This is a genomic window from Thermonema sp. (assembly GCF_026003375.1).
In the GTDB taxonomy this organism is placed as follows: domain Bacteria; phylum Bacteroidota; class Bacteroidia; order Cytophagales; family Thermonemataceae; genus Thermonema; species Thermonema rossianum.
The window spans coordinates 1045489-1160831 of record NZ_BPHD01000001.1 but is presented as its reverse complement, the minus strand read 5'-3'; the positions used below and the strand labels follow the sequence as shown (position 1 = coordinate 1160831).

Genomic DNA, 115343 nt, shown 5'->3' with positions numbered 1-115343 from the left:
TAAATTGCGGCAATTTAAAACAAGTCTAAATAAAATATGAACCGGAGAAGCGTTGCAGATTTGCGTAAAGGGGAGCGTGCCCGCATCGTGGCATTGTTGGATGAGCAGCTTTCGGTAAAACTTTTTGAACTGGGTTTTTTGCCGAATACATGGGTGGAATTGGTGTTTGTGGCTCCATTGGGCGACCCCATTGGCGTGCGCATCAACGAAAGCTATCAGCTTTCTTTAAGAAAAGAAGAGGCAAAAACCATTTTAATCGCTTCCTAAATGAAAGACGCGCACCGCATGAATAGCGAACTGACCATAGGCGCGGAGCGCCGTATTCGTAAAGTGGCGTTGCTGGGCAATCCCAATAGCGGAAAAACGACTTTATTCAACGCACTCACCGGCTTAAATCAAAAAGTAGGGAACTTCCCCGGTGTAACGGTAGATAAAAAAACGGGCACCTGCCGCTTGCCCGGTGGGCAAAGTGTGGAAATAGTGGATCTGCCGGGAATCTACAGCCTTTATCCCAAGTCTTTGGATGAGCAGGTGGTTTTGGATGTGTTGTTGCATCCCGGAGGGAAAGACTACCCCGATGCGGTGGTAGTGGTGGCCGATGCCGCAAACTTGAAACGGCACTTGCTGCTTTGTACCCAGCTCATCGATTTGGGAATTCCGCTGCTGCTGGTGCTCAACATGGTCGATGTGGCAGAAAAAGAGGGTATTGTGGTGGATGTTGAGCAGCTACGGCATTTGTTGGGGGTGGAAGTCATAACGACCAATGCCCGCAAAGGTACGGGTGTTGCTCAATTGAAAGAGCGCTTGCCCCACCTGCAGCCGCCACAGCGCTCTTTTTATGAAGTAGCCCCCTTGATTGACAGCTATTTTGAAGCTTCTGTAAAAGAGTACTTACCACCGGGACTAAGTGCTTACGGGCAGTGGCTCTGTATTCATTTGTTTGAGCGCCTGTCTTTTTTGAGCGAGTCTCAAAAAGATGCGATTCAACGGGCTATTCTGCATGCCAAAGAGCCTTTCAAAGCGCTGAATTTGCAGCGCGAAGAGATATTGCACCGCTACGAACAGATTGATGCCATTCTGGAAAAAACGCTGCACAAAAAAGAAAGCAAAGGCAGCTATTCGCGCTTGACCGCCCTGCTGGATTGTTGGTTGTTGCATCCGGTAGCCGGTTATGTTACTTTCTTGCTGGTGCTGCTACTCATTTTTCAGTCGGTATTTACATGGGCAAGTGTGCCCATGGACTGGATTGATGCTTCTTTTTCGGACTTCGTGAACTGGGTACATGAGCAGGGCGGCGACAGCCTGTGGGTGTCTTTTGTAGCCGACGGCTTACTGGCCGGCTTGGGCGGAATTCTGGTATTTGTGCCCCAAATTGCCATCCTTTTCCTTCTGCTGGGTATTTTAGAAGAAACCGGTTACATGGCGCGTGTGGCGGTGTTGATGGATAAGGTGATGCGTCAGTTTGGACTGAACGGGCGCAGCGTGGTGCCTTTGGTGTCGGGTGTGGCCTGTGCTATTCCGGCCATCATGGCGGCACGTACCATTCCCAATGCCAAAGAGCGCCTCATTACAATGATGGTGGTGCCACTGATGAGCTGTTCGGCGCGCCTGCCGGTATATACGGTTTTGGTGGCATTGGCAGTTCCCGACACTTTGCTGTGGGGGTGGCTTAGCCTGCAAGGTCTGGTGATGCTGGGGCTCTATTTGTTGGGAACGCTGATGTCGTTGGTAGTGGCATGGTTGCTCAACCGTTTCCTTCGCATGGAGCAGGGGCGGAGTTTCTTTATGCTGGAAATGCCTTTGTATCGTTTGCCCCGCTGGCGCAACCTCTTGTTGACCGTATGGGAAAAAGCCCGCACTTTTGTGGTAGAAGCCGGCAAGGTCATTCTCATGATCTCGATTTTGATTTGGGCACTTTCTTCTTTTGGTCCCGGCAATGCCATGGAAGAGGCCGAGGCACAGGTGCGTGCACAAATGCAAGGGCGGTTTGCCCCCGCCGCAATAGAGAACGCAGTGGCTTCGGCACGGCTGGAGCAGTCGTATGCCGGTCATCTGGGGCGCATCATAGAGCCGGCTATACGTCCTTTGGGTTACGACTGGAAGATTGGCATTGCTCTGATTAGTTCTTTTGCAGCGCGTGAAGTTTTTGTGGGCACCATATCTACCATTTACAGCATCGGCAGTGAAGATGAAATGACCATCGTGGAGCGCCTGCGCTCGGAAGTCAATCCGCGCACCGGTGAGCCGGTGTTCAACTTCGCTACTTCTGTTTCTTTGTTGCTGTTTTATGCTTTTGCCATGCAGTGTATGAGCACCATGGCTGTCATGTACCGTGAAACGAATGGTTGGAAGTATCCACTCTTCCAGCTGCTTTATATGTCGGCGATTGCCTACATAAGTGCATGGGCGGCCTATCAGTGGTTGAGCTGAGCGAAGGCGGCCGCTCTTTTTATTGTATTTTTTGCACTTTTGTAAGCCCACACAATTCAAAAACTCATGCACAAAAAGGCTTTATTATGGCGTGGTGGCGGGCTTGTGCTTCTTTGCTTGCTGTTGTTCGTGCTGGAGTTGCTTTGGGGGAATGGCGCTTTGCCGGCGTCTTCGGTCATGCAGCTGCCGGCCATGCAAAAGATACTTTGGCAAATACGCTTGCCCCGTGCTTTGGCGGCGGCTTGTTGTGGCGCGCTGCTTTCGGTGGGGGGCTTGCTGATGCAGACGCTTTTTCGTAACCCCTTGGCAAGTCCTTCCATTTTGGGTATTAGTACGGGCGCAAGCATAGGGGTTGCTTTCGTGGTGTTGGTGCTGGGGGGCGGAGCATGGGGGGCGCTTGCGCTTACTCACCACCTGGGGTGGGTGATAGCAGCCGCTCTTGTGGGCGCAGCTCTTGTTTTATTGTTGTTGCTTTCGTTTGCCTGGTACCTGACCGACAACAACATGCTTTTGTTAATGGGCGTGATGCTGGGGTATTTGGGGAGTGCCCTCATCAGTGTGTGGCAGTACTTCAGCCGCCCGGAGCAGCTGCAAGCCTTTTTTGTGTGGATGATGGGAAGCTTCGATGGTCTTTTGCTTGAGTACGTGCCCTGGATGCTGGGCGGCAGTTTACTTTTACTGCTGGCACCTTGGTTTACTGCCCGGCAGCTGAATTTGTTGCTGATGGGCGAAGACTATGCCCGCAGCATGGGCATTTCGTTGCGTTTCATGCGCCGGTGGATGGTCTTTTGGGCTGCCCTTGCCACCGCTCTTGCCACTGCTTTTTGTGGTCCCATCGGCTTTGTGGGAATTGCGGTGCCTCATTTGACACGCCTGCTCTTGCGAAGCCAAAACCACCTGTTTACCATCCCTTTTGCCTGGTTGATGGGGGCTGCTTTCTGTATGGCTTGCGACCTGCTGTCGCGCCTGTTCGATACCTATTATGCTTTGCCCATCAATGTGGTGACTTCTTTGATAGGGGCACCTTTGGTGCTTTCCATCTTTTGGCGTAGAAGAAAAAAGACGCTGGTTACTTAAACAACGCTTGTCTTTTATTTGGCGCCCGGCGGTCACAAGCAAGTCCCACGCTTCTCTTCGATGAAAAGGCGGATAGTTGTTTGGAATTCAATAGTTTTTTATCTACCTTTGCAGTTCAAAAAAATGAAGTGTGAGTAAACCAAAACGTTAGGATTACATGCCAACCATACAACAATTAGTACGAATCGGAAGACAACCAAAGACTTACAAGAGTAAGTCGCCTGCGTTGGACAAGTGCCCGCAGAAGAGTGGGGTATGTACCAGAGTGTACACAACGACCCCCAAGAAGCCGAACTCGGCTTTGCGTAAAGTAGCCAAGGTGCGTTTGAGCAACGGCGAAGAAGTGATTGCTTACATCCCCGGTGAAGGCCACAACCTGCAGGAGCACTCTCGCGTGTTGGTACGCGGCGGCCGTGTAAAAGACCTTCCCGGTGTGCGTTACCACATCGTGCGTGGTGCTTTGGATACTGCCGGTGTGAACGACCGTAAGCAGGGACGTTCGAAATACGGAACCAAGCGCCCCAAAGAGAAAAAGTAATTTAAACCGATTGTTTAACCTTTCGTTTCTATCGTCATAGTGTGAAGCGAACAGCCGGTAAACGGCGCTGCTAATTACCGGTTGAGTAACCAAAACAAGATTTATCATGAGAAAGGCAAAACCGAAGAAAAGATACGTATTACCTGACCCTAAATTTGGTGATGTTCAGGTAACCAAGTTTGTAAACAACCTGATGAAGGAAGGCAAAAAAAGCCTTGCTTACAAAATATTTTACGGTGCTTTGGATATAGTGCAAGAGAAAACCGGTGAAGAAGGTATCGAAGTATTCCGCAAAGCACTGAACAATGTAATGCCTAGCGTGGAGGTGCGTAGCCGCCGTGTGGGTGGTGCTACCTTCCAGGTGCCTACCGAGGTGCGTCCTGAGCGCCGCGAGTCTTTGGGCATGAAGTGGTTGATTCGTTTTGCGCGTGCGCGCGGCGAGAGAACCATGGTAGAGCGTCTGGCAAACGAAATTATTGCTGCTTCGAAAGGCGAAGGTGCCGCCGTGAAGCAGAAAGACAACGTACACCGTATGGCAGAAGCCAACAAGGCGTTCTCTCACTTCAGATTCTAATCCCATCAATCAAATTATCGAAATACAATGGCTGATTTAAAATTAAAGTATCTGCGTAACATCGGCATCATGGCGCACATCGATGCCGGTAAGACCACCACCACCGAGCGTATCCTCTATTATACCGGCTTGAGCCACAAAATAGGGGAAGTGCACGAAGGTGCTGCCACCATGGACTGGATGGAGCAGGAGAAAGAGCGTGGTATCACCATCACCTCGGCAGCAACAGCGGTGCAGTGGAAGTACCCTACCGAGAAAGGATTGCCTACATCCGATACCAAAACATACCGTATCAACATCATTGACACCCCCGGTCACGTGGACTTTACCGTAGAGGTAGAGCGTTCGTTGCGTGTATTGGACGGTGCGGTGGCTTTGTTCTGTGCCGTGGGTGGCGTAGAGCCGCAGTCTGAGACTGTATGGCGCCAAGCCAACAAATACCGCGTGCCCCGTATCTGTTTTGTAAACAAAATGGACCGCGTGGGTGCCGACTTCTTCCGTGTGGTAAACGAAATCAAAGAGCGCTTCAACGCCAACGCAGTACCTTTGCAGGTGCCTATCGGTGCAGAAGACAAGTTCCGTGGTGTGGTTGACCTCATTAAAAACCGCGCCATCATCTGGAACGAAGAAGACATGGGAATGACCTACGAGTATGTGGATATTCCCGAAGATTTGAAAGAGACAGTAGAAGAGTGGCGCCAAGTGTTGGTAGAGGCAGTAGCTGAATATGATGACTCGCTGCTTGAAAAATACTTTGAAGACCCCGACTCTATCACACAGGAAGAACTGCTGACCGTTATCCGCAAGGCAGTGATTGACATGAAAATGTTCCCTGTGTTGTGTGGCTCTGCCTTCAAAAACAAAGGGGTACAGGCTGTATTGGACGCTGTCTGCGCCTTCTTGCCTTCGCCTTTGGATTTGCCTCCGGTAAAAGGTACCAACCCCAAAACCGGCGAAGAAGAAGAGCGTGTGCCTGAAAACTCGGGTCCTTTCACAGCACTTGCCTTCAAAATTGCTACTGACCCTTACGTAGGTCGTTTGTGCTTCATGCGCGTATACTCGGGGCAGCTGGAAGCCGGTTCTTATGTGTTGAACAACCGTACCGGTAATAAAGAGCGTATTTCGCGCTTGATGCAGATGCACGCCAACAAGCAGAACCCCATTGACCGCGTGCAAGCCGGCGATATTGCTGCTGCCGTTGGTTTCAAAGACATCAAAACAGGGGATACCCTTACCGACGAAGCCCATCCGCTCTTGTTGGAAGCTATGGAGTTCCCCGAGCCGGTGATTGGCTATGCTATTGAGCCCAAAACGCAAGCCGATAGCGACAAGCTGAGCCAGGCAATTGGTAAGCTGCTCGAAGAAGACCCTACTTTGCAAGTGGAAACCAACGAGGAAACCGGACAGACCATCCTCAAAGGTATGGGCGAGCTGCACCTGGAAATTATCATCGACCGCTTGAAGCGCGAGTTTAAAGTGGAAATCAACCAGGGTGCACCGCAGGTAGCTTACAAAGAAGCCTTGACGCAGCGCGTAGAACACCGCGAAGTATATAAGAAACAAACGGGTGGCCGTGGTAAATTCGCCGATATTGTTTTCGAAATCGGACCCAGAGAAGACGACAAGCCCGGCTTGGAGTTTGTAAACCAAATCGTGGGTGGTGCTATTCCGAAGGAATACATCCCTGCCGTACAGAAAGGTTTCGAGGAAGCCATGAAAAATGGTCCTTTGGCCGGCTTCCCCGTAGAGTCAATGTACGTGCGCTTGTTCCACGGTTCATACCACGAGGTGGACTCTGACTCGCTGTCATTCGAATTGGCTGCCAAGCTTGGTTTCAAAGAAGCTGCCAAGAAAGCAGCACCGCGCTTGATGGAACCCATCATGAGCGTGGAGGTAGTAACCCCCGACGAATTTACCGGTGCCGTAACCGGTGACCTGAACCGTCGTCGTGGTGTGTTGCGCGGTATGGACACCCGTGCCGGTGCCCAGGTGATTCGTGCCTTCGTTCCTTTGGCAGAGCTGTTCGGTTATGTGACCGACCTGCGTACCATCACCTCGGGACGTGCATCGGCAACCATCGTGTTCTCGCATTATGAGTTTGTGCCTACCAACTTGGAGGCTAAGATTCTTGAAGACCTGAAAGGGGCTTCTGTAAAATAATGTAGGCTTTAACGGCGGTGCCGGACGGGCACCGTCTTAAACATAAAAAAACTATGGCACAAAAGATTCGAATCAAACTAAAATCCTACGATCACGATTTAGTAGACAAGTCGGCTGAGCGTATTGTGAAGGCTGTGAAAGCCACCGGCGCAGTGGTAAGTGGTCCCATTCCTTTGCCTACCAAAAAGGAAATTTACACTGTACTGCGCTCGCCTCACGTAAACAAAAAGTCGCGTGAACAATTTCAGCTCTGCACTTACAAGCGCTTGATCGACATCTACTCCAGCAGCCCCAAAACAGTAGATGCTTTGATGAAACTGGAGCTGCCCAGTGGAGTGGATGTGAAAATCAAAGTATAAGGATTTTACTGCATTCTTTCCGGAGCCGTGCAATTGCACGGCTTTTTTTATGCCCTTTCGCTACTCTATCGATGGGAAATGAGTACGGCTTTTTGCGAAATACTAAAAATTGTTTAATTGCAAAAAGCACTGACAGCATTCAAATTAAAAGAAAGGGCTATGGAAAAGTATCGCTTTGAAAAAGAGTTTGAAATAAAAGCGTCGCCGCGCATGCTGTATCCTTACTTGCTGAATCCCGACGGTTTGGCGCAGTGGTTTGCCGACGATGTGAAGGTGTTGCCGGGAGGCGATTACCTCTTTGAGTGGGAAAGCGAGCAGCATCCTGCCCGTGTGGCAAGCCGTCGTTTGAACAAGCATGTAAAGTTTGTGTTTACCGACAGCGGAGATGACGAAATAAAAGCTAATTTTGTGGAGTTCTTCCTCTCGTATAACGACATTACCGAGTCCACTTTCCTGACGGTTATCGATTACTCGGAAATGGACGACGAAGAGGAACTGAACGAGCTGTGGGATGGCTTAATCCAAAGCCTTAAAGAAATTGTCGGAGGATAATGATACGTATTAAAATCATTGACAAATTAGTTTTAAAAAGTTTTTTAGGTCCGTTTTTCCTCACATATGCCGTCGTTGTTTTCATTTTGCTCATCCATACCATGATGGGCTATGTGGAGGAGCTGGTGGGTAAGGACGTTGGTTTTGTGGTGTTTGCCAAGATGCTCATGTATTTCAGCATGAGCCTGACACCGCTGGCATTGCCCTTGGCCGTATTGCTTTCTTGTTTGATTACTTTTGGAAACTTGGGTGAGCATTTCGAGCTGACCGCCATCAAAAGTGCAGGCATCTCGTTGGTGCGTGTTTTGTATCCCATTGGTGTGTTTGCGGCCATCATCACGGCTATAGCCTTGTGGTTTAGCGACCGGGTGGTGCCTTATGCCAATTTAAAGGCTTACAGCACGCTTTATAACATACGGATTACCAAAGCATCCATCGATTTAAAAGAAGGCGCTTTTTACAACGGCTTGCCGGGCTATAGCATCAAGGTGGCGAAAAAGGAAAACGACGGCAAGCTGTTGCGCAAGGTGATGATATACAACCACACTGCCAACAAGGGCAACAAAGAGGTGATACTGGCCGACTCGGCTTATATGTACACCATCCTGGATGGCAAATATTTGGTGATGGAGTTGTTCAAGGGGCGCAGCTATTCCGACTACATAGAAGGCAGCGCCAATAACACGCAGTTTTTGCGGCATGAATTTGACCATACCAAGATGGTCTTTAGCTTGTCTGCTTTTGAGATGAGCGAAATCCCCGATTCCCTCTTTGTGCATCACCGCATGATGAAAACCATCAACGAGCTGGAAGCCGACGCCGATTCGCTGAGCAGTCAAGTGGTGAATTTAAAGGAAACAATTCCACAGAACATGGCTGCGTACTTCACCTATCATCTTGAAGAGCTGCGTCCCAAACCAACCGACACTTTGCGCTTGCGTGCTGCTTCGAATGAAGCCATTGAGCTGCCCAAGGTGTTTCTCGACTCGCTGAAACGGCGTTCTATCCCTGAATCTCAATTAGCCATCATTTTACAACGGGCAGTAGGGCAGGCGCGAGGCGTGAAGCAGTTTCTGGACATGCGCGAAAAGCTTATCAAAGACAAAGAGAAAGAAGTGCGTGAGCACTTGATTGAAAAACACAGGAAATATACCTATTCGCTTGCCTGCTTCATCATGTTTTTGATAGGGGCGCCCTTGGGTGCCATTATTAAAAAGGGTGGCTTGGGCGTGCCCATCCTGGTCTCTATTGTGTTTTTTATTCTCTTTTACGCCCTTTCCATGACAGGCGAGAAGTGGGCTAAGGATGGCGTTGTGTCCGTCTTTTGGGGCATGTGGACTTCCGACTTCATTTTATTGGCTTTTGGGCTGTTCTTCTTACAGAAGGCACGCAACGACTCGCGCATGTTCGACAAAGACATTTACATTCACTACTTCCGCCGTTTGGGGCAGCGCTTGCGTGGTAAGAGTCAAGAAGTGGTGCAGGAAGCTTAGCAGCAAACGAAGGACACTAAAAAAGGGGGCACGATGCGCCCCTTTTCTTTTTTGTGCCACATCTTTTACTTGGGCAGCTGAGCCAGTTTTTGTTTGGCTTTAGCTAATACTTCCGGATCCTGTGTGTTCTGTATGATTGACTCGAGCGTAGCCCTTGCCTGAAAATAATCGCCCAATGCAGCGTAGTTGTCGGCAATCAGCAGATAGCCCCGCAGGCGCCATTTGATTTGGTTGGGGAAGCGTTCGTTGAGTGCAAAGAGCGCATCCAACGATGCTTGGTATTGCTTTTGTTTGTACAACAGCTCGCCTATCAGGTATTGCGCTTCGGCGCCAAACACGTCGGTGTTTTCTGTTGCCATGCGTTTGAGTATCTGTTGGGCTTCTTCGAACTGCTGCTTGCCAATAAGGGCTTTGGCTTTGAAAAGCTGGGCAGCGCTGTAGGCAAGTGTGTTGGCAAGTTCGTCTTTTAGAATCTCTTCGCAGTAGTGCAAAGTAGAGTCATAGCTTTGCATGGCGTAGTGGGCTTCCATGAGTCCTTGCAGGGCTTTGCTGCGCTCGCGCCGGTTCATGGCTGCCTGCAGCAACTCCTGCCACATACGTTGGGCTTTGGTGTATTCTTTCCGGCTCATGTAGTAGTCGCCCATGCGCTGCAAAGAGCGGGTGTAGCCCGTGCTTTTCTTCTCTTCTATGACTTGCAGATGCAGTTTTTCGGCTTGTTCGAAGTCGCCTGTCCGGAAGTAAGCTTCCGCCAAATAATAGCGGGCATCGTAGGCGTAAGGGCTGTTGGGGTGTTCTTGCAGGAAGAGCGAAAAGCTGGCTATGGCCTTGCCATATTTTTCGTTGAAAAACATGCCTTTGGCGGCATCGAATTCCAAGGCAATCAGATTGTCACTGTTGGGGTTGTTTTTCTTGTAAACAGCCAAAAGCGCTTCGAATTCTTCGTTGCGCCCGTGTTGGGTAAGCAGCTCCTGCGCGCCGGTTAGCGCACCGGTAGTAGCCGGATGGTTGGGGTATTGCTCTATGATGCGTTTGTAGTCCTCTACTGCTTCGTTTACTTTTTGAAGGTTGGTATAAGCCACAGCCCGGCGCAGCAGGGCGTAGGGCACCAAGGAGCTGCCGGGTTTTTGTTGCATGAGTGTAGAGAAATGATTGACTGCTTCTTGATATTGCCGCCCTTCCAAGGCGATTTGTCCTAATTGGAAAAGCGCCTTGTCATAGTAGAGGTTGTTGCTGCCTTTTTGCACAATACGCTGCAAGCTACGTTGGGCATCGGCGTCTTTGTCCTGAATGTCCAGAATGATGCCTTGTTGGTAGTATATATAATCCTGGTCGGGGTAGTTTTTTTGCAGCGCTTTGGCATAGCTTTCAAAGCCGGCGTAATAGTTTTTCAATACATAGTGGCAGTCGCCCAGGCGTACCAGCGCATCGGCTTGCAGTTTTTCACTTGTATTGGGCAGGCTCAAAAAACGCTCGAAGTGCTGCTGCGCTTCTTTGTATTGCTGCAGGTTGTAGTGGGCATAGCCCAAACCATAGAGTGCCATGGCTGTAATGTCACCTGTGGGTGCAGCCGACAAAGCTTTTTGATAAGCGGCAATGGCTTTTTCATATTCGCCCAATGCCGAATAAGCATCGCCGGCGCCTACGTAAGCCCGGCGGGTAAGAGAAGCATCGACCGGATAGCGCGCCGCCTTTTCAAAATAGGTAACCGCTTCCCGGTAATTACCACTATTGAACAGCTGCGCCGCCTGCGTAAAAGCTACTTCCTGGTAAATCTTTTGCTCTTCGGCATTTAGGCGCGGCAGCTGCTCCAAATAAGTGATGGCTTTCGGGTAATCGTTATTGAACAGATACGAGCGCGTAATCAGCTGCTTGGCTTCTTTGGCTTCAGGGCTGTTGGGATATTCCAGCACATACTGGTTCAACACTTCGATGGCTTCGGCACGGCGGTTCAGACGGTAACACAGCTTGCCGTAGTAGAACTGTGCCAGGCGGGCTACTTCCGGCTGATGGGTGGCTTTACGCGCCTGCTCAAACGCCAGCAGTGCGCTTTGATATTGCTCCTGCTTTAAATAAGCCAAGCCCATGTAATACATGGCTTCTTGTGCCAGCTGCATCTCGCTTTTGTCCTGCGACTGCAGCCCTGCCAAAGAGCGAAAGATATCGACGGCTTGCGGATAGCGCTCCGAGGCATAATAGCTGTAAGCGATGCGGTAACGCATGGATGCGGGCAGTTGTGCAATGCTTTGCTTGCGCTGATATTGTTCGAAAGCCCGGGCCGCTTCCCCGTATTGCTGCAGCTGATAGTGGCTGTCGCCCAAGATGAGCAAAAACTGAGGATTGGCTTCTTGCATAGGCACCTTGCCGGCATAAGCCACCACTTCCCGGTATTGTTGTTTGCGATAGTGGGTAAGGGCAATCAGGTAGTGGGCGTGTGGTGCAAAATCTTTGTATTCGGTAGCAGCCGACAAGTCGCGCAGGGCTTCTTCGTTTTTTCCTTCCCGGTAGCGTATATAACCACAGTAATAAAGTGCTGCCCCCCGGTAGGGGTTGGCGTAGCTTTTTAAAGGTGCAAGCTGGTCATAGGCTTTGTTGTACTGATTTTGTGTGAAATAAGCATATCCGAGCATCCATTGCGTATCGCTTCGGGCATCCTGTGCCAGACGGTCACTTTCTATGTGTTCCAATGTATGAAGGGCACGGGCAAAATCTTTTTCTTGAAAATGATAGCGTCCCAGCTCGTAATACATGTATTGACTGAGCGGATGAAAGCGGTGTGCACGGACAAACGCCTCTGCCAAGCTTGTGCCATCGGCCTGCCGGGTGCGCAATGCGTCGGCTGCTTCATGAAAAGCAGCATAAAGGCTTGCGTCCGGTCCGGCTATTTTTTTGTAAAAACTCCAGGACGGCAAAGCGCCCAGTCGCCAGCCCAAGGATTGCAGGTTCTGGGCATGTTGCCAATGGATGGCTTCTGCTTGTATGCCATAGGTGCTTTGGGCATGACTATGCGAGAAGAGAGAAAGACTTAAGAGTAAGCTTGCGGCGGTTAGGCTTTTCTTCATCATAGGATTGCTGTATGCTATTGAACCATGAGCTAAACTAAAAAATAAACGAATGAAAAACATATATCATTTGAAGTGGCGGCTTTAATCCACAACGAAAAGAGCTTCCAAGATGCTGTCGGCAATAAACTTACCTTTTTTCGTTAAACGCAAAGTGTCGTTTTCAAGTTGTAAATAGCCTTCTGCAACATAGCGTGCTATCTCTTGCTGCAGGCCGTCCCATTGGCGGGGCGTGAGGTATTGCCTGATGCGTGATAAAGAGCAGCCCCAAATGGTGCGCAGGCCGGTGAGCAACAATTCGTTGGCATGGTCTTGGGGTGAAAGGACTTCACCTTGGGCAGGCACCTTGCCCGCCGCAATGCTTTTGATGTAAAGCGCATTGTTTGCTATGTTGGCCTGCCGGCTGTGTCCGTCATACGAATGGGCGGCCGGTCCTACGCCCAAGTAAGGCAGCTGCTTCCAGTAACTGCTATTGTGGCGGGCAAATTGCCCCGGCAAGGCAAAGTTGGAAATTTCGTAATGAACAAAACCGGCTGCTTCCAGGCGCTCTATAAGCAGTGCCATCTGCGCGGCAGCCACGGCATCATCGGTAGGGGTGAGTTTCCCTTTTTGATACCATCGCCCAAAAACGGTTTTTTCTTCTATGGTCAGGCAGTAGGCCGAAATATGACCTACCTGAAGAGCAAGGGCTTGTTCGATGTCTTTGAGCCAGCGGTTGTGACTGACGCCCGGAATGCCATAAATCAGGTCGATGCTAATGTGGCGGAAGCCAACGGCTTGCGCTTGCCTGACCGCCTCTATAGCCTGCTTGGCTGAGTGGGCACGATGCAGTTGGCGCAATACGTCATCTTGAAAGCTCTGAATGCCGATACTCAAACGGTTGATGCCCAATTGGTAAAATGATTGTAACTTTTCAAGCGAAAGGTCATCGGGGTTGGCTTCCAAAGTGACTTCGGCGTCTGTTTCTACATGGTGGATTTTATAAATGGTATTCAAAATGCGCTCCAGATGGAGTGGCGACAACAACGAAGGCGTGCCGCCGCCGAAGTAAATGCTTTGCAAAGACGGCTTGCCCGGAAGGTAATCCTTTTGTAAGTTCAATTCTTGGCAAATGGCGTCTATCATGGCAGGAAGGGTGCGCTGTGATGTGCTGAAGTGAAAATCGCAATAATAACATGCCTGTTTGCAATAAGGAATATGAATATAAATGCCTGCCATAAGAAGTTAGAAAATATGTTGACTGTTCTGCAAAGATATGGATTGCTCTGCGTTTGTGTGTTGTGTGTTTTCCGGGGGCAGGCACAGGATATTTGGCACTTCTTTACGCATCCTGACTTGCCGCAATGGCGGCGTAGCATGGCGGTAGCATCGGTGGGCAGTGCCGATAGCCTGCACAGGCTTTATTTGAAAGAGTTGCACGCCCAAGGCTATTGGGATGCAGCCCTCGACTCTTGTTGGCAAGCCGGCGAAACGGTGCAGTGTGTTTACAACCTTGGGGAACGTTGGCAACTGCGTTTGGCATCCATCGACAGCCTGCCGGCAGCTTGGAAACTACCGGCGCAGGTGCGGCGCCTGCTGCGAAAGCCCATGCCCTTCGATTGGGCATCGTGGAAACAACTGCAGCAAACAATAGTGGAGACGGCAGAAAACTACGGATATCCTTTTGCAGAGCTGCATACCGGCCAAGCCCGCTTCGATACTGCCAAAAAAGTATGGGAGCCCGCCTTGCACTTGCAGTTGCATACATTCGTTACCTTCGATTCGCTTATTATCAGCCCGGATAAAGGAAGCCTGCAAAGCACTTTTCTACGCAAATATTTGGGCATAGAGCGCGATGCCCCTTTCAGTCGCCGTGCCATCGAGCAAATCGATCGGCGCCTGCAGATGCTTGGGTTCCTTCGTTTGAAAGAGGAGCCCGAAGTGCGTTTTTCAGGCTTACAAGCGGACTTGCGTTTGCCTGTCGAGTGGGGCAATAGTTCTCAAATACAAGGTTTTTTGGGTTTTCTTCCCAACGAACAGAAAGACAATGAGCTGTTGGTAACCGGTGAGTTGAGTGTGCGTTTGCTGAACCTGTTCCGGCGGGCAAGCCGCCTGCAGCTTTATTATAATAAGATGCGCCCGACCTCTGAGCAGCTGCAGGCAGCCTACTTGCACCGGCGCCTGTGGGGGGCTTTTGACATAGAGGGCGTGCTGTCGTTACTAAGAGAAGACACACTGTTTATCAACGTCAACCGCCATGTAACCTTATGGCATCCTTTGGCGGATGGCAGCTATGTAAAAGCCGGAGTAGGGGTGCGCAGTTCGCGCTTGGGCTTTTCGCCCACGGGTACACAAGCCGAAGATTTCCGCTATCAGGAAACCGATTATTTGTATTACCTTCTGGGGTGGCAGCAGTCGCGCCTCGATGACCGCTGGTTTCCCACACAAGGCTGGCAGGCAGAGGTAAGCTTGGAGTTAGGGAATAAGACCGTGCTGCGCAATCCTTTTTTACCGGAGGCTTATTATGATACCTTGCAGTTGCGCTCTTTTCAATGGCACCTGCAGTGGATGGTAGAAAAATACTGGTCTCTGACACAGCGGCAGGTGCTGCACTTCAAACAGCAAGGCGAAATCAGGCAGGCGGCGCTGTTGTTGCGTAATGAATGGGGGCGGCTTGGTGGGTTGCGCTCGCTTCGTGGCTTCAATGAGAATTTCTTTTTTACACCTGCTTACGCTTTGTGGACGGTGGAATGGCAGTATGTACTGCCGCCAAAGTCTTATTTGTTGCTCATTGCCGACTATGCCCTGCTGTCCGGCGAGGTGGGAGCAAAGGAATTATATGGGGCGGGTGCTTTGGGCGGCGGCTTGCAGCTGTTTACGCGTGCGGGCAACTTCCGGCTCATTTATGCGGTGGGGGCAGCCCCGCAGCAGCCTTTCGCTTTCAACCGTGCCAAGATACACTTTGGTTATGTGAGTGTATTTTGATTTTTTTGTGTAGCCAATATAAAATGTATGCTTTTGCGACTCTTGTTATTCATAAGCCTTTGGAGTGCTTGTCTGTCTGCCACGGCTTTTCCCGATACTTTAAATTATTTGCCTGTACACAACCTGCAGGAAGAGTGGCTGGTGTATGACCAGGCTTACGATGCTTATGTGCCTTACCTGCCTGAGCGCCATCAAGGGCAAAGCATACATTTCTTTTTGCACCGGCAATACCGCCCTTATGAACTGTTGCTGTGGTTGCCGCATGAAGGTAGCTTGTGGTTGAATCAGCGTTTGGTGCAAATATTACCGGCCCGGCAGTGGGTGGTTTTGCCCTGCGAAGCGTTGCTGCTTGAACAGGAGTCTGCCTTTATTTCCTTGTTCGTGAAAGAAGGTGACGTTGAGCAGCTGCAAACATGGGTGGCACAGCGCTCAACAGGCTTGCATTCCTTTCAGGTAAATCAAGAAAGCGACAAACAAGTGCAGCTACAAGAGCCAATTGCCACACCTAAGGTGTTTGTAAAGAAAAAAAACATAGCCCGCTTGCGGGACATAGCTTTAATGGGCGTTTTGGCCCTTTTTATGGCTTACCAGGGGCTGCTGGCCATGTCGCCGCGCAACATGCAAGCTTTCATGAATATATCATGGGGGCAGCTGCAGCGCACGCGTGAGACGGCGCAAAGCTATTCTTTGTTTTCAGCTACTTGGTTTTTGCATCTGTTGTGGCTATCGGCACTGACAGCTCTTTTGTGGTTGCTGCTTTTCCCCGAGGTGTCTCTTGCGAGCGACACACGCCTCTCTTATGCTTTTTACTTTTTGATTTGGGGTAAAGTATTTGTTCGTGTATTGGCGTTGCTGCTGGGCAAGTGGCTTGCCTGTGTGTTGGTGGCTTATGTGTTGAACTTAAAAGAAAGAGCCACCTTGCATTATTTCCGTTTCTTGCAAATATTTCAATACCTCGTTTTGCTGTTGTTGGCAGCTGCTTTCATGGCTTTGCTCTATTACCGCTTCGACCGGCTGGAGCAGTTGCGTTTTTATGCACTTGCTTTAGCTGCTGTTTTTTCTTCTTTGTGGGTACTTAGGCAGTTAAGTGCTCAGCCGGACTACTTCTCTTTGCGTAGTTTTTTGTATTTTTGCGCCACCGAATGGATACCCCTGTTCTGGTTCTTGAAAGCAATTCAATGATTTAAACCACAGTCAAATGAAAGACACCAAACTATTTGAGGATGTGAAGGAAAGAATGAAGCCGGTAAAGAGCATCTTGGTTTCGCAGCCCAAGGACCAACCGTCAAATGCCCCTTATTTTACACTGGCTGAAAAATATGGTATTAAAATAGATTTTCGCTCATTCATTGAAGTGCGACGTGTGCCCGTGAAGGAATTCCGCAAACAAAAAATCAATATCTTAGACCATACCGCCATTATTTTCACCAGCCGTAATGCGGTTGACTTCTTTTTTGATACTTGCAAAGAACTGCGCATAGAGATGCCCGCCGATATGAAGTATTTCTGCATATCGGAACAAACCGCAAAATATCTGCAAAAGTACATCACCATTCGCAAGCGCAAACTCTTTGTAGGCGAGCGAACTGCCAAAGACCTGTTCCCTTATTTCAAAAAACACAAAGACGAAAAGTACTTGTACCCTTGCTCCAGCATCCGTAAAGACGATATCCCGAATTTCTTTAAAGAGCAGGGGCTACATTTGACCGAAGCCGTGATGTATGAAACCGTAGCCAGCGACTTGTCTGACCTCTCTGATATAAAATACGACATCATCGTTTTTTATAGTCCTTCGGGCATTCAGTCGCTTTTTACCAACTTCCCTGATTTCAAGCAGGAAAACACACGTATTGCCGTCTTTGGACCTACTACGGCGCAGGCAGCCCGTGAAGCAGGTCTTATTGTGGATATAGAAGCGCCTTTGCCCAATGCACCTTCTATGACCGGTGCCATTGAGGAGTATATTAAAATAGCCAACGGCTTGAAATAAAGCTGTATGCAGAGGCATTGATTTTCCCAAGTCGCACTCTCTCCATGATTGAGGGTGCGACTTTTTTGTTTGAGCTGTTGGTGATTCGCATGAATTACACTATCTTTAAAAAAGCTACGTTAGTAAGCGGTCGCACAAATAAATAATTTATGAAGAAGACCTACTGCCTGTATTTGCTTCTGCTGCTTTGTCTTCATGTGCCGGAAAGCCGTGCACAGCAGAGTCCGCAGTTTACTCAGTATGTACTGAACCCGCTTTTTTATAACCCGGCAGTAGCCGGTATGCCGACCGATGCCTTCCAAGCCACTTTGCTGCACCGCAGTCAGTGGGTAGGCTATGAAAACAGCTTTGACGACGGGGGCACACCTACCACTCAATTGCTTACGGCTTCCATGCCTTTGCCGGCAGGTTTGGGTGCCGGGCTGCACCTGACCAATGACCGCCTGGGGCCTGTGCAAAATATGGAAGTGCAGTTGTCTTTTGCCAAGCGATTGAATATCGCAGGCTCTACCCTTTCGGTAGGGCTACGCGCCGGGGCTTATATGCAAAAAATCAACTACAACCTTTACCGCCCTAAAGACGGAAACGATCCGGTTCTGATTGGATTGCAGGGGCAAGAAACACAGTGGAGCCCCGATGTAAGTCTGGGCGTTGCCTGGCAGTCGGAGCGCCTTTTTTTGGCGCTAAGTGCCACACATCTTGTGCCTTTCTCTTTGAACTTCGGCATCGATGCATTAAAAAATACTTTGTCGCGCAACGTTTATTTATTAGCTTCGTATAAATATCCACTGACGTATCGTTGGGAGTGGGAACCTATGCTGCTGGTGCGTACAGACCTGAACACCTACAGCATAGAAGGTGGGATGATGGTTTATTTTGACGAGCGGTATTGGGGGGGGCTTTCTTACCGTCAAGGTGATGCAGCCGCTCTTTTGTTGGGTACTTACCTTACCAACGATAGGCAATGGAGTGTGGGCTATGCCTTCGATTATACGGTGGGCAATGTGCAAGCCAAAAGTGCCACTTCGCACGAGTTTATGCTACGTTACACCTTGCCCATACGCTTATCGACAAGGCCGCCAAAACAATATACACCAAGATTTTATTTCTAAAATGATTTTAAATAAGCTTAAAGATTTGCAAAAACGATAAAAAAAACAGATTTTTCGTAAAGTTTTGTATGATATTTGTTAGCATTGTACTAAAATGTATTCTTAAATAAACACAGGAAGTTATGAATAGAATGGGCTTTCGATTGGTCACAGTCTTGATGTTGGCAGCCTCTTCGGTTTGGATGACGGGTTGCGGGCTCATAGGAGGCAAGAGAGGAAAGAATCAAGGCGAGTTGAATACCCGCCTTAAATATTCAAAAGGCGAGATTCCCTCCTTTGAGGAAGTGCGTCCGGGCTGGGACCAATACGTTCCGCAAGGAATGGTGGCTATCCCCTCCGGTACTTTCCACATGGGGCAAGCCGATGAAGATGTGGCGCATACACAACTGAACTTTAACAAACAGATCACCATCAGCGCCTTCTTTATGGATGAAACGGAAATCACCAATAACCAATACCGCATGTTCACCGATGTGATGCTGGCCTATGCCAGTGGCACCAACTCCGGTATTGTGCTTGATCCCGATTATGAAGAGCAGGTGATGAACGTAATGTTCCCTAACGGAAAGCCCGACTCATTGGAAGTAATGCGCCGGGTATATCCTGATACCATGCGTTGGAAAAACGAATATGCACACCACATGGGCGACCCCATGATGGAATATTACTATTCTCACCCTGCATTTGATGATTACCCCGTGGTAGGTGTGAAGTGGACAGCCGCTCAGCTGTTTTGCCAGTGGCGTACTTACCACTTGAACCGCTATCGTGAAATAGAACAAGGTTACCCGCCGGCACCACGCTTCCGTTTGCCCACCGAAGCTGAATGGGAGTATGCTGCCAAAGGAGGCCGTGACCTGGTGAAATACCCGTGGGGTAACCCTTATGTGCGTAATACCTTGGGTTGTGTGCTTTCTAACTTTAAACCCGGGCGCGGTAATTACTACGATGACGGCTTTGCTTATACTTCGCCGGTAGCCTCTTACTTTGCCAATGACTGGGGGCTCTACGACATGGCCGGCAATGTGGCAGAATGGTGCCAAGATGCTTACTATGAAGCCGCTTATCCTATTACTTGGGACTTGAACCCCGTTTTTGACCCGCCGGCGCCCAACCCCAACCCGGCAATGCCCGGCTTGACTTCAGACTTGGAAAGATATCCGCGTCGTGTGGTTCGTGGAGGCTCTTGGAAAGACATTGCTTACTTCCTTGAAACAAGCACCCGCACCTACATGCACTATGACTCTACTTCTACTTCGGTAGGTTTCCGTTGTGCCATGACCTATCTGGGACGCTCGGGAGGTACAGAGTTTGGTGTTTATTAAAATTTACCGCTAAATCTATCGTCTTTTGCTTGTTTTAAATAAAACCATTCTATAATATAGAACAATCAAACAACTTAAAATCTGAAAAAATATGAGCGCAAAGAAAGATTTAACAAGAAGAGAACATTTCTACACCTATGTAGTACCAAAAATTATTTCAGTAGGTGCATCTGTCGTGATTTTGGGGGCTTTGTTCAAGCTCATGCACTGGCCCGGTGCCGGATATATGCTAATTGCCGGTTTGGGTACGGAAGCTATTATCTTCTTTATTACTGCTTTTGCGCCTATTGAAGCACCTCATGAGCAGCCCGATTGGAATAAGTTGGTCGATGTGTTGTCTTCTGCACAACCTGCGGGGCGAGCCTTGGACAAAAATGTTGCCGCAAAACTGGCTGCTTTGGAAGCACAGCTGGCTGATAAAATACAGCCTCAAATGATAGACCAGTTTGGTCAAGGGATAAAAAAACTGGCTGAGAATGTAGAGAAGATGACCAAATTGGGAGATGCTGCCGTGGCTACCTCGGAGTATGCCAAGAACGTGAAGCTGGCAGCAAATCAAGTAGCAGAAATGAACAAATCTTATTCGGTAGCTATTGAAGCGGTAGGCAGCATGGCCGAAGCATCGAAGGATGCGAAAGCTTATCATGCGCAAATTCAAGCTTTGACCAAAACTTTGGCAAGCCTGAATACCGCCTATGAAATGGAGCTGCAAGATAGCAAGAAGTACATCGAGGCTTTAAATAAATATTACGGAAGCATATCTACTGCCATGCAGAATGTGGCAGACGCTTCTAAGGATACTGAACAGTTTAAAGTACAGTTGGCAAACTTGACCGGCAACCTGACAGCCCTGAACAAAGTGTACGGTGCTATGCTCACCGCCATGAAAGGTGCTGCTCAGTAATCATCTGTTTTTTTAAAAAGAGTGTGGTGAGGCTGCAAAGCCTCTCTATTTTTCAACTTAAAACATAAAAGAAACTATGGCCGGAGGAGGAAAAGAAACCATAAGGCAGCAGATGATTAACCTGATGTATCTGGTGTTAACTGCTATGCTTGCCTTACAAGTAAATAGTACTATTCTCGATAAATTCCTGTTTATTGACTCTACGCTGCAGGCAGCCATGAAAGCCTCTATCCAAGTGAACCAAGGACAGGTGGCTGCAGTGGCAAAAGCGGCGGAAGAAAACCCTGAGGCAAAGGCAAAAGCTGCCTTGGAAAAAGCCCAGAAAGCACGGGCTTTGACCGAAGAAATGCTCAGCTATATTGCCGATGTAAGAAAAGAAATCATTGAGAAAGCCGGTGGGGGCATTGATTCCGAAACAGGAAGAGTAAAAACACCCGCCGAAGAGACCAAGCTGGAAATTTTGATGGTAGGACCCGAAGGGCAAAAAAACGGCAAGGGCTACGAGCTCGAGAAAAAACTGGATAATTATGTGGACGAGCTGAAAAAATTGGTACCTTCTGTGGCGCCACAGCTGGTCTCTCTTACGCAAAGCAATAGGGAGAATCCTGTTACAAAAGAGCTTTACAAGAACGAGCCGATCGAGTTGGATAAAGACTGGGTGCAAGCCAACTTCTCTCATACGCCTGTGGCAGCAGCTTTGGCAGTACTTTCACAAAGAGCCAACGAAGTGCTCCGCTATGAGAGCATTGTGCTCAGTGAATTGGCTAAAGAAGCCTCTGGGGTTACCTTGAAGTTCGACGTCATTCAGGCTACCTACACGGCACCGACGAGTGTGGTTGCCAATGGCATGAAATACCGTGCCGAGCTCTTTATCTTTGCTTCGGCTTCAAACGTGAAGCCTGTTATCAAGGTAGATGGACAGCCGGTGAAAGTGGAAGGCGGTAAAGGCATTTATGAAGTGATTGCCTCAGGTGGCACACCCGAAGGGGTAATTAAAAAGTGGAAAGGGGAAATTACGATTCCCAAAGCCGGTGGTGGTGACACTACTTTTGTTGTGGAAGGCGAATACAAGGTTGTACACCCCGTAATGCAGATTCAATCGAAGAGTGTGCAGGCCCTCTACGAGGAGTGTGGCAACGAAATTCAAGTGTTGGTGCCCTCTCTGGGTGACGAATATATCCCCTCTTTTAGCGGTACCGGTGCTACTTTTATTCCGGGCAAAAACCCTGGCGATGTGATTATCGTACCAAGGAGAGGCGTGAATAAGGTAGTGATGTCGGTAAGCAGTGGTGGTCAACTCATTGGTACGCAAGAATTTGCGGTGAAGAACGGTGCCGGCAGCTTCTTTGGCACTGGTGGTCAATGGTCGTGAGGTAGAAAAATCCATTACCCGCGGACAGCTTCGTAGTGCACAGGTAGTTGCCAAGGCAGATCCTTCCTTTGCCGAGTTCTTGCCTAAGGAAGCCAATTATCGTGTACAACAGTACCGTGTGGAAGTTTACCGTGCAGGGCGTCCGGTGGCAAGCGGTAACTCTTTGGCGAGTGTAGTGGGTGACGTGCGCCCCGGAGATACAGTGGTAATCATTGTAGAGTCGGTTGTGCGTACCAACTACCGCGGGGCTGTCATACCTGCATCGGTGAGTCCCAAGTATTTGAGTGTTGTGATAGCAGGATAATGATAAAAACAGCGGAGGCAGGCAGTTGTCTGCTTCTGCTGAATATTTCCCGGGCTGATTTCAGGCATAATATTTGATGAAAGTTAATAAAGTACAATAATTGAAGAATCTTATGAGAAGAGGCATTGGTATTTTGATGTTGCTTTGCTTGTTGTCGGTATCGGCATGGGCTCAGTATAGCTACAACCCCCTGGCATTGCACCCCGTTCTGGAAGACGACATCATGTTTCGTCGTGTGCTGACGCGTGTTATTAATTTGCGTGAGAAACAGAACAGGCCTTTTGCAGCAGTTGGACACCATATTGCTCAGGAGATTATCTGGGCAGTGGATTCCGGCTATGTGACTGCCTATAAATATGATGATGAACGGATGGAGGTGCCCCTTTCTGACAGTACCTGGCGTTTTCAAATAGCAGAAAGAGACGAGTATGATACCTACTTGGACATGCCGATGGAGCCCAGCAATATCTCTGTGTTGGAAATTACGGAGGAAATTATCTTTGATAAGCGTCGCTCGCGCATGTATATCAATATTTTATCACTGGCTTTGGTGGCACCGGGCTATAATAAGCAGGCCGGTGGCATGGATTTATACATTGCCCGCTTTAAGTACAAAGAGCTGGCAGAGTATTTCCGTAAAAAATATGAAGAAAGCAATCAAACACGTTGTTTGTGGTACAATCCGCAAAACAACCGCCGGCACATGTGTTTGACCGATGCCTTTGAGTTGCGCCTCTTCTCTTCCCGTATTGTGAAAATCTCCAACCCCGACGACTTATTCATCGCTCAATATCCGGAGTTGGAAGGTAACGTAGAAGCTCAGCTTTATAAGTCTCGTGAAATTGAATATGAACTGATGGAGTTTGAGCACAACTTATGGGAGTTTTAACTCTCCCTTTATCCATACACTTCCTGTGTAAATCGAAAAAGGTTATTGTGTTGAAACGCAATAGCCTTTTTGTTTTTAAGACATCGATGCTATACATTTGCAACTAACCAAAGAGAAAACATCAAGCATTATGTACGGACCTCCTGCTTCAGATTATTGGAAAAAAGGGCGTGTTGACCAATGGGAAAAAGGCAATAGCCTGCGTTGGCATCAGGCGGTAGTGCCGGTAAATCTTACCGAGTCGTTGCCGCAGTTTACTGCTGCTTGTCAGGTAGCTTTGCTTGGTTTTATGTCTGACGAAGGCGTAAGACGTAATTTGGGGAGGGTAGGAGCAGCAAAAGGCCCTAAGGCGCTGCGGGCAGCACTTACTTCTTTGCCTTACCCATGGAGCGCGGAACAGTTAGGTGTCTGGGATGCAGGCGATGTGTGCTGTTTGGGTAAGTTCTTGGAAGATGCACAAGAAGATTTGGGGGAGAAGGTAGAGTTGCTTTTGGATAGAGGCGTTACGCCGCTGATAATGGGTGGGGGGCACGAGGTAGCCTGGGGGCACTTTCAGGGAATAGCCCGGCACATGGCAAAAAAGAAAGACAAACCATCTATCGGTATTATCAACTTTGATGCTCACTTTGACTTGCGCAACTATCTGGATATTGGTTCGTCAGGCACACCTTTTTTGCAGATTGCACACGACTGTGAGCGCCGTGGGTGGGCCTTTCACTATCTTGTCATAGGCATTCATTCGATGGGAAACACCCGCGCTCTTTTTGAAAGGGCACAGGCTTTGGGGGTGCGCTATATATCATTGGAAGCACTCTATGAACAACCCATCCCGGGCTTCTATACTTTGCTGGATGAGTTTGTGGCAGATAAAGACTTCCTTTATTTGACTTGTTGCTTGGATGTTTTTTCCGCTGCGTTTGCACCGGGAGTAAGTGCGGTGAATGGCTTAGGGTTGGCGCCGTGGCATGTTTTGCCTTTATTACGACATTTGGTAGCTTCCGGAAAGCCTTTCTCTTTTGATATAGCCGAGCTGAATCCCAAGTATGACATAGATGGGCGTACGGCTAAACTGGCGGCCAAGCTGCTGTATTCAGTAGTGGAAACTAAGGTGCAGGAGTAGGAGCAGCCTCTTGTGCTTCTTGAAGTTTCCGGTAAAAACGCCGGACTTCGGGCTTATCGTTTGCCAGTGCAGCTGCACTTCGGTAGAAGTCTTCCGCTTGTTTTAGGTTGCCTTGTGCCAAAGCACAGTGGGCTTTGGTGAGCCACGCTTCTATGGCATAGACCTCTGTTTTCAAGAGTATGCCGGCATGAAGTTGCGCTTCTGCACATAAGCCGGCGCGCAATGCCCACTGCATGGCATCTTTTCTTATGTCGCTATTTTGGGGGGCAAATTTTAGGGCACGGCATGCCCACTCGTGGGCAGACAGGTAGTCTTCTTGAAGACTGTAGAGATAGCCTTTGAAATGCAGTGCGTCGGCATTTGCCGGTGCCGCCCCGATGGCAAGGGCTATGTATTGATGTGCCTTTGAGATTTTTTCTTGAGCCAGTGCTGCTTCGGCAAGCAATTCATAAACAAGCACGCTATCGGCAGTGCGGAACTTCAAAGCGTTTAATAGGGCTTTTTCAGCTTCTTCCGTGTGATTTTGCAGCAACAGAGCGGTGCCTTGGTACTGCCACGCAAGTGCATCGGCGGAATCGTGGGCGATGAGTTGTTTGCAAATATTTTCTGCCTCTTTTGCCTCGCCTTCATATAAAAGGGTAAGTGTCAGCTCATGCCATTGTTGGCGTCGTATGTGTTCGAGTGTGTCTTTTGAAAAGTGTTGGCTGAGCAATTTTCCGGCATCATAAAGGCAGGCCTGCAGCACGCCTTGGTGTTTGTTTTGCGTTTCCAGCCGGACAACCGGATACCAAAGATAAAGGGCTTCGGAATAGTCGGCAAGAGCTTTCTGAGGTTGTTGCAAGGCTAAATAGACCAGCGCGCGGTCGTGGAACAAGTTTCCCAGCATTTGCGGAGTTTGAGCAGCTGAAATGGCTTTTTGTAAGTAATCAAGTGCTTGCTCATAGGCTTTGTTCTCATAAAGCATGCGGGCGAGCAGTTGATATCCTTCTATGGGCAAAGGTTCGGGAAGGAGCTGAAGCACCTGTATGGCTTTATTGCGCTGTTTTAAACTATACAGGTTTTTCGCCCACAGCACATAGTCTTCTTTATTCAGCAAGTGCGGGGCTTTTTTTTCTACCCATGCCAACAGTTGAAGCGCTTCTTTGTAGCGTTTTCGCCTATATTGGCAATAGGCTTTGCCCACATAGGCAAGGTAAAAACCGGGGGCTTCGTTGATGATTTGATTAAAGTAGCCCAAGGCACGCCCTTCTTCCTGTTTTTCAAGACACAACATGCCTAAGTGAAAGAGCACCTCTTGGCGCAGTGGCGAGGTGCCGGGAAGCGCCTGGTAAGCATAATCAAAATGAGTTTCAGCAGCTTCGGCAAGCCCGGCTTGGGCATAAAGTATCCCCAAGTTGAGGTGCAACTCCGGCGCTTCGGGGGCAAGGCGGTAGGCTTGAAGATAGGCTTGTTCTGCCTGTGGAAAAGAATCGAGTGCCGTTTGCACTTCACCAAGCAATAGCCAAGAGGCGAGCGAATCGGGGTAATGGCAGCTTAGCTGAAGGGCAGTCCGGTAGGCGTCTGCCCATTGCTCGCTACGAAGCAATATATCGCCCTTCAACAACAGCGCATCGAAATGCAGGCTGTCTTCTGCAAATGCAGCCTGCAAGTTTGTGAGGGCTTTGTTCCACTTGCCTTTGGTCGATTGTTTGTATGCCTGCTTCAGCCGGCGTTCGATAGACTGTGATTGAGCAGACGGCAGCCCGGCGAGAAAAAGGAAAAAAAGTACGAAAAGGTGCAGTACTTTTACCATCTACCTACTCTATGAAGTGAATGGGTAACGTTACTTTTGTTCTGTCCCAAATGAGCTCCATATCAACACCATAGGGGGCTTCGGTGAGCTTAATGGTGAAAGCTTCGTACATGTCCTTTGTTTGGCTTACCTTCGCTTTCACCTGCAGGACATCCTGTGCTTTCACTTTTTCGTAATCGTAAGCTCCCCATAATCCCAGCGATTTGTTGAAGATGATGGTCCACTCATCCGGGTTGGGGATGGTAAAGATGGTGTAGGTGCCTGCTTTAAGGATATGGTTCCCTATTTTCACATCTTTGGTAAGGGTGATTTCAGTGGCTTCGTTGGCACCGGTTCGCCATACTTGGTTATACGGCACCAACGCACCAAATATTTCCCTGTTGCGCTTAAATGGCTGTCCGTAGGTGATTTTTATGTAGGTGTCTCCTTTTTTGTAGGAGGCTATAGCAATGGGGCTAAGTCGTTTTTTGGGGCGTATGACCCGCACGCTGTCGTTCAGTATGTCCATCTGGGCTTGTGCAAAAGCAACAGTGGCAATAAGTAAACCGAGGGTAAATATGATTTTTTTCATGGCAAAGCGAGTTTTAGATGTTCATCGTTTATAACGACAACATGTTCTCTAATTGTTTTTTATAATGATTTAATTCTGCAATAATTTCGGGTAGCATTTCTTGTATCATTCTAATATGCGGCTTCAAGCGCATATGCGGGTTGAGTTGGTTGTTAATGATAAATTCCACCTTCTCTACATGATAAATAAGTTCATCGTAGCCCAATATCTGGGCAATAGGCTCCATTTGATGTGCAATATCCCCAATTTTTCTTATCAACTTACCGGCATAGGCTTTCGCCAAAGCTTCTTTCTGGCGCTCAAGTTCCGGTATAGTCGTATTTAAGATAGAAAGCAGCAGTTCTTCATCGTGTTGTGTGTATTCAAGCAGGTGTTCAAAAGAAATAAGGCGCGGAAACGGACGTACTCTTTTGAGAATGGGCGACAGGCTATGAAAAAACTGACTTTCATTGAAATGCTTGGGGATGATGGCATCGCAAGGTAGTGATGAAGTATCTAATTTTTCACTGGCACTAATCAGTACAACAGCGGGGCGTATTTGTTCGCGTTGCTGCGCCTGTAGGTGTTTTAATACGGGTTCTATGGTGCCGTCGGACAGGTGCCAGTCACAAATCAAAAGCTGATAGGTGTTCTGTTCAAGCAGTTCTTGCACTTTGGCTACCGATGATGCCGGCTCTACCTGCATACCGCGCTTCTCCAGTATTTTTTGCAGATAGAGCGAAATGGCGGGATTATCTTCGGCAAGAAGTACCCGGATACCGTGAAAGTCTTCCGGGGTGGGGGCATAGTCTTCTTCAGGCAGGCCGGTTACTGCCTCCGTCATTTTAAATGGCAGCAAGACAACAAAGGTGCTTCCTCTGCCTACTTTGCTCTGCACCTCAATGCTGCCTCCGATGCGCTCGACCAGCTCTTTCACGATGGCCAAGCCCAGACCGGTACCGCCAAAGCGCCGGTAAGTAGTATCGTCTGCTTGCTTATAAGGCTCGAAAATGGTTTGAATCTTTTCAGGGGGAATGCCTATTCCCGTGTCTTTTACTTCAAATCGTACGTGGCACTCTTGCTCGTCGCTTTTATCAAGATATGCTTCTATGGAAATGCCGCCTTGTTCGGTAAACTTGATGGCATTGCCTGTGAGGTTGTAAAGTATCTGGAGCAGGCGGGCAGCATCGCCAATGACGACCGGTGGAATGCTTGCCGACACATAAATGCGCAAAAACAGGCCTTTCTCTTGAGTAGCCTTAAGTAATGACAGTTCCAAGTGATTCAGGATATCCTGAATAGAAAAAGGCTGCTGTACCAGGCTGATTTCACCGGCTTCCAGCTTCGAGTAATCCAGGAAGTCATTGAGCAGGGTTTGCATGTGTTGTGCTGTCCGGTAAATACTCTTAATGTATTCGCTTTGTTTGGCACTAAGCGGTTCTTCTTGTATCAGTTCGGCAAGCCCTATGATACCTTGTGTAGGATTACGCAGTTCATGCGCAATGGCAGCATACAGGCGGTTTTTGAATGCTTGCACCTGCTCCAACTCTTGGTTGCGTAACTGCAGGTTTTCTTTTTCAAGCTTTAATATCCTTTCGTTCGCAAGCAACAGTTCGTTGTGTATGCTGGAGTCATGTGCCGATTGTTGCATATTTTGCAGCCACCGGGCTTCATGACTGAGGTTCTCAACAATGCACACATAGGCATATTTGCTGCGCCCATAAGGCAGTATGTGCAGATTGGCCACCTCAACAGCCGGTAGTTGGGCTATGGGCATATTGATATGCGGAAGCGTAACAGCGTCGCGTTCAGTGATAAGGGTATCTTGCAGGCTGAAAAGCAGTGGAATAAGATCATATAAATTGGCAGGCGCAAACTGTATGAACTTACTTAATAAATGCTCCGGATATATTTCCTCAATACTTCCCGTCTTTGCATGAAAGCGGAATACCAAGTATTGAATCCGCTCTTCTAAGAATTTATTTAAAATGTCTGCTAAGTTTGCTTGTTTAGATGACATAGGTACGAAAAATATCAGTCAATGATAAGCATGGATGTAGGGCGGTGTTTGGGCTTAAAGATACGAAAAGTTTTGAAAGCAAGACCGGTAACAATAGCCGTTCACCCATGAAAAATACAGCTTTTATGGAAAAAATGCGTGCATTCGTCGAGTAGCTATGTGAAACTGTGTTATAACATGTATATTTGTAGTGATTTAGTGATGTTTGTAGTCGTGAGACTACAAGTAAAGGAGCTTCTCTATGAGGAGCTCTTTTCTGTTTTATAACTGAATTTAGCTAAATTTGACCACTTTTAAAACAGTGAAGCATATCATATGATTTATCCGCGTACGATTGAGCAAAAGCTTGGATTCGATAAGTTAAGAAGCCGTTTAGAGGAACTGTGCAGCAGTGAACTGGGGCGGGAGTGGGTTGGAAACATGCGTTTTTCGAAAGACTTTCGTTTGGTGGAGCGCCTGACTCGCCAAACGGCCGAAATGGTAGAAATTCTGAAACATGAAGTCAGCTTTCCGGCACAGACCTATGTCGATTTGCGCAAGCCGCTGCGCCATCTGAAAATAGAGGGGGCTTTTCTTACCGAAGAAGAACTGTTTGATTTCAAGAAGACCTTCAGCTCTTTGCTGGAAGTACTTCGTTTTTTCGATAAAACAGAGCCCCGGCAGTATTCCGAACTGAAAAGCCTGTTCGAGCAGCTGCATCTGGATGACTACGTGATTCGGCGTATAGAGCGCATCTTAAATGACCAAGGCAAACTGCAGGACCATGCATCACCGCAGCTGTTTGAGATACGCAAGCAGCTGTTGAACTTAAGACAGAAGCTGCGCAAGCAGGCAGAGCGTGTGCTGCAGCGTGCGCAAAGCCTTGGTTATACGCCCGACGACGCACAGCCTACTTTACGCAATGGGCGCATAGTCATTCCCGTAAGAGTGGAAAACAAGCGTCAGCTCAAGGGCTTCATTCAGGATGAATCGAATACAGGGCAGACCGTGTATATAGAGCCGGCCGAGCTGGTGGAAATCAATAACGACATACGCGAGCTTGAACTGGAAGAAAAACGCGAGATTATTCGCATCTTGTCGGAAGTAAGCGCCCAAATAAGAGAACAACTGCCTGCCTTTTTGCAGGGGCTTGAAGTCATTGCCAAGCTCGATTTCGTGATGGCAAAAGCCAAGCTTGCCATGGATATGAATGCCACGGCGCCCGCCTTTGTCGAGCGCCCCATGGTAGATTGGCGGGAGGCTGTGCATCCCTTGCTTTTGTTTGCGCATCGTGAAAGTAACAAACCCATAGTCCCATTATCCATTCGTTTGGATGAAGAGCAGCGCATCATTGTTATTTCGGGACCCAACGCCGGTGGTAAGTCCATCGCCTTGCAGACCGTGGGGCTGCTGCAATACATGTGGCAATGCGGCTTGTTGATTCCGGTGAGCGAACACTCTACGGTTGGCTTCTTTGAAGATATCTTCATTGACATAGGCGACGAACAGTCCATTGAAAACGATTTAAGTACCTACAGCTCACATCTGAGCAATATGCGCTTTTTCCTGCAGCATGCCCGTGAGCGCACTCTTTTCCTTATCGATGAGTTCGGGGCAGGCACTGAACCACAGTTGGGCGGTGCCATTGCCGAAGCCATATTGGAAGAGCTGCATGCTCAAGGGGCTTACGGTGTGTTGAATACACACTATGGCAACTTGAAGCGCTTGGCCGACCGTACGCCCGGCATGGTCAATGCTGCCATGCGTTTTGACCTGGACAAGCTCGAGCCGCTCTATCAATTGGTCATAGGGCAAGCCGGCAGTTCGTATGCTTTTGAAATTGCGCGCAAAATAGGATTGCCTAAAAAGATTTTGCAGCGGGCGAAAGAAAAACTGGGCGACGATGCCTTTACCTATGACAAGCTGTTGAAGGAGCTGGCAGAAGAGCGTAAACGCTATGAGCAGCTGCGCCAGCAAACGGAAGAAGAAAAGCGCCGTTTACAAAAAGAAAAGGAAGCTTACGAGAAGAAGTTGGCAGAGTTGCAGGAAAAACGCAGCGAATGGATTCGCCGGGCGAAAAGAGAAGCCAAAGAGTTGCTTGCCGATGTGAACCGCAAGATAGAAAATGCCATACGCGAAATACGGGAACAACAAGCCGAGCAAAACAAAACCAAGCAAATACGCCAAGAAATAGAGCAACTGAAAGAGCAATTTGCCGAGGTGGAAGAAGCAGCACCTGACCAAACAGAAGACTACGAGGTGATAGGGGGCGAAATTCAAGCCGGCGACTGGGTGCGGCTCAAGGATGCCCCTGAAACCATTGGCGAAGTGATGGAAATCACCGGAAAAGATGCCCGTATCATGATTGGGCAGCTGGTTTCGGAAGTGAAGCTCAACCGCTTGGAGCGCATCAGCCGCCGCCAAGCCAAGCAGCAAATGAAGCAAGCCAAAGTGGGCGTGCGTTATGGTAGCGATTTACATGAGAAGTTCAAAAATTTTTCGCATCAAATAGACTTACGCGGAATGCGCGGCGAAGAAGCCATTCAGTTGCTCAATAAATGGCTGGACGAAGCGATTTTGGTAGGTGCCAAAGAACTACGCATTGTGCATGGTAAAGGCGATGGTATCTTACGCAAACTGGTGCGCGAAGAACTACGGCGTTACCCCCAAGTGCTTTCATTCGGCGATGAACACATAGAGCGGGGGGGCGATGGAGTGACTATCGTGAAAATGGCATAATTTATTGGAACAAATCCCGTTCCTCTTATATAGTTTTCGTATTTTACCTCAAATGTAGTGTAGTTTGCCCATGAAAAGCGTCATTGTAAACAAACCTGAACAAAAAGAAATACGCGTAGATATAGACTTACCTGCCTCTAAGAGCTTGAGCAACCGCCTTTTGTTGATTGAAGCCTTGGCTCAAAAACAAAAAAAACAAAGCGGCTACACCTTCCGCAACCTTTCAACTGCCAACGATACTTTGGTGATGCAGCGTTTGTTGCAGGAAGCCAAAGAAGGCGCTATTCTGGATGTAGAAGATGCCGGCACGGTCATGCGCTTCATGACGGCTTACTGTGCTGTTAACAACCTGCCGGTGATTCTTACCGGTACCTATCGCATGCAAGAGCGTCCCATTGGCGATTTGGTGGATGCCCTCAATCAGTTAGGGGCACAGATAGAGTACGTCAAGCGCCCCGGATATCCCCCCATCAAAATCCGGGGGTTTGTGCAGCGTTACCCCAAGGTTACCATTCCCGGCGGGGTGAGCAGTCAATTCCTGTCGGCACTACTGATGGTAGCCCCCACCTTGCCACATGGGCTGGAGATAAACATAGACGGATTTTTGCGCTCGCGCTCTTATGTGGAAATGACTGTGGGCTTGATGGAATACTTTGGCGTGAAGGTAGTTTGGGAAGGCAACCGCATCAAGGTGGAGGCACAAGAGTACCAACTGCGCGACTATACCGTAGAGCCCGACTGGTCAGCTGCCGGCTATTGGTACAGCATTGCTGCCTTGGCACCTTTTGCACATATCACCTTGAATGCTTTGACAGAAAACTCGCTCCAGGGCGATAAGCGGCTGGTCGAGTGGATGCGCCCCATGGGGGTTTACACTACTTTCACCCCACAGGGGGCTGTGCTTACCAAAACCGATGAAGCTCGCGAGGTAGAGTTTGACTTTACCGACAACCCCGATTTGGCACAGACCTTTATTGCACTGGCTGCCGCCAAAGGCATCGAAATGGAAGCCTACGGTCTGGAATCATTGAGACTGAAAGAGACTGACCGCATCCGCGCCTTGCAAAACGAATTGATGACCTTGGGCTATTGGCTCGACGAAAAACACAACGGCGAGTGGAAGCTGGTGAGGGTATCGAAGCGAAATGCGGATAAAATCCCCGCTTTCGATACTTATAAAGACCACCGTATGGCCATGGCTTTTGCGCCTTTGGCTTTGAAGCTGGGCAAGGTGAAAATCAACGACCCGGAAGTGGTAAAGAAATCGTACCCCCACTTTTGGGAAGACCTGAAAAAAGCCGGGTTTGGCTTGGAGTTTACGAACCAATAAGCGGATATTGAGGGTTATTAAAAATAAAAAGCCGGACAGCCATGAAAAAAAGAATCAATGTGGGCATTGTGCTATGGTTATTGCTCCTGTGCAGCTCCGCGGCATGGGCACAGGGTAAATTTTCTTTCAATAAAGAAATTCATGACTTTGGTAACATAGACGAAGGCACCGTGGCTACTTATGAGTTTGTGTTTACCAATGTGGGCGATCAGCCCATTGTGCTGCAAAGTGTGTCGGCTTCTTGTGGTTGCACCACGCCTTACTATACCCGTGAGCCCGTTTTGCCCGGGAAGAAAGGCGTTATCAAAGTGTCTTATAACAGCTTGGGGCGCCCCGGTGCTTTTACCAAGAGCGTGACCATTCGAAGCAATGCGAGCGAGCCCATCAAAACCCTTTTGATTAAGGGCTATGTGCATCCCAAAACAGAAGCCAAGACCAACCCCGATGCGCCTGACCTGCGTTTCGACAAGACCGTATGGCAAGTAGGCAGTCTGCAGCAGGGGCAATCGGCCAAGGGCACTTTCATTTTAAGAAACAACGGAAAGAAAACGCTGGAAATTTACCGCGTAAGCACTTCTTGTGATTGCATAGAATACACCCTGGGCAAGAAAAGAATAGAGCCCGGTGAAACCACCGCCATTGAAGTGCTTTATACTGCCAAGAAAGCAGGCAAGCAAGTGCGCGACTACATTCAATTGCAAACCAATGATGGAAAACAGACTTTCCATTCATTGGTCATCATGGCAGATGTGATAGGCAGCTCGCCGGTGAAAGAGAACAACGCCAATCCTTTGGGATTTTGAGAGACTATTCTTTCTTGAAAACAAGCAGCGGATGAGCGGCAGATGGACCTCATCCGCTGTTGCTTCTTTAAGGCTGAATGCTTGGCGATGGAGCTACCCGGCCTCCTTCGGCTTGCTCATAGCGGGTGAGCCCGCTGAAATCAACAAAGCTGGTAATGAGGTTGTCAAAAGCCGGACGGATGAAGATGGTAACGCCCACAATCACAAATGAGAGCAAAACAGCCACCGCCACGTTTTTGTTTTTTATCTCTTCTATCTCTTCAATGTCTTTGGTGGCAGAAACATACACGTTCAGGCTGATGAGAATGAGCAAGAGCGCGCCCACCAGTGAAGTTAAATAGAAGACGATAAAATAAGCGAAAGCCACCGCCAACATGCCGGCTTTAAGCTTATTGCTACTGAGTACCATTACCTTCAAAGCCTGCACCGAGGGCTCGATGCTGTTTTGTGCCATTAAGAAAATGGACAATACCAAAGCCCCTTTGAATACAGCCACTGCCAGATTACCTTCCTGTATGGTGCGCAACGAGTCTTGTTTTAAAATAAGCTTATCTACAATCTTGAGCGCCAGGTAAAGCGTCAACAAACCAAAGATAAGCGAAAGGGCAGTTTCGTAAAGAGCCACAAATACCAGCTGTTGGTTCATAGGTGTGAGTGTTTAGAGTTGTGTCAGTTCAAAGATGCTTTTTCTATGTTCAATACCGGACCATAATCCCAAGCCGGGACACCAAAGGCAGTGTGTGCCGGACCTACCGGGTCGCAAATGATGTATTTTTTGCCTTGGAAATCCACCCAATCCTGGTAGGGGTTGGGCTCACCTTCTATGCCCAGAAGCAGGTGCCCCGCTACGGTGATGTAAACGATTTTATCGCGAAAGCGGCGGTCGTGCATAAGTACACTGGCAAAGAGTACCGATTTACTATCGCAGTCGCCCTCGCGTTCGAGCATGATATGCACCGGTGTGTAGAAGTCCCAAATGTATTTGTTGCCGTAGTAGTCGCCCGGACGCTTGTAGGGAATATCTTGGCAAAAACGCAAAAGCTCTTCTATATAATCGGTAAGGGGGGCATCATCGCCTACTTTCTTTTTGAGCAGCACATACAGCGGCTCGGTGTATTTGTGATAATAACGCAACACGGCGTTGTAGTCCGTGCATATATAGCCATCTTTGTCGTAGCGAAAGAACCCTTTCTTTAAAATTCTTTCTGCTTCCTCTTCATCATAATAACTCTGAAAAAAACTTTCGGAAAGTCCGTAGGCAGACAGGCTTCGCCTTACTTCTGTTTGCTGCAGCAGCCACTCCCACATGTACAGGTCCTCCATAATGTCTCGATACGAAAAGCGGAAGTGGTACCACGGCGGTTCGGGGTCACTTCTAAACACAGGCTTGCCTTTTAATGCGGTAAAGTGGGGTGGGGGTGGTGGCAGAATATTGGCATCGGACTCTTGCTCGCTTTCATTACGCGACACCACGTCGTTGCGCCTATCGACACGCACAGACCGGTGTTTGTCTATGGTTTTTTTTACCTCTTTCGACTTTGGACTCCACATCGAGCGGATGGCTTTCGTCCTTAGCTTTTTCTTCATCATTGAAGGAGAGCTCTTCTTCAAAAACAGTTTCCTCTTCGTCTGTATAAATCTCATCCTGCTCTGTTTCGTTTTCTGCAAGCAGGACTTCTTCTTTGAGGTATTCCTTGTAATACACCGTCACGATGCCGGCGGCAATCAATAGCCCGAATAGCGTGAGGGTGAGGAAGAGTATCCATTTGAAGAAATTAAATACTGTCTTGAAAAAGTCCATAAAGCCTGCTTTTCCCTTTTATTAAGATAAACAGACTTTTATGATGGTGCAAAAAAACAGAAAAAATAAAGATGCTTTTTCCGTCCATGCTCGATAGGCAAAAAGAACGGGCAGTGCATCCGCAGATAACCGCCCGTTCCCCGTAAAACTTTGTTTGATTAATAGCGGAACTGTACGCGATAAGGCACGCCTTCCGGGGTAATGATATCCATAATAATACCACCGGCAATACGTTCAATGACCTTTTCTACCTCTTCGGGTTTTTCTATTTCTATGTTGTTGATGCGCACGATGATGGTGCCTTCTTTCAAGCCCAAGCGGTAGAACAAGCCACCTTTGAGTTCTTTTATTTTTACTCCATTGGGAATGCCATAGCGTTTTCTTTCAAGGGCAGGAATGGCTTCAAAAACAGCTTTCAGTGTTTTTGATTCATACACGTAGGGCTTATAGACGGTGGGCTTGCCGTCGATATTCACTACCTGCACACTCTTTTGATAACTTTGGTTGCCGCGGCGGAAATAAACTTTCACCTCATCGCCCGGCGACAACAAGCTGATGGCTTCTTCATAATCTGCCAAGCTGCGGATGGGCGTGTTGTTCAATTGTGTGACGATATCACCTACTTCCAAGCCTATGCTTTCGGCAGGGGTGCCTTTCCATACGTCTATCACTACGGCACCTTCCGTATGCTTCAAATTGAGCTTTTTTACCAATTCGGGGGTGATTTCTTCGGCTTCTATGCCCAAAACGGCTTTCTGTACGATGCCGTAGCGCCGCAGGTCTTCATATACGCGCTTGGCAATATCGGACGGCACGGCAAAGCCATAGCCTACATAAGAGCCATGTTTCGACAATATGGCTGTGTTGACGCCAATGAGCTCGCCGCGCAGGTTGACCAAGGCGCCACCGCTATTGCCCGGGTTAATGGGGGCGTCGGTTTGAATGAAAGACTCAATAGGGAATTGCCCTTTGTTTAGATGCAAGCGGCGCCCTTTGGCACTCACAATACCTGCCGTAACCGTAGAAGTAAGATTAAAGGGGTTGCCTACGGCAAGCACCCATTCGCCAATTTGGACTTCCGAAGAGCGGCCCCACCGGATGGCAGGCAGATTTTGAGCTTCTATTTTCAGTACTGCCAAGTCGGTAGAGGCGTCGGTGCCTACCAGACGGGCAGTGTAGCTGTTTTTGCCATGAATGACTTCTATTCGTTGGGCGTCGTCTATGACGTGGTTGTTGGTGAGAATATAACCATCGGGTGAAACGATGATACCCGAGCCGGAACTGAGTTCTATGTTGCTTTGCCCGCCATAGCCAAAAAACCAATCCCAGTAGTCGACGGCTTGCCGCCCCTCGTAATAGGTTTTGATATACACCACCGAGGGGGTAGTCAAAGCAGATGCCTGCACGAAAGCATCATCTTTTAAAGGCAGAGTGGCAGCTTGAGTATTGCTGTCGTAGCGGGCTTGATATACGACTGCCTGTGGCGTGGTGCCATCGCTTTCGACAGAAGGGAGGGAAGGGGAAAATAAATAATGGTTGTAAATGAAGCTGCCGCCCATGCCGGCCACAAGGGCAAGGGCGATATTTCCTATTGTCTTTTTCATGCTTGAATCAGAATTAAAGGTTCCTTTACAAAAGTACAATTTTACTGATAGAGTTCCTTTGACAGAACGAATTAAACCCTTGGTCGAGTATGTGTCTCCTTTCGTCCAAGTAAAGAAACATAAGCATGTTAAGCTTTTGTTAAGTAGTTACCGAAGGCTTACTTTTTTGAGTTTCAACGGATAAATTTGCGGAAATGAAATATAAAAATATGAAAAAACAATTAGGCTTAACACTGTTCCTCACTTTCATTGCATGCACTTGGGCATACGCACAGCTTACGCTTAGTAACACCAATCCCGCTCAAACCATTACTTTCGATGCTACCTTGAGCGGCGTAAACGATGGGCAATTCGCCGGTTCCGGTTTTTCGCCTGCCCCTTCCGGCGGGCAGCTCGATTCCGATGCATGGGCAGTTACCGGCTTAAGCGACGGTGCACCTTGCTTTTGGTGGCACTGCAACCGCCGGCGACTTTGCCCGGGGGACAAGAACCGGAGGGGTAACGACCGGCGGCATCTATGCCTTTGAAACCGCTGCCGGCGATTATTGTTTGGGCGTGCAGCCCACAGGGACTGACTTTACCCCCGGTACTTTTACCCTGCGTATTCAGAATACGGGCAGCACAGCCATCACCGAGCTGAGCATAGCTTATGAAATCAAAGTTTATAACAACGAGGGGAGGGCAAGTACTTTCAACTTTGAGCACTCGACAGATGATATGACTTATACACCGGCATCTGCCTTGGACTACACCTCACCGGAGGCTGCCGATGCTTCGCCTGCCTGGCAGACAGTCAATCGCAGCATTACACTCACGGGACTGAATATAGCACCGGGAGGGTATTATTACCTGCGTTGGACAAGCGATGATGCCGGCGGTTCCGGCAGCCGCGACGAACTCGGCTTGGACGACATCAGCGTATCGGCGGTTTTTTCACTACCGGCACCTGAAATAGACGTACGCGGTAACGGCATCAGCATTGTGTCGGGCGACGCTACCCCCTCCATTGCCGATAATACTGACTTCGGGGCAGTGGAAGCGGGCTTTGGCAGTAAAGCCCATACCTTCACCATCCACAATACCGGCAGTGCGGATTTGAACTTGACCGGTTCGCCCCGTGTAACTATCAGCGGACCCCATGCTGCCGATTTTTCGGTAACTGTGCTGCCATCTACCCCCATTGCAGCCGGCGGCAGCACTTCTTTTCAAATTACCTTCACTCCCTCGGCATTGGGCACACGCAGTGCCACCGTAAGCATTGCCAACGATGATGCCAACGAAAACCCCTATACCTTTGCCATACGGGGAACCGGCAGCTATTCCACCCAATCCGACATTATCGCCGACCCTGCCTTTACTTATCCGGTCAATATTCCTTACATCAACTATCAGGCAGCGGACATCACGGCAGCAGGCATAGGCACCGATGCCATCGAAATAGCCCGCTTTGTGATTCGCGACGGGGGCGGCGCTGCCGACAACGACAACCAACCCACCATCTTGCAGAGCATCAACTTTGCGGTGCAGGGGTGTGCTTCCATCCGGCGTATGGCTATTTATGACGGCACCACCGAAGTGGCTGAAATAACCCCCTCTTGCAGTTTTGCCAATTTTAGTGGTTTGAACTTGATAGCGCCTGACGGCGGAAGCAAGACTTTTAGCGTGGTAGTGAGTTTTCAAAGTACGGTCACCGACAATCAGCAGATACGCTTGACCGTGCTCTCTGCTACCGAAGCCCCCAATGCCTCGCTCTTCGCTGCCGATAATGCAGGGGGAGTGCAAACCTCTACGGCCGGCGACGACAACCGCTTGGAAGTGGTAGCTACCCAATTGTATTTTGCACAGCAACCTTCCGATGTGGGTATAGAAGACATTATGACGCCTTTTGTGCGTGTATGGGCAGTGGATGCCAACAACAACATAGACTTGGACTACAGTGCCAATATCACGCTTAGTTCCACAGGCAGCATGTCGCCCGCGCCTTTGGTGATAACTGCTGCCAACGGGGAAGCGGTTTTCAACAATATTGTACACACCGCCCCGGGAAGCGGACTGACCTTGCAAGCCGCTGCTACCGCTTTGAGTGCTGCTACAAGCACACCCTTTAATGTGTACAATCAAACCGTGCTGCAACCCGGCGACCTGATGATTGTTGGCTACGATAACTCGATAGGCGGTGGAGCAACCGACCGTTTGGCAATAGTGGCGTTGGTGGATATTATACCCGGTACCTCTTTTGTACTTGCCAATGCTGTGTATGAAGTAGGCGACCCGGCAAACGTGCGTTCGGGGCGCTGGTTCGATTGCAATGGAACAGCCGGTACCAACATATCCGCCTATCGTATTACTTACAATGGAGCGGGTAACCTGCCTGCCGGCTCGGTGATTTGCATGGACTTGCCGGGCACGGGCTATGCTACCAATTTCAGTGTGGGCGGTGCCCCTTCGACTGACTTCGCTGTGTCTTCTATCGATGGAGGATGTGGCAATATGTCTCTTTTTGTGAATATATCTACCAATGATCCCGATGCCATCTTTTTGATGCAAGGGAGTTGGGTTTGCCATGGCAGCTACTACACCTTCAGCGGGCGTGTGCTCTCGGGTATTCAGTCGGGGGGTAATTGGTATAGCGTAAGCGATGACTTAAGTAGCCTGCCTGACGGTACTGCCAAGCGTCAATCGCGTATTCCGCCTGCCATCGAGTGTTTTGCCATTCAAAGCATTGGAAGCCCTATCAACTATTATGCTTATTACAGTGGACCTACTACCGGCAGCCAACCGGCTTTGATAGGGGCTATATTGAATTATGTAACCAATTGGACAGAAGACAATGGTGATGGCAGCGACAATATTTCTGCTTTTATATGTGGAACAAGCTTCACCGTGACCGGTCCCGGAACAGATGGCTTGTGGACCGGCATAGACGATAATAATTGGTTCAACTGCCGCAACTGGGAAACCCGCCGCGTACCTGACGAAACTGTGGATGTTACTGTCAGCGCTTCGGCGCCTAATGACTTGGTCATTAGTGCTGCAGCTGCTTATTCCGATACCTATGCCGACACGGCACGCTGCCGCCATCTCTTCATTACCTCACGGGCGGTGCGCCTCGAAGGCGACCCTGCCAACGTCTTGCATGTGTATGGCAATTTGGTGATTGACGCAGGAGGAAGCTTGGATATGAATGACGGCGTTGCCGCTAATCCGGACGGTACCTTGCTGATTGCCGGCCATTGGAACAACCAAGCAGGGGCTGCCGCCTTCGATGCCGGGGAAGGCAGTGTTTATTGGGTAGGCAATACACAGCAGCAGTTATACAGTGTCGCAGGAAATGAAGCCTTTTACGAAGTACATATGGAAAACCCCGCCGGCTTATTTTTGAATGCTACCAACCTGCGCGTGGAACAGTTGATGGTATTTCAAGACGGGGTGGTGCTGGCAAATCAAGACCACACTTCAACCACTTATAGCCCGCGTGTAGAGTTTGCTGACAATGCCTTGGCTTTTGCTTCAAACAATAGTTACGTGGCAGCTTGGGTGCGTAAAGAAGGCAACGATGCCTTTACCTTCCCCATAGGCGATGATGGCTATTATGTGCCCATTGGTATGTCCGCACCGGCGGCTGTTACAGACCATTTCACTGCGCTTTATCGCCACGTATCGCCGGCACCTTACTACGACATCAATCAAAAATCACCTACATTGAGCCATGTGAGCAACTGCGAATTCTGGATGCTCAACCGCACGGCAGGCAGTTCGGCAGTGACGGTTACGCTCTCTTATGATGATGTGCGCAGCTGTGGCATTACGGCAGGGCAAGAAACCGACTTGCGCGTGGCGCACTGGACCGGCAGCCAATGGTTCGATGAGGGGGGCACGGTGAATACCTCGAACCGCACGGTAAGCACGGCAGCCCCTGTTGCTTCTTTTAGCCCCTTTACTTTGGCATCTACTACCTACTTCAACCCCTTGCCGGTAGAGTGGGTGCTCTTTGAGGCTTATCGTGAACAACAGTCGGCTGTGTTGCGCTGGGAAGTAAGCAATGCAGAACAGAACACCGGCTTTGTTGTAGAAAAATCAATCGATGCACGGCAGTTTGAAGTGGTGGGCGAGGTGCAGGCTATAGCCGGGCAAAATGCTTATCAGTGGATAGACAACACCTTGGGGGCGGGGGCTTATTACCGCATAGGGGCTATTGCTGCCGATGGAAGTACCAAATACACAGCCATACGCTACGTGGAAGGTACAGAAGCTGCTTTGTCGATATACCCCAACCCTTTGCCACGGGGTGTTAAATTGAATATAGAAGGTATAGCCGGCAATGCCATAATCTCCTTGTGCCTACTGAATGCTTATGGACAGGTGGCAGGTGAGTGGCAGGGGAACCTCCGTAGTGTGGAAGCAAGCATGCAAAATACTTTAAGTTCATTGCCTGCCGGTACTTATATATTACTGCTGCAAGAAGGGACGCAGCGGCATACTCTGAAACTGGTTAAAGAATAAAGCAAGTGATGATATAGCGATATGAAGCCCTCACTACGGTGAGGGCTTTTTCTTGTAGCGAAAATCTTTTGGAAAATTACTGCTGTCCGGCATACCTTTGAATTACCGAAAAAAAGATGACTGTGCTTCCAATGCGTCTTTATTTGTCGAAATGTCTTCTTTTTCTGTTTGGCTGTCTCTGGGGAGGGCATATGCATTTGGCGGGGCAGCCGTCTGCCATCATTATCGATGCAGACACTGGCAATAGCATTGACGATTTGTATGCTATTGCCTATTTGTTGCAGCAAGCCGGTAGCCGGGTGGTGGCGCTTACGGCAGCTCATTTTAACAACCCGGACTTACTGAGCTATCGCCACTGGAATGGCTATTCAACCAAGGGTATCCGCACGATGAAAATAAGCTACCGGCTAAATAAAAAGTTGTTGCGGGCAGCCGGGTGCCGGCATTATGTGCGCTGTGTGCCGGGGGCTTCTTCCATGGTTGGCAGGGCATGGGGGGGAAGCGCCCCGCGTCCCTCAGCTGCTTCACGCTTGATTATAGAAGAAGCTATAAAGCTCAATGATGATGAGAAGCTCCACGTGATTGTTACGGGTCCTGTGACCAATGTAGTGTCGGCAATCATAGAGCAACCGCAGATAGCGCATCGTTTGGTGGTATATGCCATGGGGGGCGACTATGACCCTAAAAAAGGGGTATGGAACAAAGCAGAGTTCAATGTCCGGAACGACCTCAATGCCTTTGACTATTTGCTCAACAGCGAAGTGGAATTGCACATCATGCCCGAATCTGTTGCCCGGCAACTCGTATTTCCCAAAGAGGAAACCCAACAAAAACTTGCCCGGGTGGGCGGCAAGTTGTCTTCCTGCCTTTCTAAGCGATGGCAGCGGCTGGGTGAAGTAGAAGCGTGGAGTATGTGGGACTTGGCATTGGCAATAGCTTATATGCAGCCGTCGCTGGCAAGAGAGGAGGAAGTGTTTACACCGCCCGAAAACAGGCAACGCAAGGTGTGGGTTTACACGGCTATTGATGCCCCGGCAATGAAAGCTGCTTTTTGGAACTCTTACCTATCGCCCGACAACTAACAATACTCCTTGCATCAGAAAGGCGACTTACAGCTTTTCGTAGTGCTTTTTCGGATACTCAAAAAACAAAAACTGCCCGCTGTCTTCTTGTATGTCCTGCCAATGCTCAACTCTAAACTGCACTGCCCAAATACCACAGGTAGGAATATTTTGCAAATGCACATTTTGGGTAAGCAAGTTGGCGAAGTCGGTCAGCACCGGATTGTGTCCTATGAGAGCCATTGCCTTCATTTCCGCTTTTTGATTGTTTACAATGCTGAGCAAATCGGCAAGGTGGGCTTCATAAATAGATTCATCGAAGTGCAGGCGGGTGAGGGGCATGTCCATCTGCTCGGCCAATAACTCGGCAGTTTGGCGGGCACGCACTGCCGGACTGCTTATTATGATGTCGGGGATATGCTTGTTTCTTTTCAACCACTTGCCCATGAACTTGGCGTCGCGTATGCCTCTTTTTTTCAATGGGCGTTGAAAGTCAGGTAAAAGTGGTTCTTTCCAAGAAGACTTGGCATGCCGAATGAGGTACAGGTACTTCATAGGGAAGAGATGTTTATTGTTTGATGAGTTTGAGAAGATGGCGCCGGCCATTACTTAACTCCAGTTCTATGACATAAAATCCGGGTGGTAGGCTTCCTATGAAGAGACGGTTGCCTTGCCACGGGCAGCTGTGCTGCCTGCCCTGCAGATCACGGAGCCGGCAGGCACTGATCGGTGCCGTGAGCCCTTCAACTTGCACTTGTTCAGAAGCGGGGTTGGGGAACAAGCGCACCGCCTCTGCCGGGGGCGTGAGGGCAGTTACCGGATTGGGCGAAAACACCGGACGGATAAACAAGCTTCCCCGTATGTCGGGGTTTTGTTCCCACAAGCCAAACACATTGGCAAACACATGCTCGTGGCTGTCGAGGTCTTTGTCGAAAGCTACTGCCAAGAAATCATCGGTGGTTTGTTGTATGCCTATATAAAACGTATCGCTAAGCATGACGGTGCCGTAAATATCGACAGGGAAGCGGACCACTTGTCCATAGCTTGTGGGGTATTCAATAGGGTATGCCCGCTGGAAGAGCAGTTCGTCAGCGGCAGTAGGGGCATTCAGGCGCTTGGCTACCCACAGCACAAAGCTTTGGCCGGTAAGGTCCTTTTTGTAGGGCACGAATAAAATATCAACAGCTGTAAGCTGTGCCTGAAGACCGCCGGGCAGCACAAAACGCACCCCTAACTTGCCAAAGCGCTGGTTGATACCGGCAACGTATTCAAAGCTGCCATCGTCGTAGGCATAGTAATCGTCTAAAACGGTTTCTCCGCAAATGGTATCATTGACACGCAAGTCATAAGGGGGAATGGTTGTGTTGTCATCGCTGGTGTTTACTTCAAAGCAGTAACGCAGGGTAGTGGGGCTTGCGGGAACCGGAATGGGGCTTGGAGTGGCTTCCAAACGGAAGTCATCGCCCGGAAAGATAAGCGGCGCGTTGGGGGCAACGGCGGTAACCGGAAGTGTTAAGAGCACGTTGTTGTTGCTGTCATATACGCGGCATTGATAGGTCAAGGCGCGGAAGTTGTTATCCAAGTTCCGGAGGCGCGTGCTTATTTTCCCGGTGGTGGCAAAGCCTGCATTTAAATGATGGAGAGGAATGGCACTGAAGCCGGCAAAATAACGGAGTGGCCGGTTCACGGTGCTAATGTCGCGGTAGTAAATATCGTTGCTGTTGCGCCCGCTGTTTAGATAAACGTAGTCGAGGTGCCAATAGTCGAAGGTACCGGTGAGCCTGCCGTAGCGAATAAACTGAAAACGGAAGTTGCTATGCAAAAAGCGGCTTTGGTCAATAGGAATCAGTGTTTGGGTGAAAGTGGTGCTGTCGTTGTTTTCGCCGGTACGGCGCCACACCTCTTGCCAACTGCCGTTGTTGTCGAGGAACTGCAACACTAAGAAATCTTCAGGGTCGGGGGCTTCGCCCAATCCGCCTGCTTGCCAAAAGAAACTCAAATAAAGCCCACTACCTGCATTATAGCTGCTTAAATCGATGCTAAGGCTTTGCAGGGTATCGGAATACCCTTTCAGTGTAGGACTACTTATATCATAGGTTGTGCCGTCGCTGCGGAAGGCATCGAGGGTAGCCACTCCTTTGGTAGGCGGGTCAATACATAGGTTGTTGTTGACCAATACATGCTGAGCAGTCCATCTTGCCCCATCTGTTTGGGTGCTGTAAGAGTAATAAGAAAAGTCGTCCCAGAAGGGGAGGCTCAACACCTTTTTGGTGGCGGTTTGCACAGGGGCGGGATGATAGGGCGCTATGACCCATTGAGCCGACAGCCGGAAGCTAAACAAACAACAAAACAAAAAGCTTAGACGGAGCATAAGCATGAAAGCAAAAAGTTGATTTTTAAGCTAAATACATGACACGAAGATAAAGTAAAGCGATTGCATACCAAAACAATAGAAAAGAAAAGGAGCCACTGAGGCTTCAATGGCTCCTTTTGCCTGCATGGGCAGCTGCATCAGTCGGGTTTATCGTGGAAAAATTTATTGTTTCCCAATATTTGATTGTTTTCGTCCAAGTTATAGCGCGATATATTTTTCTTCGATGCCGGCGGAGTGTCTTTTAACGGGATGTTCAATCGTTGATAGGCCGGTATTTCCAGTTTGTCGGATATGTCTTCCGAGGTGCCATCTATATTGCTTAGGTTTTTTAGTTTACGGTAACGTTCGAGCCGTTCCTGCATTTCGCGTGAGTAGCGTGCTTGCTTGGCTTGGCGCTCCTGCTCGCGGCGCAACTCTTCCTCATAGGCACTGTCGTTTTCGCTCTCCTCTTCCATAGGCAGCTCATCCAAGGTATGTACTACCTTTTCCGGGGTTTTATCGGGCACAGGTTGCTCGGCAACGGGGCGTGCCATCTCTTCTTCTTCTTCTTCTTCTTCAATATGAACTTCCGGCTCTATCTTGCTGCTTTGCTCTTTGCTTGCGGGCGTATCGAAGTTGCTAAGGATAAAAGTGCGCGCTTCTTTGGTTTGCTCCACTATATCTTGCTCAGATACAGTGCCTATGGTTTTGCCGGTTTCGAGGTCAACGATTTTTTTTTGCTCTTCCGGTTCTATAGAGGCGTTTTCTTCTTCTTTTCCAAAACCGGTTGCCACAATGGTTACCCGCAGGCTGTCGCCCAGGCTGGGGTCAATGCCGGTACCAAAAATATTGTATTCGACTTGGTCGCCTACTTTTTCTTCTACATAGCGGGTAATTTCATCGAACTCATCCATGCGCAGTTCATTCTTGTCGCCCGACATGACAGAGAGCAAGATGCGTTTGGCGCCGCGGATGTCTTTGTTATCCAGCAGGGGCGAGGTGAGCGCTTGCTCTACGGCTTTGAGTGCACGGTCATCGCCTTCGGCTTTGGCAGAGCCCATGACTGCCGTGCCGGCATTGCGCATCACTGTTTTTACGTCCTCAAAGTCTATGTTGATATAGAGGTGCGTGGTAATCAATTCGGCAATACTTTTGGCAGCGGTTGCCAGTATATTGTCGGCTTGGGCATAGGCCTCCGATATAGGCAGGTTGCCGTATATCTCGCGCAGTTTATCGTTGGAGATAACCAGTACCGTATCGCAGTACTTCTTCAACTCGGCGATGCCGGCAGTAGCACGTTCACGCTTGACGCGCCCTTCGAAGGAGAAAGGAAAGGTTACAATAGCGACGGTCAGGATGTCCAAATCGCGGGCAATTTGGGCAATAACGGGGGCTGCGCCGGTGCCGGTGCCACCGCCCATGCCTGCCGTGATGAATACCATTTTTGTACCGTCGCTGAGTAGATCCCTGATTTCTTCTTTGCTCTCAAGGGCGGCTTCGCGTCCGCGTTCGGGATTGGCACCTGCCCCCAAGCCTTCGGTCAGAGCACTTCCTATTTGCAGCTTGCTGGGAATGGGGCTCGCTTGTAAAGACTGCTTATCGGTATTGCAAATGATGAACTCTACATCTTTGATTCCCCGGTTGTACATGTGATTGACCGCATTGCAACCACCACCACCGACTCCAATCACTTTGATGATGGATTTCTCCTGTCCGCCTATATTAAATTTGTATGACATAGTTCAACCCTCTTCTTTATTATAGGTAAATACGCACGATGCTTCGTAAAAGTTAAGCTTTTTTGTTGTGTCTGTGCAAATGTAATTTAAAATGCAAATGTAAGTTACATTTTTCGACGAATCGCTTTTATTATTCTACGTAAGGCTCAAACAGACGTTCTTGGGAAAGGATATTTGTAATGGTGTTGAAGTAAGGTGTCAAACATTAAAAGCTGTCGTTTTCGTCGAAGTCGTCTAAAAGTAAGCCTTTTGTTTTTTCTAACAACTTTTTAAAGAAGTCGTTGCTTCGCTTCTTGCTGCCGCTTTCTTCTTTTCTGTCGTTGCCGGCGCGTGCACTGCTCTGCGGCTGCGAATAAATTTGGTAGCTCTCTTCGCGGTAGTCGAGTGCTTGGAAGCCGGCAAGCACCAAACCTACGGTAGTGGCATACATGGGGTTTTTCACCAATTCTATGTTGTGCTTACTGAGATACTCAGTAGGATAGCCCACGCGCACTTCCATGCCGGTGATGTAAGTAAACAACTCGGCACAATGAGCCAGCATGGAGCCCCCACCGGTGATGACAATGCCGGCAGGAAGATGCTCAAAGCCGGATTTCAGTATTTGTTCGTGCACTAAGGTAATGATTTCACCCATGCGTGCTTCGATGATGAGCGCCAGGTTTTTTACCGATATTTCTTTGGGTGCGCGGTTGCGAATGCCCGGTATGGATACAACCTCGTTTTCGCTGGCTTCTTCCGATATGGCTTTGCCAAAGCGTATTTTAAGCAGTTCGGCTTGGTTGCGCATGACATTGCAGCCTTGGCGTATGTCTTCGGTGATGATGGCACCACCAAACGGGATGACGGCTGTATGCCGTATGATGCCATCATAGAAAACAGCCAGGTCGGTGGTGCCACCGCCTATATCGACCAAAGCCACACCGGCTTCTTTCTCTTCGTCGGCAAGCACCGCCATGCTGGAAGCCACCGGCTCGAGTATCAGATTTTCGATTTCAAGTCCTGCTTTTTGCACACAGCGCCGTATGTTGTTGATGGCCGTGGTTTGGGCTGTGATAATATGAAAGTTGGCTTCGAGCTTTACGCCCGACATACCTACCGGCTCTTTGATGCCCACCTCATGATCCACAATGAAGTCTTGCGGCATGACATGGATGATTTCCGTGCCGGGCGGGGTAGGTATTTTGTACATGTCATTGATCAGGCGGTTGACGTCTTCCGCCGAGATTTCATCTTGGGTTGACTCCCGGGTGATGCTGCCACGTTGGCGCAAACTCTTGATGTGTTGCCCGGCAATACCCACATTCACAATGCGAATATTGATGCCGGATTGCTTTTCTGCTTCTTGGATGGCTTGGGTGATGGCATAGACGGTCTTGTCTATGTTGGCAACAAAGCCGCGAATAACACCCTCGGAGGGAGCTTTGCCCATGCCCAAGATTTCTATCTTGCCGTACTTATCTTTGCGCCCTACCAGCGCACATATCTTGGTACTGCCAATGTCTAAGCCTACAACAATTTTATCTTTTGACATAATGCTCTTTTATTCACAAATGATTTGACGTTCAAACCTGAGATCTACCTTGCGGTAACGATACCACCCCTGAATGGGGAGTATAGTATCGTATAAAATTTTGAGTTTTGCAAATATATTACTTATGTCTTTTACATTTCCTATATGAATGGCTTGTCCGCCTATTTGCGGATAAAGCCAAATATCTTGGTTTTTGTTTACATGTACTTGACTAATGCAAGCTTGCCAAAAGGGATGTTCGTGTATGAACTGCATCAAAGCCAGGAGCCGGGCATCTTCTTCCCGCTCTTGCGGGTTGGGCAGCAACTCTTCGCCTTCGCGCGTAATCACCGGCACGCGTGGCGTGTAGTGTGAAGTGAACGGAATGAGCGCCCCTTTACGGCTCCAATAATAATCTTCGCCCTGTGGGTTATAAAAGCGGGCAATAGGCTCAAACATATGTACTTCCACAAACAAGCTGCCTGCCAAATCGCGGTACACATTGCAGTATTCCACATAGGGACTACTTGCCACCTGTTCTTCCAGTTGCTTCAAATTGAGGTTTTTGTATTTTTCGCCACGCAGGAAGATCCCTCCATGACGGCTCAATAATTCCAATATGTCTTCTTCGGTAAGAAAACTGCCGTCGGCGTTCTCGGGAAAGAAACGTATGACCACCCTTTGGCAGCTTTGCTCATCATAGTTTTTGCTGATGGCGCCCACCAAAAGGCTTAGGCCCAACAAAATCAGGAACCACTGTACCCAAGGCTTAAGCCTGCGTTTGCTCATGTTCGAGTGTTTTAAGCAAATTTAAAAAAATTGGCAAATGTTGTTCTATATTGCCGGCGCCCATGACTACTACCGTCAGCGGAGGAGCAGCAGAGCGAAGCAGCTGCTCGAGCGATGTTTCTATAGCATCGGCGGTTGGGGCTATAAGCGTGGGCACCGGACAATGGCGGGCAATGAGTGCGCTGTCCACCCCTTCGATAGGGGCTTCCCGGGCCGGATAAATGGGCGTAAGCAGCACCCGGTCGGCAAGCCCCAGGGCTTTGCCAAAGGCAGCGGCAAAGTCGCGGGTACGGGTGTAAAGGTGTGGTTGAAACACAGCCACCAACTGCCTTTGAGGGTATAGCCGGCGCATGGCTTGCAGGGTGCTTTCTATCTCGGTAGGGTGGTGTGCATAATCATCGACCAGTACGTAGTGTGCCGAGCGATACCACACCTCCGAGCGCCGCTTGACCCCTTGAAACGAAGCCAAGGCGTCGATGATGCAGGAAGGAGCGATACCTATGCGATGAGCTACGGCAAAAGCAGCGGTGGCATTGAGTGCATTGTGCAAGCCGGGCACCTGTAGGCGCAGCGCATAGCTGTTTTCCTTTGCGACCATGAGTGTGAAGCAAAGCTGCTCGTTTTCATAACGCAGCTCTTTTATGCTATACGAACAGCCGGGATGCTTGCCATAGCGCCACGTGTGCAACGAAGCGGGCGACACAGCACGCACCTCTTCGTGGGCAATGAGCATACCACCGCTTTGTATGTTGCCCAGAAAGGCTTCGAAACTGTCAAAGATGGCCGCTTCACTGCCGTAGATGTCCAGATGGTCGGCTTCTATGTTGGTAACCACGGCTATAGTAGGGTGCAGGTGCAGGAAAGAGCGATCGTACTCGTCGGCTTCGGCTACAATCCAGGCTTCCGGAGACGATGAAAGCAGCAGGTTGTTCCGGTAGTTACGCATGATGCCACCGACAAAAGCGGTGACGGGCACGCCGGCCTGTTGCAAGATATGGGCAATCATGGCAGTGGTGGTGGTTTTTCCGTGCGTGCCGGCAACGGCAATCAGGCGGTGTGTGCGGCTGATGAGCCCCAGCAGAGCTGCCCGCTTGATAACCTCAAAGCCGTTTTCGCGGAAATAGCACAACTGCGGATGTTCCTGCGAAACGGCAGGCGTATATACTACCAATACTTTGTCGCTACGGGTGAAGTCAAGAGGAATGTGTTCGCAACCTTCTTCATAAGTTACAAAGATGCCCTTTTCTTCGAGCATACGCGTAATTGCCGAGGCATTGCGGTCATAGCCTGCCACCTGCATGCCTTGGCTCCGGCACCACTGGGCAAGCGCACTCATGCCGATGCCGCCAATGCCTATGAAATACACATGTGTATATTGTTCGAGATTGTTCATTTGACAAAAATGTGTTGACTTTCCTGATAAGCAAAGGTACATTTTTTTGTCCTTCGGAGGAGGCAGAAAGGGCAGCAGTCAACTTTTTTCCGATGCTTTCGTATTGAATGCAAGCGATTTGACAAACATAGCTTTTGCACAAGATTTGTAGAGTGCTTGTTTGACACATCATTAAATTGCCAAGCCTATGAAAACAAAAGCCATTCCGTTGCATCCGGTTGAGCGCATTTCGGTCAAGGAAAAAGAGCGCTTTCATGAAGAGTTTCTGAAGCCCAACAAACCTGTGATTTTTAAAGATCTCAGTCATGAGTGGCCTGCCTACACCAAGTGGACTTATGACTATTTCAAGCAGTTGGCGGGGCATGTGATGGTGGATTTGTATAATAACCTGCCGGCAGCGCCCGATAAAAGCTGCATGGCGCCCGATGCACGCATGACCTTCGGCGAGTATTTGGATTTGATTGAGCGTGAGCCCACAGACCTGCGCATTTTCTTGTTTAACTTGATGAAATATGCGCCTCAATTAAAAGAAGACTACCGGGTGCCTGATGTGACAGACGGTTTTTTGAAAGAGCTTCCCTTCCTGTTTTTTGGAGGAACCGGCTCTATCGTACACATGCACTATGATATTGACATGTCGCATGTCTTTTTGACACAGTTCAAGGGGGTGAAGCGTGTCGTGCTGTTTGCACCGGAATACACGCCCTTCTTGTACCACCTGCCCTTTACGGTGCAGTCTTATGTAAATGTGAACGAGCCGGATTTCGAGCGCTATCCGGCATTGCGCTATGTGCAAGGCTATGAGTGTTATTTGGAATATGGCGATACGCTCTTTATTCCTGCCGGCTATTGGCACTATATCGAATACATAGAAGGTGGTTTTGGTATGAGCCTGCGGGCGCTGAATCCCTCTTGGATGAAACGTCTGGAAGGCGCAGCCAATTTGTTTGTAAAAATGCCTTTAGACAACTTTTTGCGTAAATACTTTACTCAAAGTTGGTATAAATATAAGCACCGCAAAGCCTTTGAGCGTGCCGAACAGGCTATGAAGCGCCACCATGCGCAAGCTGTATGATACACTGTACGATATGTTCGGTTGCTTTGGGGCGTGCCAGCCGGCGTATGTTTTCGCTTAGCAGGGCACGCTCGGCAGGAGAGTGGAGGAGCGCAAGTGCATCGCTGACCAAAAAGGCGGGGGCTTGCGCTTCGCTCACTGATCTTGGCGGCCTGGCGGTCGTACCAGCGCCATGGCGTTTTTGGTTTGGTGGTCCTCGGCTACATAGGGCGAAGGCACCAGAATAGCCGGTTTGCCTACAATGCAAAGTTCAGAAATGGAGAGTGCACCGGCACGGGATATAATCAAATCGGCAGCGCTGTAGGCATGGTCCATCCGTTCGATGAAAGCCATGGGGTGCACCCATTCGGAAGCTTGTTGCTCTTCGACTGCCTGCCGGGCTTTCTCGATAAAGTGCTTGCCTGTTTGCCAAATCACCTGAATGCGGTTGTCGGCAAATCGTCGTATTTGAGCCTGTATGCTTTCATTAATGACACGCGCTCCCAAGCTGCCCCCCATGACCAACAGCACCGGGGCGCCGTCTTTGAGCCCCAAGGCTTGCAGAGCCTCTGTGCGGGGAGGAAGCCGCAGGATGTCTTGACGCACCGGGTTACCGGTATAAACAATCTTTTCGGCAGGAAAGAAAGCTTCCATGTCCGGATAAGCCACACATATTTTTTGCGCATATTTGCCCAACCATCGATTGGTAAGTCCGGCATAGGAGTTTTGTTCTTGAATAAGCGTAGGCACGCCTGCGCGGATGGCTGCCAATAGCGTGGGGGCACTGGCATATCCTCCCACCCCTATGACGATATCCGGCTTTTTTTCTGCTATGATTTGACTTGCCCGCCGGTAGCTTTTCCACAATTTAACAGGCACCTGCAGGTTGCGCAGGGTCAGTCGCCTTTGAATACCCACAATATCGAGCCCTTCAATAGGGTAGCCCGCCTTGGGGACCCTTTCCATTTCCATGCGGTTCTTTGCCCCAATGAAAAAAATATCTATTGAAGGGAAGCGTGCTTTGAGTGCATCGGCTATTGCCAATGCCGGGAAGATATGTCCGCCGGTGCCGCCGCCGCTGATGATGACCTGTTTCATAATGCGTTGAAAAATGAAATGGCTTCCTGATAGTCTTTCTGAATTTGATGACGCAGACTTTCCAAGCTATCAAACTTTTGGTCGTCGCGCAACTTTTTGAGTAATTCCACGCGTAAGGGAGCTTCGTATAACTCACCTGTAAAGTTCAGCAAGAACACTTCAATGTTGGGACGGCTTTGCTCTTTGCCCAAAGTGGGGCGCGTGCCTATATACACCAGGGCTGCTTTGCGTTCGAATTGCTCACCGGAAGCATAGGCAGCATAAATGCCGGCTGCCGGTATGAGTTTGTAGGCGGCATCTATGTGCAGGTTGGCGGTGGGAAAGCCCAAGGTGCGTCCTATTTTGTCGCCGTGTACGACCGTGCCGCTCAAAGTGTAGGCATAGCCCAACAGCTGGTTGGCAAGCTCTACATTCCCTTCTTTGAGTGCCTTGCGTATTTTGGTTGAACTCACGGTGATGTCATCGACTTCTTGAGCCGGAATTTCCTCTACTTCAAAGCCGTAGCGCGGTGCTACCTGTTGCAACAGCCGGATGTTCCCTTGGCGACGGTAGCCAAAGTGATGGTCATAGCCAATGACAATGAGCCCGGCATGCACCCCCTGTACATACACTTTTTCTATGTATTCGATAGGCATCAGACGGGCAAACTCTTCGGTGAAGGGCAGCATAATAAGCGTGTCTATGCCTTCTTGGCTGATATGCTCTATTTTTTCCTCAATGGTATTGAGGAGCTCTACAGGCTGCCCCAGCACCAGGCGCGGGTGGGGCCAAAAAGTGATAACCACCGATTCGGTTTGGCGCTCTTGAGCTGCCCGGCGCAGGCGTGCCATGATGCGGCGGTGTCCTTGGTGCACACCGTCGAAAGTGCCGGTAGTGACCACCGTAGGACGGTGAGGCCGGTAATCGTGTAGATTATGATAAACTTTCATTTCTGCTTTTATACTGCTTCACGTACTCGATTGGCGACAGGGCATTGCTCACTTCATAACTACCGATGCGCGTGCGGCGCAGGGCTGTCAGGCAGCCGCCCACCCGGAGTGCTTGTCCCAAATCATGGGCAAGGCTGCGGATATAGGTCCCTTTGCTGCACACTATGCGTGCATAAAGGTGAGGGGGGACCCATTGTTGTATTTCAAAGGTATGAATGACTGTCGGGCGCGCTTCTACTTCCATCTCTTTTCCTTGACGTGCCAGCTCGTAAAGCCGCTTGCCTTGACGCTTGATGGCAGAATACAGAGGCGGGCGTTGCATGATTTCGCCTACAAAGTGTTTTTGTATGCACTGTTGAATGTCTGCTTGCCGCAGTGCCAGCACCTGCTGCAGCGAAGCCGTGCGGCGCACTTCTGTTTCCAGATCGTAGGAAGACGATTCAGCCCCCAGCAGAAACATGGCCAGGTATTCTTTTTCCATGCCTTGCAGCTGCTGTATTTGTTTGGTCTTTTTGCCGGTGCATACAATCAGCAAGCCGGTGGCCAGTGGGTCAAGGGTGCCGGCGTGCCCCGCTTTTTTTATTTTCAAACGGCGCTTGATATAATTCACCGCATCGAACGAAGTCCATCCATACGGCTTATCGATGAGTATAATCTCGTCCGTTTGTGTTGTGTTGTTCATGCCATTTGTAAGTCTATGCCTAAAAGCAGTAAAATCAATAAGATGCCGCCCAATACAATGCGATAGTAGCCAAATACTTTGAAACCGTGTCTGCCTACGCAGGTGATAAAAGTTTTTACGGCAATCATAGCTACCACGAAAGCCACCACATTGCCTGTCAGCAGCAGCAGCCACTCTTCCGAAGAAAGAGCTATGGAGCCGCTCTTATAGAAGTCTTTGAATAGTTTATAAGCCGAAGCAGCAAACATGGTGGGCACTGCCAGGAAAAACGAGAATTCGGCGGCAGTGATGCGGCTGAGCTTTTGCGCCAGCCCGCCGATGATGGTAGCTGCCGAGCGTGAAACACCCGGTATCATGGCTATACATTGAAAACATCCGATGATAAAAGACTCACGAAAGCCTATCTCTTTATTGGGCATGGCGCTGCCTTCAGGCAACCAGTCGTCTATTTTTACCAGCACCCAGCCCCCCACGATGAGCGAAACACTTACGACCCATACATTTTCAAGCAGCGCATCGATATAGTCGCCCGCAAGCAGCCCTACTACCACAGCCGGCAGCATGCCTGCCAGCAGTTTGAAGTAAAAGTCAAGGCTTTTAAAAAAGCGCTTGTAGTAAAGCACAACTACCGACAAGATGGCGCCGAATTGAATATTGACATTGAAAAATTTGACAAAGTCGTTGCCGGCGATGTCCAGAAAAGTAGAAATGATAATCAAATGACCGGTGGAAGAAACCGGCAAAAACTCCGTCAGTCCTTCCACGATAGCGAGCAATACGGCTTCCCAGAAGTTCATAGATATGGTCAATGGTTTGGATGAAAATTAAGCGTCGGTGTGGGGCGTATTTTCTTTTTTCTCATAAAAAATAGCCACAAACACCAGCATAAAACCCAAAAAGCTCACAACAGGACCCAGCGTGAGCCCAAGAAAACCAAAACCAAAGGGTGCGTCGTCCATCATCATGATGATGTAGCCCAAGGCTATCACCAATACGCTGACGACAAGCAGTATATAGTTGAATTTGCCAAATACATTGGGCGAGGTGCCGGAAGGGGTGTGCTTATTTTCCATGGCTTTTTGTTTTGACCACAAAGAAACAATTATTTTGTGGGAATGCCAAGCAAGCTTGATTCCATGACGCACCTAAAAAATATAAGTTTAACGGACTTTAAAAGCTATGCTTCTTTGAAATTAAGCTTTCATGAAAAGCTCAATATTCTTGTGGGGCAGAATGGCGTGGGAAAGACCAATCTGTTGGAGGCCATCTATTGGCTGCTTACGGGCAAAAGCTTGCAAGGTCATAGCGAGCGCCATGCCATTCGTTATGGAAGCGAAGGGTGGAGCGTAGAGGGCGAAATTGCCGAAGAAGAGCGGCTGCATCATGTGCGTTGTGCTTTTTATCCTAAACAAGACCGCAAGGCTGTGTTTATCGACGGCAGCCGTGTGGAACGCCTGTTGGACTACTACGGCCGCTTTCCGGTGGTGAGTTTCACGCCCAATGACATTGATTTGATACGGGAGGCGGCCGAGCAGCGCCGCCGCACCATGGACGCTTTCTTTGCGCAGCTTTCACAAGAGTATGCCGTCCACTTGGTGCAATATCATGCCCTGTTGCGCCGCCGCAATGCTTTGCTCAAACAGTGGCGCGAACAACACGCCCCGGACGTAGCCTTGCTTGAAGTTTTTCATATGCGGCTGGAGCAAGAAGCCTATCCGCTGTATGACCTGCGCCGCCGTTTCACCGGCGAGCTCAACCCTTTGGTTTCGTTTTATTACGAAAAATTGAGTGGGGGAAAGGAGTTTATCAAAATAGAGTATCGCTCGCAGCTGAGCGAGGCTTCTTTGCAACAGCTATGGCAAGAAAGTTTGCCCACAGACCTTAAAATGGGCTTTACGTCCAAAGGCATACACCGCGACGACTGGCTACTGCTGCTCAACGACGTGCCTATGAAGTGGAGCAGCTCACAAGGGCAGCGAAAAACTTTTTTGGTGGCGCTTAAGCTTGCCATGAGTGATTTGCTGTTTCGCAGAAAACAACAAAACCCGCTTTTGTTACTTGATGACATTTTTGATAAATTGGACGCTGAGAGAGTGTCGGCATTGCTGCAATTGGTGCGGCAGCAACGTTTGGGGCAGGTGTTCATTACAGACACCGAGCCGGAGCGCATGCAACGCCTGCTTGCAGAAAGCCACTTGCCGGGCGCACTCTTCGAAGTCAAACAAGGAAGAGCAGTTCAATTATGAAAGACAAACACAGAATAGCACATCAAAAGCCCCTGAGCTTTAGCGAAGTGCTGGCGCATATGATAGAGCAGCATCAAGCCAAGTACCGTTTTTATGGCATGCGCATCGGTGACCTGTGGGCACAGCTGTTGGGCGCCAATGTTGCCCAGCAAACCGAAAAAATTTATCTGCGCGGCGATACGCTGTACGTTTACCTGCGTTCGCCTGTCTTGAAAAATCAACTTCTTTTTGCCAAAGAAAAAATTAAAGAGCGCTTAAACGCCCAAATGAAGCGGGAAGTGATAAAAAAAATCGTACTTTACTAAGGCAAAAAACTTAGTTTCTTTTTGTGAACAGTAGGTTATTGATTAAAAGCGCTTATGGAAAACATAGAAAAACCGGAAATCGAAATTGCCCAGCTGCGCCGCCTTATAGAAATGATAAAGAAGCGCTACGATTATGACTTCAGCAACTATGCCATGTCTTCGTTCCGGCGCCGGGTGCAGCGCTTCATCGAGTTGTTTCGAATAGAAAACATGGAGGAGCTTATTCGCAAGTTGGAGCTGGACAAGCAGTTTTTCAAAACCTTCCTGTCCGAGATTACCGTGAACGTCACGGAAATGTTCCGGGACCCTACTTTTTGGGTAGAATTGCGCGATGAAATCATTCCCAGCATTTTGATGAACAAAAAGGAGTTTCGCGTGTGGCATGCGGGCTGCTCTTCCGGTGAGGAGGTGTTTTCTATGGCAATTCTGCTTGATGAAATGGGAATTCTTGACCAAGTCGAAATCGTAGCTACCGACATCGATTATAGCATATTGGACAAGGCGCAGCAGGCTACCTATAACCTGCGCAACATGGAAGAGGTAAACAAAAAGAATTATCAGCGCTTCATGGGCAAACGCACGCTCGAAGCTTACTACAAGGTAGAGGACGGCAAGGCTGTGATGGATAAAACGCTGCTTCGAAACGTGCAGTTCGTAGAGCACAATCTTGTGAACGGAGAAAAAATAGGAGTGTTTGACCTTATTCTCTGCCGCAATGTGATGATCTATTTCAACCAAACCTTGCAAAACGAAGTATTAAAGCTGTTTCATGCCAGTTTGCCGCGCTATGGCTACTTGGCAATTGGCTCGAAGGAATCACTCATATGGTGCGAATATGCCAATAAATTCATCATTGTGAACAACAATGAAAAGATTTACAAAAAAATAAGAGATTAAACCTTTTTCCATCTTAACACCGATTGATTGCATGGCGCGTTTCGACCATATAAGTTCTAAATACAAACTGATTGTCATAGGGGGCTCGGCAGGCAGCTTTCAGGTAGTCTCGCGTATTTTGCAGGCACTGCCCGAAGATTTCCCTTTGCCCATTGCCATGTGTTTGCACCGGCTCAAAGATGTGCGGGAAGGTTTTGCCGAAGCGCTTTCCTTAAAAACCAACAAGCCGGTAGTGGAGCCGCTCGATAAAGAGCTTATCAAAAAAGGAACGATTTATTTGGCGCCGGCAAACTATCACTTATGTGTGGAACTGGGGCAGACTTTCTCTCTTTCTACCGAAGAGCCGGTGAACAACTCACGCCCCTCTATTGACCTGCTGTTCGAAACGGCTGCCTATGCTTATCGCGATAAGTTGATTGGTATTTTGTTGTCGGGAGCGAACCGCGATGGGGCATGGGGAATGAAAAAAATACACGAGCGGGGAGGGCTTACCATCGTGCAGGAGCCATCGGAATGCCTGATAGATACCATGCCTGCATCGGCTATGCAGGCCACCCGCATAGATTATGTATTACGAAGTGACCAAATAATTGATTTTTTACGTAAATTACATAAGCAATACGCTTAAAAAAACACGCTATTGTCCATGAAGAACATATACAGAATAGCAGCTATCCTTTTTGTTTTGGCTTTTTTGGCAGGCGTTGCTTTCCTTGTCAACGACCTCACTTCCTTGCAAGACAAATTGGCAAAAGTGCTGGATTTGAAAGACTTGGCACAGAGGCAAAAAATGGAGCCGGTGCTTTGGCAGCTGACCCTGCACGTGGCACTCACCATAGCCGCCGCCCTCTTGGCTATTTTCTTTTTGGTGCTGAACGCCAGCAGAGCCAAAATAGTAATTGCCCAACAGCTTGAAGAAGAAATACAGCGCAGCAAGCAAGAAAAAGAAGCGGTGCTTGAAGATGCTGCTACCGCCATGCGGCGTGAAATAGAAGAAAAAGTAGCACGTATCCGGGAAATCGTAAATGCCAAAGCCGGCACCGATGAGTTTTTCACGCAAGCGCTGGCAGCCATTGCCGAGGCGGTGGAGGCCGGTCAGGGCATTCTTTACCTGAGTAAATATTACGATGGCGTGCAGTATCTCGAAGTAGAAGCAGGCTATGCCTACTATGCATCGGAAGGCTTGCCACAGGCTTTTGAAGTAGGCGAAGGCTTTATTGGACAAGCAGTTAAGGACAAAAAAACGCTTGTTTTTAACGAGCTGCCCGAAGGGTATATTTCCGTGCCGGTGGTGTCGGGTTTGGGTAAGGGAGCCCCCCGCAGCCTGTTGATTGCCCCTATGCTGGATGCCGACAAAAGAATTTTGGGCGCCATTGAGCTGGCAAGCTTTAAGAATTTTACGGAAAAAGATAAATTGTTGGTCGAAGAAGCCATGATGTTGCTGGCACCCCATGTTTTTCTGCCGGCAACCACTTCCGACGACAAAGAATAAAGAAAAGCCATACGAATGATGAAAACGCGGAAAAATATAAGCTTAGGGCTGAAAATCACAGTGGTAGTATTGCTGGTGGCACTGTTGGCCGTTGCCTCAGTGAGCTACTTTGCCTTTCAGGAAAGCAAAACCGCTTTTAGGAAGAGTGCCATAGAATCGCTGCACGCAGTATCGGCACTGAAGGTAGAGAAAATCAATACCTTTGTCCATGAAATTGAGCGGGGTTTATCCATCGGCACACGCCTCAATGCCGCCAAGCGGCGCATCTTGTTTGACGAGTCCGGAGACCAAGAGATAGCCGGGACCAACCCTTTTGCAACAGATGAAAATGACCCCTTTGCTTTAGACTATGATGAAAGCGACATCTTGCCCGATGACCCCATCTTTGCAGAAGACAACCAACCTCTGTTTGGCACACAGGAGCAGGAAGACTCCTTGCCGGCAGTCGATCCGCTGACCTTCTTTCTTACCCCCGAAGCCGAGTTGGATAGTGCCATCGCGATTTTGCGAAAAGTGTATGATTTGCACAACATTTATTTGCTCGATGAAAAGCAGAATATCAAATACATAGCCGATAAAAAAACAACGGTACAAGAGGAAAACAAGCCTTTCAAACCGCCTGTAGTTGAGCCCGGTTTCCTTGAGGCAAGCCGTGATTCGCTACATTTCAGCAAAGTCTTTTTGCAAGACAACGCCCCTTATTTGCTGGCAGCTGCTCCCGTTAAGGACAATGAAGACCGCATTGGTTATCTTGTTTTTGAAATAGACTTTGAGCGCATCGACCGTCTCATCAATGACCGTACCGGCTTGGGCAATACGGGCGAAGTACTGCTGGTGCAGCTGCAAGGTTCCAATACGGTGTATGTGCTCAACAAGCGCCCCCTGCTGGAAAAAGATGACCCGGTAAAAAGCATGAACCTCACACAGATGGGCACCCTCGACGCCTTGGACGTGCCGCTGGCCGTGCGCAAAGCACTGTCGGGCGAGCAAGCCGAGTTGGAGGAGACAGACGACCGGGGCAAAGAGGTGCTGGCCGTGACCGACTATGTCCCTCAACTGCAGTGGGGCGTGATTGCCAAAATTGATACATCGGAGGTATATGCGCCTGCTTTTGGGCTGCTGAAACGTTTCTTGTTGTCAGCAGGTATTACCCTGCTGGTTGCTTTGCTTATTGGACTTATTTTCTCGCAGTTTTTTGTGCAGCCCTTGGGTATTTTGCGTGATGCCGTTGCTTCTTTGGCAAAAGGGCGCCTGCCTGCCTCCATCGAGGTGGACTCAAAAGATGAGGTCGGCGAAATGGCCTCTTACCTCAACCGCCTGGTGGCAAACCTGCGTAGCATGGCAAATTTCGCCTCACGCATTGGTAAAAAAGATTTTGACGTGGAGTTTAAACCCGCCGGCGAAGACGATGTGTTGGCCACCGCCCTGCTTGCCATGCGGGACAGCATTGTGGCTTCGGCAAAAGAAGAAGACGAAAAGCGTTGGATTGTAGAGGGCGTCAAAGAAGTGGGTGATATCCTGCGTGCACGTAACGACCTGAAGGAAATGGGCGAAGAATTGCTGGCTTACGTGGTGCAAAGAATAGGTGCTGTGCAAGGGGCATTTTATGTGATGAATGAAAGTGAAAATGAAGAGGGCGTGAGCTATCTGGAAATGTATGCCAGCTATGCTTACAATAAAAAGAAATATTTGGAAGCCCGCTTCAAGGTAACACGAAAATACGCCGAAGGACTGGTGGGGCAAGCCGCCATCGAGCGCGATATGATACGGCGTACCGAAATCCCCGAAGATTACTTGACCGTTACTTCCGGCTTATTGGGCGAGCAGCGCCCCCGCAGTTTGCTCATCATGCCGTTGATTACCAACGAGACCGAGGTGATGGGTTGCTTGGAGCTGGCATCTTTGCACCCCTTCGAAGAAGACGGGCGCGAAGTGAAATTTGTGCAGGAAATCAGTGGTATCATCGCCCGTACCATCTTCAACATTAAGACAGCCGAAAAAGAAGCCAAGCTCTTAGCCGAAACCACCCAGCTGAACGTAGAACTGCAGGCGCGTCAAAAAGAGCTGGAAAAAATTGCCAAGGACTTGCAGGAAAAAAGCCGTGAGCTGCAAAAAACAGTTGAACAGCTGGAGCTTGAAAAGCAAGCCGTGCAGAACGAGCAGCGCAAAACGCAAATCCTGCTTGAAAACGCCTCGGAGGTAATTATCATTTATGACGAAACCATCCATATACGCTACATCAGCCCCTCGGTAGAACGAATCCTTGGTTACGGCGTAGATGAAATGGTAGGCATCAACGATGAAGTGCATGTGGAAGAGGAGTGGAAAGAAGCCTACCGCCGCATGTTCGAAGAACTGAAGCAATACCCCGACGAGCGGGTAACCATTCAAATGGAATACCGCAAAAAAAGCGGCGAAGCCATCTGGGTGGAAGTGACCGGCACCAACCTCTTGCAAGACCCCGTCATCAAAGGGATTGTTGTGAATATGCGCGATATTACGGAGCGCAAGCGCGCCGAGCGCGAAGAACGGATGCGCTCGCAGATGCAGGCGCTCTCCGAAAACTCGCCTGATTTGATTATGCGTCTCAACCTCGAAGGGGTTATCTACTATATCAACCCGACCATCGAAAACTATACGGCGAAGGCTAAGGAAGAATACCTGCAAAAGGTATTGAGCAATGAGTTATTGCCCGAAGAGGTGGTGCGTCAGATGTATCGTGTGTTGGAAGGTGTCAGTGCCCGCCGTGAAAAAGTGACGCTCGAAATCGACTTCCCTTCGGTTTTGGGCGACCGCGTCATGCAGCTGAATGCTATTCCGGAGTTTGGTGAAGACAACGAGCTGGAGTCTATTTTGGTTGTACTGCACGATATCACCGTAATGAAGGAATACCAGCTCGAAATAGAAACTGCCAATAAGAAAGTAACCGACAGTATCAACTACGCAAAGCGTATTCAAGATGCCATCATGCCGGATACGCAGCTGCTGCGTTCTTACTTTGCCGACTCTTTCGTTATCTTCAAACCCCGGGATGTGGTTAGTGGCGACTTCCCCTGGATTGTGCGCAAAGGCGACTATATTTATGTGGCAGCCGCCGACTGTACCGGACACGGCGTGCCCGGTGCTTTGGTGTCGCTTATCGGTTACTTCCTCATGAACAACATCATAGACACCCATAGCGACATTTTACCCAACGACTTCCTGGACCTGCTCGACAAAGAGATGACCCATACCTTACGCCAAGACCGTGAAGACAGTGTAACCCGCGACGGTATGGATGTGTCATTGGCACGCATCGACTTGAAGAACAATAAGATACTGTATGCCGGTGCACACCGGCCGCTCTATTATCTCTATCCTTCCGATGAGGATGTGCAAGAGATTAAAGGCGATAAAATGCCCATTGGCGGTGGGCAGTTCCGCGACAGGGACAAGTTCTCCGTGCATGAGCTGGATTTGACGCAGGGCTTGAGTATTTACCTCTTCTCTGATGGCATGCCGGACCAGTTTGGAGGTCCTCAAAACCGGAAGTTCTCTTCTAAAAGAATACGTAACATTCTTTTAGAGCATAGACAAGAAAACATGGACCAAATAGCCATGGCATTGGATACTGCCTTCGTGGAGTGGATGGGCGACAACAAGCAAACAGACGACGTGCTGTTTATCGGTATTCGCTTTTGATGCAAAGTGATTGAATACGAAAAAGCATATATAATTTTGCTTTTTATGTATAAATTAGTGGAAATTTAATTTTATTTTGTTAATCTTTACAATTAACCAAAATGAGTATTTGACTATGAAATATGTTTTTGATTTACACAAAACGATGCTGGCACACAACCTCATATTAGTATATGAGGGGGAGTTTACACAAGAAATCACCAAGTCTATTTTGGCCATGGCTGAGCGCAACATGGATGCCATTGGTGAGAGCTCCGGTGTAAAAAGAAAGGTGTTTAATGTAATGGTCGAGTGCTTGCAAAATATCGTGAAGCACGCCGAAGACCTCAACGAAAAAGGCGAAGACGGTTTGCGCAACAACGCTATTTTCTTGTTAGGCAAAAGCGTATCGCAGTACTTGATTACTTCGGGTAACCCCGTTCGCAACGAAGTGATAGAGTCCATATCCTCTAAGATAGACCAAGTCAACGCCCTGGATAAAGACGGTTTGAAGCAGTTGTATAAAGAGGTAATCAAAAAAGGCGAAATCTCTGAAAAAGGCGGAGCCGGTTTAGGTTTTATCGACATGGCGCGTAAGTCAGGGCAAAAACTCGAGTATTCTTTTGAGCCTATCAATGATGAGTTTTCTTTCTTCTCTTTGCAAATTACCGTTCCCCGGGAAGATTAATTCAATCTAACTTTTTATAATTTTGTAATCTACAAACTAACTGAAGGACATATGAACATCATCAGCTTAGAAGGAAAAGAGGATACCCCAAAAGTGATCTTGGATAAGGACAATGGCGTGTTTGAGATCTCGGGCCGTTCTCTCCCCGAAGATGCGCGCGAGTTCTATCGCCCCATTATCGAATGGCTGCAAGAGTATGCCTCGAACCCCAACCCCGAAACTGTATTTAACTTCAAACTTGAGTACTTTAATACAGCTTCTTCCAAGCTCTTATTAGATGTGCTGCAGACCTTGGAAGGCATTCCCAATGCCAAGGTGATATGGTATCACTTCGAAGACGATGAAGACATGGAAGAAGCAGGAAAAGAGTTTGAAGACATGGTGGATGTAGAATTTGAATTTAGAATATTGGCAGACTAACGCTACTTTTCTGCTTAATGTGTTAAGTAGTGAGTTGCCGGGCAGCAGTATCGAACCAAATGAAAGTCTATGAGTGAAAACGTATTAGAGGCTTTAGCAAAGTTGTTTGCCATTACAACAATGCAAGATGGAGGCACCTCCCCAAAGGAGCGTGCTTATGTGGAGGACTATTTTCAACGCGCACTTGATAAAGCCTCGGTACCCAAGTATCTCCAAATCTATGAGCAGGTAGAGCGCGAGTTTCAGGAGAATATAGAACGTGCCCGGCAGAAAGAGATCGAAAAGCTCAACAAGAAAAAAGAAGGGGCACAAGAGGTAGATACTGCTGAAGTAGCCAAAGAGATAGAAGAAAGGGCTTTCATGCGTTTCTCGGTGCGTGCGTTAAAGATGTGCCGGGAAATCAACAACAACCTCGACCTTCAACAGAAGGTCTTTGCTTTAATTCGTATGCTTGAGCTGGTGGCCTGTGATAACAATCTCAGTGCCAGGCGAATAGAAGTGATTCGCACCGCTGCAGAATCACTCCAGCTGGAAGAATATTTTGGGCTGATCAAAGACTTCGTATTGGGAGAGTTGGAAGACCTCCTGATACACGAAGAAGTGCTCATTATAGCCTCCGATTTTTATCCTACCCATGAGCAATTGGCAAAGCACCTTTCGCCCGAAAAGGGCCTGAAAGGTGCTTTGGTCTTCTTACGCATCCCTGATGTAGATGTGTTCTTCTTGCGTTACCTCCCCGACAAAACAGGTGACTATGAAGTGGTTCGCCTTGATGCGGTGGAAATAGTGCCCAATGTCGTGGAAGTTTTTGCACGGGGAAGCATCATCCGTACACAGCTCGAAGTAGTCTATTATAGCGAGGTTGTAAGTGGCTTTATAGGCAAAAGCATCAAGCCCATTTCCTTTGAAGCCACAGATATTGAGTTCCGTTTCAAGAACGGCAACATCGGCGTGCGCAACATCAACCTGAAGGAGGGCGCCGGCCGCTTGATTGCCATCATGGGAGCCAGTGGAGCCGGGAAAACCACTTTGCTGAATGTGCTCTCCGGCTTGGAAAAGCCTTCCAAGGGGCAAGTGCTCCTCAATGGTGTGAACATTCACGACGAGCAAGACAAGCAGCGCATCGAGGGGGTGATTGGCTATGTGGCACAGGATGACCTGCTGATTGAAGAGCTGACCGTTTATCAAAACTTATACTACAGTACCAAACTTTGTTTTAAGGACCTGACCGAAAAGCAGCTGCACGAACGGGTGGTGGATACGCTTGCCAACTTGGGGCTGGAGCATATCAAAGACTTGAAAGTGGGGTCGGTCTTGGAAAAGACTATCAGTGGGGGGCAGCGCAAACGCTTGAATATTGCTTTGGAGCTCATTCGCGAACCTTCCGTGCTCTTTTTGGATGAACCCACTTCCGGGCTTTCGTCCCGTGATTCCGAGAACGTCATGGACTTGCTCAAAGAGCTTTCCTTGAAAGGAAAACTCATTTTTATAGTGATTCACCAGCCCTCATCCGAAATATTTAAGATGTTTGATAAGCTCCTGATTCTTGATACAGGAGGTTATCCTATTTACTATGGCAACCCCATTGAAGCCATCAGTTATTTCCGTCGCAAGGCGCAGTATCCGCGCGCCGATGAACCGGCTTGCGAGCGTTGCGCCAATACCAAGCCCGAGGAAATCTTTGATATTATTGAAGAGCGGATAGTAACCGAAAAAGGGGTATATACCAACAAACGCAAGCGCACCCCCGAGCAATGGCACGAAGAGTACCTCAAAGAGTTTGGAGGCAAAACCGAGCTGGTAGAGCGGGTAACCGAACTGCCTCCCAAAGCTTTGGATTTGCCCGGTAAAATCAAACAGACGGCCATTCTGGCTACGCGCGATTTCTTGTCGAAAGTGACAAACCGCCAATATGTAGCCATCAACCTCTTGGAAGCGCCCTTGTTGGCTTTGTTGCTTTCCTTTGTGATTCGCTATCAGAATACACCGGAAGGGGAGTATGTCTATCGTTTCAATGACAACATACCTGCCTATATCCTCATTTGTGTGCTGGTAGCCCTTTTCATGGGCTTGACCGTCAGTGCCGAAGAGATTATCAAAGACCGAAAGATACGGAAGCGCGAAGCCTTTTTGAATATAAGCAAGCATAGTTATCTGCTTTCCAAAGTGTTGATACTGTTTACCTTGTCGGCAGTTCAAACCCTTTCTTTTGTGCTTATAGGCAATGCCATCCTGGAAGTGCAAGGAATGACCTGGACCTACTGGTTGGTGCTCTTTTCCGTTTCTTGCTTTGCCAACATGCTGGGGTTGAATATATCCAACACCTTCAACTCGGTAGTAACCGTTTATATTACCATTCCGCTTTTGCTTATTCCCCAAATGATATTGAGTGGTATTATTTTCAATTTTAACAAGCTGAACACAGTAGTCAGTGAAAAAGGACGTGTGCCTCTTTTGGCAGATTTGATGGTATCGCGCTGGGGCTTTGAAGCCATTGCCGTGCGGCAGTTTAAAGATAACCCTTACGAGGCGCCTGTGTATGGCTTCGATAAAGAGGAAAGTATTGCCGACTACCGGCGCTCTTTTTGGTTGGAAGAAATGCGTGAGGTGCTGGGCGCGGCCGAAGATTTGCTGAAGCTGACCAAAAGCGAAGCACGCGCTCCGTTGGAGGAAAAACTGACCCTTCTGGCTAAGGAATTGGAGCGGGAACAGCGTGCCGATGCGCGTTATAGCTATGCGCGGGAGCACCGTCCCGAAACGCCCTATTATGAAAATCTTTTGCATGAGTTGACGCCCGAAAGGTTTTCTTACAAAACGGTAGAGTATCTGGAGGAATACCTCAACACGCTCGAAGAGTATTACAAAAAACGTTTCAACACAGCACGGCGTCAAAAAGAACTCTTTTTGTTTAATATCGAAAGCCAAGGGGTAAACCTTGACTCACTGCGAGGACTGTTTTACAATGATGCTTTGGCCGATTTGGCTAAAAATGCCAATATGAAAGACAAGATAGAACTATATAAAGGCAAGTTTTTACAACACATGGATCCTATCTTCCAGGACCCTACTGATTATAAGCATGCCCTTGACTACCGTGCTCACTTTATGGCGCCTCGTAAACACTTCTTGGGACGCTACTTCGATACCTACTATTTCGATATAGCCGCTATATGGATATTGACGATTTTATTGTATTTTACACTTTATACAGACTTCTTTAACAAACTATCGTTGTCGAAGGGGTGGGAAATGGCTAAGTCTTTCAAAAAAAAATAAATAAATTGCTTGTAATAAATGCTAAATAATATGAAAAACACATCGTGGCTTTACCTCATCCTTTGTATTTTACTCTTCGGTGCTTGTGGTGAAAGCATCGAAGAAGATAAGGCATCCTCTGTCACAGCAATGCAGGATAGTTCAAAAAAAACAACTACCCGCTTATCGCCGGAGGTTATCAAGGGCATCATTCAGTCAATTCCCAACCCTGTAGAGGTTGCTTTCTTGATTGAACAAGTGGCAGAATATGACCCTACACTACTAAACTCTCCGGAAAACGTAAGCAAATACAATACGGACTACCGTCGCGCCTTGAACTTGGGCATTTACAGTACTGACTTGGGCTATGCCAACATCTATGGAAAAAGCCAAGACGTTATCAACTACCTTACGGCTATTCGCGACCTGGCAGCCGGATTGAACGTGGAGAAATATTTTGATTTTGAACATATTCGCAAACTGGCTGCTTATAAAGACAGCTTGGGCGTGCTGGTAATGGAATCGACCCGCAGCCTGGAGCGTATGAACGAAGCCCTTCAAAATGAGGGGCGTGCCGATATGACAGTGCTTATCTTAACCGGCGGTTGGTTGGAAGGGCTGTACCTGCTCTGCAATGTAGAGCGCGAACAACACAACGAAGAACTGATGATTCGCATTGCCGAGCAAAAAATAGTGTTGGAACAGTTGTTGGTGCTGTTACGTAACTATGAAGACTTTAACCCCAAAATCAAACGTCTGCGCAGTCAGTTGGAAGAACTGGCTGAGCTTTATGAGCACGTAGAGGTGAAGTATGTGCCCGGTGAAGTGAAGCAAGTGGAAATAGACGGTGTTCTGACCATAGAGCAAGAGCAAAAAGCCGAAGTGCAATTTACACTGAATGATTTAAATGCTATATTGAACAAAGTTCGTGATATAAGAAATCAAATCGTTAACTAACCCAAAATTAGAACTGCCATGAAACGCTATGTTTTGTTATTCTTTTTGTTGATTGGAGGCGCTGCTTACGCACAGCAGTGCACACCGGAGGTAATGCGGGAGTACACGCGCAAGTGTGTGAACCAGTTGCGTCCGCGCGGATATACCTTCCTCAAGAGCTATCGCATCGATGCCAGCTCTAACAAGACGGTAGAGTACTCGTATATTTTCAACCGGGGGCAAACCTATATGATCACCTTTGCCAATGAGTCAAACCCCAAAGAATTTTCGGGCATTTTATTTGAGTTGTTTGACGGCTCGCGTCGCAAGCTGATAGATAATTATAATCCTTCTTTAAAAGAATACCGCACGGCAGTAGCTTTCCGCTGTAGCCAAACCGGTATTTACCACCTGAAGTTTACCTTTGAGCCTTCTGTGAAGGATTATTGCCTGGTAAGCGTAGTAGGCTTTAAGCGTTAATCCGGAGTTGCTTGACAACAATACTTTTCGAACAACTAAACAACTGCCAACCATGTTAAAAAAATATTTATCAATTGCACTGCTGCTGTCTATGGGTTTATTGGCTTCTTGTGGAGGCGGAGAAGCCGAACAACAAGAGGGTGAAGGTAACAGCCAAACTAATGGAACCACTGAAAATACAGTGGATGTAGAGGAAGCCCTTCAGAAGCTAAGCAATGATTTTACCTTATTACGTGCCATTCCCAGCCCCATCCAAATGACCTCTTTGGTGCAGGAGTCGGGGGCAAAGTATGACCCTGCCATCTTGCACGATGCCAACAAAGCCAAAAATTACGGCTCTGATTTTAAACGGGCACTGAATGTAGGCGTTTACAGTACTGACTTGGGGTTTGCTCATCTTTATGGTAAAAACCAAGACGCAATCGACTATTTGGTAGCCATCCGCGACTTGTCAACAGGCTTGAAAGTAGATTCTTACTTCGATTTTGAGCGCCTCAAGCAGTTGACCGAATCCAATGCCAGCATTGATGAACTCTTGGCAGAGACGCTTACCAGCCTGCAGACCATGAAGGATGGCTTGGAAAAAGAAAACCGGGGCGACATCACGGTATTGGTTGTAACCGGCGGCTGGGTGGAAGCGCTCTATCTGGGATGCCACGTGGCTGAAAATGCCAAAAACAAACAACAGCTGCTCGAGCATATTGCTGACCAAAAAGTATCGCTTGACAACATTGTAAAGCTGTTGGAAGATATTCAAGCGATTAACCCCGAGGCAAAAGCACTGTATGAAAAAGCAAAGCAGCTGCAAGATGCCTATGCCAATGTTTCCTTGAAAGTGGAAACAATATCGAAAGACACGGTCATTGACGGCGTGCCCACGGTAGTGCAAGAAGATCAGTCCGTAGAGTTAAACTTCACTGAACAAGATTTTCAAAAGATATACTCTATTGTAAAAGAAATGCGCCGGTTGATCGTTGAATAAAAGGATACCGGCAGGGCTTCTTTGAGTTTGTTTTGCTCCTCAAGGAAGCCCTTTTACCTAAAAAATGATGAATAATGAAACGGTGGTGCTTGTTTTTATCCTTTGCTTTCTTTTATCTGTTGGGGAGCGTCTCATCGGCTCGTGCTCAATGCGATACCGAGCCTTTTGTTCAAGAAGCACTTAACTTCTTGAAGGAAAAAAACTTCAATTTCCTTAAAAGTTACAAGATAGATGGCCAAAGGGGCACCAATAAGGAAATAGAATATTCTTATGTGTTCAGCACCGGCACCACTTATATGATTTTTGTAAACAACGGCAAAAAGAATGCAGAGGGGGTGATTGTGACGGTAGAAGATGCCGAGCGTAACGAAATAGCCAAAAGTTTTGTAGGCGATACTTACGTGCCCGCCGTGCAAATTATTTGCAACCGCACCGGCATCTATTATTTGCGCTTCACTTTGGTTGACAAAAGACATGATTGTGCGGCCGCAGTTCTTGGTTTCAAACGCTAAGCGTCATGCAGTATGAAATGCATACCCTTGGCGTGACACGCACCGCGCGTTTTTATACTTTAGGGCATGCCGGCGCCCATATCCGCCGCATATGGTGGTGTTTTCATGGCTATGGACAACTGGCTGCCGACTTCCTGACGCCCTTCTTTTGTCTCGATGACGGACAAACCCTGTTCATTGCCCCCGAAGGGCTTTCACGTTTTTACCTGAAATCAGGCGTGGGGCAGGTAGGAGCTTCTTGGATGACCAAGGAAATGCGTGAAGCCGAGATTGCAGACTATTTAAATTACTTCCGGAAAATAGAGCAAGAGGTGTACGCCTCTTGGGAACATCCATTCGAAATGCATTTGCTGGGGTTCTCGCAGGGCTGTGCCACAGTATGCCGCTGGCTGTTACACAGCCGCTTTACACCTTCGAAACTTATCTTGTGGGGAGGTGTTTTCCCGCATGACTGGGATTTTGAAAAAGCGGCGGAGCGTCTGCAGGGTGCGCCTGTTTATTTTGTTCTTGGAAAAGAGGACCGCTTCATTACCCCTGAACAGTTACTATCTTTTATAGATATGCATAAAAAATACGGCTTCGATATGAAGCCGCTGTTTTATGAAGGTGGGCACGAAGTAAAAGAAAGTGTGCTTGCCACCTTGGCTTAGTCTATTTCTATTTCTACCTCCTCTGTGAGTGGATGGCCTACACAAGTGAGGACATAGCCTTCTTCAATCTCTTGTTCGGTGAGGGCGTCTTTCACTTCCAGCTCTACTTTGCCTTTCTTAAGCTTGCCCATGCAGGTTGTGCAGATGCCACTTTGGCAAGAATGGGGCAAGTCAATTCCCTTATCCAAAGCTACGTCTAAGATGGTGCGCCCCTTGGGAACTTCAAACTCATAAGTTTCGCGGTCAAAGTGCACAATTACCCGGCTGATTTCCGGTTGTGTATTGCCGGCAGTGGCATCTGTCTTACTTTTATCGGTCGATGAAGTAAATACTTCTTTGTGCAACTCCTTGCCCAACTGCAAGGCATCATACCCTTTCTGTATTTGTTCCATCATGCCGGAAGGACCACACATCCAGTGACTTATAGGTTCGCCGGCTTGCAACAAAGGACGAAGCAGTTCTTGTACGCGTTCGGGCGAGAGCAGGCCGGTGAGACCTTGCCACCCTTCGGGGGCTTGTTCCAAAATATGGGTAATATGCAAACGGCCGGCATGTTCTTTTTGCAATTCTTTCAAATCTTCATAAAACATAATGCTTGCTTCGTCCCGGTTGGCATAGAACAAAGAAACTTTGCCCTCCGGGTTGGCCTGCAATACCGACTTAATGATGGACATCATGGGGGTGATGCCGCTGCCGCCTGCCCATAGTACATAATGTTCGGCGTGTGGGGGTGTGATGGTAGGGGTGAAGCGTCCCGAAGGCTGTTGCGACACAATGACCATACCTTCTTGGGCATGGTCGTTCAGATAATTGGAAACAATCCCACCTTTGACCCGCTTAATGCCTACTTTGGGTAGCTCTCCGGTATAGGGAGAGCTGCAAATAGAGTAGGAACGTTGATATTCTTTGCCTTCTATGTTTAGTATAAAAGTGAGGAACTGCCCTGCCTGATAGCTCAAAGCGCCTTCACCGGGTTGTTCAAAAGTGATTTCGATGGCATCGGGCGTGAGTTTTCTGACTTCTTTTATAGTTAAAGAAAGGGTTTTCATAGACTTATTTTCTTTTTTAAATATTTAACCAATACGTTGCTTTTATAACCAATGCCCGGTTCTTTTGTTGCAGTTCATTGGCGAAATAGTTGTCGGTATATACCACAAAAATATCAGAAACCGGCTTAAAGCGCCACTGAAGGCGCGCATTGATATTTACATTGTCGATTTGGTTGTTGTATTGTACAAAAGTAGTTAAGAAGAGCTTACGTGTAAATGAAAGGTCGATGCGGGGACCCAATAATATCAATTCTGCCGAATTATAAGGTTGTGGCAGCAAAATACGTATATAGTTGCCCGACAGGCTGATGCTTCCGAAAGGCTGAAAGCGGTAGTTTACAGAGCCTTGAATCCCCAGCAGATGACCATTGTAATACTGCCCGTAGTTGATGCCACCATCTAAATTGAACAGCTTTCTTCTGTCAGTGTTGAAGTTGAATTCGGCACTGTAAGTGGTGTACTCGCTTCCTTCGGGCAGTTCCAAGCCATCGGTATTGGTGGGGTCAAACGAAAAGAAAAGACGCACATAATTGCGCCGCACTGCCAGGTTGAGTCCGGCCGTGTTTTGCAGGACGGCTTCATAGCGAAGCTGACTGAAGCGGTCGGTAGAGGTACCGAGGCTGTCCCAGTAAAAGCTATTGTAGAAAAAGATATTGTGCCGGGCAATATGTTTACTTTTTTTGGGAAAAATGGTGTAGCGTGCAAAAGGCTCTAAACGAAAATGGCCATTGCGAGGCACGTAGCCGGTGCTGGGTTTGTAGTTTCCGCCCACCCATTCATGATTCCAAGCCACAAAAAAGGTAGGCTTGTTGTAAGCCAAGTAAGCGGCATGGGCAAATTGCCCGGGCAGGTTTTCAGGTGTGAATAGTTGATGATAAAAAAACTTGCCTTGCCAGGTGTTGTCGGCAGAGGCAAGGTTGTAGTCCAAGCCTACTACCCGGTTATATTGGTTGGTATTGAACGTGAAATCTTGTTGCTCGGTAGAGGTAGTTTGTTCATTCACAAACACGGCAGCGATATTTGAACGGGTAAACACACGGCGCTGCACCGCCGCCACGGTATAGTTCTTGCCTACAATGCCCCGGCTTTCATCGGGGTTCGTTTGCATGTTCAGGAGCCCCACCCGCCAGTCGCGATTCACCTTGCCGCTCAAGCGGGCGCCGTATAAAATGGGCGTTTGCACAATCAGTCCGGTGACGGTGTCACGGGCAATACCTATGCGCCGTGAAAAGAAAGGACGTATGCGGGAAAATCCGAAGTTGGCAAAGAGATCAGCATTTTCAAGAAAAAACTGCCTTCGTTCAGGAAAGAATATCTCGAAGCGGTCAAGGTTGGTTACTTGCCGATCGACTTCCACTTGTGAGAAGTCGGGGTTAAAGGTGAGGTCCAGGTTTAAAGATGCACTGAGGGCTACTTTGAAATCTGCCCCGGCATTGCCTTTATACACAGCACCGGTCGTGTCTTGCGTGAAATCTTCGTTGTAGCTGCCCGTAAGATAGGGAATTGCCACAATATTGGACTTGGGCTTGCGCAGTGGGGTTTCAAACCGGAGGATGCCGGTATAAGCCAATGAGGAAATAGAAAAATTGCGTGGCACCGGCACCCAGCTTGAACGCTCAAAGTGGGCCAGGTCGCCGCGCAAAAAATTGGCTTTCCATTCAGTGCTTCCATTCTTGAAACGAATGGACTTGAAGGGAATCGCCATTTCTACCACCCAGTAGTCTGCCAGACGACTCACCTCGGCAAACCATTTGTTATCCCAAGCCTCATCGGTGCCGCGGTTGCCACCGTCGGCAATCAGTCCTTCACGTTGCACCCCATAAGGGTTTACCCCGAACTGAAAGCCGTTGGTGCCATCTTGAAAAGTATCGAAGTTTGCAAGAAAAAAATCGTTGTTATCGGAGCTGAAATCCCGGCGTAAGGAAGAGACCACAATTTCATCCGGTGACTGCCCGTAACAAATGGCACCTATGTAGATGTAATCTTCGTCATAAAGCACACGTACTTCGGTTTGCGCATTGGCAGCGGAGCTGTCGTAGGGGAAATTTTGCCAAAAATGATTCGCCACCGCTGCTTGTTGCCATACGGGCTCGTCGAGCAGCCCGTCTATTTTTATGCTGCCGGGCGAAACCTTACGGGCAAGTAACTCGTGATTTTCTTGCTTTTGTGCATAGCCTATGGCACAACCTACGCTACACACCATAAGACATAGTGTAAAAAAACGGTACAACATCATTCCTTTCATAATTTTTTAAAGGTGAAGCAAAGACAGGCCGGTTTGCACTAAACAAACGTGTGAACCGAATGGAAAGTATGGAGGTGGGGTTGGTTGCCCGGGTCAGCTATGTAATAATTCGGCTACTTGTGCACCTACCTCCGTGCCAATGGCAACCCCCATGCCATTTAGTGCCACCCCCACAGCTATGGAAGGTGATATTTTTTTTACAATGGGCTGACGGTTGGGGGTAAAAGCCATGATGCCTGCCCATGCATAGTCTATCTCAAACGGAATGCCCGGCAGAATCATGTCTTTCAGCTGCTGAATCAAATGGTTGTAAATGAAAGGCGTGGGGGTAAGCTCAGCAGTGCTTTCGCCTTCAAAATCCAAGTTTCGCCCGCCACCAAAAAGCACTCTGCCGTCTATGTCGCGGAAGTAATAATAGCCTGCATCGAAATGGAAGATACCGCTAAAGGGGAGTTGCTTGAGGGGGCGGGTAATAAGCACTTGTCCACGACCGGGGGTAACGGGCAGCCGGGGCAATAATTGGCGGCAGAATGCATTGGTGCACACAGCCACACGAGGCGCTTCAAAGCTGAAGGGCGTCGGGCTATGAGCTTGCTTTACCTGTACTCTTACCCGCTCACCTTCTTCTTCTATGTGCACTACTTCGGCACCGCTAAGCACGGTTACGCCCAACTGCTGCACATAGGCAAGCAAAGCGCGGCTAAGCAGGCCGGTATTGATTTTTCCTTCAAAGGCATTGTAAAGCAGGTGAGGAACGCCCCGGAAGCCAAAGGCAGGCAGCCGGTCATCGGCTAACCGAAACACATCTTGACCAAAGATGCTTTGCAACAAACGGTTGACATAAGGCATATGCTCCAGGGCATGAAGATGCGCGGGCAGCAGCAGCTCATACCCACCGCAGCTTTCGTACCCTATTTTATCATCGCCTAAACGCCGGCGTAGCTTTTGTAGCCCCTGCCAGCGGCGTTCCACGGTTTGCAGGCAACTGTCTTCGTCAGTATGTTGAAGGTCGGCCAGCAGCTCGGTAAGGCTACCAAAGCAGGCAAAACCCGCATTTTTGGTGCTTGCCCCCGTAGGAAGCAGGCCGCGCTCCAATACCAAAATACAGGCAGTTGTATGGGTTTCGGCTAAAGATGCGGCACAGGAGAGTCCTACCAGTCCGCCGCCTACAATAATATAATCGAAACTACTCCAGTACTGTCTTTCCCAGTAGCTATTGCTGCTTGTTTGCATGGCTTGTCAATAGTTTGAGGTTCCATCATTAAAAGAGACAACAAAAGAAAACGCAGAAGAGTGGGGTTTATTTTAGGCTTTTCTATTGTTTTTGTGTTTTTTCTTAAAATTTTGCTAACTTACGCCCCTAAAACGGAGGCAACTTTTGCACCTTGTTACACAATTTCAGAAACAAAAAAACCTGCAGCAATGCCGCAGGCCTTTTTCTGATGCTTATTAAAATCGATTAAAAAAATCGTTGAATATCTTAAAGGAGCAGAGTTGCCCCGTTTCATTTTTCATTTCCATAAAAAGCCCGGATGTATTGCCGGACTTCCTGCCACATGGCTTTCACCTTGTCTTGTTCTTCTTCAAAAAACACCTCCAAGCCTTTTAGTGCCTTGATGCTTTCCAGCATTGATGGTACTGAATATGCCATAAATTTCGTGCCATTCTGCTCTTTTGTTACATTGTTTTTACCGGTTTCTTGCAAAAGAGCCAGAAATAAAAGCGCAAATTGCTGAAAGAGAACAGGTACCTGCATGGCAAGTCCCGCTGCTTCGATGCGTTGCTGCAGATGATACAGCGTATTTAACTGCCCGTTTGCCCATTCCATAATGGCTTGTGACAATAGAGAAGCTGGTTGGCCGGCGTCTGCAGCAGTCAGGTTTTCTTCCATCAGCTTACCCATACTCAAACACCTATCGATAATTTGCAGATAGGCATCTTCCCACTCTTTCCACAATTGCTCTTGTATGGGTGATTGCATGCTTATGCGCGCTCGCTTATCGATTGCAAAGATAGTAAATCTTCAATGATTGCAAGTAAAAATTATAGCATTTTTTTGTTTGTCGGGGCTTCTATTTTACCTGTATGCTTGCTTGAATTGTACAAAATATAGTTTTGTTTGCCGGCTATATCTTGTATGAAACATGTGTATATTAACAGTCTATTCTGTTTTTTTGCTTATCTTGAAATAAGATTCTGAAAAGACTGCTTAAACCCCCACCTTGTCCCTTTTTTTGGGGTCTCTGTTGTTCTGGCTGTGCTCTTCTATATATTGCACTATTTTACTTGCTATATCTACACCCGTAGCTTTTTCTATACCCTCCAAACCGGGCGACGAATTGACCTCTATAACCAAGGGACCCCGTTCGGAGCGTAACATATCGACCCCGGCGATTTGTAGTCCCAAAGCTTTCACTGCTTTGATGGCGGTTTCTTTTTCTTTCCGGCTTAGCTTGACTGCTTCGCCTTTGCCGCCCCGGTGCAAATTGGAACGGAAATCGCCCCCCGCGCTTTGCCGCTTCATGGCGGCTATTACTTTGCCGCCCACAACGAATGCCCGGATGTCGCTGCCTTTCGATTCTTTGATAAATTCCTGCACCAAAATTTCGGCGTCCAGTCCGTAAAAAGCCTCCAACACAGAGCGGGCTGCGGTCTTGGTTTCTGCCAACACTACGCCCAAGCCCTGAGTGCCTTCCAGCAACTTGATAATGAGCGGGGGACCGCCTACCTGCTTGATGAGGTAGTCGATATCGCTGGGGTATTTGGCGAAGGCGGTGCGCGGAATGCCTACACCCGATTTTGCGAGGATTTGAAGGCTACGCAGCTTGTCGCGTGAGCGTATAAGCGCCAGCGAGCCGCAGGTGGTAAACACCTTTTGCATTTCAAACTGGCGAATGACAGCCGCACCATAGGCAGTAACCGAGGCGCCTATGCGGGGAATGATGGCATCTACATTTTCTATACGATGGTCGCCCACAAATACATCGGCCGTATCGTCATCCATCACCATATAGCACTTGGTGTGATTGATGAGCAGCGGTTCATGTCCACGCTGCCGGATAGCCTCCAAGAGCCGGGCAGTGGAGTAAAGTTTTTTGTTGCGTGAAAGAACGGCTATGCGCATAGTTGTTATTGCTTTTTCTGCTTAAAAGAAAGGTTTTTTTGATTTACATCCACCAAGAAGTGATACTTCTTCAAAAATTTTCTGCCCAATAGGATAGGGTAGCGCATTTGCTCCCGGTCTGCCAGGGTGAACTCAATATCGAACAGCCTGCCAAAGAGAACGGCTTTTGTTTGAATTACAAAGCGGTATTCACTATGCCCGGATGAGCTGGTTACCTTTTTTTCATAGAAATGGGCGGTGCGGTATTCGTGGTCATTGTATTGAGGGTGGGCAGGGTCCAACAGGTGAAAGCTCAAGAGCTGCTGACCGCCGGGGGCTTCAATCAGGCATACCCGGTGGCAGTGTATGGCCGAAGTATAAGCGCCCGTATCGATCTTGCAATCCAAGTCGTAAAGCTCAAATTCCGGTAAATCAATTTTATCGAAGGCACCTATCAACAGTCGATGGTTCATGCAATGGCAATGTTGTGTTCTTTAATATAAAGAAAAAGCCTGCAAATAAACATAAGTTTTGGCAATTGTTGGTGTAAAAAAATGATGAAGTAAAGTTTGTGGGTTTGTTGCCTTGCTCAATGGGGGTTTTTAGCAAATAGTGCGTGGAATGTAAAAAAATGGAAGCAGGGAAGGGGGAGTGAATAGCTTTTTATAAAGCTATTGATTAACTTGTAGTTAAACCACTAATCCTTAATATCTGTCAACCATGCCGCCATTCGTACGGCTTGCGCTAATGAGTATTGCCGGCATCTTGCTTGCGCGCTTTCATTGGGTGCGCGTGCCTGCTACTTTGTGTGTAGTACTAAGTGCTTTCACCGTTTTGTTGGCGGCTTATTGGTGGTATGTTCAAGGCCGAAGGCGCGCTTATCATGACATAGTGCTTTCTGTTCTATTTTACCTGTTGGTGTTGTTGTGTGCCAATAGCCGGTACAATCTAACAAACCGGCAGCCCATTGCCATGGATTTATATGCCCGTTGGGAAGGGCGTCCCGTTCTTTGGCTGGCAGAAATACAAGAAACGCCGGTCCGCAAAGCCAATTACACACAGGCAGAAGCCCTTTTGGTCGCTTACTACGATACAGAGCGGCAAACGTGGCGGTTGCCCGGGCGCCCGTGCACGGTGTTGTTGCGCTTGCAGGACAGCCTGAAGACCCTGCAAATTGCTGACCACTTATTGTTGAGAAGCAAAATAGAACCTTTTGCGCCACCTTTGAAGCCCGGAGATTTCGACTACCGGGCATATATGCACAACCACAACATATATCTCACCGCTTGGGTGAAGCAAGGCAGTTGTTTGCTTGTCAACACTTCTTTGAGCGGGTGGGGGCTTATCCGGCGCCATATTGCCCATTGGCAGGTGCGCTTAAAACAATCGCTTCTACAAACCGGCGTGAAGCAGCATGCCGGTGTTCTGCTGGCACTAAGCTTGGGCGATAAAAGTCTCTTACGACAGGACATAAAACAATTGTATGCCGATACGGGCGCTTCGCATGTTTTGGCGGTGTCGGGCTTGCATGTGGGTATTCTGTTTTTGTTGATGCAATGGCTGTGGCAGCCGGGGCAACGCCCCGCGTGGCGCTGGTTGTTTCTACTGACTACCTTGCCTTTATTGTGGGGCTATGCTTTGCTCACCGGGGCATCGCCTTCGGTCCTGCGGGCATCGCTGATGTTTTCCCTGTTCTCGGTGGCTTCTTGCCTGAACCGCACCACCAATGCTTACAACACATTGGCGCTTTCGGCTTTTTTGCTTTTGTTATGGAATCCGTTACTGCTCTTCCATTTGAGTTTTCAACTTTCTTATTTGGCAGTTTTGGGAATTTTGTTCTTTTATCCCCGTTTGTCGAAGCTTTGGCAGCCCCGCTTCCTTATACTCAAAAAGGGATATGAGTTGTTGTGTGTTTCAGTTGCCGCCCAGCTGACCACTTTGCCGCTTACATTGCTTTATTTCCGTCAGTTTCCTTTGTCAAGTTTGGCCAGTAGCTTATTGGTAGTGCCCCCGGCGCCTTTCTTACTGTTGGCTTCACTTGGCTTGGGTATCATGGCGTGGGCGGGTGCCCCCGCTGCCTTCATTGCTCTTTTCACAAAAACATTGGTGGTCATGCAATCACTGATTGAGCGTTGTTTGCAGTGGCTACAGCACTACTGCCCGCCTGTGCCTGTTCCTTATTGGGATATGGCGGACACGTGGGTAGCGTATGCCTTACTGTTGCTGTTGGGGCTGTATCTGACCAAAGAAATAGCTTTTTCAAAAGCAGTTATTGGAGCGGCGGGGGTGCTATTGATAGGCACGCTTCATAATGTATCCAAACAGTATGCACTGAACAAGGAAACCCGCTTGTATGTATGGTATAACAGCCAACACAAGCACTGCGAGGTATGGATTGTGAAGGGGCAGCAGGCTTGGTGTTCCGATAAAGCGTGGTGCGCGCGTGCCCGCATATGGAGGCTTATATGGAACGGCAAGCATATTGCCTTGGTCAATGCCCCCGTGGATACGGCAGGGCTGTGGAAGCAGCCCCCGGATGTGCTCGTGTGGAATACTTATTACACTATCCCGGACAGATATCTGAAGCATGTCCCCTTGATTGTTTTGGGGCGGCAGGTAAGTACGCAACAACGGCAAGCCCTGCGGCGGCGCTTCGTAGTGCATGAGCTAAGCAAAGAGGGAGCTTGGTGTATGAGCGAAAATTCGCCGGTAGAATAAAGTGTAAAATTTGGATTTTTGCCAAGTGGGTAAAACAAAGAATTGTGTATGAGTTTTTTGTATGAAATAATTTAGAGTGAAACAGGTGAAATGGAAAATTTTTTTGTATAAAATAGTGCAAACAAATCTTTGCAAGGTGCAATTTTGTGTTATGATTTCTGCTTGAAAAAATGTATATTGCAAGGGCTGCACAGTGCCTTGCAGCTTCTTTCAAAAACAATCCTTTATCAACCTTGCTCACAAATAACCTAAACATTTACACTCATGGCAGTAGCAGAAAAAAAAATTCTTTCTAAGCTTCAATTAACCAAAGAAGACATATTAAAAGATTACCGCTTGGCTTGTGAAAGCCGTGAAGCAAGCATCTTGGGGCGGAAGGAAGTGTTTATGGGAAAAGCCAAGTTTGGCATTTTCGGCGATGGCAAAGAGTTGGCGCAAATAGCCATGGCTAAGGCTTTCCAAAAAGGCGATTGGCGTGCAGGTTATTATCGCGACCAAACGTTTATGATGGCGATTGGAGCGCTTACACTCGAAGAATTTTTTGCGCAGCTCTATGCCGACACCAACCCGGAGCATGAACCGGCCACTGCAGGACGTTGCATGAACTCGCATTTTGCCACCCACCTCGTCGATGAGCAAGGCAAGTGGTTGAATCAAACAGCGCTTTACAATTCATCTGCCGATATATCGCCAACGGCCGGTCAGATGCCGCGGCTTTTGGGGTTGGCGTGGGCATCCAAGCTTTACCGCGAAAACCCCGACCTGCGTCCTTTCAAGCAGTTTTCTAACAACGGCAATGAAATTGCCTTTGGCACCATTGGCAATGCCTCTACTTCGGAAGGCATGTTTTTCGAGGTGATGAACGCGGCCGGTGTTATGCAAGTGCCCATGTTGATGTCCGTATGGGACGACGGATATGGCATTTCCGTATCGCAAGAGTACCATACCATTAAGCAAAGCATATCGAAGGCATTAAAAGGCTTTCAAACAGACAAAGACGGCAAGGGCTTCGAGATTTATGAAGTGAAAGGTTGGGACTACCCCGCTTTGCTGGAAACATACCGTAAGGCAGCAGAGCAGTGCCGCAAAACACATATGCCGGCCTTGGTGCATGTGACCGAAATCACGCAGCAATTGGGGCACTCTACTTCCGGCTCGCATGAGCGCTATAAATCACCCGAGCGCTTGGAGTGGGAGCGCAACTATGATTGCAACCGTAAGTTCAAGGAGTGGATACTTGAAAACGGCATCGCTACCGAAGAAGAGCTGGCTCAAATAGAAAAAGAAGCGTTGGCACGTGTAAAACAAGCCCGTAATACGGCATGGAGTAATTATCTGAAAGGCGTTAAAACCTATACCGACAGCGCCTTGCAGCTTTTGCAGCAGGCTGCCGAAACTTCCAAGCTGCATGCCGGTGAACTGGGCGATATCGTAAAAGAATTTAAAGAAACCATCAACCCCATTAAACGCGACGCATTCAGGGCTGTGAAACGTGCTATCCGTGTGTTGCGCGATGAAAAAGAGCTGCCTGCCCGTCAGGCTTTGGTTGCGTGGGTGAAAGAAAAGAGCGCACAAGCCCATGATGAATACAGCTCGCACCTGTATAGCGAAACCGATGAGTCGCCTTTGCATGTGCCGGAAGTGAAACCGATATATTCAGACGACAGCCCTCTGGTAGATGGGCGTGAAATCATGCAAAACTATTTCGATGCACTCTTTGCGCGTGACCCACGAGTCATTGCCTTCGGTGAAGACGTAGGGCGCATTGGCGACGTAAACCAGGGCATGGCCGGTTTGCAGGAAAAATACGGTGAAATACGTATTACCGACACATCTATTCGTGAGTGCAGCATCTTGGGGCAAGCCATAGGCGTAGCTATGCGTGGGTTGCGTCCCATTGCCGAAATTCAGTACTTGGATTATATCTTGTATGCCGTGCAAATCATGTCCGATGACTTGGCTACGCTGCGTTATCGCACCAAAGGGCGTCAAAAGGCACCTGTGATTGTGCGTACGCGTGGCCATCGTCTCGAAGGTATTTGGCATTCAGGCTCGCCCATGGGCATGCTATTGCATAGCTTGCGGGGCATGCATGTGCTGGTGCCGCGCGATATGGTGCGGGCAGCCGGCTTCTACAACACCATGATGCAATCCGACGACCCGGCGCTCATCATAGAGTGCCTGAATGGTTATCGCCTGAAAGAGCGCATGCCCGATAACCTGGCTGATATTACAGTGCCTTTGGGGGTTCCCGAAGTGCTGCGTGAAGGTGAAGATGTAACCATCGTTACTTATGGTTCTATGTGTCGCATTGTCATGCAAGCGGCCGAAGAACTGGCAGCACTGGGTATCAGCTGCGAGGTGATAGACGTGCAGTCCTTGTTGCCTTTCGATATTCACCACCACATTGTGGAATCGGTGAAGAAAACCAATCGTTTAGTGGTAGCCGACGAAGACGTAAGCGGCGGCGCCACCGGGTTTATGCTGCAAAAGATAGTAGAAGAGCAGGGGGCTTACCGCTGGTTAGATTCGCAGCCGCTCACCATCCCCGCCAAAGACCATCGCCCGGCATATGGCTCCGATGGCGACTACTTCTCGAAACCGAATGTAGAGGAAATCGTGGACAAAGTATATGCCATGATGCATGAGTTCAATCCGGCAAAGTTTCCTGCGCTGTATGAATAAAAGCAGCCGGGCAGTAAAATAAAGTACATAAAAAAAGGGGGGCGCTTGCCCCTTTTTTGTTATGCCTGTTGTCCTCTTTGTCATTTCGAGCGTTTAGCGGGAAATTTCCTTTGCTTTTTGCGGCTTGGTTTGATGAGGTCTCTCACCTCGCTTCGCTTGTTCGAGATGACAAGCCGGGTGCAGGCTGTGCTGTCACAATCAGCCCTCGCTACTTATCACCGGGAAAAAGAAAAGCCGCCTTATTGAGGCGGCTTGGTGTATGTTTAATTGCTTTTGAAGCAAGCACAATTAAGCTTGCACAGCCTTTACTTTTTCAACAATGGCTGCAAAAGCCTCGGGATGATTCATGGCCAAATCAGCCAATACTTTGCGGTTGAGCTGCATGCCCGATTTGTTGTACAAGCCCATGAATTGAGAGTAAGACATGCCATGTTGACGGGCAGCGGCGTTGATACGCATGATCCACAGGCGGCGGAAATCACGCTTACGGCGTTTTCTGTCACGGTAGGCATACTGCCATGCGCGCTCTACTGCGTTCTTCGCTACGGTCCATACATTCTTTCTTCTGCCAAAATAACCTTTGGCAAACTTCAACATTTTTTTGCGACGTGCGCGCGATGCTACGTGGTTTACTGAACGAGGCATAGTTTTTTCCTTTTTTTGGTGAACGGCGATGCCGCTAAGGCATACTTAATACCGGACACCGGGTGAAACATTGAAACCGAATAATGAAATTGTCAATAATGATGTTGCCGGCAGCTTATTGCATTGCCAACAAAGACTTGATACGCGGCATATCGGCCGGGTGCACCAAGGTTGAGTGGGTAAGCTTTCGCTTACGCTTGGTGCTTTTCTTGGTCAAAATGTGGCTTTTGAAAGCGTGCTTACGCTTGATTTTGCCGGTAGCCGTCAGCTTGAAACGCTTCTTGGCTCCTGAGTTGGTTTTTTGCTTTGGCATAACTATTTGATTTTATGCGATAATACTTGAAAAGGAAGGCAAATTTACAAGGAATGAATCAATTACACAAACGGCCATGCATTTTAAAAAAGAGCATGCAGACAATGGCGCCTGCATGCCCTGTATGGGCGAGGGGGGAGAGAGGCGTACTTTTATTCGCTCTCTTTGTCCTCGTCTTTATCTTCCGATTTTTTCTTTTTCTTGGGCAGGGGTGCGAGCATCATAATCATGCGCTTACCTTCCAGCTTAGGCATTTGTTCTACTTTGGCTACGTCTTCCAGTTCAGTAGCCATCTTGAGCAACAATACCTCGCCGCGGTCTTTGAATACGATGCTACGCCCGGCAAAGTGTACATAAGCTTTCACTTTGGCGCCTTCTTCCAGGAAGCTGCGTGCATGTTTTAGTTTGAAGTTGAAATCGTGCTCGTCGGTGTTGGGTCCGAAGCGTATCTCCTTGACGACTACCTTCTGCGCTTTGGCTTTGATTTCCTTCTCGCGCTTCTTTTGTTCATACTTGAACTTAGAGTAGTCGATGACCCGGCAAACAGGCGGGTCGGCGTTGGGGGCTATTTCCACCAAGTCAAGCCCCTGTTGTTCGGCAATCTTGAGGGCTTCCTCAATAGGGTAGATGCCCTGTTCTACGTTATCACCTACCAAACGAACCTCTTTTGCTCGTATTTTTTCGTTGATGCGGTAGGGTTCTTCTTTTTGTACTCTTCCTCCTCTTGGTCTTCTTGATTTTCTACGCATTGTGTGTTTGTAACGTCCTTTAATGTATTTAAATGGTTAAAAATAACTTGTTTTTAACAGTCAAAAATATGGTTCTGCAAGTTTAGAACCAAATGATGAAATTTGCAAGCGTGCCTCCTTTTTCTTGCATCTCTTATTTGACTTTTTAATTTACAAGCTCAATACCTTGCTTTTTCTACCGTAAAAAGTACTAACTTTACCTCACAAAACCAAAAAGAAGAATTCTATGAGACACTTTGTATGTTTGGTAGCTTTATTGGTAGCAGCCCATTGGAGCATGGCTCAGGGTGAATGGGCAGTGGGGGTGCGTGTGCCTGAGCCGGCCGGCTTAAGTGTGAAAAAATACTTGAATGGCGGCAGCAATGCCCTTGAGTTTGGCATTGGCACCTATGGCTATGGCTACGGCTACGGCAGCCGGTATCCGGGCTATAAGGGATACTACAAAAAATATAACAGTGATTATTATTACCGTAGAGGCGGCTTGGTGATTATGGCAGATTATTTATGGCAAAAGCCTATTAGCGGGGTGGATGGCTTGCAGTGGTATGCCGGTCCCGGCTTGCAACTGCGCTCGTTCAACTATCTGTACGACAGCGATGGCGATGGTGACTTAGATACCGAAGGGACGGCATTGGGCTTGGGACCCAACGGCATGGCAGGCTTGGAGTGGTTCTTCCCCCAAGCAGACTTCTTCTCTCTGTTTGTAGATATGGGCATATATCTGGAAATAGCGCCCCGCCCGTGGGTAGCGTTGAATGCAGGCATTGGTTTCCATTTCAACTTTTAAGCATCATATGCACGAAGGGCAGCCGCAGCTGCCCTTTTTTGTTTGGCTTTCTTTTTTGCTTTGAAACAACATAAAACGATTGAGTACTTATGATTTTGTTAGACGGTAAGAAACTATCGGCGGAAATAAAAGCCGAGCTGGCACAAGAAGTACAGCGCATGAAAGAAGCAGGGCAGCGCCCGCCGCATTTAGCAGCTGTGTTGGTGGGCAACGACGGCGCCAGCGAAACCTATGTCGCCAGCAAAGTGAAGCGTTGCCAAGAGGTAGGTTTTGAGTCCACCTTGGTGCGCTTGCCCGGCGATATTGGCGAGGCGGCATTGCTCGAAGAAATAGAAAAGCTGAATGAGAACCCGGCTGTTGATGGATTCATTGTGCAGCTGCCTTTGCCCAAACACATAGACGAAAGCCGGGTGATTCAAGCCATACGTCCCGAAAAAGACGTAGATGGTTTCCATCCTATCAATATAGGGCGCATGGTGAAAGGGCTGCCGGCTTATATTCCTGCCACACCTTTTGGTATTGTAGAAATGCTACGGCGCTACCGGGTGCCCACGGCCGGTAAGCATTGCGTAGTGATTGGGCGTAGCCAAATTGTGGGGATGCCCATGAGTATTTTGATGGCACGCAAAGGCGAGCCGGGAAACTGTACCGTTACAATCTGCCACAGCTATACCAAGAACCTTGCCGATTTTACACGTAGTGCCGACATTATTGTGGCAGCCTTAGGAAAACCGGAGTTTTTAACTGCCGGCATGGTAAAAGAAGGCGCTGTGATTATTGATGTGGGGATCTCGCGGGTGCAGGACCCCGGCGCGCCCAAAGGTTATGTCATCAAAGGGGATGTGAAATTCGATGAGGTGGCACCCAAAGCAAGTTATATTACACCGGTGCCGGGTGGCGTAGGTCTCATGACCGTTGTATCTTTGCTGCATAATACTTTACTGGCAGCACAGAAGAAAATTTATTCATGAGACAACTGTTTAGCACCTCTTTCTTAGAATCTTTTGCCCACCGCTTTGAGGGTATTTATCAAAGCGTGGGCTTTCTACTGCCCGAAATGGCTTTGTTGGCCGGCATCGGCTTGTTGCTGCTGCTGGCGCTGCTTGTGCGTAAGGAGTACTGCATGCGTATTGCTTATTTGGCAGTAGCCGTAACGCTGGTTGCTTTGTTTGCACAGCTTTTTTTTCTTTTACAGCAAAGCCGGAGCTTCACGGGTGATGCGCCTCTTTATCTGATGGCAGACACTTTGGGGCTACGCCACCCTTTGCAAATACAAGGGCGTATCGCTTTGAGTGTAGGCGCCCTGGTGTTTGCGGTCGTTTTTCTGTATGAATTACTGGGGCGCTATTGTAGCGACAGCGTAGAGTATCTGCTGTGGGTATTATCGGCGCTGTTGGGGTTGGACTTGCTCCTGTTAAGTACTCACTTTCTTACCTTTTACATGAGCTTTGAGTTGAGCTCTATTGCTACTTATTTCTTATTGAGCGTGGGGCGGCAGCAAAGACAGCATGAGGCGCTCATGAAGTATGTTTTATTCGGGGCTTTTGCCTCTGCCATGATGCTCTACGGCATTTCTTGGATATATGGATTAAGTGGCAGCCCGGAGTTTAGCCGGCCGGCTTTTTGGGAGCAGTTACATGCAGCCCCCACGCTGTGGTTATATGTTGCATGGGGGCTGTTTGCAGCCGGCCTCTTTTTCAAGTTGAGTCTCGTGCCTTTTCATTTTTGGGCACCCGATGCCTATGAAGGCGCACCTGCCATGAGCCTTGCTTTTGTTTCGGTCATACCCAAAGTGGCATTGCTTGCTTTTGTGATGCTTTTAAACCATCAGATGGCTGCCTTTGCTGCTTTGCAAGACATATGGATGCAGTTGCTCATGCTTGTGGCTTTGGCCTCTTTGCTGTTAGGCAACTTGGTGGCTTTGCGCCAGCACAACTTGAAGCGTTTGCTGGCATATTCTACCATCGCACATATGGGCACCTTATTGCTGCCGGTCATTGCTGCCGGCTATGAGGGTGCCGAAGCAGTGTTTTTGTATTATTGGGCAGTCTATGGGTTGACTGTCTTCCTGACATTTGCCTTGGCAGCACATAACGAAATCAACGAAATTGCCGACTTGCAACAGTTAGGCAATGCCGGTGGTATAGGCACCGCCTGGGGCGTGGCAGCTTTCTCATTGGCCGGCTTGCCGCCTACCGTAGGCTTTTTGGCAAAGCTGGGCGTTTTTGTACACTTTTGGGAAATGGCAGCATCCCGGCCGGCAGCCTTACTGCTTTGGTTAGTGGCTCTGTTGAGTACGGCCATAGCCTTGGCTTATTATATCAAGATTCCCCATGCCATCTTCTTTAAAAAGAAGGAAACGACGAAGCCGCTTGCAGCAGGCAAGGAAGCGGCTTTGTTGCCGGCTATGATTATAGCCGTCCTTTTGGTGGTGGCACTCGCATGGGGCTTCCCTTTTTGATGCCTGCCGTTCTATGAATAGTGTTAAATTTGCATTTAAGCCAACAGAATCAGAACAACATACCTTCAAAAGCTTATGAAAATAGAATTAGGCATACCCAAAGGCACCCGGGACTTTGGACCGGAGCAGGTGGCAAAGCGCCACTACATTATGAATCACATCCGTGAGGTGTTTGAGCTTTTCGGCTTTGAGCCCATAGAAACCCCTGCCATGGAGCTGCTGTCGGTACTTACCGGAAAATATGGCGAAGAGGGCGATCAGCTTTTGTTTCGTGTGCTCAATTCAGGGGATTTTCTGAAGCAGGTATCCGAGGAAGACATTGCAAAAGGCTCGGCTCACTTGGCCAATGTGATTTGTGAAAAAGGGCTGCGCTACGACCTGACCGTGCCTTTTGCCCGTTATGTGGTGATGCATCAGCATGAATTGGCATTTCCCTTTAAGCGTTACCAGATGCAGCCGGTGTGGCGTGGCGACTCCCCTCAAAAGGGGCGTTATCGCGAGTTTTACCAGTGCGATGCCGATGTGGTAGGTACCGATTCACTGCTCTGCGAAGCGGAAATTGTGTTGATGATTACCGAAGTGTTCCGGCGCTTGGGCATTGAAGACTACACCATCAAAATCAACCACCGCGAGCTGTTGCGTGCCATGAGTGAATGGATTGGCGCTGCCGGACAAGAGCAGGCGCTCTGTGTGGCTATTGACAAGCTGGATAAAATAGGGCAAGAGGGAGTGGTGCGTGAACTGCAAACCCGCGGCTTTGAACAAACGCAAATAGAGCAACTCTTGCCTCTGTTTGAAATGCAGGGCAGCTATCCGGATTTGCTTCGCCATTTCGAAGGGCAATTGGGGCATTTGCCCTCGGCAAAAAAAGCCATAGAAGACCTGAAAGAAATACAAAACCTGCTTGAAGAAACTGCCGGGCAGCCCGTAACATCCTTCCCGCTGATGTTGGATCCAACCTTGGCGCGTGGTCTTTCGTACTATACGGGAGCTATTTTTGAAGTAAAAGTCAACAATGTGGCCATTGGCAGTGTGAGCGGCGGCGGGCGCTACGACAACCTGACCGGCACTTTTGGCAAAGAAGGGCTAACAGGCGTTGGTTTCTCTTTTGGGCTGGACCGTTTGTACGACGTGATGGAAGCCCTCGATCTTTTCCCGCAGGATACCCGTGCCGGCGTGGATGTGATGCTGGCACACTTCGATGCCGAATCACGAAAAGGCGTGCTTCCTTTATTGCAACAATTGCGCAGGGCAGGCATCAAGGCGGAGTTGTACCCGCAGCCCGATAAGGTAAAGAAGCAGATGAAATATGCCAACAAAAAGGGAACGCCTTGGGTGCTGCTGGCAGGAAGCGAAGAATTACAAAAACAAAGCGTGCAATTGAAACATATGCATAGTGGCGAACAGCTGGAGATAGCTGTGAGTGAAATAGTTGGATTTTTGAAACAAAAATTGTATAATCGTTAATTATGTTTTTATAGAATCGCTACTTTTTGGGTCTTATGCAAAAGACTTTGAATCATGTATATGGTGAGCTGCTTAACCGCTTTGTGCTTCTGGCAGAACTGACCCCCGAAGGCGAGCTGTTGTCTGCCAATGACCGCTTATTGCACTTTTTGCAAATAGAGTCAACGGCCCGGGAGCAGCCACAGCCTTTGTCGCTGTGGTTGCTGAACCCTGTGGAGCTGTCGCATGCCTTGGCTCAGGTGCAAAACAAAGGCGAGTGGCAAGGGCAGTGGACCTTCAAAGTAGGTGAGCAGCTTACCAATGCGGCGGTAACACTTGGCAGGCTCGAAGAGGCAGCCAAGCGCATTTACATGATTGCGCACCCGCTTTCGCCTTCTCAACAGCTCTTGGAGCGTTTCCGGGCAGTGCTCGACGAAACCACCGACCTCATCATCGTGGTAGATGCAGCCACCGGGCGCATCATCGATGCCAACGAAACCGCCGTGCAGCAGCTGGGATTTAGCCGGCTGGTGCTCTTGAAGCGTCATTTGTATCAAATAGATTCCTCATTCCCTTTGTACACGACCACGACTCAGTGGCAGGCTTTCGTAGATGGCTTGCGCCGGGAGCCGCAGCAGCGCCGCAGTGTGCGCACCTCCTTGCGATTGACACCCGACGAAACTCTGGATGTGGATGCTACTTTGAAACTCGAGCGCTACCTCGACCAAGAGTATATTATCGTGATAGCGCGGGATATCAGCGAGCAAGTAGCGCTGGAGAAAAAGCTGGATTCAAAAGAAAAGTTTTTCGAAACGCTCATCGAAAGCACAGAAGATACGCTGCTATTGGTAGATAAAGAAGGCTTTATTCTATATGCTTCGCCTTCTTGTTTTAAGCAATGGGGCTACACCGTTGAGGAGCTCACAGGGCAGAGTATTCAAAAGCTGGTGCATCCTGATGACAGCGATTTCTTCGAAAAAGTGTTTAAGGAAATTGCTTCCACGCCAAAAAAACTTTTCAAACTTACCTACCGCTCCTTACACAAGGAAGGCTATTACAACTGGCTGGAAGCCCAAGCCAAAAATTTGATTCGTGAGGAAGCCATTGGGGCTATTCTGTTCAGTGCCCACAACGTAACCAATCAGGTGTTGGCAGAAGAACGCATCATTCAGGCACTGCAACAGGCCGAACGCCTGAACCAAGAACTGGAACAGCACAAAGCAGAGTTGATTGCCAGCCAGGAAGAGCTACGGCAAACCAACGAAATGCTTGAAAAAAACAATGCTGAGCTCAAAAAAATAAACCAAGAACTGGACCGCTTTGTATATAGCGCTTCACATGATTTGCGCGCCCCTATAGCCTCGGCATTGGGAGTGATTACCGTCTGCAAGATGCTTGACGACATCGACCAAATTAAATATTATTTGGATTTGCAGGAAAAGGGGCTGAAAAAGCTGGATAGCTTCATTCAAGACATTCTTGATTACTCGCGCAATGCCCGCCTTGAGGTGCAGCGCGAAGAAATTGACTTGCAGGCCCTCATCAAGGGGGTGTTCGAGCAGTATGCTTATATGGAAAACGCCGAACGTATCGACAAGCAGGTGCATATAGAAGCCCCGGTGCCTTTCTTCTCGGACCGGCGCCGCTTAACCATCATACTCAACAACCTGATATCGAATGCCATCCGTTATAGCTCTTCCCGAAGAGAACACCCTTATATCAAAGTAAGCATTAAAATAACGGAAAATGAAGGCGAATTTATCATAGAGGACAATGGCATTGGCATAGAAGAGAAACACTTGCCGCGTATTTTTGAAATGTTTTACCGGGCTACGCAAGATCAAGCCGGCTCGGGCTTGGGACTTTACATTGTAAAAGAAACCATCGATAAACTGAGGGGGCAAATCTCCTTGAAGTCTAAATACGGAAAGGGTACCACCTTCCGCTTTGTGGTGCCTAACCTTTTGAACCAAACCCCGCAAGCCACTTAAACCATTTGCTTGTTATGCCATCTTTTCCGACCCACCGCAAAGAGAGCTGGAAAACACGCCGTTTTCGCTGGATGATGAACTGCTTTCCTACTTATTTTGGTACAGGGGGGCGCATCCTGTTTATTTCTTCCGACTGGAAGGAAATACATATCCGGCTTTCACTCAACCTCTTTACCTACAATTATGTAGGCGTGGTGTATGGCGGCAGCATATACTCAGCCATGGACCCTTTCTACATGTTGCAGCTGATTCATATTCTGGGCAAAGAATACGTGGTATGGGACAAGGCGGCAAACATCCGTTTCCTGCGTCCCATCAAAAAGAAAGTGTATGCCCGCTTTTTAATAGACGACCTGCTCATAGAGAAAATCAAGCAGCAGGTAGCACAAACACAGGAAATGGAAATTACCTTGCCCGTAGAGTGGACAGACAAAGAAGGAAATGTCTATGCTCATATAGACAAGGTGCTCTACATTGCCTCTAAGGAATACTACAAACAAAAGCGCAGCCGCAAGCAGACTGCCAAGCCGGCTTAAAGGGAAATAGGTATATTTGCCACAAAAAACGGATGATTCAAAAGCAACTTTTAGAGCGTTTTCCGCGTATTGTGCTGGCTTCGGCTTCGCCCCGTCGCCGTCAACTGATGCAGGCACTCGATATCCCCTTTATTGTAGATGTGCGCCATAGCGAGGAATTCGTGCCCGAAGGCACGGAGCCTTCGAAGGTAGCCGCCTATTTGGCAAGACAGAAAGCAGCTGCTTTTGTGCCTATACCCGCCGATACGCTGGTGATTACAGCCGATACGGTAGTGATTCATCAAGGCGAAGTGCTGGGCAAGCCCGCCGATGTGATAGAGGCAGCACGCATGTTGCGTCGTCTGTCGGGGCAGCAGCATGAAGTCATCACCGCCGTATGTCTGGCTACTGCCGAAGGAAGCCGTGTTATCCAAGACAGTACACAAGTCTATTTCCGTGAAATGGAAGACAACGAAATAGCATATTACATAGCGCAGTATAAGCCCTATGACAAAGCGGGCAGTTATGGTGCGCAAGACTGGCTGGGCATGGCATTTATTGAGCGCATCGAAGGGTCTTACTTCAATGTGATGGGCTTGCCTACTCATAAGCTATATGCGGCACTTAAAAGCATGTTGTAAGCTGCCCGGTGCAAAGGCAGCAGCCATTGCCTATGCCTTGTTTTATGTGGCGTGGCATATGTGGACGTTGCCCTATGCGCCGCTGCCTTGGTTCGATGAGGTGGTGTTTGCATCTATCAGCCGCCATTGGATAGAAAGCGCCTCATTGGTGCCTGGCGTAACTTCGGCAGCCTTGCATGGCCTGCCATTCAAAATTTACGGCTTTGTGAGCTTCACCATTCATGGCATAAGCATGCAGCTTTTGCCGCTACCTTTGGGCTACCGGCTGCCCACCTTCTTGTTTGGCTGCTTGCTTTTGCTTTTGTGCCGTCACTTGTTCGGCTTGCCGTGGTGGATGTTACTTGTCTTTTCCCTTGATCCTTTCCTGCAGCTTTCCATGCACGAAGGGCGCATGGACCTGGAGGCTGTTTTCTGGAGTTTAAGTGCATGGTACTTCCTTGGTCGCACAGGGGAAAGCCGGCATTCCTCTTGGATGGCAGGTGTCATGGCGCTGCTTGCCATACTGACAACGCCGCGCTCGTTTGTGTTGTTGCTGCCGCCTGCATTCATCGCACTGAGGCGGGGCGAATGGCGTTTTTTCTTGCCACTGTGCGGGGGCTATGCCCTTTGGGTATTGTGGGCTTTTGGTTCGCCACGGGCATGGCTCAATCATTATCTATATGATTTTGCGCTGCTGAAAAACTATGTGGGCAATAGCGGCTATGTACCCAGGCATGAATATCTTTTGATAGGAAGTGTGTGCTTATCGGCGGTACTTTATTTTGCCGGCAGGCGTCGGCTTCCCAAAGAACCGCTTTTTGTTGCTTCTGTAAGCAGTATTTTAACTTTTTATCTGGTGGTTTTTGACTATGGTCCGTATTCCGTCTTTATTTTACCGCTTTATTACTACCTTCTTTTTTTCTTTTTGCAAGCTGCAAACAAACGCCTGCGCAGCCTTGTACTGGGATGTTTGTTGCTGTTTAATTTGGGCTATACGTTTGCCAAGCAAGTGCAGGTATTTATGTCTTTACCCATGCGCGATTACCGTTCCTTTCATGCTTTCGTGTGCCGGCATATACCGCCCGGCAGCAAGGTGGTGAGCGAGCCCATGCCTTATTATGCTCTTTTGGAAGCCGGTGCCGACTTGCAACTCATGGACTACTACAACACTACCGAAGAGCGGGAGCGGATTCATAGAGAAGAGTATAGGGCTGAATACATGATTGTTACAGATCATTTGGCGTGGCGTAAAGCCGGAATAGTGGCTTTATACCGGGCAAAAGCAAATTGGCAGCCCATTGCCCGCTATGAGCGGCGGGCATCTGCTTGGCTCGCAGAATGGGAGCGCTTCTTTCGCCTGTCTTCTACTGAACGCACGGGCTATAACTGCACCATCTACCGGCGGCGCTTTTGACGCCGCTTGTTTACTTTATCCTTAGAGGGGGGCGGAGCCTGGTGTGCCGCTGTTGTGTCGTTTGCATGTTGCCGGCGGCGATAGGCATAGCCAAAAAAAGAAGCCAGCATAAGCATGAAAACCCAATAGTTTTCGGCAAAGCGCCCCAAGAACACTTCATATATGCCAATGATAAGCAGCGCCACCGAAAGCGAAAGCAAAAGTGTATCTATGAGTTTCATAAAATATCAATTTCAAAAAAGCCGTCGTCGGCTTCTTCGTCCTGATTGCTTTCCAGATAGACTTCCAGCAGACCTTCGGGCAGGCGCACGTGCAGAGACTGTTTGTCGCGGTCCACACGCAAAATAAAGGCATCGTGAATGGGAATGAGCACTTCTTTGCCCCGGTATATCATGGAAATAAGAACATTGCTTTCCAGGTCATAAATGGTATTGACCGTGCCCAAGGCTCCTCTTTCTTCATCGATGATTTGAAATCCGATGACTTCATGGTAGTAAAAAGCATTTTCGCCTTCAAGTGGGGGAAGCATCGAAAGGGGCAGGTACAGCTTGCTTTTGGCCAAGGTTTCGGCTTGGTCTATGTGGTCGATGCCGGCAAGCTTCACAATCACGCGGTTGCGCTTATGCATGAGCGGATGCACATACTCTACTTTGTAGGGTATGAGGCTGCCGAAGCGCTCTACCCACAAGGTGTCTATGTTTTCGTATTGGCTCAAATCGTCCACATCGAACAGGGCTTGCAGTTCGCCGGCCAAGCCGTGTGCTTTGGTCAGGTAGCCCAACACAAAGCAGTCGTCTATGGTCATGGTTTTTGGTTTTTTAGGTGTTTCAAAAAAGGAGAAAGCGGCTTACTAACATAGCAAACCGCCCTCCGGTTGAAATGGTTTCAAGCGTAGAACAAGCAATTGTCTTATTCTGCGTTGTTTTCGGTGTTTTCCTCAGAAGCTGCGTTTTCTTCTTCAGCAGGTGCAGCGGCTTCTTCAGCAGCTTTGCGTTTGGCTTCAATAGCCTTCGCACGCTCTTCTTTGATTTTAGCCTCTGCTTCAAGCTGTGCTTTTTTGGCGGCTTCTTTTTGCTGTGCCAAACGGGTCTTCTTGCCTTCGATCTTAGCTTCTTTGGCTTGCAACCACTCTTGGTAGCGCTTGTCTGCTTCTTCACGCGTGATAGCGCCTTTGCGGATACCTACTTCGAGGTGCTTACGCAGCAAAATACCGCGGTATTTCAGCATGCGGCGCACGGTCTCGGTAGGTTGTGCCCCTTTCAGCAACCAATCGAGGATGCGTTCTTCATCCAATACGATGGTGGCGGGGTCAGTTAAGGGGTTGTAACGCCCTACTTTCTCGATGAATTTACCGTCACGCGGTGCTCGAGAATCAGCTACGACTACGTCGTACATCGGTTTTTTCTTGCGTCCACGACGCGCCAAACGGATACGTACTGCCATTGTTTTTTGTTTTGGTTCAACCTTTGATAGAACACGTCTATCGGTTTTCGAGTGCACAAAGATAGTGTATAGCCTTGATTTTTACAAAAAAGCTCTGCTTTTATGCGCTTTGTTTGTGGCAACCGGCAGAGCGTTTTGTGTCATACCCGGCGCTTCGTTTTTCCACGAAAAACACAAGCCGAAACATTTAAAACTGCCAAATATTCATTAACTTTGCCTATTCAAGCCAAAGAAGAGAAACCTTTTATTTTCGGTTGAAGCAGTATGAAGAATATCCGTAACTTTTGCATCATAGCCCACATTGACCACGGCAAAAGCACCCTTGCCGACCGCCTGTTGGAATATACCCAAACAGTAGATCAGCGTAAGATGCAGGCGCAGGTGCTCGACAGCATGGATCTGGAGCGGGAGCGTGGCATCACCATCAAGAGCCACGCCATTCAAATGAAATACAACTACAAGGGTGAAACCTACACCTTGAACCTGATTGACACGCCCGGGCACGTGGACTTCTCTTATGAAGTGTCGCGCTCTATTGCCGCTTGCGAAGGCGCCCTGTTGGTGGTAGATGCTGCACAAGGCATTGAGGCACAAACCATTTCCAACCTCTATTTGGCCATAGAACACGACCTGGAAATCATTCCGGTCATCAATAAAATAGACCTGCCGGCGGCCAATCCGGAAGTGGTAGGCGACGAAATCATTGACTTGATAGGCTGCAAGCGTGAAGATATTATCCTGGCATCAGCCAAGGAAGGCATTGGCATAGAAGCCATTCTGGAAGCCATCGTAGAACGCATACCTGCCCCCGAAGGCGACCCGGAAGCCCCTTTGCAAGCCTTGATTTTCGACTCAGTATTCAACCCTTACCGGGGGGTGGAGGTTATCTTCCGCGTATATAACGGGCGCATTCGCAAGGGCGACAAAGTGAAGTTCTGGGCAACCGGGCGCGAGTATGAAGTGGAAGAGGTCGGTATCTTGCGTTTGGAAAAAGAGCCGCGCGACTACATAGAGGCCGGTGACGTAGGCTATTTGGTGTCAGGCATCAAGCAGGCAAAAGAGGTAAAAGTGGGCGACACCATCACCACGGTGCAAAAGCCCTGCGAGGCACCTATCAAAGGTTTTAAAGAAGTGAAGCCGATGGTCTTTGCCGGTATCTACCCGGTGGAGAGCAGCGAATTTGAAGAGCTGCGCGAAGCTATGGAGAAGCTGCAGCTCAACGATGCCGCCTTGGTGTGGGAGCCCGAGACCTCTGCCGCTTTGGGTTTTGGCTTCCGTTGCGGTTTCTTGGGAATGCTACACATGGAGATAGTACAGGAGCGCCTGGAGCGCGAGTTCGACATGACGGTGATTACTACGGTGCCGTCGGTGAAGTATCATGCTTATACTACCCGCGGAGAGCTGGTAGAAGTAAGTGCCCCTTCGGAAATGCCCGACCCGGCTCTGCTCGACCATATAGAAGAGCCTTTCGTGAAGGTGCAAATCATTACGAAGGCGGAGTTTGTAGGTAACATCATGACTTTGTGTCTGGAGCGCCGTGGCATTCTCAAACAACAGAATTACCTGACCACCGACCGCGTGGAGCTTATATTTGAAATGCCTTTGGCAGAAATTATTTTCGACTTTTTCGACAAACTCAAGACCATTTCACGTGGCTACGCTTCGTTGGATTATGAGTTTTTGGGGTACCGCGAATCCAAACTGGTGAAGCTCGATATCCTGCTCAATGGTGAGCGGGTCGATGCCCTTTCGGCTATTGTACACCGCGACAAAGCTTATGACTGGGGCAAGCGCTTGTGTGAAAAACTGAAAGAGCTGTTGCCGCGTCAGCAGTTCGAAATTGCCATACAGGCAGCCATAGGCACCAAGGTGATTGCCCGTGAGACCGTGAAGGCATTGCGCAAAAACGTATTGGCGAAGTGCTACGGTGGTGACATCACCCGTAAACGAAAGCTGCTTGAAAAGCAAAAGAAAGGGAAAAAACGCATGCGTCAAATAGGCAGGGTGGAAGTGCCGCAAGAAGCTTTTATGGCGGTATTGAAACTTGACCAGTAAAAAAATTGCTTATGGAATAGCGGGCAGTACACTGTTTGTGTGCTGCCCTTTTTGTTTGTGCTTCGTTGTGCAAAAAACGCTCTTTGCTTACCGGCGCAGCATGCCCTTGAGCAGCTCGCGCAGAATAACAGCACTCTTTTTATGAAAGAAGAAAAGCGGCGAAATACGCAGGGCTTTGAGGTAATAGCGAAACGCTTTTGCCGGATGCTTGCCCAGTGCCAGATGAAGCGCCAGATAAGCATAAGCATGTGTGCGGAAACGTCGCAGGTAAGAAGCAGGCAATGCGCGCACGGCTTCGTCGGCTTCTACGTAGCGCATGCAGGCAAGCAAGCGCGCTTCCAGACGTGCCGCATTCACCTCCATGACACTGCGGGCATCGTGCTGCATCATGCAAGCCACCACTTCATTGGCATAGGGGAGGGGGTAGCGCGCTGCCAAGCGCAGCCACAGTTCCCAGTCTTCGCTGCCGGCAAGGGTGCGGTCTTCTTGAAACGGATGCTTCAGGGCAATATCGCGGCGCACAAAAACAGCAATGCAACTAAGCAGGTTGCCGGCAAACAGCTGCTCTGCGAGATTGCCCTTGCGTTTGGCTTGTGAGCTTAGCAGGCGCCCGTTTTCGTCCCTGATTTCATAGGCTAAGGCAAACCAGGCGCAGTTTTGATGCCGTTGCAGAAAAGCATGGGCGGCAGACAGACAATGAGGGTAATACAGGTCGTCGGAGTCCAGAAAAGTGACATAACTGCCCTGCGCCTGTCGTACACCGAAATTACGGGCGGCAGCCCGTTCCCCATTTTCCTTATAAAAATAGCGGACACGTGGTTCGCGCTGCTCATAGGGTGCTACCACTTCGCGTGTGTGGTCGGTGCTGCCGTCGTCCACGACAATCACCTCAAAGTCCTGAAAGTCCTGTGCCAGCACACTGTCGAGCGTGCGGGCAAGAAACGAAGCCCTGTTGTAAGTGGGTATAATCACGGAAAAAAGCATGCCTACTCTTCTTCATCGTGGAGAGGTGCGCCGCCTTTGGCTAAGCGTTTGAACTCGTTGGGCTCAAAAACAAAACTTTGGTTCACTTCTTCGATGAATTGAAGGATTTCGTCCCTTCCGCTGCCATCTACTGCCGAGGTAATGAAACAGGGCGGCAACTCTTCCCACATTTGCAAGAGGGCGCGGCGATAGCGGGCAAAGTTCGATTGCTGTTGATTACGCGAGAGCTTATCGGCTTTGGTGAAAACAAAAGCCAAAGGCAGGCCGGCACTGCCCAGACGCTCAATCATCTCCAGGTCGATGGCTTGCGGCTCTAAACGCAAGTCCATGAGAATGAAAGTGCACATGAGATTGGGGCGTTGGGTGAGGTAGTCGTTGATTATCTTTTGCCAGGCAGCCCGCTCCTGCTTGCTCACTTTGGCGTAGCCATAGCCCGGCAAGTCTGCCAAATACCAGCGTTCATCCACTAAAAAATGGTTGATAAGCCGGGTTTTACCGGGTTGCGCCGAGGTGGCTGCCAAATTCTTGCGTTGCACCAGCATGTTAATAAGCGAAGACTTGCCCACATTGGAACGCCCAAGGAAGGCATATTCCGGCTTATCGGGGAAAGGGCAGTCTTCTACTTTCTTGCTGCTTTTTATGAAAGTTGCTTTCATTGTGCTTCTTGGTCTTTTTGCGACATCATGTAATCCATCAACGCTTCGATACCACCTTGCAGGTTCAGCACTGTTTGAAAGCCACATTGAAGCAATAGTTTTTGCGCCTGATAGCCGCGCATGCCTGAGCGGCAGTGCACTATCACTTCCTTGTCCCGCCATGTGTTTATCTCATCGAGGCGAAAGAGCAGCTCGGGCAAAGGAATGTGCTTGGCTTCGGGTAGATGGTATTCTTCATACTCCCACCTTTCCCGCACATCTAAAACATACAGCGGGCTTTGGCTTTGCCGGCGTCGACAAAACTCATCTACTTCTATACAGGGTAGTTGGTTGTTCATGCAGACAGGTATTTGGGCTCTGTGCAAAGATAGAAATTTACGGCTTTTCATAACAAGCTGTTATAAGAAGGGAACCCACTTAGGGCAATTTGTTTACAAAGCATAGCCTGTCATCTCGAACGAGCGTAGGCATGTCATTCCTCACCTCTCACACGCAGCTTGTCATTTCGAAGCTCACGCAGTGAGATGAGAAATCTCATCAAACCAAGCCACAAGAAAGCAAAGAGATTTCTCGCTTGCACTCGAAATGACAAAAGGGGAAAGCTCGAAACGACAAAGGGGAAAACCCGAAACGGCAAGAGGCATCGAAATAACAAAAAAGGAGGCACCCGCAAGAACAAAGAGAGCACTTGAAAAAACAAAAACCAAAGGAAAGGTTTGCCGGATCAAGCTACGTGCGCGTGTTGCGGGAAGGCGACATCCAAACAGGCAGGGCAACGAAAACACCAAAGAGCGAAAACAAAAGCCCCCCGATGGAACCAATTGCCAGCGAAAACCAGAAAATCTCTTGGTCGCCTTCGCTCAGGAAAGGCACCAGCCCCATGACCGTGGAAAAGGTGGTAATTAAGACAGGCACGGACTTGTGCCATACGGCACGGCAAACACGGCGCAGCCGATTGCCTGCACGCAACTGATTGTATTCATTCAGTATGAAAATGGCGGCATTCACCACCAAACCACCCAGCAAGACAAAAGCAGCATAGCCCCCTTGGTCAAAAGAGAAGTCGCCCCATGCAAATATCAAAAACAGACCAATGAAAGACAGCGGCACGGTGACGATGATGTAAAAAGGTTTGCGAAAGCTTTCAAACAAAATGGCACAAATCACATAGACAACGCCCAGCAGAAGCAGCAAGACGGTATAGGAACGCTTGTTTTGCTGACTGAAAATATAAAAAGCGAAATCGTCTTTTTCTATGCTGAAGCCGGGCGGCAGCACCTTGCGGTATTGCTCAATGCAGCGCTGCAGATAGCGTTCACCGAAGGTATAGGAACCGTAATATTCAAAACCAATGATGCGTATGTATTGCCGGTTTTCTTTGTAGATGGCATCGTTGAGTTTTTCGAATTGCAGACGGCTGAAAAGCTCCGGGCGGATGCTTTGGTTCTGCTTCAGCTGAATATTTTGCTTCTGCAGGTCGTAGGTAGAGAACCGTGCGGCGTCTTTTTCCCGGAAGAACACCGGCACATAGTCGCCCTCATAAGAAACATATGATTGTGCATAAGGGGCAAGGCTGTACAAGGCAATGCCTTCGAGCAGCTCTCTGTTGGAAAGCCCCGCTTGCGCCAGTTGTCCGGTGTACAGGTGCAGCCGGAAAGCTTCGGTGTTTTCATCGCCATAATTCAAGCGCTCGTTCAGGTTGAGGTCTTTCACACGGGGATGTCTCTGCAAAAGAACAGCAAACTTTTGGGCTTGTTCATAGAGTTTGTCGTAATGATACCCGGTCATGCGTACACGCATTTGGCGCATCTGCTCGCCGGTGATGTTGCTAAATCCTTCGCCCACGCCATGTATCGACCACCCCGCACCTGCCCAATCGAGCGATTGTTTGATGAGCTGCGACTTAAGCATATAGGGCAAGCCGGTGTTTTCGTATTCCGGTTTGAAATAAATGACAATGCGGGCATACTGCCCTGAGTAAATGTTGGTTACGAATTTATCGATGCCCCCGACACCCGACAGGTATTGTTCCACTTTCTCAATGATGGCATTCATCTGTTGAGGTGTGGTGCCAAAAGGCATGCGGGCATATACCGACAGATAGGTGCGTTCCAATGAGCGGAAGGCCGCTTTTTCATACACCTCCCGCATGAACAAACGCAAGGCGCCCCCCAGCACTTTATCCACATAGGGGCGTATGTTCTCGAGGTAGTATTCATTGCCCAGCAGGCGGTTGTACCAGTCCCAGCCTTTGATTTCGGTAGGCAACATAAATACAGGCGTGCCGAACATCAAAACCACGCCCAAGGTGAATGCTTTTTTGTGTGCTGCCAGCCATGCAATCAGGCGTTCGTAGCGCAGAAAGCGTTGGTAGCGTTGCCGTTGTTTCCGGAAAGCAGGGTGCTTGCGCTTTGCTTTGGACTGTAAGAACAAGCCGTAAGCTGCCGGTGTAAAGAACAGCGCTACCACCAGCGAGAGCCCCAAGCTGACAATAATCACCCATGCAAAGTCGATGAGTTGTATGCGTTGGCTTTCAGGAAGCAGCCACACCAGTCCCAAAGCAGCCATGGTGGTAGCCGTAGCCCCCAGCAGCCCCAAGAAAGCGTGCGTGTTGCCTTTCGTTTTCAGGTGGTCGAGCATCACCACGGCATTGTCGAGCAGCATGCCGAACGAGAGCGTAAGCCCTGCCAGTGAGTAAATGTGCACTTCAATACCCAACAGGTAAATGAGGGCGAAAGTCAATGACAGGTTGATGAAAACACCGCCCAGCAATACCAGCAGGTAGCGCCAGTCGCGGTAAATAAGCAGGATAATCAACAGCAAGATAGCCACAGACAAACCGGTGCGGTATTGAATTTTTTGCAGCTCTTCGCGCATTTTTTCGGTACGGTCATCTTCGAGCACTACGCGAAAGCCTTCGGGCAGGCGTTTTGCCAGCCGCTCGATACGGTTGCGCACCTGTTCGGCAAGCACCAAAGTGTTTACATCCGGGCGGGCATATACGAGCAAGCGCACCGCATTCTTTCCGTTGATGCGGAAATAGCGGCGTGCTTCTTCTTCTTCCCTATAGAGCTTTGCAAAAAAACCGAAGCGCATGCCCGGGCGCAGCTCGCTTTGTTCGATGTCGTGAAGCGACTGCGGCAGCATGAGCACTTCCATATAGAAACGCTGCTGTTGAGGACTTTCGTAGATGCCCACGAACTGCCGTTCAAAGAAACGCTGCAGATGCTGTTGCAGGTCGCTTACCTTCAGCCCGTAGGCAAGCAGCCGTTGGGCGTCATATTCCACGGTCAGCTGCAGGGGGCGTGCCCCGTAAATATCCATGCGTTCGATTTCGCGGACAGACGAAAGCGGCCGCTTGATTTGCTCTTCGATGGTTTTTTGAATGAAAGCCGGTGCAAGAGGTGCATAAACAGAATAGACCAGCAGGGGGCTGCGTTTTTCATCTTCTTCACTTGCCGAGGGATAAACCTGCGGATAACTTGCATTGGGCGGCAATTGTGGATAAAGCTGCCGGATAAGGTTGCTTACTTCGAAGCGTTTGAAGTCCAAATCTGTTTTTTCATTGAAATAAAGCGTGATGCTGCCACCATTGTAACGCGACACCGACTCCATCTTTTCCACTTCGCTGATATTGGAAAGCATGTTTTCAAGCGGGGCGGTAATTTTTTGCTCTACCACTTCGGGCGGTGCCTGCGGCAAGCCATAGCTGATGTAGAGCGTAGGCTTACGCAGCGAGGGGGCGTACTTTACGCTTATGTAGGGCAGACTCAGCAAAGACAACAGCGCCAGCACAACAAACACAAATACGAGGCGAAACGGGCTCATTGTCCATGTTTTTTTGTTCCGGGAAATGAGGCGGCTTTTGACTTGCGGGCGGTTAGTGCCCGGTACATCAGCGGCACGAAGAAAAGGGAGATAAAGCTTCCGATGCTTAAGCCCCCGATGATGGCCAACACAAAAGGACGCTGCAGGTCGCCTGCCATGCTGCTGTCAAAAAGGAAAGGCGTCAGCGCCAAAATGTTGGTGAGCGAAGTCATGAAAATGGGCTTGAAGGTAATTTCACCGGCTTTGGCAATGGCTTCGTCCAAGGGCATGCTTTGGCGCAGGCGGTTGATGGCGTCTATTTTCAAGATGGATTCGTTGTCTATGATACCCAGCATCACCACCAGGCCAATGGCAGCCATGATATTGAGGCTTTCGCCTGCCAGCCATAAGAGCAAGAAGCTGCCCGTGAAGCCAAGCGGCAAAGTGAAAATCACGATGAGCGGCTGCCGCAACGACTCAAACTCTATGCTCAGGATGAAATAAAGTAACAAAACCGAAAGCGCAAGAATAAACAGCATGCGCCCGATATTTTGCCGGTTGTCGTAGTGTTGCCCGCTGAAATCGACACGCAGGCGATAGGCTTGTGCCAGGCGGCTGCTGAGGGCTTCGGCAGCGTCTATGGGCAAGGCGGCATTGGTAGCATGCAAAGCGTGGTAAATGCCGGCACGGTCAGCGGTAAGGCTGCGGTGCGTTTGCCCGGTGTGTATATCCACGAATAAAGACAGGGGATAGCGGCGCAGGCTATCGACGACCACATAGCTTTTATGTAACTTTTCGTGGAAGTCGTTGCCACGATAGGCTACCACAATGGGCACCGCTTCGTTGAAGTCGTGCAAATAGTCTGCGGTATTTTCTGCGAAAGTGGCTTTGAGCGTTTGCAGCAACTGTTGGTAATGCACGCCATAGCGTTGCAGTGCTTGTTGGCGCACTTCCACAGAAACGAGCGTATGCGCTTCCATGCCGGCATCTGCTTGCCAGCCGCCTTGTGGAAGCTGTGCGCGCAAGCTGTCGGCAATGCGCTGCAGTTGTCCTATGGGCACAGGCTCGCTGCCACGCAGCGAACGAAAGCGGGCACTCCAGTAGGGCTTATCTGACCGGAAGAGCATGTCGAAGATGTTGGGGGCTTCGCCAAGATGCACCGATGCGCCGGGATAATAGCGGCTGAAATATTGGCTTAGCAGTTGTTCAAACTGTTTGCGCTCTTGGTAGGTGTTAAACAGAAAGTAAATGGTTGCCTGCTGGGCAGTGGCGTTGGCTGTTTGCATCAAATATTGCATTTGCCCTATATCGCTTTCGCTCAGGTGGTAGTGTTTCGAGAACTGCCGCAGCAGTGCTTCCACCCGGCGCCGGTTTTCATTGGCCGAGAGCGGTTCGTTCCATTCTATATGCACGCTCATGTCTTTGCGTTTGAGTGTGGGCATACCTTCTATGGGCAGCAGGAAAGCAATGCCCAAGCCTGCCACACCTGCCACCAGCAGGGTGGGGAATACCAGCCGCCGCCGGGCAAGACACCAATGGTAAAGTTTTTTATAGCCTCTGAGTGCCCAAAGATAAAGCCGGTTGTCTTCGCGCGGCAGTTGGTTGCTGTTGCGGAAAAGCAAAAGATACAGCAAAGGAAGCAGGAAAAAAGACACCAGCAAGGAAGTAAACAGGATAGCACCCACTGCCACCGCTTGGTCGTAGCTGAGGGCACCGCTCAGCCCATCCAGAAACACCAAGGGAATGAAAACGGCTTGTGTCGTAAGCGCCGAGCTCACCAAGGGGGCTACCATTTCGGAAGTGCCCTTCACACAGCTTTCGAGCAGCGGCATGCCTGCCTTGCGCATCTTGCCTATGTGGTCGAAGATGATGATGGCGTTGTCGATGGTCATGCCCAGGCCGAGCGTGAGCCCTGCCAGCGAAATCACATTCAAAGACACATCGAACAGGTAAAAAACCGAAAAGCTCATGATGAGAGAGGTAGGCAGCACCACGCCTATGAGAAAAGGCACCCGGTAGTTGCCGATAAAGAGCAGCAGCACCAGAAAGGCGCCAATGCCCCCGAAGAGCAGGTCGTTCTTCAGGTTGGAAATGCTCATGTCCAGCACTTCGTATTGCGACTGCGTGAGGGTAAAATCAAGGTTGGGGTAGTCGTGGCGCAGCTCTACGAGCAAGGTGTCGAGTGTTTGCATGACTTCCGGCATGCGGGCACTGCTCTGCTTGTGTATATTGATGACGACGCCTTCTTTTAAATTGAAAAGATGAAAGCCTTTGGGCGTTTCTACCGAATCGACAATATGCGCCAGCTCGCCCAGCTGCAGTACTTGCTGCCCGGCAGTTTGTATGGGCAACCGGCGGAGGCTTTCAACGTCTTGCAAGGGGGCACCAATACGCAGATAATAGCGGTAATTGCCGTCACGTATGGAAATGGAGGTCAATTCGCCGTTGTTTTGTTTGATGGTTTGTATGAGCTGCTGCTCGTCGATGCGGTGCGCCATGAGCTTTTCTCTTTGTGGAAACACCCACAGGCTGCGACGATACAAACCGTTGAGGTCAACCATTGCCACGCCGGGCAGCGCTTCGATGCGCTTCTTCAATACCTTTTCTGCCATGTCGGACAGCTGCGCTGCCGAACCGCCTGTTTGTGTGTGGCGGTAGGTAACCTGCAGGCGGGCAATGGGCACGTCGGTCGTGTTGAGGCGCACCACCTGCGGGCGTTCCAAGTGACGGGGCAGGTGGCTGCCAAGGTGGTCAATGACTTCATTGGCTTCGATGAAGGCGAGGTCCATATTGGTGCCATAGTCGAAGAAGAGCAGCAGGCGCCCACTTTCTTCTTCGGCTTGGCTTTCTATTTCGCGCAGGTGTTGCAGCGTGAGCATGTTTTCGCGCAGCAGCCGCAGCACCTGTTGTTCTACTTCCCGGGGCGAAGCGCCGGGATAACGGACCTTCACCACCATTTGGGGCACATCTATGTCGGGCAGCAGCGATACCGGCAGCTGCAAGAAGGCTACTATGCTAAAAATAACCACCACGGTACTGACCATGAGTACCGCAATGGGGCGTTGGAAAAGGTAGCTGAACATGCCAAGTTTTATTTTCCTCTTTTAAGGCGCCGTACGCAGTGTGTCTTGTACTTCTACGGGCGAGTCGTGTGCCAGCTGCAGGTTGTTGGACACAATTACCCATTGTCCGGCGCGCAAACCTTCGGTGATTTCTATTTCACGGTCGTTTTCGGCACCCGTTTGCACGTAGTGCCATTTGGCAATGCCGTCTTCTGTTACGGCAAACACTACTTTTTTGCCGCTGCGGACTACCACGGCTTCTTTGGGCACGCAGAGGGCGCGGTGCGATGGCACTTCCATTATGCCTTCGGCATGCATGCCGGGCATCAGCCCCGCCGGCGAGGATATGCGCAGCCGCAACTGCAGCATGCCCCGCTCGTTGACCACCGGGTTCACTTCGTGCAGCCGGGCTTGATAGCTGTGCCCCGGCATGGACAAGGGCGTGAGGCGGGCAGGCAGCCCCGGACGCAGATAGGGGGCTTCGCTTTCGGGCACTTCGGCTTCGAGGTAGAGGGTCTGTGGGTTGTACAGCCGGCAGAATACTTCATTGGCGGTGATGTAGTTGCCCGGGCTCCGCTTCAAGTCGGCCACCACACCCGCGAAAGGAGCATACAGGCGCGCGTTGCGCAGAGTGAGGCGTGCTTGCGCTACTTCTATCTCGGCAGCCCGCAGGCCGGTGCGTGTGCGTATGCGTTCGTGAAGGGTGGAATCGATGCCGCCATGTGGGGCACGCGGGTCGCCCCCGTAATCGACCAGTTCTTTGATGTAATCTTCATAGGCTTTGGCGCGCCGGGCTTCGGCACTGCTTACTGCCAGCTGCCATTCGTCGTCGGCAAGCTGTGCCAGCAGGGCACCCCGGCTTACCTGCCGGCCGTTGTGCACCCATATTTTATCCAGGTAGCCGCTGTTTTTAAAGCGCAGTTCGGCCATCTCGGCGGCTTTGATGCTGCCTTGCAGGCGAATACGGTAAACGAAGGTCTTTTCTTCGACAGGCGCAATACTTACCGGCGTGCTTTCGGGAAGCTGTACCTCTGCCGTGAAGCCGGCTTCACTCTCGCCGGGCTCGCTCTTGCTTTGGTTGCAGCCGCCGCTTGCCTGCACCAACACCCCCAAAATAAGCAAATGGAGTATTTTTCCTTTCATTAGTTTTAAATGTAATGATGCATTGGTTTTATGCAAATTTAAGGAATTTTGGTGGTTGGGTAGGTTTGAAATAAACACTTTGTGTTTTTGAGTGTATGGCTAAGGAGGTATTTTTATTGCCTGCCGCCATATGATTCAGCTTGTGTATTATGCACTACTCAAAAAAATGTGTTTTCTTTTGAGTAAACTCAAATTGCTCAACAGGCTTGCCCTTCTCGAAGACCAGCACCATAGGTACTATAAGGGGCTGTGGTGGTGCGTTTTTTGTAGCTATTTGGCATTGGCGGTCGATATTTTGCACATATCTTTGAAAATATGCTGAGGCTTCCCTTTCAGAGGGGGCATAGGCAATGTACAGGGTATTGCCCCCGCAGCCATGCTTTTTCAGGTAGTCGCCTATGGTTCCCAAACAACCGTGGCAGCCCATGGCAGGAATGACCAGTACGGTGTCGTAAGGGATGGTGTTTATATTGGCGGTTTGCTTAATGTAGTTTATCCATGGCGTGCTTTCGCTTTCTTGATTGCATGCTGCAGCAAAGAATAAGAACAATAGAGTAAAGGTTGTATGTACTTTTGAAGACGCTTGCATTTTGTTTTGTGGTTTTATTTGAAATATTGAGCGGGTATGAATTCTTTTTTGTGGTGAATATGTCGCTTTGTTTGAATGTAGGTGGATTTGCAAAGCGCAGGAAAAATATCAAAATGCTATCTTGTACACTGTAATCCTACTTTGGTTTTTTAGTTCGTCGTTTTCAGTGGAGTGCTCCCGCATCAGCAATGTGTGGCTATCCAACAGACAGAGAGGAACCCCCATCTCTTTGGGCAGGTAGACGCTGCACAGCACTTTCCCTTTTGGTGTAATTAATACAAGATAGTAGTTTAGGTCAGGAGCAATGGAGGGGAAATGTGGATTTTGCCGGATAAACTCTCGCATTTCGTCTTCATCAATTGCTTTATTGTATAAGAGTGCGAGTGTGTCAGGGTGTAAGAGCTGTATGTGTACGATTTCGTTATAAAGAAAATTATCGGCAATTTTATTGATGATAGGAGTGTTGTCTGACATAGGGGTAGAAAGCATCTTGAAGTCGGGTAGGTTTAAGGCAGTAGCTTTTACTTTTTGTGTGGTCCGGTAATCATATACATAAAGAATAGGTTCTATGCTCTGTATGGCATAAAGTAGATGGTTGACAGTATCACAAGACAATAAGAAACTGCCAGCAAGTTTGTGCTTTACTTTTCCTGTAGCAAAAATACTTTCTTCTTCATGATAACTACCAAAATAAGTAATATCCGAGTCCTTACCATTAAGAACTACCTTACTTAGGTAGGGATGTTTCTCTGAATTGTAAAACTCAGGCGAGTCAGTAAAACCTTGTGGAGGGTTAATTGCTATAAGTGAAGAGTCAGAACGAAGTACCTGTATCCATGTGAGAGGGGCGTAGGTGCCTTGACGGTCAAGGTAAACAGATTGAAGAAAATTCCCCTTTATATCAAAAAACATTACTTTGTTGATATCCGAAATAATTAAGGTGCTATCATCGAAAAAATTGATATTATGGTATATGTACCTGTATTCATCTATATTTCCCCCTGCCTTTTGAAAGGCATTTGTTTGTCTTGTGTTGAGGTTATATGTGACTACATTCTGTGCTTTAGGATTTGTGAGGATGAGCACTCCTTTATTGTTTTGTGCTTCGTAATACAGGTTGCTTTCCGCTATAGTATGGCTGTCTATTTTGATCAGCTTTACTTCCGGCTCTTGTTCAACGGATGCTGTTTCTTGCCGTTGCGAGCAAGCACCTATCAAGGCAAAGACTGTGAGAAGAACAATTATCTTTTGAGAGTTCATGGTTGATAAATTTTTTTAGGTGAATTAAAAGCCTCCAAGCATACTTGTTGGAGGCTTTTTTATTCTATTGTAATTGTGGGTTTTTCTTCTTGATTATGCAATCTACATCTCCTCTGCCGGGGCAAATGATTATATCGCGAGTTATAGTATAAAAACCTCGCACAATGCATATCGGATCATCTGACTGGGCTTTCGAGGATGAAGATATAGAAAGAATGGCACAGAGAAACAGTATTGCGGTTGCCAATAATCTTATTGCTTTCATAGTTGTTTGTATTTTTAGTTTTATTAGTAACATTCAATCTGTCTAATATCAACTTTACATTGATAGCTACCAGGTTCACCACATATTGCTACTTTTCTTACATTGCAATATCTTGCCGGAAGGGTTATTATATAATCCGGAGGGCTTCCTGCTGCTAATGATGTATTTATTACAGTGTCTCCTATGCATGTCATCATGCAAAGAGTTAATACCATCAATACTTTTTTCTTCATGGCTTTTAAGATTTTAAGTGAAACATCAAGTGAATCCCCTTGCCGGCGTGGGGTGTGTTCGCTGCATGCCTGTACAGTACGGCGCCGCATGCTTTGAACACTGCAAGTGTAAAAAAAAAAAAAAAATACGAGTCAAGTGTCTTGTGTAACTTTTTTGTTAACAAGTGAAATTGTTTTTAGTGTTGGTACATTAATTTTTGCTTCTTTTTCTTTTTAAAGAGGATAGTGTGTTATTTTATTCAGAGTCATAGTAGCTCCCCGGGCAAGGGAAAGACATAAATGGTACCCGTACTGCCCTGGGCAATGAGTTGTTTGCTTTCTCTGTCCATATGTAAAATTTTGAAGCTGAAATAGTCATCTTCTATATTACCCGTGCGCAGTTTGAGATAGCCTTTGGGGCGATAAGAGCCATTGGGCAGAATCTCCATAACGACTGCTTGTATAGATTTTTCCCGTAGTTTTCCTGTGCCCAGCCGCTCATTAAAGCAAACAAACAAAAAGCGGTCATGGGCAAAAGCTTGCGTAATAAGTCCGGGGACCAAGTAGGGCTTGCGGTATTCTTCCCTTTTTCTTTCTTTGATATCTACCTGCAGGCTGTCAAAGGCTCTTTTCATGGGCGGGGCTTGGGTGAGGTCCAGCTGCCAAAGTGTGTCGCGGTTTTGGGTATTGAAGGCAATGACAAAAGGCTGTGTAAATCCCACAACACAGACATATTTTCCGTTATAAAAAGATGCAACGTGTGCTTCATGCCAGTTGAGCCGCTCCTTGTAATAAGGAAAGCTGTAAGGAATTTGCGTATATACTTTGTTTTGATTGTACAGGTCAGTAACTACGATTTCATTACGCTTTTGCTTAGTATTAAATACACAACTATATGATTTTTTTTGATTAGGAACTATCTCATACGAAGTGTAAGCAGCAGCAAGTAAGTTTGGGTTTAGGTCTATTTTTTTACTTTGAATATACGTCGCCTTTGGAAAATGAAACACATCAAACTCACCGTTCAATCCATCCTCCACGTATATGGTGTCTTGTATGGCAAAAACTTTTCCCGGATAACCAAACTCACCGGGACCTTGTCCGTACTTCCCATAATAGCCTACTATGCGAAAGTTGGTGTCGGTTACTACGAGAAAGTGATTTTGGTTGGAAGTGATGAGGTAGTGATTCTTGTATTTAAAGAGCTCAAGGTCGTACTGCCAGAAAAGGGTATCATTGAAAGCATCTATTTTATGGATAGCCTGCAGGGTAAATGCAGGTAGCTCTTTAAAAGAGGCAGTTTCTTGTGTCTCTTCCGAATTTTTACATTGAATGAGCAGTAACATGCCTATGAATACAAGAAGGGCTTGTTTAAACGCTTTCATTGGTTTAGAGGTTAGTAGTTCTTGAGGTTAAAGGCGAAAAGAAAAAGCCTTTTTGCCTTTGTTTTTATTCGCCTATACTCGGAGAGCATTTGGCTACTGTGTATGTTCCATCTGTGTTTGTACAGACTACTGTAAGAGTGTTTCTACTATCCCTACCTGCTTTGCATGATTTGTTTCCGGTACAGGAAATAGATTGACCTCCGCCGCAAGATGCAGAGGCACTACATGCATCTGCTTCACCTGAGATGAAGCTTAGCGAAGCTGCTACGAGCATGAATCCAAACAGTACCTTTTTCATGGTTTTACATTTGAAACATCGAATGAATCCCCTTGCCGGCGTGGGGTGTGTTCTCCGCATGCCTGTACAGTATGGCGCCGCATGCTTTGAACACTGCAAGTGTAAAAAAAAAAAATATATATGAGTCAAGTGCCTTGTGTAACTTTTTTGTTAACAGATGAAATTATTTTTAGTGTTGGTACATTGATTTTTTGCTTCTTTTTAAGAAAAATGCCCGCCAATTGCTGCTTGGGCTTTTCTTTCCTTTATCATTTTGAGTGCTTTCCCCTTTGTCATTTCGAGCGCAAGCGAGAAATCTCGTTGCTTTCTTGTGGCGTGGCTTTGAAGAGAATTCTCACCTCACTGTGTTCGGTTTGAAATGACACTCTACGCTTACGCTCGTTCGAGATGACAAGCTGCGTTTCCATGAGGTTTGAAATGGCAAGCTATGCCGGGAGTTGGTGCCGGATTATGGAAGTGCTGACCAAAAAGGTGAGGGGAGTGTTTCAAGGAGGGGAATAAAAAAAGCTACGCCAGCCGCTCAACCACCTTACCCTTGCTGTATATTCCAACCCTGGGGGATTCGGCAGGAGCTGACTGCGTAGCGATGCAAAGGTAGGAAAAAATCTTTTCTATACAAAAGGGCAGCGTGCTATTTTTTGTCATACACAAAAGGGAAAAGCACCGGGTCGGGGTATATGAATTGATAGCCAATCTGTTGCAAGAGGCGTTTAGGCACTACTTTTTTGTGTGCTTGCTTGTGAGGGGCAGCCCACGGAGGCAATGTGATGCCCAGTTGCCGGGCTTGTGCTTCGAGTATGGCGCGTTTGGGGGGATGTAGCGGTGCCACGGCATTGAAAGTACCGTGTGCCGTGGGGGCACTCATCAGATGGACGAGGATGCTCACTGCGTCGTCGCGATGGACGTGATTCACCGGTGTATGGCCACCCGTGATGGCATCTTTGTTCATGAAGTACTTCAACAAAAAGCGGTCGTATCCCATCAGACCGCCCAAGCGCACAACCAAAGCGGCATCGACTTGAGAATGTACCAACTTTTCGGCTTGCCATTGCAGAGGGTTGCCCGTGTGTGTGGCATGTATGGGCGTGTCTTCGTCCACTTCTGCGCCATTGTCCGGATACACCGAAGTGGCACTCAGCAGAATAAGCCGGCTTGTCTTCGGCAGGAGGTCGCATACTTGCTGTAATGCGTCCAGATAGTGGGGCGTGCGTGGCGAAAGGCTGAACACACACACATCGGCTTCCAAGAAAGCACGCAAAGCGCCGGGGTTGAGCGCCGGCAGGTGCAGTTCATGCGCCTCTATACCTTGCTGCCGGAGCGCAAGTAGCCGCCCGCTTTGCCGGCTGCTGCCTTTTACTGTAGCCACTCCTTGTCTTAGACATTGTTGGGCAAGCGCTGTGCCCAACCAACCACAGCCCACAATGGCTACCCGTGTGATGGGGATCATAAGCCGGCGTTTTCCAACTGTTGCACATAAGGGCTTGAATCACCGGTGAGCTTCTCCATCAGCTCTGTGATGGCAGCTTTTCCCGCTTCGGACAAGCTGCTTTTCTCTTTCGATGCTTGCAAGAAAGCAGCCAGCAGTTTGACCGGTATTTCTGCCCATGCCGGATATTGCGCATAGATGGCATTGTTTTTCCAATCGTTGTAGCTGCAGCGGGCAGCCAAAAGCATAGAATGAAACAGCGTGTCGGCACTCACTTCGCCTTGCGCTATCAGTTGGCGCAAAGCACCGGTGAACAGGGGGCGGTAGGTGTCGCGTTCCTGTGCGATATGAAGCACTTCCAGATGCAGCAAATCGTCGGCATTGCCGCTTTGCTTTTCCAGTTGTTTCAAAAAATGACGCTCTACAAGGTCCAGCTTGCCGTCGGCGGTGAGCACATACACCACCGGATAAAGCAAACACAAACTTCGAAAGGTGGCTTCATCTACTTCATGGGGGCGGTTGCTGTTGTATTGTTCCCAATAAAAACGGATATCCATGGCGCGTGATTTTTTTCTAAATTAGCAAAAGAAAAAAAGCCTTACAATTCCTTTGTGGGCTTTTTAAGAAAACCAATCGAAATTTTGTTTTTCTTAGCGAATGTATTTTTTTTGCAATCTCATTTTGGTATAAACAAAAAACGTATGGCTATAATTAGTAAGATTAGACAACGTGCCGGCATTGCCATTATTTTCATAGCCTTAGGGCTTGCGTTGTTTTTGGTAGGTAGTGATATTCTGCAGACCGGAGGTTTGCGAGGGGGCAACGACCCCGTGGTAGGTGAAATAGACGGTGAGGAAATCACCTACACCGAGTTTAACAACTATTTGGAACCGCTGAAAGCCAACTTTGCCATGCAGGCAGGGCGCCAGCCCGACGAACAGACCATGCAGATGTTGCGTGAGCAAGCATGGCAAATGATTGTTTTTGAAAAAGTGTATCTGCCCGAAATCGAAAAGCTGGGCTTGGGCGTAGGCAAAGAAGAGCTGCGCGCCATGTTGATGGGCGACTCGCTCTTTGTGCATCCCCAAGTGTTGGCCGCTTTCCGCGACAGCACCGGAAAATTCAGCCGCCAGTTGGTAGAGCAATACCTGCAGTTTGTAAAGCAAAACCCGCAGATGGCTGCCCAATGGCGCAATTTCGAAGAAGGGCTCAAGCAAGACCGCTTGCAAACCAAATACCGCAACATGATACAACACTCTGTGTATGCTACTTCTTGGGAAGGCAAGCGCGAATATGAAGCCCAAAACAGCCGTGTAGAAATCAAGTATGTATTTGTGCCTTACGCTTCTTTGCCCGATTCGGTGGTGAAAGTAACCGATGCTGACCTTGAGCGCTATCTGAATCAGTACCGCGAGCGCTTCCCTGCCGAGGATGCCGTTTCGCTTGAATACGTGGTCTTTGAAGTGAAGCCTTCTCGCGAAGACTCTTTGGCTCTGCAGCAGGAGCTGCGCGACCTGGCAAAAGCATTGGCCGTAGCCAAAGACGACTCGCTGCTGGTGATGCGCGAAAGCGACACCCAAGCCCAATATGGATGGTATGCTCCCAATCAAATCCCCGATGGCGTATTTTCGGAAGAACGCCCGCTCATCAAGGGCGGTATTTACGGACCTTTCCTGCAAGATAACCGTTATATGCTCGTGAAGGTGATAGACGTAAAAGAAGACAGCGTGGAGTATGTGCGTGCCGCCCATATCCTTTTCCGCCCTGCCGGCGACAAGCCCGAAGACAAAGCCGATGCCAAGCGCCGTGCCCAGGAGGTGTTGGAAAAGCTGAAAGCAGGTGAAGACTTCGCTAAAATGGCGCGTATCTATGGCACCGACGGTACCGCTGCCAAAGGAGGCGACTTAGGATGGTTCGGGCGCAATGTGATGGTAGAGCCTTTTGAAAAAGCGGTCTTCTCTGCCGATAAACCGGGCTTGCTGCCATATCTGGTTGAAACGGAATTTGGCTATCACATCGTAAAAATCATTCACCCCAAAACCAATAAGAAGTACAAAATAGCCACCATTGACCGTGTGCTGGCACCCGGCCAGGAGGCTTACAACGAAGCATACGAAAAGGCGCAAATCTTCCTGTCCGAAGTAACCAACGTACAAGATTTCCGCAAGAAAGTAGAAGAAAACCCGGCTTTGGTGTTGCAACGTGCCGACCGCGTAAAGCCTGCATCCCGTGCCATTGCCGGCCTGAACAACGCCCGCGAGGTGATTCGCTGGGCATTCAAGGAGGAAACGCCCGTAGGCAAGTCGCCTTCTCTTTTTGAAATACCCGAGGAAAACAAAGTGGTAGTAGCCATCGTAACCGAGCGTTACAGCCAAGACAAGGTGGACATTAACTACTACCGCGATATATTGACTGCCGAGGTAACCAAAGAAAAGAAAGGGGAGTACATCATCAACAAAATGAAGGAAATCAAAGCAGCATCCAAATCGTTGGATGAGATAGCCACTGCCTACGGCAATGTGACCGTAAACACGGCTACCGTGCCTTTGAATGCCACGGCTATTGGCGTGACCGGCTTCAATCCTACCGCAGTGGGGCGTGCGTTTGGTTTGAAAAATGCCGGTGACCGTACCCCGCCTTTTGCCGCAGAGTCAGGTGTGTTTGTCATGCAACTGGTAAGTACACAGCCGGCTGCCGAAATTGCCGATTATTCGCAATATAAAAAGCAGTTGATTGACCGTCAGAAAGGCTCTACACCATTCTTCATGGATCAGGCTTTGCGTAAGATATACGAGGTGAAAGATTATCGTGGCAAGTTTTTCTAACAGATACAACACCATCAAACAATAAAGGGCGGGTATTTACCCGCCTTTCTTTATGTAAAAGAGATGCTCCGGAGGAGCAATGCCGCTACAGCCTGCCCTTGCAAACGGAGCGCAGCGCAGCTTGTCATTTCGAACCGAAGGCAGTGAGGTGAGAAATCTCAAGCAAAGCAAACCGCAAGAAGCAGAATAGATTGCTCGCTTGCGCTCGAAATGGCAAGTGGATGCTTGAAATGGCAAAGTGTCAAGAGGCAAGCGGCAGGAAAACCCGGTGGGAGTGTTTATGCCAACCACTTTTCCAGATAATGCCCCACCATGTAGGACAACACAGCCGCCGAGGTGCCCAAGAGCAAGGTTTCGGCAATGCCTTTCAACTTGGAGCTGCGGTTGACATGGGCTTTGAGATAACCCACCACCACGAAAGCGATGCCCGTGGCTATGCATGACACAGGGAAGAGCGGAAGCCTTGTGTCCACAAGCCAATCCCATACATACACCAGCAGCGGAATAGCCCCCACCAGCAAGAAGGCAATAAAGGTAGAAAGCCCCAAAGCAAAGGGCGAGCGTTCGTCTTTTATCATGCCCAGCTCTTCTTTCATCATCACATCGACCCAGCGTTTTTTATCTGCCGTGATGACTTCTACCACTTGGCTCAACAGTGGCTCTTCAAACCCCTTTTGCCGGTATATTTCGCGCACTTCTTCTTTTTCCCGTTCGGGCA

The 115343-nt window shown here is 48.8% G+C and carries 97 protein-coding genes (1 of these 97 running past the window's edge); 52 read left to right on the top strand and 45 right to left on the bottom strand.

Annotation, left to right across the window (positions count from 1 at the left end; translation table 11 throughout):
• The first annotated feature begins 36 nt into the window (after positions 1–36).
• From QVE43_RS04885 to QVE43_RS04845, 9 genes are all read left to right on the top strand, one after another.
• A complete protein-coding gene (locus QVE43_RS04885) occupies positions 37–267 on the top strand; it encodes a FeoA family protein (protein WP_038032681.1) in 231 nt (76 codons plus the stop codon).
• An 18-nt stretch (positions 268–285) separates the two neighbouring features.
• Complete coding sequence (gene feoB / locus QVE43_RS04880) at positions 286–2430, top strand: ferrous iron transport protein B (protein ID WP_288004746.1); 2145 nt, start codon at positions 286–288, stop codon at positions 2428–2430.
• Between the two features lie 66 nt (positions 2431–2496).
• Positions 2497–3507, top strand: a complete 1011-nt coding sequence (locus QVE43_RS04875; protein WP_288004744.1) for an iron ABC transporter permease — start codon at positions 2497–2499, stop codon at positions 3505–3507.
• Positions 3508–3664: 157 nt separating this feature from the next.
• Complete coding sequence (gene rpsL / locus QVE43_RS04870; protein ID WP_288004743.1) at positions 3665–4045, top strand: 30S ribosomal protein S12; 381 nt, start codon at positions 3665–3667, stop codon at positions 4043–4045.
• Positions 4046–4151: 106 nt separating this feature from the next.
• Positions 4152–4619, top strand: coding sequence for a 30S ribosomal protein S7 (gene rpsG / locus QVE43_RS04865; protein WP_038032685.1), 468 nt, complete (start codon positions 4152–4154; stop codon positions 4617–4619).
• Positions 4620–4646: 27 nt separating this feature from the next.
• Complete coding sequence (gene fusA, locus QVE43_RS04860; RefSeq protein WP_288004740.1) at positions 4647–6779, top strand: elongation factor G; 2133 nt, start codon at positions 4647–4649, stop codon at positions 6777–6779.
• Between the two features lie 53 nt (positions 6780–6832).
• Positions 6833–7138 carry a 30S ribosomal protein S10 gene (gene rpsJ / locus QVE43_RS04855; protein WP_288004738.1) on the top strand — a complete coding sequence of 102 codons (306 nt, stop codon included), beginning with the start codon at positions 6833–6835 and terminating at the stop codon, positions 7136–7138.
• 159 nt (positions 7139–7297) lie between these two features.
• Positions 7298–7690, top strand: coding sequence for an START-like domain-containing protein (locus QVE43_RS04850; RefSeq protein ID WP_288004736.1), 393 nt, complete (start codon positions 7298–7300; stop codon positions 7688–7690).
• Positions 7690–9183, top strand: a complete 1494-nt coding sequence (locus tag QVE43_RS04845; RefSeq protein WP_288004734.1) for an LptF/LptG family permease — start codon at positions 7690–7692, stop codon at positions 9181–9183. The genes QVE43_RS04850 and QVE43_RS04845 overlap by 1 nt, the downstream gene beginning before the upstream one ends.
• 65 nt (positions 9184–9248) lie before the next feature.
• Here QVE43_RS04845 and QVE43_RS04840 read toward each other — a convergent pair whose 3' ends face one another.
• The gene (locus QVE43_RS04840; protein WP_288004732.1) at positions 9249–12245 is read right to left on the bottom strand and encodes a tetratricopeptide repeat protein; all 2997 of its coding nucleotides are present in this window, start codon (positions 12243–12245) and stop codon (positions 9249–9251) included.
• Between the two features lie 81 nt (positions 12246–12326).
• Positions 12327–13460 (bottom strand): radical SAM family heme chaperone HemW, encoded by a 1134-nt coding sequence (hemW, locus tag QVE43_RS04835; RefSeq protein ID WP_288004730.1) that lies wholly within the window; start codon positions 13458–13460, stop codon positions 12327–12329.
• Positions 13461–13475: 15 nt separating this feature from the next.
• On the opposite strand from hemW, the gene QVE43_RS04830 reads away from it, so the two are divergent.
• From QVE43_RS04830 to hutG, 10 genes are all read left to right on the top strand, one after another.
• Positions 13476–15206 carry a hypothetical protein gene (locus QVE43_RS04830; RefSeq protein WP_288004728.1) on the top strand — a complete coding sequence of 577 codons (1731 nt, stop codon included), beginning with the start codon at positions 13476–13478 and terminating at the stop codon, positions 15204–15206.
• Positions 15207–15239: 33 nt separating this feature from the next.
• Positions 15240–16388: a DUF4271 domain-containing protein gene (locus QVE43_RS04825; RefSeq protein ID WP_288004726.1), complete on the top strand. Its 1149-nt coding sequence runs from the start codon at positions 15240–15242 to the stop codon at positions 16386–16388.
• A gap of 16 nt (positions 16389–16404) precedes the next feature.
• On the top strand, positions 16405–17196 hold the full coding sequence (locus tag QVE43_RS04820) for a uroporphyrinogen-III synthase (protein ID WP_288004724.1): 792 nt from the start codon (positions 16405–16407) through the stop codon (positions 17194–17196).
• Between the two features lie 149 nt (positions 17197–17345).
• A complete protein-coding gene (locus QVE43_RS04815) occupies positions 17346–18308 on the top strand; it encodes a type IX secretion system membrane protein PorP/SprF (RefSeq protein ID WP_288004722.1) in 963 nt (320 codons plus the stop codon).
• Between the two features lie 122 nt (positions 18309–18430).
• On the top strand, positions 18431–19633 hold the full coding sequence (locus QVE43_RS04810) for an SUMF1/EgtB/PvdO family nonheme iron enzyme (RefSeq protein ID WP_038032702.1): 1203 nt from the start codon (positions 18431–18433) through the stop codon (positions 19631–19633).
• 91 nt (positions 19634–19724) lie between these two features.
• On the top strand, positions 19725–20537 hold the full coding sequence (gene gldL, locus QVE43_RS04805) for a gliding motility protein GldL (RefSeq protein ID WP_288004719.1): 813 nt from the start codon (positions 19725–19727) through the stop codon (positions 20535–20537).
• 76 nt (positions 20538–20613) lie between these two features.
• On the top strand, positions 20614–21909 hold the full coding sequence (gene gldM / locus QVE43_RS04800; RefSeq protein ID WP_288004717.1) for a gliding motility protein GldM: 1296 nt from the start codon (positions 20614–20616) through the stop codon (positions 21907–21909).
• Positions 21869–22213 carry a GldM family protein gene (locus QVE43_RS04795; protein ID WP_288004715.1) on the top strand — a complete coding sequence of 115 codons (345 nt, stop codon included), beginning with the start codon at positions 21869–21871 and terminating at the stop codon, positions 22211–22213. Before gldM ends, QVE43_RS04795 begins: the two co-directional genes overlap by 41 nt.
• A gap of 112 nt (positions 22214–22325) precedes the next feature.
• Positions 22326–23102: a gliding motility protein GldN gene (gene gldN / locus QVE43_RS04790; protein WP_288004713.1), complete on the top strand. Its 777-nt coding sequence runs from the start codon at positions 22326–22328 to the stop codon at positions 23100–23102.
• 130 nt (positions 23103–23232) lie between these two features.
• On the top strand, positions 23233–24222 hold the full coding sequence (gene hutG, locus QVE43_RS04785; RefSeq protein WP_288004711.1) for a formimidoylglutamase: 990 nt from the start codon (positions 23233–23235) through the stop codon (positions 24220–24222).
• Here hutG and QVE43_RS04780 read toward each other — a convergent pair.
• The 3 genes from QVE43_RS04780 to QVE43_RS04770 are packed head-to-tail and all read right to left on the bottom strand — an operon-like array spanning position 24206 to position 28584.
• Positions 24206–26014 (bottom strand): tetratricopeptide repeat protein, encoded by a 1809-nt coding sequence (locus QVE43_RS04780; RefSeq protein ID WP_288004709.1) that lies wholly within the window; start codon positions 26012–26014, stop codon positions 24206–24208. The genes hutG and QVE43_RS04780 overlap by 17 nt on opposite strands.
• A gap of 4 nt (positions 26015–26018) precedes the next feature.
• Positions 26019–26585, bottom strand: coding sequence for a DUF2911 domain-containing protein (locus tag QVE43_RS04775; RefSeq protein ID WP_288004707.1), 567 nt, complete (start codon positions 26583–26585; stop codon positions 26019–26021).
• 28 nt (positions 26586–26613) lie between these two features.
• On the bottom strand, positions 26614–28584 hold the full coding sequence (locus tag QVE43_RS04770; RefSeq protein ID WP_288004705.1) for an ATP-binding protein: 1971 nt from the start codon (positions 28582–28584) through the stop codon (positions 26614–26616).
• A 315-nt stretch (positions 28585–28899) separates the two neighbouring features.
• Here QVE43_RS04770 and QVE43_RS04765 point away from each other — a divergent pair, with 315 nt between their 5' ends.
• From QVE43_RS04765 to QVE43_RS04755, 3 genes are all read left to right on the top strand, one after another.
• The gene (locus QVE43_RS04765; RefSeq protein WP_288004703.1) at positions 28900–31302 is read left to right on the top strand and encodes an endonuclease MutS2; all 2403 of its coding nucleotides are present in this window, start codon (positions 28900–28902) and stop codon (positions 31300–31302) included.
• A 70-nt stretch (positions 31303–31372) separates the two neighbouring features.
• A complete protein-coding gene (aroA, locus tag QVE43_RS04760; protein WP_038032709.1) occupies positions 31373–32632 on the top strand; it encodes a 3-phosphoshikimate 1-carboxyvinyltransferase in 1260 nt (419 codons plus the stop codon).
• 41 nt (positions 32633–32673) lie between these two features.
• Positions 32674–33435: a DUF1573 domain-containing protein gene (locus tag QVE43_RS04755; RefSeq protein ID WP_071837500.1), complete on the top strand. Its 762-nt coding sequence runs from the start codon at positions 32674–32676 to the stop codon at positions 33433–33435.
• Between the two features lie 67 nt (positions 33436–33502).
• Here the strand turns inward: QVE43_RS04755 and QVE43_RS04750 are convergent, their stop codons facing one another.
• The 4 genes from QVE43_RS04750 to QVE43_RS04735 form a co-directional block, all read right to left on the bottom strand.
• A complete protein-coding gene (locus QVE43_RS04750; RefSeq protein WP_288004700.1) occupies positions 33503–34081 on the bottom strand; it encodes a hypothetical protein in 579 nt (192 codons plus the stop codon).
• A 23-nt stretch (positions 34082–34104) separates the two neighbouring features.
• Entirely contained in the window at positions 34105–34986 is an 882-nt protein-coding gene (locus QVE43_RS04745) for a hypothetical protein (RefSeq protein ID WP_288004698.1), read from the bottom strand.
• Entirely contained in the window at positions 34919–35236 is a 318-nt protein-coding gene (locus QVE43_RS04740; protein WP_288004696.1) for a hypothetical protein, read from the bottom strand. The genes QVE43_RS04745 and QVE43_RS04740 overlap by 68 nt, the downstream gene beginning before the upstream one ends.
• A gap of 158 nt (positions 35237–35394) precedes the next feature.
• Positions 35395–36840, bottom strand: a complete 1446-nt coding sequence (locus QVE43_RS04735) for a trypsin-like peptidase domain-containing protein (RefSeq protein WP_288004694.1) — start codon at positions 36838–36840, stop codon at positions 35395–35397.
• Between the two features lie 209 nt (positions 36841–37049).
• On the opposite strand from QVE43_RS04735, the gene QVE43_RS04730 reads away from it, so the two are divergent.
• The 3 genes from QVE43_RS04730 to QVE43_RS04720 all read left to right on the top strand — a co-directional run bounded on the left by QVE43_RS04730 (position 37050) and on the right by QVE43_RS04720 (position 42425).
• Positions 37050–37367 carry a hypothetical protein gene (locus QVE43_RS04730; RefSeq protein WP_288004693.1) on the top strand — a complete coding sequence of 106 codons (318 nt, stop codon included), beginning with the start codon at positions 37050–37052 and terminating at the stop codon, positions 37365–37367.
• On the top strand, positions 37273–41343 hold the full coding sequence (locus QVE43_RS04725) for a choice-of-anchor D domain-containing protein (RefSeq protein WP_288004692.1): 4071 nt from the start codon (positions 37273–37275) through the stop codon (positions 41341–41343). The genes QVE43_RS04730 and QVE43_RS04725 overlap by 95 nt, the downstream gene beginning before the upstream one ends.
• 116 nt (positions 41344–41459) lie before the next feature.
• A complete protein-coding gene (locus tag QVE43_RS04720) occupies positions 41460–42425 on the top strand; it encodes a nucleoside hydrolase (RefSeq protein ID WP_288004690.1) in 966 nt (321 codons plus the stop codon).
• Between the two features lie 27 nt (positions 42426–42452).
• On the opposite strand, the gene QVE43_RS04715 is transcribed toward QVE43_RS04720, so the two are convergent.
• The 6 genes from QVE43_RS04715 to murC all read right to left on the bottom strand — a co-directional run bounded on the left by QVE43_RS04715 (position 42453) and on the right by murC (position 50188).
• Entirely contained in the window at positions 42453–42959 is a 507-nt protein-coding gene (locus tag QVE43_RS04715) for a histidine phosphatase family protein (RefSeq protein WP_038032714.1), read from the bottom strand.
• Positions 42960–42972: 13 nt separating this feature from the next.
• Positions 42973–44781, bottom strand: coding sequence for a T9SS type A sorting domain-containing protein (locus tag QVE43_RS04710; RefSeq protein ID WP_288004687.1), 1809 nt, complete (start codon positions 44779–44781; stop codon positions 42973–42975).
• Between the two features lie 134 nt (positions 44782–44915).
• Complete coding sequence (gene ftsZ, locus QVE43_RS04705) at positions 44916–46496, bottom strand: cell division protein FtsZ (RefSeq protein ID WP_288004685.1); 1581 nt, start codon at positions 46494–46496, stop codon at positions 44916–44918.
• Positions 46497–46701: 205 nt separating this feature from the next.
• Entirely contained in the window at positions 46702–48027 is a 1326-nt protein-coding gene (ftsA, locus tag QVE43_RS04700; RefSeq protein ID WP_288004683.1) for a cell division protein FtsA, read from the bottom strand.
• A gap of 9 nt (positions 48028–48036) precedes the next feature.
• Positions 48037–48795, bottom strand: a complete 759-nt coding sequence (locus tag QVE43_RS04695; RefSeq protein WP_288004682.1) for a cell division protein FtsQ/DivIB — start codon at positions 48793–48795, stop codon at positions 48037–48039.
• Entirely contained in the window at positions 48776–50188 is a 1413-nt protein-coding gene (gene murC, locus QVE43_RS04690) for a UDP-N-acetylmuramate--L-alanine ligase (protein ID WP_288004680.1), read from the bottom strand. Before murC ends, QVE43_RS04695 begins: the two co-directional genes overlap by 20 nt.
• A gap of 187 nt (positions 50189–50375) precedes the next feature.
• Here murC and QVE43_RS04685 point away from each other — a divergent pair, with 187 nt between their 5' ends.
• Complete coding sequence (locus tag QVE43_RS04685; RefSeq protein ID WP_288004678.1) at positions 50376–51263, top strand: cupin-like domain-containing protein; 888 nt, start codon at positions 50376–50378, stop codon at positions 51261–51263.
• 135 nt (positions 51264–51398) lie between these two features.
• On the opposite strand, the gene murG is transcribed toward QVE43_RS04685, so the two are convergent.
• Genes murG through QVE43_RS04660 form a run of 5 tightly spaced genes read right to left on the bottom strand, consistent with a single transcriptional unit; the run spans position 51399 to position 55024 of the window.
• On the bottom strand, positions 51399–52340 hold the full coding sequence (gene murG / locus QVE43_RS04680; protein WP_288004676.1) for an undecaprenyldiphospho-muramoylpentapeptide beta-N-acetylglucosaminyltransferase: 942 nt from the start codon (positions 52338–52340) through the stop codon (positions 51399–51401).
• The gene (locus QVE43_RS04675) at positions 52337–53269 is read right to left on the bottom strand and encodes a bifunctional riboflavin kinase/FAD synthetase (RefSeq protein ID WP_288004675.1); all 933 of its coding nucleotides are present in this window, start codon (positions 53267–53269) and stop codon (positions 52337–52339) included. The genes murG and QVE43_RS04675 overlap by 4 nt, the downstream gene beginning before the upstream one ends.
• Entirely contained in the window at positions 53253–53951 is a 699-nt protein-coding gene (gene truB / locus QVE43_RS04670; RefSeq protein ID WP_288004673.1) for a tRNA pseudouridine(55) synthase TruB, read from the bottom strand. The genes QVE43_RS04675 and truB overlap by 17 nt, the downstream gene beginning before the upstream one ends.
• The gene (locus tag QVE43_RS04665) at positions 53948–54748 is read right to left on the bottom strand and encodes an undecaprenyl-diphosphate phosphatase (RefSeq protein ID WP_288004671.1); all 801 of its coding nucleotides are present in this window, start codon (positions 54746–54748) and stop codon (positions 53948–53950) included. Before QVE43_RS04665 ends, truB begins: the two co-directional genes overlap by 4 nt.
• A gap of 27 nt (positions 54749–54775) precedes the next feature.
• Positions 54776–55024 carry a DUF3098 domain-containing protein gene (locus QVE43_RS04660; RefSeq protein WP_288004669.1) on the bottom strand — a complete coding sequence of 83 codons (249 nt, stop codon included), beginning with the start codon at positions 55022–55024 and terminating at the stop codon, positions 54776–54778.
• Positions 55025–55066: 42 nt separating this feature from the next.
• Between QVE43_RS04660 and recF the strand changes: the two genes are divergently transcribed.
• The 14 genes from recF to QVE43_RS04590 all read left to right on the top strand — a co-directional run bounded on the left by recF (position 55067) and on the right by QVE43_RS04590 (position 70474).
• Positions 55067–56197: a DNA replication/repair protein RecF gene (gene recF, locus QVE43_RS04655; RefSeq protein WP_308445299.1), complete on the top strand. Its 1131-nt coding sequence runs from the start codon at positions 55067–55069 to the stop codon at positions 56195–56197.
• On the top strand, positions 56194–56502 hold the full coding sequence (locus QVE43_RS04650; protein ID WP_038032732.1) for a DUF721 domain-containing protein: 309 nt from the start codon (positions 56194–56196) through the stop codon (positions 56500–56502). The genes recF and QVE43_RS04650 overlap by 4 nt, the downstream gene beginning before the upstream one ends.
• Before the next feature lie 54 nt (positions 56503–56556).
• Positions 56557–57399 (top strand): protein-glutamate O-methyltransferase CheR, encoded by an 843-nt coding sequence (locus tag QVE43_RS04645; protein WP_288004664.1) that lies wholly within the window; start codon positions 56557–56559, stop codon positions 57397–57399.
• A gap of 31 nt (positions 57400–57430) precedes the next feature.
• Entirely contained in the window at positions 57431–58027 is a 597-nt protein-coding gene (locus QVE43_RS04640; RefSeq protein WP_038032738.1) for a chemotaxis protein CheB, read from the top strand.
• Positions 58028–58045: 18 nt separating this feature from the next.
• Complete coding sequence (locus QVE43_RS04635) at positions 58046–58891, top strand: GAF domain-containing protein (protein WP_288004663.1); 846 nt, start codon at positions 58046–58048, stop codon at positions 58889–58891.
• Positions 58892–58906: 15 nt separating this feature from the next.
• Positions 58907–62572, top strand: coding sequence for a PAS domain S-box protein (locus QVE43_RS04630; RefSeq protein WP_288004661.1), 3666 nt, complete (start codon positions 58907–58909; stop codon positions 62570–62572).
• A gap of 115 nt (positions 62573–62687) precedes the next feature.
• Positions 62688–63239: a SiaB family protein kinase gene (locus QVE43_RS04625; protein ID WP_038032740.1), complete on the top strand. Its 552-nt coding sequence runs from the start codon at positions 62688–62690 to the stop codon at positions 63237–63239.
• A gap of 51 nt (positions 63240–63290) precedes the next feature.
• A complete protein-coding gene (locus tag QVE43_RS04620; protein WP_038032741.1) occupies positions 63291–63659 on the top strand; it encodes a DUF1987 domain-containing protein in 369 nt (122 codons plus the stop codon).
• Positions 63660–63728: 69 nt separating this feature from the next.
• Positions 63729–66935, top strand: a complete 3207-nt coding sequence (locus QVE43_RS04615; RefSeq protein ID WP_288004658.1) for an ATP-binding cassette domain-containing protein — start codon at positions 63729–63731, stop codon at positions 66933–66935.
• Between the two features lie 30 nt (positions 66936–66965).
• Positions 66966–67871, top strand: a complete 906-nt coding sequence (locus QVE43_RS04610) for a hypothetical protein (RefSeq protein WP_288004656.1) — start codon at positions 66966–66968, stop codon at positions 67869–67871.
• An 18-nt stretch (positions 67872–67889) separates the two neighbouring features.
• The gene (locus tag QVE43_RS04605) at positions 67890–68330 is read left to right on the top strand and encodes a hypothetical protein (protein ID WP_288004654.1); all 441 of its coding nucleotides are present in this window, start codon (positions 67890–67892) and stop codon (positions 68328–68330) included.
• Positions 68331–68382: 52 nt separating this feature from the next.
• On the top strand, positions 68383–69312 hold the full coding sequence (locus QVE43_RS04600) for a hypothetical protein (protein WP_288004652.1): 930 nt from the start codon (positions 68383–68385) through the stop codon (positions 69310–69312).
• A gap of 74 nt (positions 69313–69386) precedes the next feature.
• Positions 69387–69824, top strand: coding sequence for a hypothetical protein (locus QVE43_RS04595; protein ID WP_038032744.1), 438 nt, complete (start codon positions 69387–69389; stop codon positions 69822–69824).
• A gap of 5 nt (positions 69825–69829) precedes the next feature.
• Positions 69830–70474 carry an alpha/beta hydrolase gene (locus tag QVE43_RS04590; RefSeq protein ID WP_288004650.1) on the top strand — a complete coding sequence of 215 codons (645 nt, stop codon included), beginning with the start codon at positions 69830–69832 and terminating at the stop codon, positions 70472–70474.
• Here the strand turns inward: QVE43_RS04590 and QVE43_RS04585 are convergent.
• The 6 genes from QVE43_RS04585 to QVE43_RS04560 all read right to left on the bottom strand — a co-directional run bounded on the left by QVE43_RS04585 (position 70471) and on the right by QVE43_RS04560 (position 77344).
• Complete coding sequence (locus tag QVE43_RS04585) at positions 70471–71523, bottom strand: ferredoxin--NADP reductase (RefSeq protein ID WP_288004648.1); 1053 nt, start codon at positions 71521–71523, stop codon at positions 70471–70473. The genes QVE43_RS04590 and QVE43_RS04585 overlap by 4 nt on opposite strands.
• Positions 71524–71539: 16 nt before the next feature.
• A complete protein-coding gene (locus QVE43_RS04580; RefSeq protein WP_288004646.1) occupies positions 71540–73768 on the bottom strand; it encodes a DUF5916 domain-containing protein in 2229 nt (742 codons plus the stop codon).
• Positions 73769–73861: 93 nt separating this feature from the next.
• Positions 73862–75001: an FAD-binding oxidoreductase gene (locus QVE43_RS04575; protein ID WP_288004644.1), complete on the bottom strand. Its 1140-nt coding sequence runs from the start codon at positions 74999–75001 to the stop codon at positions 73862–73864.
• A gap of 271 nt (positions 75002–75272) precedes the next feature.
• Entirely contained in the window at positions 75273–75749 is a 477-nt protein-coding gene (locus tag QVE43_RS04570; RefSeq protein WP_288004642.1) for a hypothetical protein, read from the bottom strand.
• A 228-nt stretch (positions 75750–75977) separates the two neighbouring features.
• Positions 75978–76892: a 30S ribosomal protein S6--L-glutamate ligase gene (rimK, locus tag QVE43_RS04565; protein WP_288004641.1), complete on the bottom strand. Its 915-nt coding sequence runs from the start codon at positions 76890–76892 to the stop codon at positions 75978–75980.
• 5 nt (positions 76893–76897) lie between these two features.
• The gene (locus QVE43_RS04560; RefSeq protein WP_288004639.1) at positions 76898–77344 is read right to left on the bottom strand and encodes a RimK/LysX family protein; all 447 of its coding nucleotides are present in this window, start codon (positions 77342–77344) and stop codon (positions 76898–76900) included.
• A 247-nt stretch (positions 77345–77591) separates the two neighbouring features.
• Between QVE43_RS04560 and QVE43_RS04555 the strand changes: the two genes are divergently transcribed.
• Together QVE43_RS04555 and QVE43_RS04550 are read left to right on the top strand one after the other, a co-directional pair.
• Positions 77592–79589 carry a ComEC/Rec2 family competence protein gene (locus tag QVE43_RS04555; RefSeq protein ID WP_288004638.1) on the top strand — a complete coding sequence of 666 codons (1998 nt, stop codon included), beginning with the start codon at positions 77592–77594 and terminating at the stop codon, positions 79587–79589.
• Positions 79590–79853: 264 nt separating this feature from the next.
• Complete coding sequence (locus tag QVE43_RS04550; RefSeq protein ID WP_288004637.1) at positions 79854–82274, top strand: thiamine pyrophosphate-dependent enzyme; 2421 nt, start codon at positions 79854–79856, stop codon at positions 82272–82274.
• Positions 82275–82562: 288 nt separating this feature from the next.
• Here QVE43_RS04550 and rplT read toward each other — a convergent pair whose 3' ends face one another.
• From rplT to infC, 3 genes are all read right to left on the bottom strand, one after another.
• Complete coding sequence (rplT, locus tag QVE43_RS04545; protein ID WP_288004635.1) at positions 82563–82919, bottom strand: 50S ribosomal protein L20; 357 nt, start codon at positions 82917–82919, stop codon at positions 82563–82565.
• A gap of 115 nt (positions 82920–83034) precedes the next feature.
• Positions 83035–83232 (bottom strand): 50S ribosomal protein L35, encoded by a 198-nt coding sequence (rpmI, locus tag QVE43_RS04540; protein WP_288004634.1) that lies wholly within the window; start codon positions 83230–83232, stop codon positions 83035–83037.
• A 152-nt stretch (positions 83233–83384) separates the two neighbouring features.
• Positions 83385–83981 carry a translation initiation factor IF-3 gene (infC, locus tag QVE43_RS04535; RefSeq protein ID WP_288004632.1) on the bottom strand — a complete coding sequence of 199 codons (597 nt, stop codon included), beginning with the start codon at positions 83979–83981 and terminating at the stop codon, positions 83385–83387.
• A 226-nt stretch (positions 83982–84207) separates the two neighbouring features.
• Here infC and QVE43_RS04530 point away from each other — a divergent pair, with 226 nt between their 5' ends.
• The 8 genes from QVE43_RS04530 (at position 84208) to QVE43_RS04495 (ending at position 93215) form a co-directional block, all read left to right on the top strand.
• Positions 84208–84768, top strand: a complete 561-nt coding sequence (locus QVE43_RS04530) for a hypothetical protein (protein ID WP_288004631.1) — start codon at positions 84208–84210, stop codon at positions 84766–84768.
• An 89-nt stretch (positions 84769–84857) separates the two neighbouring features.
• Positions 84858–85739, top strand: coding sequence for a bifunctional 5,10-methylenetetrahydrofolate dehydrogenase/5,10-methenyltetrahydrofolate cyclohydrolase (locus QVE43_RS04525; RefSeq protein WP_288004630.1), 882 nt, complete (start codon positions 84858–84860; stop codon positions 85737–85739).
• Positions 85736–87229: an NADH-quinone oxidoreductase subunit N gene (locus QVE43_RS04520; RefSeq protein WP_288004629.1), complete on the top strand. Its 1494-nt coding sequence runs from the start codon at positions 85736–85738 to the stop codon at positions 87227–87229. The genes QVE43_RS04525 and QVE43_RS04520 overlap by 4 nt, the downstream gene beginning before the upstream one ends.
• Positions 87230–87304: 75 nt before the next feature.
• Complete coding sequence (gene hisS / locus QVE43_RS04515; RefSeq protein WP_288004627.1) at positions 87305–88696, top strand: histidine--tRNA ligase; 1392 nt, start codon at positions 87305–87307, stop codon at positions 88694–88696.
• A 47-nt stretch (positions 88697–88743) separates the two neighbouring features.
• Complete coding sequence (locus QVE43_RS04510; RefSeq protein WP_288004626.1) at positions 88744–90666, top strand: ATP-binding protein; 1923 nt, start codon at positions 88744–88746, stop codon at positions 90664–90666.
• Between the two features lie 14 nt (positions 90667–90680).
• Positions 90681–91202 carry a DUF4442 domain-containing protein gene (locus QVE43_RS04505; protein WP_288004624.1) on the top strand — a complete coding sequence of 174 codons (522 nt, stop codon included), beginning with the start codon at positions 90681–90683 and terminating at the stop codon, positions 91200–91202.
• A 32-nt stretch (positions 91203–91234) separates the two neighbouring features.
• A complete protein-coding gene (locus QVE43_RS04500; RefSeq protein ID WP_288004622.1) occupies positions 91235–91822 on the top strand; it encodes a Maf family nucleotide pyrophosphatase in 588 nt (195 codons plus the stop codon).
• Positions 91797–93215: a hypothetical protein gene (locus tag QVE43_RS04495; protein WP_288004620.1), complete on the top strand. Its 1419-nt coding sequence runs from the start codon at positions 91797–91799 to the stop codon at positions 93213–93215. Before QVE43_RS04500 ends, QVE43_RS04495 begins: the two co-directional genes overlap by 26 nt.
• Here QVE43_RS04495 and QVE43_RS04490 read toward each other — a convergent pair.
• From QVE43_RS04490 to QVE43_RS04480, 3 genes are all read right to left on the bottom strand, one after another.
• Entirely contained in the window at positions 93197–93436 is a 240-nt protein-coding gene (locus tag QVE43_RS04490) for a hypothetical protein (protein ID WP_288004619.1), read from the bottom strand. The genes QVE43_RS04495 and QVE43_RS04490 overlap by 19 nt on opposite strands.
• Positions 93433–94020, bottom strand: coding sequence for a ribosome maturation factor RimM (gene rimM / locus QVE43_RS04485; protein WP_288004618.1), 588 nt, complete (start codon positions 94018–94020; stop codon positions 93433–93435). The genes QVE43_RS04490 and rimM overlap by 4 nt, the downstream gene beginning before the upstream one ends.
• Positions 94021–94124: 104 nt before the next feature.
• A complete protein-coding gene (locus QVE43_RS04480; protein WP_288004617.1) occupies positions 94125–94658 on the bottom strand; it encodes a 30S ribosomal protein S16 in 534 nt (177 codons plus the stop codon).
• A 264-nt stretch (positions 94659–94922) separates the two neighbouring features.
• On the opposite strand from QVE43_RS04480, the gene lepA reads away from it, so the two are divergent.
• A complete protein-coding gene (lepA, locus tag QVE43_RS04475; protein WP_288004615.1) occupies positions 94923–96713 on the top strand; it encodes a translation elongation factor 4 in 1791 nt (596 codons plus the stop codon).
• Between the two features lie 87 nt (positions 96714–96800).
• Here the strand turns inward: lepA and QVE43_RS04470 are convergent, their stop codons facing one another.
• From QVE43_RS04470 to QVE43_RS04415, 12 genes are all read right to left on the bottom strand, one after another.
• A complete protein-coding gene (locus QVE43_RS04470) occupies positions 96801–97697 on the bottom strand; it encodes a glycosyltransferase (protein ID WP_288004613.1) in 897 nt (298 codons plus the stop codon).
• Between the two features lie 2 nt (positions 97698–97699).
• Positions 97700–98353 carry a ribosome biogenesis GTP-binding protein YihA/YsxC gene (gene yihA, locus QVE43_RS04465; protein WP_288004612.1) on the bottom strand — a complete coding sequence of 218 codons (654 nt, stop codon included), beginning with the start codon at positions 98351–98353 and terminating at the stop codon, positions 97700–97702.
• Positions 98350–98691, bottom strand: a complete 342-nt coding sequence (locus QVE43_RS04460) for a rhodanese-like domain-containing protein (protein ID WP_288004610.1) — start codon at positions 98689–98691, stop codon at positions 98350–98352. Before QVE43_RS04460 ends, yihA begins: the two co-directional genes overlap by 4 nt.
• Before the next feature lie 391 nt (positions 98692–99082).
• The gene (locus QVE43_RS04455) at positions 99083–102181 is read right to left on the bottom strand and encodes an efflux RND transporter permease subunit (protein ID WP_288004609.1); all 3099 of its coding nucleotides are present in this window, start codon (positions 102179–102181) and stop codon (positions 99083–99085) included.
• Positions 102178–105243, bottom strand: a complete 3066-nt coding sequence (locus QVE43_RS04450; protein ID WP_288004607.1) for an efflux RND transporter permease subunit — start codon at positions 105241–105243, stop codon at positions 102178–102180. Before QVE43_RS04450 ends, QVE43_RS04455 begins: the two co-directional genes overlap by 4 nt.
• 21 nt (positions 105244–105264) lie before the next feature.
• Positions 105265–106365: an efflux RND transporter periplasmic adaptor subunit gene (locus QVE43_RS04445; RefSeq protein WP_288004605.1), complete on the bottom strand. Its 1101-nt coding sequence runs from the start codon at positions 106363–106365 to the stop codon at positions 105265–105267.
• Between the two features lie 154 nt (positions 106366–106519).
• A complete protein-coding gene (locus tag QVE43_RS04440) occupies positions 106520–106954 on the bottom strand; it encodes a hypothetical protein (RefSeq protein ID WP_288004603.1) in 435 nt (144 codons plus the stop codon).
• Between the two features lie 108 nt (positions 106955–107062).
• Positions 107063–108214, bottom strand: a complete 1152-nt coding sequence (locus QVE43_RS04435; protein ID WP_288004601.1) for a hypothetical protein — start codon at positions 108212–108214, stop codon at positions 107063–107065.
• Between the two features lie 288 nt (positions 108215–108502).
• Positions 108503–108712, bottom strand: a complete 210-nt coding sequence (locus tag QVE43_RS04430) for a hypothetical protein (protein WP_288004600.1) — start codon at positions 108710–108712, stop codon at positions 108503–108505.
• 245 nt (positions 108713–108957) lie between these two features.
• Positions 108958–110076, bottom strand: a complete 1119-nt coding sequence (locus tag QVE43_RS04425) for a hypothetical protein (protein ID WP_288004598.1) — start codon at positions 110074–110076, stop codon at positions 108958–108960.
• 929 nt (positions 110077–111005) lie between these two features.
• Positions 111006–111821 carry an NAD(P)-binding domain-containing protein gene (locus QVE43_RS04420; protein WP_288004596.1) on the bottom strand — a complete coding sequence of 272 codons (816 nt, stop codon included), beginning with the start codon at positions 111819–111821 and terminating at the stop codon, positions 111006–111008.
• Entirely contained in the window at positions 111818–112357 is a 540-nt protein-coding gene (locus QVE43_RS04415) for a hypothetical protein (protein WP_288004595.1), read from the bottom strand. The genes QVE43_RS04420 and QVE43_RS04415 overlap by 4 nt, the downstream gene beginning before the upstream one ends.
• Before the next feature lie 144 nt (positions 112358–112501).
• Here QVE43_RS04415 and QVE43_RS04410 point away from each other — a divergent pair, with 144 nt between their 5' ends.
• Positions 112502–114625, top strand: coding sequence for a peptidylprolyl isomerase (locus QVE43_RS04410; RefSeq protein ID WP_288004594.1), 2124 nt, complete (start codon positions 112502–112504; stop codon positions 114623–114625).
• A gap of 278 nt (positions 114626–114903) precedes the next feature.
• Here QVE43_RS04410 and QVE43_RS04405 read toward each other — a convergent pair whose 3' ends face one another.
• Positions 114904–115343 carry the 3' portion of a VIT1/CCC1 transporter family protein gene (locus tag QVE43_RS04405; protein WP_288004593.1) on the bottom strand. It continues 295 nt past the right edge of the window, so 440 of the gene's 735 nt are visible here — the last part of the coding sequence; its start codon lies beyond the right edge, outside the window — the gene reads right to left on this strand; the stop codon is at positions 114904–114906.

Coding starts and splice junctions, on each gene's coding strand:
- QVE43_RS04885 (WP_038032681.1), top strand. CDS start 37: ATGAACCGGAGAAGCGTTGCAGATTTGCGTAAAGGGGAGCGTGCCCGC.
- QVE43_RS04520 (WP_288004629.1), top strand. CDS start 85,736: ATGAGACAACTGTTTAGCACCTCTTTCTTAGAATCTTTTGCCCACCGC.
- QVE43_RS04610 (WP_288004656.1), top strand. CDS start 66,966: ATGAAAAACACATCGTGGCTTTACCTCATCCTTTGTATTTTACTCTTC.
- QVE43_RS04560 (WP_288004639.1), bottom strand. CDS start 77,344: ATGAACCATCGACTGTTGATAGGTGCCTTCGATAAAATTGATTTACCG.
- QVE43_RS04765 (WP_288004703.1), top strand. CDS start 28,900: ATGATTTATCCGCGTACGATTGAGCAAAAGCTTGGATTCGATAAGTTA.
- QVE43_RS04605 (WP_288004654.1), top strand. CDS start 67,890: ATGAAACGCTATGTTTTGTTATTCTTTTTGTTGATTGGAGGCGCTGCT.
- QVE43_RS04730 (WP_288004693.1), top strand. CDS start 37,050: ATGAAAAAACAATTAGGCTTAACACTGTTCCTCACTTTCATTGCATGC.
- rpmI (WP_288004634.1), bottom strand. CDS start 83,232: ATGCCAAAGCAAAAAACCAACTCAGGAGCCAAGAAGCGTTTCAAGCTG.
- hisS (WP_288004627.1), top strand. CDS start 87,305: ATGAAAATAGAATTAGGCATACCCAAAGGCACCCGGGACTTTGGACCG.
- murC (WP_288004680.1), bottom strand. CDS start 50,188: ATGAACAATCTCGAACAATATACACATGTGTATTTCATAGGCATTGGC.
- QVE43_RS04435 (WP_288004601.1), bottom strand. CDS start 108,214: ATGAACTCTCAAAAGATAATTGTTCTTCTCACAGTCTTTGCCTTGATA.
- QVE43_RS04665 (WP_288004671.1), bottom strand. CDS start 54,748: ATGAACTTCTGGGAAGCCGTATTGCTCGCTATCGTGGAAGGACTGACG.
- QVE43_RS04470 (WP_288004613.1), bottom strand. CDS start 97,697: ATGCTTTTTTCCGTGATTATACCCACTTACAACAGGGCTTCGTTTCTT.
- hemW (WP_288004730.1), bottom strand. CDS start 13,460: ATGGCAGGCATTTATATTCATATTCCTTATTGCAAACAGGCATGTTAT.
- ftsZ (WP_288004685.1), bottom strand. CDS start 46,496: ATGTCATACAAATTTAATATAGGCGGACAGGAGAAATCCATCATCAAA.
- QVE43_RS04615 (WP_288004658.1), top strand. CDS start 63,729: ATGAGTGAAAACGTATTAGAGGCTTTAGCAAAGTTGTTTGCCATTACA.
- QVE43_RS04720 (WP_288004690.1), top strand. CDS start 41,460: ATGACTGTGCTTCCAATGCGTCTTTATTTGTCGAAATGTCTTCTTTTT.
- QVE43_RS04695 (WP_288004682.1), bottom strand. CDS start 48,795: ATGAGCAAACGCAGGCTTAAGCCTTGGGTACAGTGGTTCCTGATTTTG.
- QVE43_RS04600 (WP_288004652.1), top strand. CDS start 68,383: ATGTTAAAAAAATATTTATCAATTGCACTGCTGCTGTCTATGGGTTTA.
- QVE43_RS04420 (WP_288004596.1), bottom strand. CDS start 111,821: ATGATCCCCATCACACGGGTAGCCATTGTGGGCTGTGGTTGGTTGGGC.
- QVE43_RS04625 (WP_038032740.1), top strand. CDS start 62,688: ATGAAATATGTTTTTGATTTACACAAAACGATGCTGGCACACAACCTC.
- QVE43_RS04745 (WP_288004698.1), bottom strand. CDS start 34,986: ATGTGGAGTCCAAAGTCGAAAGAGGTAAAAAAAACCATAGACAAACAC.
- QVE43_RS04685 (WP_288004678.1), top strand. CDS start 50,376: ATGAAAACAAAAGCCATTCCGTTGCATCCGGTTGAGCGCATTTCGGTC.
- QVE43_RS04410 (WP_288004594.1), top strand. CDS start 112,502: ATGGCTATAATTAGTAAGATTAGACAACGTGCCGGCATTGCCATTATT.
- QVE43_RS04575 (WP_288004644.1), bottom strand. CDS start 75,001: ATGCAAACAAGCAGCAATAGCTACTGGGAAAGACAGTACTGGAGTAGT.
- QVE43_RS04660 (WP_288004669.1), bottom strand. CDS start 55,024: ATGGAAAATAAGCACACCCCTTCCGGCACCTCGCCCAATGTATTTGGC.
- QVE43_RS04425 (WP_288004598.1), bottom strand. CDS start 110,076: ATGAAAGCGTTTAAACAAGCCCTTCTTGTATTCATAGGCATGTTACTG.
- QVE43_RS04770 (WP_288004705.1), bottom strand. CDS start 28,584: ATGTCATCTAAACAAGCAAACTTAGCAGACATTTTAAATAAATTCTTA.
- QVE43_RS04445 (WP_288004605.1), bottom strand. CDS start 106,365: ATGAAAGGAAAAATACTCCATTTGCTTATTTTGGGGGTGTTGGTGCAG.
- QVE43_RS04440 (WP_288004603.1), bottom strand. CDS start 106,954: ATGCAAGCGTCTTCAAAAGTACATACAACCTTTACTCTATTGTTCTTA.
- QVE43_RS04460 (WP_288004610.1), bottom strand. CDS start 98,691: ATGAACAACCAACTACCCTGTATAGAAGTAGATGAGTTTTGTCGACGC.
- rpsL (WP_288004743.1), top strand. CDS start 3,665: ATGCCAACCATACAACAATTAGTACGAATCGGAAGACAACCAAAGACT.
- QVE43_RS04585 (WP_288004648.1), bottom strand. CDS start 71,523: ATGAAAACCCTTTCTTTAACTATAAAAGAAGTCAGAAAACTCACGCCC.
- QVE43_RS04640 (WP_038032738.1), top strand. CDS start 57,431: ATGGCGCGTTTCGACCATATAAGTTCTAAATACAAACTGATTGTCATA.
- rimM (WP_288004618.1), bottom strand. CDS start 94,020: ATGACCATAGACGACTGCTTTGTGTTGGGCTACCTGACCAAAGCACAC.
- gldN (WP_288004713.1), top strand. CDS start 22,326: ATGAGAAGAGGCATTGGTATTTTGATGTTGCTTTGCTTGTTGTCGGTA.
- QVE43_RS04450 (WP_288004607.1), bottom strand. CDS start 105,243: ATGTTCAGCTACCTTTTCCAACGCCCCATTGCGGTACTCATGGTCAGT.
- QVE43_RS04580 (WP_288004646.1), bottom strand. CDS start 73,768: ATGAAAGGAATGATGTTGTACCGTTTTTTTACACTATGTCTTATGGTG.
- QVE43_RS04590 (WP_288004650.1), top strand. CDS start 69,830: ATGCAGTATGAAATGCATACCCTTGGCGTGACACGCACCGCGCGTTTT.
- murG (WP_288004676.1), bottom strand. CDS start 52,340: ATGAAACAGGTCATCATCAGCGGCGGCGGCACCGGCGGACATATCTTC.
- QVE43_RS04570 (WP_288004642.1), bottom strand. CDS start 75,749: ATGCAATCACCCATACAAGAGCAATTGTGGAAAGAGTGGGAAGATGCC.
- QVE43_RS04630 (WP_288004661.1), top strand. CDS start 58,907: ATGATGAAAACGCGGAAAAATATAAGCTTAGGGCTGAAAATCACAGTG.
- lepA (WP_288004615.1), top strand. CDS start 94,923: ATGAAGAATATCCGTAACTTTTGCATCATAGCCCACATTGACCACGGC.
- QVE43_RS04480 (WP_288004617.1), bottom strand. CDS start 94,658: ATGGCAGTACGTATCCGTTTGGCGCGTCGTGGACGCAAGAAAAAACCG.
- ftsA (WP_288004683.1), bottom strand. CDS start 48,027: ATGTCAAAAGATAAAATTGTTGTAGGCTTAGACATTGGCAGTACCAAG.
- truB (WP_288004673.1), bottom strand. CDS start 53,951: ATGAACAACACAACACAAACGGACGAGATTATACTCATCGATAAGCCG.
- QVE43_RS04755 (WP_071837500.1), top strand. CDS start 32,674: ATGAAAAAAAGAATCAATGTGGGCATTGTGCTATGGTTATTGCTCCTG.
- infC (WP_288004632.1), bottom strand. CDS start 83,981: ATGCGTAGAAAATCAAGAAGACCAAGAGGAGGAAGAGTACAAAAAGAA.
- QVE43_RS04715 (WP_038032714.1), bottom strand. CDS start 42,959: ATGAAGTACCTGTACCTCATTCGGCATGCCAAGTCTTCTTGGAAAGAA.
- QVE43_RS04500 (WP_288004622.1), top strand. CDS start 91,235: ATGATTCAAAAGCAACTTTTAGAGCGTTTTCCGCGTATTGTGCTGGCT.
- QVE43_RS04775 (WP_288004707.1), bottom strand. CDS start 26,585: ATGAAAAAAATCATATTTACCCTCGGTTTACTTATTGCCACTGTTGCT.
- QVE43_RS04675 (WP_288004675.1), bottom strand. CDS start 53,269: ATGAAAGTTTATCATAATCTACACGATTACCGGCCTCACCGTCCTACG.
- QVE43_RS04430 (WP_288004600.1), bottom strand. CDS start 108,712: ATGAAGAAAAAAGTATTGATGGTATTAACTCTTTGCATGATGACATGC.
- QVE43_RS04530 (WP_288004631.1), top strand. CDS start 84,208: ATGAGACACTTTGTATGTTTGGTAGCTTTATTGGTAGCAGCCCATTGG.
- QVE43_RS04830 (WP_288004728.1), top strand. CDS start 13,476: ATGTTGACTGTTCTGCAAAGATATGGATTGCTCTGCGTTTGTGTGTTG.
- QVE43_RS04555 (WP_288004638.1), top strand. CDS start 77,592: ATGCCGCCATTCGTACGGCTTGCGCTAATGAGTATTGCCGGCATCTTG.
- rimK (WP_288004641.1), bottom strand. CDS start 76,892: ATGCGCATAGCCGTTCTTTCACGCAACAAAAAACTTTACTCCACTGCC.
- QVE43_RS04810 (WP_038032702.1), top strand. CDS start 18,431: ATGAATAGAATGGGCTTTCGATTGGTCACAGTCTTGATGTTGGCAGCC.
- fusA (WP_288004740.1), top strand. CDS start 4,647: ATGGCTGATTTAAAATTAAAGTATCTGCGTAACATCGGCATCATGGCG.
- QVE43_RS04620 (WP_038032741.1), top strand. CDS start 63,291: ATGAACATCATCAGCTTAGAAGGAAAAGAGGATACCCCAAAAGTGATC.
- rpsG (WP_038032685.1), top strand. CDS start 4,152: ATGAGAAAGGCAAAACCGAAGAAAAGATACGTATTACCTGACCCTAAA.
- QVE43_RS04850 (WP_288004736.1), top strand. CDS start 7,298: ATGGAAAAGTATCGCTTTGAAAAAGAGTTTGAAATAAAAGCGTCGCCG.
- QVE43_RS04550 (WP_288004637.1), top strand. CDS start 79,854: ATGGCAGTAGCAGAAAAAAAAATTCTTTCTAAGCTTCAATTAACCAAA.
- yihA (WP_288004612.1), bottom strand. CDS start 98,353: ATGAAAGCAACTTTCATAAAAAGCAGCAAGAAAGTAGAAGACTGCCCT.
- QVE43_RS04595 (WP_038032744.1), top strand. CDS start 69,387: ATGAAACGGTGGTGCTTGTTTTTATCCTTTGCTTTCTTTTATCTGTTG.
- QVE43_RS04490 (WP_288004619.1), bottom strand. CDS start 93,436: ATGAAACTCATAGATACACTTTTGCTTTCGCTTTCGGTGGCGCTGCTT.
- feoB (WP_288004746.1), top strand. CDS start 286: ATGAATAGCGAACTGACCATAGGCGCGGAGCGCCGTATTCGTAAAGTG.
- QVE43_RS04815 (WP_288004722.1), top strand. CDS start 17,346: ATGAAGAAGACCTACTGCCTGTATTTGCTTCTGCTGCTTTGTCTTCAT.
- QVE43_RS04495 (WP_288004620.1), top strand. CDS start 91,797: ATGCGGCACTTAAAAGCATGTTGTAAGCTGCCCGGTGCAAAGGCAGCA.
- aroA (WP_038032709.1), top strand. CDS start 31,373: ATGAAAAGCGTCATTGTAAACAAACCTGAACAAAAAGAAATACGCGTA.
- QVE43_RS04645 (WP_288004664.1), top strand. CDS start 56,557: ATGGAAAACATAGAAAAACCGGAAATCGAAATTGCCCAGCTGCGCCGC.
- rpsJ (WP_288004738.1), top strand. CDS start 6,833: ATGGCACAAAAGATTCGAATCAAACTAAAATCCTACGATCACGATTTA.
- QVE43_RS04710 (WP_288004687.1), bottom strand. CDS start 44,781: ATGCTTATGCTCCGTCTAAGCTTTTTGTTTTGTTGTTTGTTTAGCTTC.
- QVE43_RS04740 (WP_288004696.1), bottom strand. CDS start 35,236: ATGGACTTTTTCAAGACAGTATTTAATTTCTTCAAATGGATACTCTTC.
- QVE43_RS04780 (WP_288004709.1), bottom strand. CDS start 26,014: ATGGTAAAAGTACTGCACCTTTTCGTACTTTTTTTCCTTTTTCTCGCC.
- hutG (WP_288004711.1), top strand. CDS start 23,233: ATGTACGGACCTCCTGCTTCAGATTATTGGAAAAAAGGGCGTGTTGAC.
- QVE43_RS04455 (WP_288004609.1), bottom strand. CDS start 102,181: ATGAGCCCGTTTCGCCTCGTATTTGTGTTTGTTGTGCTGGCGCTGTTG.
- gldL (WP_288004719.1), top strand. CDS start 19,725: ATGAGCGCAAAGAAAGATTTAACAAGAAGAGAACATTTCTACACCTAT.
- QVE43_RS04505 (WP_288004624.1), top strand. CDS start 90,681: ATGCCATCTTTTCCGACCCACCGCAAAGAGAGCTGGAAAACACGCCGT.
- rplT (WP_288004635.1), bottom strand. CDS start 82,919: ATGCCTCGTTCAGTAAACCACGTAGCATCGCGCGCACGTCGCAAAAAA.
- QVE43_RS04820 (WP_288004724.1), top strand. CDS start 16,405: ATGAAAGACACCAAACTATTTGAGGATGTGAAGGAAAGAATGAAGCCG.
- QVE43_RS04525 (WP_288004630.1), top strand. CDS start 84,858: ATGATTTTGTTAGACGGTAAGAAACTATCGGCGGAAATAAAAGCCGAG.
- gldM (WP_288004717.1), top strand. CDS start 20,614: ATGGCCGGAGGAGGAAAAGAAACCATAAGGCAGCAGATGATTAACCTG.
- QVE43_RS04650 (WP_038032732.1), top strand. CDS start 56,194: ATGAAAGACAAACACAGAATAGCACATCAAAAGCCCCTGAGCTTTAGC.
- recF (WP_308445299.1), top strand. CDS start 55,067: ATGCCAAGCAAGCTTGATTCCATGACGCACCTAAAAAATATAAGTTTA.
- QVE43_RS04415 (WP_288004595.1), bottom strand. CDS start 112,357: ATGGATATCCGTTTTTATTGGGAACAATACAACAGCAACCGCCCCCAT.
- QVE43_RS04635 (WP_288004663.1), top strand. CDS start 58,046: ATGAAGAACATATACAGAATAGCAGCTATCCTTTTTGTTTTGGCTTTT.
- QVE43_RS04875 (WP_288004744.1), top strand. CDS start 2,497: ATGCACAAAAAGGCTTTATTATGGCGTGGTGGCGGGCTTGTGCTTCTT.
- QVE43_RS04840 (WP_288004732.1), bottom strand. CDS start 12,245: ATGATGAAGAAAAGCCTAACCGCCGCAAGCTTACTCTTAAGTCTTTCT.
- QVE43_RS04735 (WP_288004694.1), bottom strand. CDS start 36,840: ATGAAAAAGACAATAGGAAATATCGCCCTTGCCCTTGTGGCCGGCATG.
- QVE43_RS04845 (WP_288004734.1), top strand. CDS start 7,690: ATGATACGTATTAAAATCATTGACAAATTAGTTTTAAAAAGTTTTTTA.
- QVE43_RS04750 (WP_288004700.1), bottom strand. CDS start 34,081: ATGAACCAACAGCTGGTATTTGTGGCTCTTTACGAAACTGCCCTTTCG.